The sequence below is a fragment of the Saccharopolyspora kobensis genome (assembly GCF_900108315.1).
Taxonomy (GTDB): Bacteria; Actinomycetota; Actinomycetes; order Mycobacteriales; family Pseudonocardiaceae; genus Saccharopolyspora; species Saccharopolyspora kobensis.
Genome location: NZ_FNVB01000005.1, coordinates 57,672 through 173,014 on the forward strand (window position 1 = coordinate 57,672; position 115,343 = coordinate 173,014).

Sequence of the window (115,343 nt, forward strand, 5' to 3'; positions counted from 1 at the left end):
TACTGCGCCTCGTCGAACTGGATGTTGGGGTCCGGGCCGACGTCGCCGTTCGGCGGCACCTGGTAGTTGCCGAATCCCGATGGCATGCCGGGGAAGTTGTAGCCGCCGCCGGTGTAGTTCGAATTGCCCGGCGTCGTGTTCTGACCCGGTGTGTTCTGCGTTGGCGGGTTCTGCGTTGGCGGGTTCTGCACGGGGGTGTTCTGCCCCGGCGGAGCGTTGTAGCCGAGCGGGGGCTGCTGCGGCTGCTGCATCGGCGCCAGCTGCTGCTTCGGCTGCTGGACCGGAGCCTCGACGGTGCCCTCCGGCGCCGGCGGCGCACCGGCCGGCACTGCCGGTTGCACCGGCTGCGCGGGCACACCGATGACCGCGGACTGCTTCGGCTGGGCGGGCAGCAACCGGCGGCCCGGGACCTCCGGTTCCGGATCCCTGACCTCGGGTTCCGGATTCCTGACCTCGTGTCCCTGCTCAGCCGGTGTGAGGAGCCGTCGCAATATCCGCGCCGGCTCGGCTTCGCTCGGCGGCTGCTCCCCGGGGATCGGTGCGCTGCCCGGTCCGACCGGCAGCGAGGGATTGCCCGGAGCCGCCGGTTTCAGCGCGCGGCGGAACTCCGGAGCGGTCTCCCCGGGTTCCTTCGGCACCACCACCACTGCTAGTTGCCTCTTCGCCTTGAGCATCGGCTGAAGCGGCTCGGTGGGCGGCAACCCGGGTTCACCCGGAATCGCCGGTTCCGTCTTCGCGGGCTCCTGCACCAGGGCGTGGCGCTTCGTGACGGTTTGCGGTTCCAGCGGCGGCAGCGCCGGTTCCACCGGCTTCACGGGTTCGCCCGGAAGCGCGGGCTGCAGAACCCCGTGCTGGAGCTCCTCACCCCGCTCAACGCTGTACGGCTCCGCGACCTCACCCGGGATCGCGGGCTCCAGAGCGCTGTACTCGAACCCCTGGACCGGCTCCCCGTACGTCGCGGGTACAGCGGCTTCGAATCGGCTTTGCACGAAGCCGGCCGGGACCTCGCCGGGAGAGTCGCGGTGCGTCTCTCCCGGCGGCAGGTGTTGCGGTTCCGGGACCTCGGTTCGCTTCACCGACAGCGACACCGACACGCCCGTCACCTCGACCACGGTCTCGGACTCAGGCAGGTCCTTCTCCTCCACCGAGAACTCCTTCCGATCGTTCGGCCCGGCTCAGCGGGCCGCCAACAGGGGTGCCGATGTCGCTGCGGTGGTCACTGGTTGAAGATCCGGGCGCCCTGCTGGTCGCCGTTGCGGAAGATCTCGTGGATGTTGATCGAGGAGATCGAGGTGAGGTTGATCCGCTCGGTCATCTGCTGGTACGAGCGGTTCCACTGGTTCTGGCTCTCCAGCCAGATGGGCTGCGCCTGACCCCAGGAGGCCTCGGGGATGTTCTTCAGCCCGGCGTTGAGGTTCTCCAGGATGGTGCCGAGCATCCGCACCGACTGCAGCAACTGCTCGTTGACCTCGAGATATCCGTTGTGGTTGACGTCGAACGCGGTCATCCGATCTTCCTTTCCGATGAGTGCCGAACCGGTTGGTCCTGGCGGCTCTTGGTCTTCGGTCCTTGAAGCGGCGAAGCCGCTCGGCCCACCCCGCCGCGGGTTCTCAGCGTTCCCCCGGCGAGGACGGCCCGGCCGCCGTGCACCGGCATGCACGAGGCCGGGCACCCGCGGTCCAGGCGGGCGCTGCAACTCCCGCAGAGGGGCCGTCACTTGCACCGCCACGCGAACCAGCCACTGGAATGACAGGGATTACTGGGCCGCGCCGCCGGTTTCGGTCTCGACGTTGCGGTTGGTCTGCAGCAGGCCGGTGGCCTTGCCCTTGAGGTTCTCCAGCTCGGCGACGATCTTGTTGTAGTCCGTGCTCCAGTCGTTGAGCAGGCGGGACAGCTTCATGCCCGACGTGGAGTTGTTGACCGCGGGCAGCTGCCCGGACACTCCCGACACCGAGTTGTTGAGCTGACGCATCTGGCCGAGCGCGTTGTCGGTGGCGCTGATGACCTGCGTCAGCATTCCGTCGTCGTAACCGAACTTGCTCATCGGATTTCCTCCTCCGTTGCGGACTGCGATCTGCCGATCAGGTCGAGCACCGGTCCGGTCGGCAGCAGGGCGAGCAGATCCGCGGGAACCGGTTCCGCGGCATCCACCGAGTAGCCGAGGGCTTCGGCTGCTTTCTCGTTGGCGACCGGGAACTTCGCCCCGGCCTCGGTGATCAGGTAGACGCCCGCGCCGGGCACGCCGGGCGCCGGGCGGGTGCGGGCGATGAATCCGGCGCCGGGCCGGACGTCGACCAGGTCGGCGACCCGGCCGTCGCGGGTGACCCCGGCGATCTCGCCGTTCGCGACGGTTCCGCTCATGTCCGGAGCGGACACCAGCGTCACCTCGTCCGCCGCCCACCGCACGCAGGGCACGCGGCGCTCGAGGTCCATCCCGGTCGGCGGCTGCGGCGGCAGTTCGGCCTGCCACACCGGTGCGGGCAGCACCTGCTGCGTGGCCAGCTGAGCGGGGGTGATGGTGATGGTCGGCGGCAGCGCCACGTCCGGATCGGCGCCGAGCAGCGCCGCGACGGTGCGCGACACCGGCACCAGCCCGGCCGCGTCCACCACGAACGTCTTGTCACCGACCGCTTCGGGCGCGGTCACCAGCTGGCCGACCACGGTCTGCTGACCGGCCACGACCGGCCCCGCGCCGCCGTGCGCCACCGGCGGTGCGCCGAGGTCGGGCCCGGCGGGCACCGTGTTGAGCCACGCCGAGTCGACCGGCACGGCCCGAGCCGGGTCCAGCCCGAGCGCCCGGGGCACCCACGGTGCGGTGATCCGCAGCCGAGTGCCCTGCCAGACGAGGAACTGCTGGTCTCCCACGCGGGCCAGCACCGCCTCGTTCGGGCCCAGCTCGCTCATCCCGGGCATCGGCCCGACGGTCGCCGCGAGGCCCGGATCGTCGGGCTGCACTCCCGCGCACACGGTCCACGGCTGACCGCCCGCCAGCGGCGAGGGCAGCGCGTCCGGTGCACCGGGAATGCCGATCGGAGCGCCCTTCGGGAAGTCCGCCAGCTCCTCGCCGCTGACCTTCGCGACCTGCGGCTCGCCCTCCGCCAGCAGCCGGGCGGAGGCGTAGTTGAGCACCGGGCGCAGCCGCCCGTCGACGAGCATGTACCGGTTGCCGGAATCCTTGTCCACGACCAGGAATCCCGGTTTCTCCCGCCAGGCGTTGCCGCCCATCCCGGTGAGCAGGCTGACGATCAGCACGATGCCCATCACCAGCAGCGCGATCCCGATGCCGCCCGCCATCCCGACGGTGGTGCGGCGCAGCGGCCGGTTCGGGTCGTCGGGATCGGTGCGCAGCACCGCCGCGAGGATCCGCCCGACCAGGAACGAGTGAGCTTCGACCTGTTCACGCCTGCCGTACATGCGCGACCTCCCTTCCACTTGTGAACACGGCTGCCACCCCCGGGAGGGTTCAGAACCAGGAGGCGACGAAGCCGTAGAAACCGGTCACGGTCAGCACGAGCGCCAGCACCGCGAGCGCGCAGATCCAGTGCAGGATGTCGCCGAGGCGCCCCCACCGCGGAACCAGCCGGCGACCGGGCAGCACCTGCGCGCCGGCCAGCGCGTTCCCGGCCAGGCCGAGCAATCCGACCAGCACGCAGATCTGCCCGAGCAGCGGCAGCTCGACGACCCAGCCCAGCAGCACGGAGGTCAGCGCGGCGCCAGCGGGCACCAGCGCGGCGGCCCGGTGCCAGATCCCGCGCAACTCCCGCGCCTGCAACAGCAGCAGCGTCGCGACGACCAGCCCGAGCGCAACGGTGTCCCACTCCAGGTGCGAGGTGAGCACCAGCAGCGCGCCCGAGCACACCGCGCCCAGCACCACCAGGAACGCGGTCAGGTGCGCGTCGGCGACGGCCGCCCGGTCGAGAACGTCCTTGCTGGGCAACGGTTCCAGCCCCTGCTGGAACTCCTCGGTGGTCGTCGGCACCGGCTCGGCGACGAGCCCGGCGAGCCAGGTGGCCAACTGCGGCGCGGCCCGGGTCACGGCCAGCACCATCGCGACGAGAACGGCCGCGGTCGCGTGCGCCTCCAACCCGAGCAGCAGCCCGACAAGGCATCCGAGCGCCGTCAGAACAGCACCGCATGCGACCGCGAGGAAGCCCGCCCGAGCCTGGTCGAGCGCGGCCCGAGCGCCAACGGCACCCGCCGCCACGACCACCGCACCCGCCAGCGCGCCCGCACCGGTGAACCAGTCAGCGGGAGGCGCCGAACCTGCAGGCATCGCGAACCCCGCGACACCGAGCGAAACGACCCCGACCGCGCCCAGCGTCAACGCCCCGGGCCTCTCGTCGAGCACCCGCGCCAGCAGCGCACCGCCGCCGATCATGACGAGCCCGACGACCCCGGCGCTGATCGCGGTCACCGTCCCGCTCGCGGCGAACGTGGTGACCAGCACCGCGAGCAGCCCGCACAGCGCGGCGAGCCCGAGGCACACCCGTCGGGTGAGCGCGGGCCGCCAGCTGTCGGTGCGCGCGGAGAGCCCGGTGTGGATGCCGTCGACCAGGTCGTCGAAGTCGGCCAGCGGCAGCTGGTCGTCGCGAGGCCGCAGGTGCAGCACATCGCCGTCGTACAAACCTGCCGCAGCGGTCCCGTGCTCCTCGTTCAGCGGCGCCTCACCGAGCCGCTGCAACACCCAGCCACCGTGCGCGAGCCCGGAGGTCGCCAGCGCCGGATCGAGATGCCCGAGCACGGTGGGCATCAGGTCGGAGATCGGCACGTGCGCTGGCACGGCCAGCTCAACTCGCGAGGTAGGCCCGCAAATGGTCAACCGGCACATCTCGCCGGAACCACCACCGCCCTGTCCCGCCGCACCCGGCGCACCCGGCGCACCCGGCGCACCCGGCGCAGCAGCCTGACTGGTAGCCGCCCCGTTCCCATTCGTAGCCGCCATACCCACACCACGGCCCGCCGACCCCCGAAGGTTCAACACCCCGGGAAGCCCCACCAGCAACCCCTCCCCACCTCCCGGCCACGGCCTACGCAATTTCAATGGAAATCAGACGTCCAATTTCAATTGAAATTGCCCCAAACTCGACACCCCGTCGGCGTGTCGAACGCCCAACACGCCGCCAGGGCGGCAATTTCAATTGAAATCGAAGAGTAAATTTCCATTGAAATTGCGTACTACACCCCGCTGGCGACGGACTCGCGCCGCCCGAAGTGCCAGCGCAGCGGGGTCTTCGGAGCGTGGAGAGGACCGGGTTGGTGCGCCGAGGAAGGCGCACCAACCCGGCCGAGCGGGCTCGGTGGTGGTCGGGGCACGACACGGAGCCGCTCTTGGCGATCAGGGCACGACATCGAGCCGCTCTTGGTGGTCGGGGCACGACGCCGAGCCGCTCTTGGCGATCAGGGCACGACATCGAGCCGCTCTTGGTGGTCGGGGCACGACGCCGAGTCGATCTCGGTGGTCGGGTAGGGCAACGAGTCGATCTCTTCGGAGTGGCCGGACGCGGGGGTGGAGGACACGTTCGGCCTCGGGTGGGCCGGTGCGGAGGTCGGCGAATTCGTCGCACCGGTCCGCTCGGGCGGCTGCGCGGGTTTCCGGAGTCGTTGTTGGCCACCCGCCGGAATCCTCCAGCTCAGGCAGCCGTTCCGAGCGGTCTGCTGCAGCTCGTCGGTGCTGGGTCGTCGTGAGTGCGCAACGGTGTTCCAGCACCGTTCCGCGCTCACGACCGCTGGTCCGGTGAACGGCTCGGCGGGTGTTGGCCGTGTAGGGGGTGGAGCGGACCAGTAGCGAGGAGCCGAGCGCCATGACCACCACCCTGTTCCGCAGGCCGAACCGGGAGCAGCCGCCGGAGATGCCGAGCGGGGAGCTGTCCCTGCAGGAGCCTCCGGCGTTGCCGGAGACGGTGGGCCGGGACTGGTTGTCCTCGATGATGATGCTGCCGATGATGCTCGGCAGCGGTGTGTTCATGCTGATCTACATCGGGCCGCGGAACCCGTTGCTGGGCATGGGCATGTTCGGGCTGATGCTCGCGATGGCGCTGCTGATGTTCCTGGTCCAGCTCGCGCGCGGTGGCACCGAGCGGCGGCAGAAGATGCGCGGCGAGCGGCGCGACTACCTGCGCTACCTCGGGCAGGTGCGCGCTCAGGTGCGCGCGGCGGCGACGAAGCAGCGGGAGTCGTTGTCCTGGCGGCATCCCGATCCGAACAGCCTCTGGTCGGTGGCGATGACCGGCCGGTTGTGGGAGCGCCGGGCCGCGCACGGCGATTTCGCCGAGGTGCGCATCGGCACCGGTTCGCAGCGCCTGGCGATCCGGATGAATCCGTTGAGCACCAAGCCGATCTCGGACCTGGAGCCGCTCTCCGCGCGGGCGCTGCGCAAGTTCATCAACGCCCACAGCACCGTGCCCAACCTGCCCACCTCGCTGTTCCTGCGCGGGTTCGCCAAGGTTCGCTTCGCCGGTGATGAGGAGGCGATCCGCGGCGTCACCCGCTCCGTGCTCGCCCAGCTGGTCACCTTCCACTCCCCCGAGGACCTGCGCGTGGTGGTGTGCGCGGCGCCCGGCCGGGTGCACCTGTGGGACTGGGTGAAGTGGTTGCCGCACGCGCAGCACCCGGTCGAGCAGGACGGCGCGGGCCAGGTCCGGCTGCTGGCCGACGGGGTGGACGCGCTGACCGAGCTGCTGGACGCCGAGCTCGGTGAGCGGGGCAGGTTCGAGGCCGCGTCCTCGCCGAACCCGGAGGAGCCCTACGTGGTGATCGTGCTCGACGGCGTCGACGTGCCGTCGGAGTCGCGCCTGGCGGGCACCGGCTACCACAACTCCGTGGTGCTCGACGTCTCCGACGCGCTCACCGGCGGCGCCGGGCGCACCACGCTGCGGCTGGACGTCTCCGCCGAGCAGGTGGACATGGTCCGCACCGACCGCACCGGCCAGGAGGTGCGCACCAAGCTCTGCGCGCCGGACCTGCTGCCCACCGCGAAGGCCGCGACGCTGGCGCGGACCATCTCGCCGTACCGGCTCGGCGGCACCACCGACGTGGCCGAACCGATGGTGGCGAACTTCGAACTCCCGCAGCTGCTCGGCATCTCCGACCTGGACACCTGGGATCCCGCCGCGGCGGCGCGCACCGGCCTGACCCGCGACCGGCTGCGGATCCCCATCGGCATCACCGAGAACGGCGCACCGATCGAGCTGGACATCAAGGAGTCGGCGCAGGGCGGGATGGGCCCGCACGGGCTGCTGATCGGCGCCACCGGTTCCGGCAAGAGCGAGCTGCTGCGCACGATGGTGCTGGGCATGGCGATGACGCACTCGTCGGAGACGCTGAACTTCGTGCTGGTCGACTTCAAGGGCGGCGCGACGTTCCTCGGCCTGGACCGGCTCCCGCACGTCTCCGCGGTGATCACGAACCTGGCCGACGAGGCGACCCTGGTGACCAGGATGCAGGACGCGCTGCACGGGGAGATGGTGCGGCGCCAGGAGTTCCTGCGCGCGGCAGGCAACTACAGCTCGCTGCTGGACTACGAGAAGGCCCGCCTGTCCGGCACCCCGCTCGACCCGCTGCCGACGCTGTTCGTGATCGTCGACGAGTTCTCCGAGCTGCTGGCGTCCAACCCGGACTTCGGCGAGCTGTTCGTCATGATCGGCAGGCTCGGCCGATCGCTGGGCGTGCACCTGCTGCTGGCCAGTCAGCGCATCGAGGACGGCCGCATGCACAAGCTGGAGAGCCACCTGTCCTACCGGATCGGGCTGCGCACGTTCTCGGCGATGGAGAGCCGGTCGGTGATCGGCGTGCCCGACGCTTACCAGCTGCCGAGCGCGCCCGGCAACGGCTACCTGCGCAGCGACGTGGCGACGCTGATCCGGTTCAAGGCCGCCTACGTGTCCGGCCAGCACCGCAGGCGCACTCGCGAGCAGCGGCAGGAGGAGGTGCGGCGGCAGGTCGTGCCGTTCAACGTGGGCAAGCTGCCGGTGCCCGCCGCGCCCGCCCCGGAACCCGCGCCCGCCGCGGAGGACGCCGACCCCGGCGAGTCGGTGCTGTCCGTCGCGGTGGACAAGCTGATCGGCCACGGACCGCCCGCGCACCAGGTGTGGCTGCCGCCGCTGGCCGATCCGCCGTCGCTGGACCAGCTGCTGCCGCCGCTGCTGCCCGATCCCGACCGCGGGCTGACCGCGGCGAGCTGGCCGGGCTGCGGACGGCTGGTGGTGCCGGTCGGCGTGGTGGACAAGCCGTTCGAGCAGAGCCGCGACCTGCAGGTGGTCGACCTGTCCGGTGCCGGCGGGCACGTCGGCATCGCGGGCGGCCCGCAGTCCGGCAAGAGCAATCTGCTGCGCACCCTGATCGCCTCGATCGCGCTCACCCACACCCCGGCCGAGGCGCAGTTCTACTGCCTCGACTTCGGCGGCGGCACGCTGTCCGCGCTGGACGGCCTGCCGCACGTCGGTGGCGTGGCCGGGCGGCTGCAGGCCGAGCGGGTGGCCCGCACCATCGCCGAGGTGCAGACCCTGCTGGCGGAGCGGGAGAAGACCTTCGCCGAGCACGAGGTGGAGAGCATGGCCGCCTACCGCGAGCGGCGCGCGAAGGGCGAGTTCGCCGACGATCCGCACGGCGACGTGTTCCTGGTCGTCGACGGCTGGGGCGCGCTGCGCTCGGAGTTCGAGCAGCACGACATGGCGCTGCGCGCGCTGGCCGCCCGCGGCCTCGCCTACGGCGTGCACCTGCTGCTCACCACGAACCGCTGGTCGGACGTCCACAGTGCACTGCGCGACCAGCTCGGCACCCGGCTGGAGCTGCGGCTCGGCGACTCGATCGACTCGATGATCAACATGCGCAAGGCGGCGGAGGTGCCGCAGATCCCCGGGCGCGGCATGACCGCCGACCAGATGCACTTCCTGGCCGGGGTGCCGCGCATCGACGGCGTCGCGGGCACCGAAGATCTCGCCGAGTCGACCCGCGAGCTGTGCGCGGCGGTCGCGGAGAGCTGGCCGCACCGGGGCGCGCCGGTGGTGCGGATGCTGCCCGCCGTGCTGCCCGCGGCGGAACTGCCCGCGCCGCAGCCGGGCCCGAAGGTGGCGCTGGGCGCGGGCGAGCTGGACCTGCAGCCGGTGTGGCACGACTTCGGCAGCCGCCCGCACCTGACCGTCGTCGGCGACAGCGGCAGCGGCAAGACCGCGGCGCTGCGCCTGATCGCCAACGCCATCACCACCGTGTACTCGCCCGAGCAGGCCCAGGTCCTGGTCGTCGACCCGCGCCGCGGGCTGCTGGAATCGGTGCCGGAGCCCTACCGGCGCGGCGCCGCGGTTTCCACGCCGGCGGCCGAGACGCTGGTCCGGCAGCTGGCCGAGGAGCTCAAGGAGCGGGTGCCCGGCACCGACATCACGCCGGCGCAGCTGCGGCGGCGGGACTGGTGGAGCGGGCCGGAGATCTTCGTGCTGGTCGACGACTACGACCTGATGCTGGGCCCGATGGGCGGCCCGTTCGACCCGCTCGTGGAGCTGGTCCCGCAGGCCGGTGACATCGGCCTGCACCTGGTGATGGCCCGCGCGGCGGCGGGATCGAGCCGGACCTCGATGGAGCCGGTGACCCGCAGGCTGCAGGAGTCGAACACGCCCGAGCTGGCGCTGTCGATGCCCGCCAACGAGATGCCGCTGCTCAACGGCGCGCGCGGGCGCCAGCTCCCGCCGGGACGCGGCGTGCTGGTGACCCGCCGCGACGGCATCGGCCTGCAGATCGGCTGGACGGAGGAACCGGCATGAGCAGTCCTGCGCCAACCCCAGCACTGCTCGACCGCACCCCAGGGGAACGCGACGCGACCCGGCCACAAGAAACCGCGGAACGCCAGGCCGATCCCGGGCGCAACCACCACTGTGGATCGCGGAGAGGCGGAACCGGCAGTCCTGTGCCAACCCCAGCACTGCTCAGCCGCGCCCGGCTCATCGTGCTGGCCGCGGTCCTGGGCATCGCGGCCACCACCACTCCGACGACCGCGCTCGCCCAGCCGATCGGCCAGTGCACCCCACCGTCGGAAACGCCGGTGACCACGGCATCTTGGGCCCAGCAGCGGATGGCGGCCGACCGCGCCTGGCCGCTGACCCGCGGAGACGTGATCGTCGGCGTGGTCGACACCGGTGTCAGCGCCTCCGCGCCCGCGCTGTCCGGCGCGGTGCTGCCGGGCACGGATCTGCAAGGCGGCCCCGGCAACGGGGACTGCTTCGGCCGCGGCACGTTCCTCGCGTCGCTGATCGCGGCCCGCCCGAGCAGCGACCCGCACGTGCCGTTCGCCGGAGTGGCGCCGGACGCCAAGATCTTCCCGGTCCGGGTCAGCGACGACCCGCCGAAGATCCAGGACCACGCGGGCCTGGCGAACTCGATCGCCAAGGGCATCAGGGCCGCCGTCGACGGCGGCGCCCGCGTGGTGGCCGTCGGCCTGGTGGCCACGTTGGACATGCCCGACCTGCGCGCCGCCATCGCCTACGCGTCCGCACGGGACGTGCTGGTCGTCGCACCGGCCGCAGTGCCGAAGAAGGGCCAACTCGCCTTCCCCGCGCGGATTCCCGGTGTCCTGGCGGTCGCACCCGTCGGCCCGGAAGGTCCCGTCCAGTCGCCGACCTACGGCGCGGACCCGGCGATCGCGGCTCCGGCCCAGCAACTGGTGGGAGTCGCACCGCAAGGAGCGGGCCACCGCCTGTCCTCCGGCAACGAGCTCGCCGTGGCCTACGTGGCGGGAGCAGCAGCCCTGGTCCGCGCCTACCACCCGGCCCTGCCCGCTCCCGAAGTCGCCGCCCGCCTCCTCAACGCAGCCGACCACCCCTCGACACCGCTGCCGAACAAGATCATCGGCTATGGCGTGGTCGACCCGTTCGCAGCGGTCACCACGATCCCCAACACCGACCCGCCCGCGACCCCGGTCCCGGAAGACCTCGCGGTCCCCAAACCAGCGGTGGCCGACCCGGCCCCGACCACGCGGGCCCTGTGGCTGGCCGGCGGCATCACCGCGGCGGCTCTGCTCCTGGCCGGGCCGGTGATCGCGGCCGCCGCACGCCGCCGCCGGGAGAACTAGCGGCCGGGTTTTCCGGGGTGGACTTCGGGGAGTCCGGGTCCGTAGCGTCGGGCCATGCGTGAGACCGGACGGGAACAGCACTTGATCCGCTACTCGGGGCGCGGCGCTTTCAGCCCCGAGATCATCGACCGCGCCTCGGGGACCACAGTGGTCACCGAGGACGGCCGCGAGCTGCTCGACTTCACCTCGGGGCAGATGAGCGCGATCCTCGGGCACTCGCACCCGGAGATCGTCGCGACGATCCGCGCGCAGGCGGAGCGGCTCGACCACCTCTACAGCGGGATGCTGAGCCGTCCGGTCCTCGACCTCGCCGAGCGGCTCGCCGGAACGCTGCCCGCACCCCTGGACAAGGCGGTGTTCCTGACCACCGGCGCGGAGGCGAACGAGGCCGCGCTGCGGATGGCCAAGCTGGTCACCGGGAAGTACGAGATCGTCTCGTTCGCTCGGTCCTGGCACGGCATGACGCAGGCCGCCGCGAACGCCACCTACAGCGCCGGGCGCGCCGGCTACGGGCCGCCGGCTCCCGGCAACTTCGCGCTGCCGGTCCCGGACCGATTCCGCCCCGACATCGTCGACGCCGACGGGAACCTGGACTGGCGCCGCCAGCTCGACCTGGCCTTCGACCTGATCGACGCCCAGTCCGCGGGCAGCCTCGCGGCCTGCCTGGTCGAGCCGATCCTGAGCAGCGGCGGCGTCGTCGACCTCCCGCCGGGATACCTGGCCGCGCTGCGGGACAAGTGCCGCGAGCGGGGCATGCTGCTGATCCTGGACGAGGCCCAGACCGGCCTGTGCCGCACCGGCGACTGGTACGCGTTCGAGCGCGACGGAGTGGTGCCGGACATCCTCACCCTGTCCAAGACCCTCGGCGCCGGTCTCCCGCTCGCAGCCGTGCTGACCAGCGCGGAGATCGAGCAGGCGGCGCACGAACGCGGCTACCTGTTCTTCACCACCCACGTCAACGACCCGCTCCCGGCGGCGGTCGGCAACACCGTCCTGGACGTGCTGAGCCGCGACCGCCTCGACCTGCGGGCGCGCGAACTCGGCGACCGCCTGCGCGGCGGCCTGGACGAGCTCGCGGGCAAGCACCAGGTGATCGGCGACGTCCGGGGCCGCGGCCTGCTGGTGGGCCTGGAACTGGTCGGCGGCCCGGACGGCGCCGATCAGCTCGGCGCCGCGGTCACCCGCCGCTGCGCGGAACTCGGCCTGCACATGAACATCGTGCAGCTGCCGGGCATGGGCGGGACCTTCCGCATCGCCCCGCCCCTGACGGCCGCCGACGCGGAGATCGACCGAGGCCTGGAGATCCTCGACAAGGCCCTCACCGACGAGACCAGCTGACCCCGCGGCGGCGCGCCGGAACCCCCAGATCCCGGCGCGCCGGTCCGGTCAGGCTCCGACGTAGTCGGCGAGGTGCTCGCCGGTGAGGGTGGAGCGTGCTTCGACCAGGGCTGCCGGGGTGCCTTCGAAGACGATGCGGCCGCCGTCGTGACCCGCTCCGGGGCCGAGGTCGATGATCCAGTCCGCGTGCGCCATCACCGCCTGGTGGTGCTCGATCACGATCACCGACTTGCCCGACTCGACCAGCCGGTCGAGCAGGCCGAGCAGCTGCTCGACGTCGGCGAGGTGCAGGCCGGTCGTCGGCTCGTCGAGCACGTAGACGCCGCCCTTCTCGGACATGTGCGTGGCCAGCTTGAGCCGCTGCCGCTCGCCGCCGGACAGCGTGGTCAGCGGCTGGCCGAGGCGGAGGTAGCCGAGCCCGACGTCGACGAGCCGCTGCAGGATCTTGTGCGCCGCCGGGACGCGGCCCTCGCCCTCGCCGAGGAACTCCTCGGCCTGCGCGACCGACATCGAGAGCACCTCGCTGATGTTCTTGCCGCCGAGCCGGTACTCCAGCACCGCCGCCTGGAACCGCCTGCCCTCGCACTCCTCGCAGGTGGTGGCGACACCGGCCATCATCGCCAGGTCGGTGTAGATCACGCCGGCGCCGTTGCAGGCCGGGCAGGCGCCCTCCGAATTAGCGCTGAACAGCGCCGGTTTCACGCCGTTGGCCTTGGCGAAGGCCTTGCGGATCGGATCGAGCATGCCGGTGTAGGTCGCCGGGTTGCTGCGCCGCGACCCGCGGATCGCGGTCTGGTCCACCTCGATCACCCCGGCGTCGGCGGGCACCGAACCGCGCACCAGCGAGCTCTTGCCGGAGCCCGCCACACCGGTGATCACGCACAGCACGCCCAGCGGGATGTCGACGTCGACGTCCTGCAGGTTGTGGGTGTTGGCGCCGCGGATCTCCAGCTGCCCGGTGGGAGTGCGCACCTCGCCCTTGAGCTTGGTCCGGTCCTCGAGGTGGCGGCCGGTGACGGAGTCGCTGGCGCGCAGCCCCTCGACATCGCCCTCGAAGCAGATCGTGCCGCCCGCCGTGCCCGCGCCCGGGCCCAGGTCGACGATGTGGTCGGCGATCGCGATGGTCTGCGGCTTGTGCTCCACGACGAGCACCGTGTTCCCCTTGTCCCGCAAGCGGAGCAGCAGGTCGTTCATCCGCTGGATGTCGTGCGGGTGCAGGCCGATGGTGGGCTCGTCGAAGACGTAGGTGACGTCGGTGAGCGAGGAGCCGAGGTGGCGGATCATCTTGGTCCGCTGGGCCTCGCCGCCCGACAGCGTGCCCGACGGGCGGTCCAGCGAGAGGTAGCCGAGGCCGATCTCCACGAACGAATCCAGCGTCTGCTGCAGCGTTTCCAGCAGCGGGCCCACCGAGGAGTCGTCGAGGCCGCGGGTCCACTCGGCCAGGTCGTTGATCTGCATCGCGCAGGCGTCGGCGATGCTGATCCCGTCGATCTTCGACGACCGCGCGGTCTCGTTGAGCCGGGTGCCGCCGCACTCGGGGCAGTCGGTGAAGGTGATCGCCCGGTCCACGAAGGCCCGGATGTGCGGCTGCATCGACTCCCGGTCCTTGGCCAGCATCGACTTCTGCAGCTTCGGGATCAGGCCCTCGTAGGTCAGGTTGATGCCGTCGACCTTGATCTTGGTCGGTTCCTTGTAGAGCAGGTCGTGCAGCTCCTGCTCGGTGAAGTCCCGGATCGGCTTGTCCGGGTCGAAGAAGCCGGAACCGCCGAAGATCCGGCCGTACCAGCCGTCCGAGCTGTAGCCGGGAACCTTGAACGGGCCCTCGTTGATCGACTTGCCGTCGTCGTAGAGCTCGGACAGGTCGAAGTCGTTCACCGAGCCGCGCCCCTCGCAGTTCGGGCACATGCCGCCGAGGACGCTGAAGTCGCGCCGCTCCTTCACCGTCTTGCCGCCCCGCTCGAACTTCACCGCGCCGGATCCGCTGATCGAGGCGACGTTGAACGAGAACGCCTGGGGCGAACCGATGTGCGGCTTTCCGAGGCGGCTGAACAGGATGCGCAGCATCGCGTTGGCGTCGGTGGCGGTGCCGACGGTGGAGCGCGGATCGCTGCCCATCCGCTCCTGGTCGACGATGATCGCGGTGGTCAGGCCGTCGAGCACGTCCACGTCGGGCCGGGCCAGCGTCGGCATGAAGCCCTGCACGAAGGCGCTGTAGGTCTCGTTGATCATCCGCTGGGACTCCGCGGCGATCGTGCCGAACACCAGCGAGCTCTTGCCCGAGCCGGAGACTCCGGTGAACACCGTCAGGCGGCGCTTCGGGATCTCGACGCTGACGTCCTTGAGGTTGTTCACCCGCGCGCCGTGCACGCGGATCAGGTCGTGGCTGTCCGCGACGTGCAGCGCGTTCGTCGTGGCCGTGCTCATCGGTGTCTCCATCTATCGCACAGGTTTCCGCGGGCACGCGCCCGTGAGTGTTTTGGGGCGCTAGAGCACCCCAAAACACTCACGGCTTGTGACCAGCGGAAACGTTGACTCAGGACTGTTCGTTGATCCGGATCATGTTGCCCGCGGGATCGCGGACGGCGCAGTCGCGCCGCCCGTAGGGCTGCTCGGTCGGTTCCTGCACGATCTCGACGTCGCGGGCCTGCAGCTTCTCGAAGGTGCCGTCGAGGTCCGGCGTGGCCAGGTTGATCATCGCGTAGCTGCCCTTGGCCATCATCTCGGCGATGGTGCGGCGCTCGTCGTCGGTGAGGCCCGGGGTCGCGGCGGGCGGGTAGAGCACGATGGACGTGCCGGGCTGACCGACCGGGCCGACCGTGATCCAGTGCATGCCGCCGTAACCGACGTCGTTGCGGACCTCGAAGCCGAGGGCGTCGCGGTAGAAGGCCAGCGTGGCCTCCGGGTCTTCGTGCGGGAGGAAGGTCTCCGCGATGGTGATGTCCATGGCAGTCACGCTATGTCCGCTCCGATGACCGCGCTTCTCGATTCCTGATCGGTCTGGTGACCTGCTTCGCCACGCACGACGGCATGCCCTCGGTCGCGGCCGCAGCCTCCCGCCGGTAGCGGCTGGGCGACATGCCGACCAGTTCCGCGAAGCGGGTGCTGAAGGTGCCCAGCGAGGAGCAGCCGACCTCGAAGCAGACATCGGTGACGCTCAGGTCGCCGCGGCGCAGCAGCGCCATCGCGCGCTCGATGCGCCGCGTCATGAGGTAGCTGTACGGCGACTCCCCGTAGGCGCTGCGGAACTGGCGGCTGAGGTGCCCGGCGGACATCCCGGCGCCGCGGGCGAGCGCTTCGACGTCCAGCGGTTGCGCGTACTCCCGGTCGATCCGGTCGCGAACCCGGCGCAGCAGCGCGAGATCGCGCAGGCGCTGAGCTTCGGCTGAGGTGCTGGCCACGTGCCGAATCGTGCCACGCCGCCCCGACACCGCCCACCCGATCATCTCAGGTGGTCCAGGTGGTATTCGAGCAGCTGCCTGATCCGGTCGGGCGGCATCAGGCCGGGGGCCGTCACCGAGTGCAGGGCGATGCCGTCGAACAGCGCGTGCAGCAGGCGGGTTTCGAGCTCCAGGTCCCGGTGCTCGGCGACCAGCCCGGCCGCGGACAACTCGTCCAGCACCTCGCGGCACAGGTCCGCCACCGCGCGGGTGTCGCCCGCGTTGAGCTCCCCGGCCTCGTCGTCGACCAGGACCAGCGACAGGAAAGCCACCCAGATCTCGGTCGCCACGCGCGCGTCCGGGTCGGTCGGCAGCAGCCGCTCCAGCTGGGCCAGCGCCCGGCCGCGGGGATCGCCGGGCAGGTCCGCCGCCAGCAATCGGCGCTCCGCCGCCTCGGAGATCGCGCGCAGCGCGAACAGCAGCAGCTGCGACTGGCTGGAGAAGTAGTACTGGACCGAGCTCGGCGACCAGCCCGCCTGGCGGGCGACGGCGCGCACCGACGCACCTGCCACTCCCCGCTCGCGGATGACCGCCCACACCGCTCGCACCAGCTCCCAGCGGCGTTCTTCGTGGTCCACGATCTTCGGCACGCGCACCTCCCCCGACTTTTCTACCCGAGACCGCTCGGCGAACTTTATTCTGTACAGTTGACCGAAATCCTTTCCTGTACACCTGACCTAAAAAGGAGCGGAGATGCCGTCCACGGAGGCAACGGTCGACGCGCCGCGCACACGAGCACTCGCCCGCGGCGTGCTGGGCACCTGCGCCATGGCCGTGGGGCTCGGCTCGGCAGGAGCGATCGCGCACGCGGTGCAGAGCCGCACCGGCATGAGCGACACCTCGCGGCAGGTCCTGATCGCAGCGCTGTGCCTGCTGATCACCGCGTCGCTGATCGTGCTGCTGCGCCGCGCCGTGGACCGCGAACCGATGTCCGGCCTCGGTCTGACCGGCTGGGCGACGGGGCTGCGCACCTTCGCGCTCGGCGTGGCGGTCACCGGCGGCTCGGCGGTCGTGGTGTTCGGGCTGGGCACGTGGGCCGGCTGGTTCGAGTGGGGACCGCTCGACGCCGCGAAGCTCACCAGGTTCCTGCTGGTCAACGCGCTGATCGCGATGGCGTTGGAGGCCTTCCCGGAGGAGCTGGTCTTCCGCGGCTACGTCTACGCCTCGCTCAGCCGGGCGCTGCACCGGTGGACGGCCTTCCTCACCACCGTCCTGCTGTTCTGCCTCGTCGGCGCCGGATCGACCGTCGTGAACTTCGCGGTGGGCACGCTGCTGGGCGACAACCCGCCCGCGCCGGGCTTCGCCCCGCCCGGCCAGGACCCGGTCGCCTACGCGGTCCTGTTCCCGGTCTTCGGCACCGTGCTGCTGATCGCGCGCATCACCACCGGTTCGCTGTGGACGTCCATCGCCGTGCACCTGACGTACCTGACCGTCGCCCGCATCACCCTGGAGGGCGCCGACCGCGGCACGGGCTGGTCCGCGCAGCCGACCACGCCGGACGCGCTGCTGCTGATCCCCGCCTTCCTGCTGCTGACCGCCGTGGTGTTCCTGCTGGTCAAGCGGCGTCCGGTGATCAGCGGGAGCTGACTCGGACCGCGCCGCGGAAAAAACTTCCGGAAAATCCGTCGCGAGGTGTCGATCCCGGCCCGGCTCGTTCGATGCGTGGGTGAAGCAGGAACCGACCTCCCAGGAGGAGACCGCGATGAAGTACATGGTGATCGTCAAGTCCGGCGACGAGTCCGAGTCCGGCGCGCTGCCGACCGAGCAGGAGCTCGCCGAGATGACGAGGTACAACGAGGAGCTGGTGGCCGCCGGTGTGATGGTCGACGGCAACGGACTGCTGGACAGCCGCAGCGGGGCGCGCGTGAAGTTCTCCGGCAAGGGCCGGACCACCGTGGTCGACGGGCCGTTCACCGAGACCAAGGAGCTGGTCGCCGGGTACTGGATCCTCGACGTCGCCTCCCGCGACGAGGCGATCGGCTGGGCGCGCCGCATCCCGTTCGAGAGCGGCGAGGTCGAGATCCGCAAGGTCGCCGAGGAAGCCGACTTCGGCGAGGAGTTCACCCCGGAGCTGCGCGAGGCCGAGCAGCGGATGCGCGAGCGCATCGCCGAGCAGCACGGCGAATGAGCGAGCCGGGTCGTGAGTGCGCAGCCGGATCCCGCGCACTCACGGCCGCTGCTCAGCGGAGCTTCCGGAAGAACGTCCGGACGTCCTCGACCAGCGCGTCCGGTTCCTCCATCGCCAGGAAGTGGCCGCCGCGGCCCAGTTCCGTCCAGTGCACGACGTCGTGGTCGCGCTCGGCCCAGCGGCGGACGGTCACGTCGTGGGCGGACACCAGCACTCCGGTCGGCACCGCCGCGCGTGGCGCGCTCTCGCCCCAGTCGCTCGCGGAGATCTCCTCGTAGTAGATCTGCGCCGCCGAAGCCGCCGTGCCGGTCAGCCAGTACAGGGTGACGTCGGTGAGGATGCGGTCCCGGTCGATGCTGTCCTCGGGCAGTCCCTCCGCAGGCTCGGTGAGCTCCTTGAACTTCTCCACGATCCAGGCGAGCTGCCCGACCGGTGAGTCGTGCAGGCCGTAGGCCACCGTCTGCGGCCGCTTGGAGTTGCACTGCAGGTACCCGTCGTTGAAGTTCTGCATCGCCTCCCAGCGCCGCTGCTCGACCTCGGTGAGCCCGTCGAACTCGCCCTCGATCCCGGCCGGGAAGGTGATCAGCGCGTTGAGGTGGACGCCGAGCACGCGCTCCGGTGCCTGCTGCCCGAGCTGCGGACCGACCCAGGCGCCGGTGTCGTAGCCCTGCACGCCGAACCGGTCGTAGCCGAGTTCGGTCATGAGCCGGAGCAGGATCCCGGCCATCCGGGCCGCGTTCATCCCCGGGCCCGCCAGCGGCGTGGAGAAGCCGAAGCCCGGCAGCGACGGGACGACCAGGTGGAAGGCGTCGGAGGGATCGCCGTCGTGCGAGCGCGGATCGGTCAGCGGCCCGATGACGTCGAGGAAGTCCGTCACCCCGCCCGGCCAGCCGTGCAGCAGGAGCAGCGGCGCGGCGTCGGGTTCCGGCGAGCGCACGTGGAGGAAGTGCACGTTCTGGCCGTCGATGGCGGCGGTGAACTGCGGGTGCTCGTTGATGGCGGCCTCGTGCACCCGCCAGTCGTAACCGGTGCGCCAGTGCTCGGCGAGCTCCTTCAGGTAGGCCACCGGGACACCGCGGCTCCACCCGACTCCCGGCAGCTCGTCGGGCCACCTCGTGCCGGCCAGCCGGTCCCGGAGGTCGTCCAGCTGAGCCTGCGGGACGTCGATGTGGAAGGGGCGGATGTGCACTGCGTTGGTCATGGCCGCAACGCTATGAACCGGTTAGGACAGTTGATGTCCTCGATCCACCGGATCTTCCCCGGAAACCGGGCTCGGCCGACTTGGATCACGGACGGAGGAGAATCACGTGGGGAAGCGGAGCACAGCCAGCGCCCGCCCGGCACCGCGACGCCGACCGGAACCGCTCGACGTGCCGACCGCGGCGATCGCCGCGGGCCGCACCTCGGCGGCATGAAGCCCGAATCCGCGCTCCCCGACCCCCGCACCGAGCTCTCGCGGTTCGGGTCCACGACGCGGCACTTTCCCTTCCCGCCGCACTTTCGCTGGTGGCGGCCCGTGAGTGTTTTGGGGGGTTATAGCGCCCCAAAACACTCACGGGTGCTGAACAGGGGAAACGGAGAGATCGCGCACCAGCCCCGCTCAGGAGGCGACGGTGAAGTGCTTGGCGCCGCTCGGGTTCTCCAGTTCGTCGAGGACCGCCACCGCGAAGTCCTCCGCCGAGATGCGGGAGACACCGTCGGTTCCGACGAGCAGCGTCGTGCCGCCGCGCCGGTAGTGGCCGGTGCGCTCGCCGGGTTCGAGCACCGCAGGCGGGCTCAGGTAGGTCCAGTCCGCCTGGTGCGTGCGGCAGACCTCGAGCTGGTCGACGCTCGCCGCGGCGATCGTGCGCCACTCGGCGGCCACGTAGGCGGGATCGTCGACGACCAACCGCTCCGGGTCCGCTGGAGTCCTGAGTGGACCTGCGCCGCCCACGACGAGAACCCGCCGGTCGGCAGCCAAGGCCGCGTCGAGCAGCGCCGTCGTGGTCTCGCCGACCACGTGCTCCTGCCCCGGCGCCGGGCGCGTTGCGCCGACGATCACGTCGGTTCCGGCGAACAGCTCGCGCATCCGCTCCCCGTCGGTCGCGTCGGCGCGGACCGCCGTCGCGCCGGGCAGCGGTGCGCCGCTCCGGGACGCGGCGGTGACGTGGTGGCCGCGCCGGAGGGCTTCGGCGGTGATGCGCGAGCCCGCCGTTCCGGTGGCTCCGACGACGGTGATCTTCATGCTGCGATCCTTTCCACGACGGGAGTGCGAGCGGGCAGCTGAGCCGCGACGATCGCGGCCAGCGCGAAGGCGAAACCGAGCAGCTGGACCGGGCCCAGCAGCTGTCCGAGCAGAGCCGCGCCGAGCAGCGCGGCGACCAGCGGCGAGAGCAGGCCGAGCAGAGCCGCCGAGGTGACCGGCAGGACGCCGATCCCGCGGAACCACAGCACGTAGGCGAGCAGTCCGCCGACCCCGCCCAGCCACAAGTAGCCGAGCAGCGCGGGCACGTCGACCGCGGGCGGCAGGCCTTCGAAGGTGAGCGTGACCGGTACCAGGAACAGGCCGCCCGCGGTCAGCTGCCAGCCCGCGAAGGCCACCGGTCCGACACCGGGCGGTCGGCCCCACCGCTTGGTCAGGACCACCCCGAGCGCCATCCCGACCGCACCGGCCAGGCCCGCGATGACCCCGACGACGTCGAACCCGGCGTCCGGGCCCAGCACCACGAGCCCCACGCCCATGACACCGACCGCGCCCCAGCCGAACCGCCGCGCGGACGGCCGCTCCTTCAGCACGACCACCGCCAGCACCGCGACGATCATCGGCTGCACCGCGGCCAACGTCGCGGCGACACCACCGGGCAGCCGCTCAGCGGCGATGAACAGCAGCGGGAAGAACAAGCCGATGTTCAGCACGCCGAGCGCCGCGGCCTTGCCCCACCACGCACCGCGCGGCAGCGCCCTCGTCAGCGCCAGCGCGATCAGCCCGGCGGGCAGCGCGCGGACCAACCCGGCGAACAGCGGGTGCCCGGGCGGCAGGAGCTCCGTCGTCACCACGTAGGTCGTGCCCCACACGGCCGGGGCCAGCGCGGTGAGCACGACGTTCTTCTGGATCATGCGTCAAGTCTCGGCCGACCAGCATCGATGAGTCCAACACATGTTTGTCATCTGATCCATCTCGGTACAAGATGGATCGGTGGAACTCCAGCAGATGCGCTACGTCGTCGCCGTGGCGGAGACGAACAGCTTCACCCGCGCCGCGCAGCGCTGCCTGGTCGTGCAGTCCGCGCTGAGCCACCAGGTCGCGAGGCTGGAGCGGGAGCTCGGCGCGCGGCTCTTCGACCGCACCAGCCGCCGGGTCCGGCTGACCCCGGCGGGCGAGGCTTTCCTGCCCGCCGCGCGCCAGTGCCTGGACGCCGCCGAGCGCGCCGCGGCCGAGGTCGCCGCGGCGATCGGCGAGGTGCGCGGGCGACTGGCGATCGGCGTGATCCCCACCGTCGCCGCGGTCGACCTCCCGGTCGTGCTCCGCGACTTCCACCAGCGCCACCCGAACGTCCGGATCGGCCTGCGGGTGGGCAGCAGCGAGGCCATGGTCGAGCAGATCCGCGAAGGCGGCCTCGACGTGGCGCTCCTCGGCCTCCCGGCGACCGTCCGGCCGCAGGGCGTCCAGAGCTTCGAGTTCGCGCGGGACCCCCTGGTCGCCGTGGTCGCGCCCGAGCACCCGCTGGCCGCCAGCGAGAACGTGGACCTCACCCGGCTCGCCGCCGAGCGCTTCGTGGACTTCCCCTCCGGCAGCGCGGGACGGGCCCAGTCCGATCAGGCCTTCGCGGCGGCGGGCCTAGACCGCGAGGTGGCGTTCGAGATCCCGACGGCGGATCTGATGGTCCAGCTCGTCCAGCAGCAACTCGGCATCGCGATGCTCGCCTCCACCTACGTGCCGAGGTTCACCGGGGTGACCACGATCCCGGTGACCGACGCACCGGCCCGCATCGAGTACGTGGCCTGGAGCCGCACCACCCGCACTCCCGCCGCGACGGCCTTCCTGACCGCGCTCGGCATCCCGGCCGAGCGCCTCGCTGGGTGAACCCTCAGTCGGCGACCGCGATCGCGCGCCGGATCGAGGAATCGTCGCCCAGGCTGCGGAGAATGCTGTCCGCCAGGTCCGCGCGGGAGATCTTCATCCCGCCGCGGACGGCGCGTTCCACCGCGCTGCGGTAGCGGCCGGTGCGCGGGCCCTCGGTGAGCCTCGGCGGCCGGATGATCGTCCAGTCCGCGCTGCTGGTGCGCACGACCTCCTCCATGCGCTGCATGTCGGTCCACGGGTGCTTCAAGAAGCGCCACATGATCGGCTTCACCAGGCGCCGGGTCAGCACGTCGTCGCCATCGGTGATGATGCCGCCGTTGCTGACGACCAGGAAGCGGCGGACGCCCGCCGCGCCCATCGCCTCGAGGATGCTGGCCGTGCTGTCGGTCTGCACCGCGGTCGGGTTCCGCAGGCTCGTCGAGCCGATCGCCGAGATGACGGCGTCCCGGCCGGCGACGTGCGGCCGGATGTCCGCGGGGTCCATGACGTCGGCCCGGACGACCGCCAGCTCGGGGTGCTCGCGGGTGACCTTCGCCGGATCCCGCACCACCGCGGTCACCTGGTGCCCGGCCGACAAGGCCTGTTCGATCAGGTGCTTCCCGGTTCCGCCGGTCGCCCCGAAGATCGTGATCCGCATCGTTCCACCCCTTGGTTGGTGAGTGCCCACTAACTACTATCGTCAGTGAACGCTCACCAACCTGTCAACCGAGGGAGGCCGCCGTGGGAACCCGGGACCGGATGCTCGACGCCGCCGCGCACGTGATGCGCACGCGCGGCATGGCGCGCGCCACCACCAAGGAGATCGCCAAGGAGTCCGGTTTCTCGGAAGCCGCGCTGTACAAGCACTTCCGCGACAAGACGGACCTGTTCCTCGCGGTGCTCCAGGAACGCGCGCCGGGCAACCTGCGCGCGCTGCTCACCGGCCTGACCGACCGGGCGGGCAAGGGCGAGCTGCGAGCGGTCCTCGAAGAGGTCGCGACCGAGGCGCTCGACTTCTACACCGAGACCTTCCCGATGGCGGCCTCGGTCTTCTCCGAGCAGACGCTGTTCACCGCCCACCGCAAGGCATTGCAGGAACGGGGCATGGGCCCGAACGCGGTCCGCGAAGCCCTCGCTGCCTACCTGAAGGCGGAACAGCGGGCGGGAGCCCTCGACCCGGGAGCGGACCCGGACGCGACGGCGGCCCTCCTCCTCGGCGCCTGCTTCCAGAGCGCCTTCCTCACCCACTTCACCGACGCCCCGAACCCGGCCCCGACCGACCTCGTCCGAACCCTCCTCCAGCCCCTGGTCCCCTGAACTCGTCGGAGCTCGGTGCGATGCTCCCGGGGACGAGGAGGTCCTGATGGCTGATTCCACGCCGAGCACGTCGCAGCGGTGGACGGAGGGCGAGGCGCGGCGGGAACCGCCCCCGACCGGGTCGGAGATCGAGCTGTTGAGCGGATTCCTCGACTGGCACCGGGAAACGCTGGCGCTCAAGTGCGCCGGGGTGCCGACCGACCGGTTGTCCGCCCGGCTGATCGAACCCTCCGCGCTGACGCTGCACGGACTCGTCCGGCACCTGGCCGCGGTGGAGCGGTGGTGGTTCCGCATCCAGTTCGCGCAGCAGGACGTGCCGCTGCTCCACTACTCCGACGACGACCCCGACCAGGACTTCGAAGACCTGAGCGGGAACTTCGCCGAAGCGCTGGAGATCTGGCGCGCGGAGTGCGCGAAGTCGCGCGAGATCGTGGCCGCAACGCCCTCGCCGGAAGCGACCGGCATCCGCCGCTCTACCGGCGAACCGATCTCCTTGCGCTTCGTCATGCTGAACCTGATAGCCGAATACGCCCGCCACAACGGCCACGCCGACCTCCTGCGCGAACGCATCGACGGCAACACAGGCATGTGATCCCGGCACAGGCCATGGGGAACAACATCGCTGATGCCACTAGCTGGGCGATCTACGACGACTACGGCCGCCCGGTTCGGGCGGCCGTAGGACTTGCTGCACCGTGTACAGCCGTTGTCGTTGGCCCCTGGAACGAAGCCCGGAGCGGAGGCCCGGCGAAACTCGATCGCACTCGTCGTCGTGCAATCCGTGACGCTGCGACTCCTCGCGACACCGAGGTCAGCGCGGGTCGAGCCAGGCGAGCGCTGCGGTGGCCATCGCGGTCACTCCGGTGGTCAGGGTCGGCTCGACCACCGGGGCGAAGAACGGCGAGTGGTTGGACGGGACGTCCCGGCTCAGCGTGCCCGCTTCGCGGGCCGCCAGGTACTTGCCGCGCTCGACTCCGCCGAAGAACCAGTAGCAGGTCGGCACTCCGGCCGCCGTGCCGAACAGGCCGACGTCCTCGCTGCCGGTGACCGGATCCAGCGCCAGAACCCGTTCCGCGCCGAGCTGCTCGCACAGCGCCTTCGTCGTGCGGTCGGTCGCCTGCGGGTCGTTGACCAGCACCGGGAAGTCCGTCAGCCGCTCGAACTCGGGTTCGCGCTCGGCACCGGAGGCGATCGCTTCGGCCCGCACGATGCGCTCGACGGCCGCGATCAGCCGCTCGCGGACGGCTTCGTCGAAGGAGCGGATGTTGACCCGGAGCTCGGCCTGGTCCGGGATGATGTTGTCCTTGGTGCCCGCCCGAATCGAGCCGACGGTGACCACGGCGGTGTCGCGGGCGGAGACCTCGCGGGACACCACGGTCTGCAGCCGCAGCACCGTCGCCGAGGCCATCACCACCGGGTCGATGGCGTTCTCCGGCTGCGAGCCGTGCGCGCCGCGGCCGAACATGGTGATCTTCAAGGCATCGGCCGCCGACATGCTGGGGCCGCTGATCATGCCCACGGTGCCCGCCGGGAACGGGAAGACGTGCTGGCCCAGGCACACGTCGGGCCGCGGGAAGCGCTCCAGGAGACCGTCGTCGAGCATCGCCTGCGCGCCTGCCCCGATCTCCTCCGCGGGCTGGAACACCGCCACCACCGTGCCGGACCACTGCTCGCGGGCGCTGACCAGCAGGTCGAGCGCGCCGAGCTGGCAGGTGACGTGCATGTCGTGACCGCAGGCGTGCATCACCGGCACGTCGTGGCCGTCCGGATCGGTGCCGCGCTGCGTGCTGGCGTAGTCGAGGCCGGTCTGCTCCTGCACCGGCAGCGCGTCGAAGTCCGCGCGCAGCAGCACCGTCGGGCCGTCGCCGTTGCGGAGCACTCCCACGACACCGGTTCGGCCGACGCCGGTGGTGACCTCCAGGCCCAGCACCTCCAGGCGCCGCGCGACCTCGGCCGCGGTGCGGTGCTCGGCGAAGGACAGCTCCGGATGGGCGTGCAGATCCTCGTAGAGCGCGGTGAGATCGCCCCGGATGTCGTCGATTCGCCGCAGCACAGCACCCAGATCGCCCACAACAACCTCCCGTTCGCAGTTCCCGCGATGTTCCCACGCCGAACACCGTTTCCGCTGGTCACGATCCGTGAGTGTTTTGGGGCGCCAGGACACCCCGAAACACTCACGGGCCATCACCAGCGGAACGACTCCCACCGACCGAGGGTTGGTCCGCTCAGCGGCGGGCCGGGAACTCCACGACCTGCTGGTACGTCGGGCGGTTCTGCCAGCTGATCTTCTCCTGGGCGATGCCGCCGATCTTGCTGTGCACCAGCGCGTCGGCGCACCACTGGTCGCCGGCCGCGCAGTCCGCGTCACCCGGGTAGGTCTGCTCCGCCGGGGTTTCCGCCGCCTGGCGCAAGGTGTCCAGCAGCATCTGGCGGCACGCCGCGACGTCGCCGCCTCCGCACAGCGGTTCGCCGAACCCGCCGGGCACCGGTTCGCCGAGCACCGCGCGGATGTCCTTGGACACCTGGCCGAACCAGCCGTACTGGAACGCCGAGCCCTGGTGGCCCTGGCCGACGTGCAGGTCCGGGTCGCCGTTCTGCCATCCCGAGGGCGATTCGTTGATCTGCATCATCCCGGTCAGCGCCTGGTAGGCCGGAGCGCCCAGCGAGGGCTCGAACTGGCCGCGCACCAGCCGGGGCCACCACGCGTCCAGCAGCTCGATCGCCGCAGCGTGCTCGTACTGCTCGCTGCCCGGTTCGGTCTCGACCCGCTTGCCGCCGTCGGCCAGCCAGGTCCGGAGCCGGTTGACCAGCACCGCGGTCCGCTGATCGGTCACGGGTTCGCGGTCGATGAGGCGCAGCAGGTCGGGCAGCACCCGCTCGGCGCGGAGGTCGGTGACGCCCGCTTCGGCCATCGCCCGGGTCAGCGTCACGCGATCGAACTTCCCGCCCGCCTCGATCCGCTCGCGAACCCGGGCGTCGAGCAGGTCGCCGCGCTGCACCGCGCCCTTCTCCGCGCGGTCGCCCGCGGTTCCCGGCGCCTGCTTGTTGTTCCAGCTGATGTAGTAGTCCTGGTTCACCGAGTTCGGGTGCTGTTCGAACGGGGCGAGCGCCGCGGTGTTGCCGTCCGGGTTCCAGTCCTGCCACTCGTAGGCCGGGTCGGCGGCGATCGGCATGCTCGGGTCGACCACCGGTTTGCGCACCACGTTGGCACCGGAGTTGAAGTAGGCGGTGTCGTCGGCGTCGGCGTAGAACCAGTTGAAGGTGAAGTTGATGTCGTGCGCCGCGCGCTGGAAGTCCTGCGCCGAGGTGATCGCGCCCGGGTCGTTGAACTTCTGGAACCCGATGATCGAGTCCACCTCGTGCAGGAAGGTCGACCGGGCCAGCGCGAACGCGACGGGCTTGCCGCCGACGGTGCCGCGGTGGGTCACGGGGCCGTAGCCGGTCCGGAACGACACCAGCCGGTAGGAGCCCTCGGGCGTGTTGTCGCCGAGGTTGGGCTTCCAGGCGTTCTGCCGCTCGACCTGCTGCATCGGCACGCACTCGCCGCGGAACCGGTAGGCGTTGGAGTCCACGGTCGCCGGGCTCCCGTCCGGTTCGCACAGTTCCACGGCGTAGGTGTCGATCATGTCCTGGGACGCGGTGGTGGCACTCCAGGCGTAGTCCTGACCGCGGCCGAGCAGCGTGTAGAAGCTCAGGCCCGCGAACGAGGCACCCTTCGAGGAGATACCCGGCCCCTGCAGCTCCTGGAGGGTGAGCAGCTGCGGCGAGAAGTAGCCGGTCTGCGGCCCGAACACGGCCACCGGGTTGCCGCTCTCGGTGTGCGCGCCGGAGACGACGAGCGCGTTGGACATGCCGCGGGATTCGCCCATGCCCGCCGGGAACAGGCCGTCGTCGAAGATCCCGCGCAGGCTCTCGACCGGGTCGTCGGTGGTCGGCGCCGGGTTGCGGCTCTCCGGGCGGACCGCCGGTTCCGCGGGCTGGGCGGCCGATCCGGTCGGGTCGAACACGAGCTGCTGCTCGATCACCGAGCCGGGATCGGGCAGCACGACGCCTTCCGGGTTCTCCGGTGCCACGCCGTACGGGAAGGACTGTCCGTCGTGGAGGGTGCTGATGGCCTCTGGATCGTTCTCGGCGCGGAACGCCGCCCAGATCTCCTCGCCGCGCTCCGGGCCGAACCGCTCGTGCAAGGACATGCGCGCGATCGCGTTCTGCACCTCGTTGCCGCCGCCCCCGCCGAACTGCGCGCCGACCAGCGAGGCCAGCACGGCCAGGTCGGTCAGCTCGAACGGTTCGATGCGGCCGGCGTTGGTGATCGGGTCGACGTGCCCGGTGGCCACGTACTCGCCCGGGAAGTACCGGCCGCGGTGCGACTTCTCGATGTAGGCGTTGATGCCGTCCACGTAGGACTGCGCGTCGGCCAGCGCCTGGCGGCCGCGCTCACCGCGGCTCGCGACTGAATCGATCTGCTGCCGCAGCTCCTGCTCGGTGTAGGGCGATGCGGCGAAGAACCGCTGCTCCAGCTCGCGGTTCGCCGGCGCGCCACCGGCGAACGGGGTCACCGAACCGCGTCCGGCCCGGCGCAGCGCGTCCATCAGGAACAGCTTGTCCTCGGCCGTCGCGTAACCCGCGCCGAACGTGGTGCCCGAACGCGTGGTCCCGTAGATGTGCGGGATGCCCGCGGTCTTGTCGCGGACGATGGTGACGTCCTCGCGCGGCCGGTAGGTCCGCTCCACGTCGTCGGGCCGCACGCCGAAGGAGTTGTCGTTGAAGAACTCGCCGATCGTGCCGGTCGTCAGCCGCGGGTAGCCGTCGACGAGCGCGTCGTAGCGCGCCAGCTGGTCGTCGGAGTGCTTCGGCCGGGTGCCCAGCAGCATGTGCGCGACGAGTTCGGCGAAGGTGGCGTTGCCGTTCTGGCCGGGCGGCAGGATGTCGTGGCACTGCTCGCGGCAGTAGTCCGGAGCGGGCTCCGGGAGCGGTTCAGCCGCGGCCGGCGGCGCGATCAGCAGGGAAGCGATCGCGGCCGTGGCGGCGAGAGCGGCGGTGGGACGCGGAAGTCGCGGCATGCCAGATCCTCCCGGTCGATCTTCGCGACCCGGACGCTAGCCATCCCGCACTGGAATTGAAAGAGATTCACATTCGGTTGTGCCCGAAAGGCGCAATCAGGACGCCACCGCGGGGCGGTGCTCACCGCGCTTCCACTTGGCGTTCTCCAGCTCCAGCGCCGCCCACAGCAGGTTCAGCGGATGATCGTCGCCGTAGCTCTGCCGCTCCCCGCGCCGGGTGAAAGCACCCACCAGCACGTGCATCTTCGGCCCGACGTCGTTGACCAGGTCGATGGTGCGCAGCCCGCGGCCCTCCGGCAGCCGGCCGTCGTCGGCGGCCTCGCCCACGCCGCGCGTGACGATCATGCAGCCGTGCAGCAGTTCCGAGCGCAGCAGGTCGAACCCGTAGCGCACGTCGTCGATCTCCGCGGCGATGTCGAGCCGCTCCCGGTAGTCGGCGCCGAACCAGCCGCGCAGGAATCCGGAGATCAGTCCGCTGGCCGGGATGACCAGCGGCAGCGAGTGCAGCTGACTGGCCAGCATCGGCCGGTTCGGCACCTTCCCCACCGGCAGGTTCGTGACCAGGCTCAGCCCGCTGCGCCGCCACTCCAGCACGTCCACGTCGGCCAGCACGTCATCGCCCGGCTCGCCGACCAGCACGCTGCCGCAGACCAGATCCACCTGCTTGGCCTGCAAAGCGCTGATCAATTCGCGAGTTCGCAGGTGCGTCACGCGCAAGTCCACACCGCGCTCGGCGAATTCCGCGGCGACGTGCTCACCGGCATTGGCGAGGAAACCGAGAGTGAAACGAGTTGTGCCGACAGTGATCGTTTCGCCGCGCAGCCGCCGCGATTCGTGCACCCCGTCGAGCCAGTCGCGCAGCGTGTTCCGCGCGATCTCCACGAACGCCTCTCCGGAATCGGTGAAGAGGACGGACTTCCCGCGCCCCTGCTTGATCACCAGTGGTTCACCGCACAGTTGCTGGAAGTTCCGGTTGAGCGTGTCGAGCTGCTTCTGCACGCTCGACTGCTCGCGGCCCAGCGAACGCGCTGCGGCCAGGGCGGTTCCGACCTCGCGCACCAGCACCAGGGTGCGCAGCTGATCCATCGTGGTGTCCAGCAGGGCACCTGGCGATTCGAGCAATCTGCTGCGCAGGTCGCTCGCGGACAGACTGGCGGTTCCGACTAACGGCACGGCATGCTTCCTTCGGGTCTCCTGTTTGCGCCGAAGTGTAGTGCGCGGAACTGATCTCCACGCCAGAACAAATAATCTGCGGAATTCTTTCCCGAATCGCTGGAAACCCCGTGCGCGGCGGTGCAATGATCTGCCTCGCCCCAACGGTGGTCCTTCGGTGATCGCCCCCGGTGCGGCTCGCGACCGGCCGGTGAATTCGGGGCAGTTCGCACGAACGCAGGTGCGCGGATGCGTGAGCCGCCGCCTGCCCCGGAGAGGATTCGCGAGCACCATGCGCAGCACCACCGTCGCGCCGCCCCGTGGCGCGACGTCGAACGACGCCTTCCCGCGCAGTGCGTGGGCCCGCGCTGCACGTCCTGGAGGCGAGGACCGCCGACGGCGCGCGGTGGCCGCACCGGCCACCGGCTCGACGGTCCGCACGAGCGCCCGGACCGACCGGCCCGGCCGGTGACGCGAATCCCCTCGACCACACCCCCCTTTTTCATGCCCTGGCAAGGAGAACCCGAGTCGTGACGTATCCCCAGACCGCAACCCCGAACCAGACCGCGGCCCCGGTCGGCTTGAAGCGCCCCGGCACCCTGCTGGCGCTGGTCGTCGTCGGCGTGCTGTCCGCTGTTTCCGCCCTGATCGGGGCGATCTACCTCATCACCAACGCCGGCCCGATCGGCGAAGCGATGCTCAACGAGATCCTCGCGTCCGACCCCAGCTCGCTGGGGCTGGACTCGGAGATGGAGGCGCTGGCCTCGCTGTCCGGCGGTGAGATCACCGACCTCAAGACCGCGCTCGTGGACTTCGGCATGTGGGACACCGTGCTCGCGACCGCGACGGCCACGGTCTCCCTCAAGGGAATCCTGGTGGTGGTGTTCTCGCTGCCGCTGCTGCTCTGGAGCCTGCTGGCCATCAACGGCGCCCTGTACGCGCGCATCCTGTACACGATCTCCGCAGTCTTCGGGCTGTTCGCGAACCTCGCCGTGGTCAACGACGCGTTGCCGGCCATGACCCGCGTGACCAGCGGCATCGCGATGGCGGCCATCGTGCTCACCGTCGTGCTGTGCTGGCTGCCCGCCAACGGCCGCTTCGCCAAGGCGCGCAAGCTCGCCCGCTGACGAGTGATCTGCAGCGCCGCACTGGGGGTCGGCGCTGGGAACCAGCGGCGGTTCGGCACCGGAGGTCGGTGCCGAACCGCCGCTCTCGTCACTTCAGAGCCTGTCTCTGGTCCTGGTTCTTTGCTTTGAAACGCCGGAGGCGTTTAGCCCACCCTCGCAGCTTGCACCGCCGCGGGTTCTCAGCGTTCGCCTGGCGAGGACAGCCCGTTCGCCGTGTATTGGACATACATCAGAACGGGATCCCGCAGCCAGGCGGACGCTGAGGTTCCGCTACCGGCACCGCTACGCAGAACGAGTTCGGAGACAGGCTTTCAGCTGCTGGCGCTGCCTGCCCAGGCCGTCGATCTCCAGCTCCACCACGTCACCGGGCGACAGGTAGGGGAACCGCCCGGACATCGCCACGCCCTCCGGGGTCCCGGTGTTGATCAGATCGCCCGGCTCCAGCGTCACGTACTGCGAGAGGTGCCGGACGATCTCGGCGACGCCGAAGATCATGTCCGAGGTGCTGGAGTCCTGCCGCACCTCTCCGTTGACCCAGGTCCGCAACCGCAGCGCCTGCGGATCGGCGACCTCGTCGGCGGGCACCAGCCACGGGCCGACCGGGTTGAACGTCTCGGCGCACTTGCCCTTCGACCACTGGCCGCCGGAGTGCTCCTTCTGGAAGGCCCGCTCGGAGACGTCGTTGGCCACCACGTAGCCGGCGACGCACGCCAGCGCCGCCTCGGCGCTGTCCAGGTAGCGGGCCCGGCGACCGATCACCACGCCGAGCTCGACCTCCCAGTCGACCTGCTCGGCACCGCGCGGGATCAGCACCTCGTCGTGCGGCCCGACGACGGTGTTCGGGTGCTTGAAGAACAGGATCGGCACCTCCGGCGGCGCCGACCCGGATTCGGCGGCGTGCGCGGCGTAGTTCTGGCCGATGCACAGCACGGCCATCGGCCGCGCGATCGGGGCACCCACCCGCAGGCCGCTGCCGTCACCGGGATCGTCGACGGCGGTGAGCTCACCGGCGGCCAGCGCCTCGCGCACCCGCGCGATGCCACCGGCGGCCAGGAACCGCCCGTCGATGTCGGTGGTGATCGGGTGCAGATCGAACAGCCGGCCCTGGTCGTCTGCCACGTGCGGTCGTTCCGCCCCGGCGGGGCCCAACCTCAGAAACCTCATCTCACTCCTTCGCCTCGGCAAGTGCTGCCGAGGACGCACCGGCGAGGCCGGGTGCGGCCGGCGCGGCTCAGCAGCCCTACGACCTTCCACTGGCGGACGCGCGGAAGCAAGACCCGTCCGGGGGTCGGACGCGGCTCAGCCGGACGTGCGCAGGTGGCGTGTGACCTCGCCGAGCCCGGCAGCCACGGAGCGCAGCTGATCGCGGTCGAGCACGTCGATCAGGTTCGCGCGCACCACCTCGACGTGCCCGGGCGCCGCCGCGCGCAGCTTCTCCCGACCGGCGTCGGTCAGCAGCGCGTAGACGCCGCGGTCGTCGGACTCGCAGGTGCGGCGCCGAACCAGACCGGCCTTCTCCAGCTGGGTGACCTGGTAGGTCAGGCCGCTCTTCGAGGTCACCACCAGCTGGGCGAGCTCGGTCATCCGCAGCTCGCCGCCGGGCGCGGCGGACAACCGGACCAGGATCTCGTACTGCGGGTGGGACAGCCCGACCTGCTCGCGCAGCTGCTGCTCGACCTTGCGGGCGACCAGGTTGCTCGCCTCCACGAAGGCGTTCCAGGCCGCCATCTCCTCGTCGTCCAGCCAGCGCGGTTCAGCCATGCCCCGAGCCTAGCTTGTTCAAATTCGAACTACCAGCTATGGTCGAGGTAGTTCGAATTCGAACGAGGAGCGCGATGGTCAGCGCAGTCAGACCGCGGAAGATGTCGCATGCGCCGCAGGCGCACAGCCCACCTCCGCCACTTGCGCCGCCGCGGGCTCTCAGACGTCGCCTGGCGAGGACAGCCCGTTCGCCGTGTATCGGAATACATCAGAACGGGATCCCGCAGCCAGGCGGCCTCTGAGGTTCCGCCACCCGCACCGCCACGCAAAACGAAACTGGACATTCGAACGAGGAGTGCGCGATGACCCGGATGCCTGCCCTGTACCTCAGCCACGGCGCCCCGCCGCTGGCCGACGACCCGCTGTGGCCGGGCCAGCTCGCCGACTGGTCGGCCCGGCTTCCGGAGCCGAAGGCGATCCTGATCATCTCGGCGCACTGGGAGGAAGCCCCGCTGGCCATCGGCGCCACCAGCACCGTCCCGCTGGTCTACGACTTCTGGGGCTTCCCCGAGCGCTACTACGACGTCCAGTACGCCGCGCCCGGCGCACCGGCGCTGGCCGCACGCGTGCGCGCCCTGCTCCGCGGCCCGGACACGCCCGTGCACGACTTCCCGGACCGGGGCCTCGACCACGGCGCCTACGTGCCGCTGGTGGAGATGTACCCGGACGCCGACGTGCCGGTCCTGCAGATCTCGATGCCCACGCTGGAGCCGGAACGGCTGATGCACCTGGGCCGGACGCTGGCGCCGCTGCGCGACGAGGGCGTGCTGATCATCGGCAGCGGGTTCTTCACCCACAACCTCTCGGCGCTCGGCGAACCGGGCACGCCGAGCTGGTCCTCGGAGTTCGACGACTGGGGGCGGCAGGCGCTCGAGGCCAACGACGTCGACGCCCTGCTCGACTTCCGGCACAAGGCCCCGGCCGGGCGGCTCGCGCACCCGCGCACGGAGCACTTCGCGCCGCTGTTCGTGACGCTCGGCGCGGCGGCCGACGACCTCACCGCGCAGCGGGTGGCCGTCGACGGCTTCTGGATGGGCCTGTCCAAGCGCTCCGTCCAGTTCGGCTGAGCGCGATCAGCGGCGCAGCTGCTGCTCGATCGCGTCGACCACCTCGGCCAGCGGCACCCGCGTCTCCTCGGTCCAGTTCGGGCCGCAGCGCGGCGTCGGCGCCGAGACCGACAGGGCCGCCACGACGTCACCGGAGTGGTCGCGGATCGGCATCGCCACGCAGCGGCAGCCGATGATGTACTCCTCGTCGTCGGCCGCGTAGCCGCGCGCCCGCGCCTCCTGCACCTCGGCCAGCAGTTCGGGCAGCTCGCGCACCGTGTTCGCGGTGAAGCTCTCCAGCTCCACGCCCTCGTAGCGGCGCGCCAGCTCGTCCTGCGGGAGCCCGGTCAGCAGCGCCTTGCCCAGCCCGACCGCGTGCGCGGGCAGCCGCATGCCCACCGCCGACACCAGCTTCATCGGCTGGGGCGACTCGGCGATGGCGATGTAGACGTTCTCGGTGCCGTCCAGCCTGGACAGCTGCACCGTCTCCCCGGTCCGCTGCGCGAGCCGGTCCATCAGCGGCAGCGCCAGGCCCACGATGTCGCGGTGCCCGGTGTAGCCCTGCCCGACCGTCCACGCCTTGAGCCCGAGCCCGTAGGTGCGGGTGGTCGGGTCGAACTCGGCGAAGCCGCGGTGCACCAGCGTGCCGAGCAGGCCGTGCACGCTGGACAGCGGGAGCCGCAGCGTCTCGGCGATGTCGCTGAGCCGGTGTCGTCCCCGGGAGAGCAGTTCCAGGATGACCAGCGCACGATCGGCGGACTTGACCACGTTGGGCCCGCTGCCCGCTGGTTCGGCCGTGGCGGGTTCCGACTTCACCCGACTTCCTCCTGCTCCGTTCCGGCCGCATCGGCTGCTGCGGCCTACTGAACAGTACAGCGGGCGCGCGAACCCCGCGCAGCTCCTCCGAATCGTCCACAGTGGATAGCCGGTCGCTCGTGATGTCGGCGCGCCCGAGCGGTGTGAGCATATGGGCATGGCGCAGCCCGGTTCACCGTTCCGCCCGCTCGAACCGTCGATCGACCTGCCCGCGATGGAACGCCGGCTCATCGAGCGGTGGCGCGCGGACGAGGTGTTCGAACGCAGCCTGGCGCAGACCGCGAACGGTCCGCGCTGGGTGTGCTACGAGGGCCCGCCCACCGCCAACGGACAGCCCGGCGCGCACCACGTCGAGGCGCGGGTGTTCAAGGACGTCTTCCCGCGGTTCAAGACGATGAAGGGCTGCCACGTGCCGCGGCGCGGCGGCTGGGACTGCCACGGGCTGCCCGTGGAGCTGGCCGTCGAGCAGGAGCTGGGCATCAGCGGCAAGCCCGACATCGAGCGGATCGGCATCGCCGAGTTCAACGCGCGCTGCCGCGCCTCCGTGCAGCGCTACGTCGGCGAGTTCGAGGCGGTCACCCGGCGGATGGGCTACTGGATCGATCTGTCCACCGCCTACTGGACGATGTCGCCGGACTACGTCGACAGCGTGTGGTGGGCGCTGAAGCGGATCTTCGAGGCCGGTCTGCTCGTCGAGGACTACCGGGTGGCCCCGTACTGCCCGCGCGACCAGACGACGCTGTCCGATCACGAGGTCGCCCAGGGCTACGAACCCGCGCACGACCCGTCGGCGTTCGTGCGCTTCCCGGTGGACGGGCCGCTGGCCGGGCACCGCGGCGTCGACCTGCTGATCTGGACGACCACGCCGTGGACGCTGGTGTCCAACACCGCGGTCGCGGTGCACCCGGCGGTGGACTACCAGGTGGTGCGCACCGTCGAGGGCACCTTCGTGGTGGCCGAACCGCTGGTCGAGGCGGTGCTCGGCACCGGCGGCGAGGTGCTCGCGACCGTGCCGGGCACCGCGCTGGCGGGCGTGCGCTACCGCCGCCCGTTCGAGCTGGTGGACATCCCGGACGCGCACTTCGTGGTGCTCGCCGAGTACGTCTCCACCGAGGACGGCACCGGGCTGGTGCACCAGGCTCCGGCGTTCGGCGCCGACGACCTCGCGGTCTGCCGGGAGCACGGGCTGCCGGTGGTCAACCCGGTCGGGACCGACGGCCGGTTCGCCGCCGAAGTCGGCCTGGTCGGCGGGATGTTCTTCAAGGACGCCGACGCGGTGCTGGTCGAAGACCTCCAGCACCGCGAACTCCTGTTGCGCTACAACACCTTCGAACACCAGTACCCGCACTGCTGGCGCTGCCACACGCCGCTGATGTACTACGCGCAGCTGTCCTGGTACGTCCGGACGACCGCGATCCGCGACGCGCTGCAGCGCGAGAACGAGCGCACCAACTGGTATCCCGAGCACGTCAAGCACGGCCGCTACGGGGACTGGCTGGCCAACAACGTGGACTGGGCGCTGTCCCGGACGCGCTACTGGGGCACGCCGCTGCCGCTGTGGCGCTGCCCGGACGGCCACATCACGCCGATCGGCTCCCGCGCCGAGCTCGGCGAGCGCACCGGCCAGGACCTCGCCGCGCTCGACCCGCACCGCCCGTACCTCGACGAGATCGAATTCCCCTGCGCCTGCGGGAAATCCGCCGCCCGCGTGCCCGAGGTGATCGACGCCTGGTTCGACTCCGGCTCGATGCCCTTCGCCCAGCTCGGCTACCCGCACCGCACGGGCAGCGTCGCCGAACTGGCCCGCAGCTACCCGGCGCAGTACATCTGCGAGGCCATCGACCAGACCCGCGGCTGGTTCTACACGCTGATGGCCATCGGCACCCTGCTGTTCGACCGCTCCGCGTACGAGAACGTCGTGTGCCTCGGGCACATCATGGCCGAGGACGGCCGCAAGATGAGCAAGCACCTGGGCAACGTGCTGGAACCGCTGCCGCTGATGGAGGAGCACGGCGCGGACGCGCTGCGGTGGTTCATGCTCTGCACCGGTTCGCCGTGGTCGGCACGGCGGATCGGCCACGCCGCACTGCGCGAGATCGTCCGCAAGGTGCTGCTGACCTGCTGGAACACCGCATCGTTCTTCAGCCGCTACGCCGCGCTGGTGGACTGGATCCCGGCCGACGCCGATCCGCCCGAGCAGCGCCCGGTGCTCGATCGCTGGGTGCTGGCCCAGGTCCACCGGCTGGCCGCCGAAGTGGACGCGCGACTGGAGGACTACGACACGGCGGCGGCCGGCCGGGCGCTGGCGGCATTCGTCGACGACCTGTCGAACTGGTACGTGCGCCGCTCGCGGCAGCGCTTCTGGGACGGCGACCGCAACGCGCTGACCACGCTCCACGCCTGCCTGGACGTGCTCACCCGGCTGCTCGCGCCGTTCGTGCCGTTCATCGCCGAGCAGATCTGGCAGGATGTCGTCCGCCCGGGCATCCCGGGCGCGCCGGACTCGGTGCACCTGGCGAGCTGGCCGCGCGCCGACCTCCGGCTGGTCGACGAACGCCTGCTGTCCGAAGTGGACATCGAGCGGCAGCTGGCGGAAGCGGGTCGCGCCGCCCGGAAGAGCAGCGGGATCAAGGTGCGGCAGCCGCTCGGGCGAGCGCTCGTCAGCCCGGACCTGCCGCCGGAACTGCTCGCCGACCTGGCCGACGAGCTCAACGTGCGCCGCGTCGAACCGCTGGCATCGGCGGGCGAGGTGCTGGAGGTGTCGGTCAAGCCGAACTTCCGCGCGCTGGGCAAGCGGTTCGGCAACCGCACCCAGCAAGCGGCGGCAGCGGTCACCGCCGCCGATCCCGCCGAGCTGGCCCGCGCCCTGCGCGCCGGCACCGCGACGATCGAGGTGGACGGCCGGACCGAGCCGCTGACCGGCGAAGACGTCTTCCGCACCGAGGTGCCGCGAACCGGCTGGACGGTCGAGTCGCAGCACGAGGTCACGATCGCGCTGGACACCGAGATCACGCCGGAACTGGCACGGGCGGGCCTGGCACGCGAGGTGATCCGCTTCGTCCAGGACTGCCGCAAGCAGGACGGCCTCGACATCACCGACCGGATCACCCTCCGCTGGCGAGCGACCGGCGAGCTCCGCGAAGCGCTCCGCCACCACGCCGAAGAGATCGCCACCGCGGTCCTAGCGGTGGACATCGCCGAAACACCGACCCCCGCCCCAAACCCAACCGAACACACCGAACACACCGACCCAACCCTGAACCTGACGATCTGGCTCCACCCACAACCCCGAACCTGACAACCCGACCCCACCCACACTCCGAACCACACGACCCAACCCCATCCACAACCCCCGAAGACCCGCGCGCCGGTCCCTGCCCACCCGCGCCCGGTCTACCTACCGCAATTTCAATGGAAATCAGCGGTGCAATTTCAATGGAAGTTGCGCACCCCGTCGGTGTGTCGGGATCCCGACACACCGACACCTGCGGGCAACTCACCCCCGGGTGGGTGAACGAACGCAATTTCAATGGAAATCAGACGTCTGATTTCCATTGAAATTGCACCCTCCCGGCACGCGCGGAGCGGCGGGGTGTCCTCTTCGGACGGTGGGACGCGGAAGGGCCGCGGGCAGGACGCCCGCGGCCCTTCGGCAGCGCTTCGGTCAGCGGGTGGCCGAACCGATCTGCTCCTGGATCTCGGCGTGGTAGGCGCCGACGCGGGCGTAGACGCCGGGCTTGCCCGGACGGGCGCAGCCCTCACCCCACGAGGTGACACCGATCAGCTTGTTGTCCACCACCAGCGGGCCACCGGAGTCGCCCTGGCAGGAGTCGATGCCGCCCTCCGGCACACCGGCGCAGACCATCGAGTCCGGGCTGTACTCGCCGTAGGCGCCGGAGCAGGTCTCGTCCGAGGTCACCGGCACGGTGGCCTTCTGCAGGTTGTCGGCCTGCTGGCCGCCCTCGCTGGTGTTGCCCCAGCCGAGGATGGTCGCCTGCGAGTCCGGCGCGTAGCCCGGGTCGTCGGCGGTGGCGAGCTCGATCGGGGCCTCCTGGACCGGGGCCTCCAGGGTGAGCACCGAGACGTCGTAGCCCTGGGTGGCGTCGGTGTACTGCGGGTGCACCCAGACGTCGGTGACCTTCGAGGTGGTGCCCTCGCTGGAGCTCATCACCGTGCGGCCGCTGACCACGTTGATGTCGGCCGGCTGCGAGCCGTCGGTGCAGTGCGCGGCGGTGAGCACCTTGTTCGGGGCCACCAGCGAGCCACCGCAGAACTGCTGGCCGCTCGGGGTGACCAGCGCGACGGTGAACGGGTGGTCGGCGATGTCGGCGTCCTCGCCACCGACGATGTACGGGTTGACGTCCGCCGGCTGCGCGGGCTGGGCCTGCGCGACGGAAGCCGCGGAAAGGGCTGCGACGGCGATCGCGGTGACCCCGGCGAACCGGGCCAGGCGACGTGGGGCATCGACCATCGTGTTCTCCTCGTGTCCGAAATCGGCCGCTGCCAACCGAACCCGGTGGCCTGCCTTCCACCGACCGGTTACGCACAGCGACTATTCGATCGAACAATATCGACGTCGACGCCGACCGGGAAAGCACCGGAATTTGCCGTTTTAACCAGTACAGCAGGACATTTCCCCAGTTCAGCAGCTGGACAACGCGGCAGAACCGGCTAGTCAAGCCCCGTTTCCGATGCCCTGCGACCAGAATCGGCGACCGCTCCCGCCGCCCTTCGGCCGACGTCGCCGAATCGGACACCGGCCAACGCGATTCGTCCGTCAGGAGTTCAGCGCGGAGCTCCCCGCCGCGGCCGTTCGGAGCATTCGCCGCGCGGAGAAGCGTCCCCGGCGCACCCCGAACTGCGCCGGGGACACCCCAACCGCGGCCGGACCCCTCCGACCGGTGGCGCCATCGATCCCCGAACCGATGGCCGACACGCTCCAAGGCCCCGACCGCCCTGTGCGGAGCGTGCTGCCTCTGGTGTATCTGATCCCCGGTGGAATATTCCAGGGCCAATCGGTGGAGCTTGCCTGGTTGATCGTTCAATCTCTCGGACGAGCCCGCCGCCAGCTGCCGGGGCAACACGGCCGCCTGCAGCTGAAGATCCAGCTCAGCGCGGGACCAGCCCGGCGTCGTAGGCGAGCAGCCCGGCCTGCAGCCGGTTCGAGCAGGACAGCTTCACCAGCAACCGGGACACGTAGCTCTTGACCGTCGCCTCCGACAGGTACAGCCGTTCGGCGATCTGCGCGTTCGACAGCCCCTGCCCCAGGCAGGTCAGCACGTCGACCTCGCGCTCGGTCAGGTCCCGCGCCAGCTCGACGGCCCGCTGCCGCGAGCTCTGCTCGTCCGCCGACGCCGCCACCAGCCGCTTCCGCGCCTCCTCCGAGAGCACGGTGTGCCCGTCGGCGGCCACCCGCACCAGGCCGATGAGGTCGCCCGGCGGCGTCGACTTGACCAGGAACCCGGCCGCTCCGGCGCGCAGCGCGCGCAGCACGTACTTGTCCGCGTCGAAGGTGGTCAGCGCGACCACGGCAGGCGGATCGGGCAGCTTGCAGATGCGCTCGATGCCGGTCAGCCCGTCCACGCCGGGCATCCGCAGGTCCATCAGCACCACGTGCGGCCGGTGCCGCACCACCGCCTCGACGGCCGCCGCGCCGTCCTGCGCGTCGTCGACGACCTCGATGTCGTCGGCCGAACCGAGGATGGTGCGCAGGTGCGCGCAGACCATCGGCTCGTCGTCGACCACCACGACCCGGATCGGCTCACTCATCGCCGCCCGCCTCCCCAGTTGGCACGTACGCCGGGAGTATCACATCGACCTCGAACCCGCCGTCGGCGGCGGGCCCGGCCCGGAACGTGCCGCCGACCAGCTCGACGCGCTGCTGCAGCCCGAGCAGCCCGGCGCCGGAACCGCTGTCCGCCAGGTCCCGCGCTGCCCGGTCCGGCGACCGCGTGTTGCGGACGACCAGCCGCAACCGGTCGTCGCTGTGCAGCAGGCGCACGCTCACCCGGGAGCCGAACGCGTGCTTGTGCACGTTGGTCAGCGCTTCCTGCACCACGCGGTAGGCGGTGCGCCCGACCGCGGCGGAGACCATCCGCGGATCACCGTCCACGGTGTACTCGACCGGTATCCCGACCGCTTCGGACTGCCCGATCAGCTCGGCGAGGTCGGGCAGGTCCGTCGGTGGCGTGGTGTCGGGGCGGGCGTCCTGCTCCGACGAGCCGCGCCGCAGCACGCCGACCAGGTCCCGCAGCTCCTCCAGCGCTTCGCAGCCGCTGGTGCGCAGTTCCTCGGCGGCCTGGCGGATCGCCGGGTCCTCCGCCGCCACGCCCAGCGCTCCGGCCTGCAGCACCATGAGGCTCACCCGATGCGTGACCACGTCGTGCATCTCGGTGGCCAGGCGGGTCCGCTCGTCCGCCCGGGCCTGCTCGGCCAGCAGCTCCTTCTCCCGCTCGGCGCGCTCGGCGCGCTCCCGCAGCGCTCCCACCAGCCTCCGGCGCGCGCTCACGTAGAGCCCGAGGACCGCCGGGAAGACCGTCCAGAGCACGCCCGCGACGATGGCATCGCTGGACAGGTCGTCCCACGGGCGGACGCTGATCAGCGCGGTGATGCTGATCAGGTCCCAGGCGAAGAACTTCCACTTGCGGCCCGTGGTGTAGACGACGGCGGCGTAGACCGCCCACGGCGTGTTCCCGGGCAGCCACGGGTCGGAGGCCTGGTTGATGAACAGCACCGGGCCCGGCCCGAACTCGATCATCAGCGGCTGGACGACCGCCAGCACCGCGACCATCGACATGAGCACCATCGGGTAGCGCCGCCGGGCCAGCAGCGCCAGGTCCATGATCCACATGAGGGCGTCGTTGAGCCAGAGCCCGCCGATCCAGTCGTACGCCCCTGGCGGGGTGTCGGAGGGGTACATCACGAGCAACACGCGGCCGAGCAGAATCAGCCCGAGCACGAGCGCCACGTCGAACGCGGCCTCCCGCTTGGTGTTCCACAGCAGCCGCCACAGCGGGCGGTTCACCCGGAACACGGTAGACAACGACGCGCGGGGGTTCGGCGGAAAACCATACGGTCGGCGATCGGGCCTAGACGAAAGTTGCACCGGGTCGAATCGATCACCGACTTTCGGATCCGGCACGCGCTACCAAGCGCCGTGTTGATCAAGGGCGGACCGGGGCTTGAATTGGTGCAAGCTTCCCGATCGCCTTTGGGGGAATCATGGAATCCGCTGTGCTCGCAGCACGAACCCGGCCGCCTGCCGGGCCTTGGCTGCGGCCGCTGGCCAAGTGGCCGGTGTTCACCATCGCCGGCCTGGTCGCCGTCGTGCACGTCGTGATGAGCGCGCTCGGAGACTTCTGGATCGACGAGGTCTACATGCTCGCGGCCGGCAAGTACCACCCGGACTGGGGCTACGTCGACCAGCCGCCGATCGCGCCGCTGCTCGCCGCCGCGATGGACTGGATCGCACCGGGCTCGATGGTCGTGCTGCGGCTGCCCGCGGTGCTGGCGACGACCGCCGGCGTCGTGATGTTCGCGCTGCTCGCCCGGGAATTCGGCGGTGACCGCCGAGCGCAGGTGCTGGCCGCCGGTGCGGGCGCGACCGGGATGTGGGCCGCGCTGGTCGGGCACTGGGTCACCCCGTACACCTTCGAACCGCTGCAGTGGCTGGTGCTCAGCTGGCTGCTGGTCCGCTGGGTCCGGCTGCGCGAGCAGGGCGCCGCCGACGACCGGCTGCTGCTGGCGTTCGGGCTGGTGCTCGGCATCGCCCTGCAGACCAAGTTCCAGGTGGGAATCCTGTGCGTGGCGCTGCTGATCAGCGTGCTGCTGGTGGGCCCGCGCGACATCCTGCGCCGGCCGATGTTCTGGGGCGGCGTCGGCATCGCGCTGGTCATCGCGGCTCCCACGTTGCTGTGGCAGGCCTTCAACGGCTGGCCGCAGCTGCAGATGGGCGCGATCGTGGCGGAAGAGTCCCCGATGCTGTCCGGCGGTCGCAGCGGCACCGCGGTCAGCCTCGTGCTGTTCGCGGGAGTCGCCGGTGGAGCGCTGTTCCTGATCGGGCTGTGGAAGCTGTTCCGCTCCGCCGAGCTGCGGCCGTACCGGTTCTTCGCGGTCACCTCGCTGCTGCTCTACGGCTTCTTCGTCGCCACCGCCGCCCGGCCGTACTACCTGCTCGGGATGTACGGCGTGGTGATCGCGGCCGGGCTGCTGGGGCTGCAGCGCCGCCGGGAGGCCAAGCCGTCCCGCTGGGGGTGGACGGCATGGCTCCCCTACCTCGCCTCCGTCGCGCTGGTGAGCCAGACGCTGTGGCTTTCCACCTCGATGACGAGCATGTTCGGCATGCCGAGCGCCGATGTGCTCGCCCGCGACACCTCGATCGCGTTCACCGCGCTGCCACCGCAGCAGCAGGAGCGCACGGCGGTGATCGGTGACAGCTACATCTCCGCGGCGATGGTGGAGGTCGGCCGGGAGAAGTACGACCTCCCGGAGGTCTACAGCCCGCACCGGGGCTACGGCTACTTCGGACCACCCGGTGATCAGGTCGACTCGGTGCTGCTCGTCGGGGACGTGGAGGACGCGCGGGAGCACTTCACCGAGGTGCGGCAGGTTCACGCGGGCACCGTCCCGATCTGGCTGTGCACCGGCAGGATCGGTGCCTGGGACCAGATCTGGCCGCGACTGCAATCGCTGTAGGAGGACGCCGTGGCTTCCCACATGACCACGAACAGCCCGTCCGGCCTGCGAGAATGGCGTCCGGATCCAGCCGACCGCAGGAAGGGACCGACAGTGGCCGACGAGAGCACCGTCCGGATACGGCTCCGCCCACCGCGGCACCGCGTGGAGCGCCGCGCGATCGGCTGGTGGACGACGCAGGCGCTGGCGCTGGTCGTCCCGGTGCTGATCGCGCTGGCCGCGACCGCGGTGTTCATCCCGCCCGCGCGCTTCTGGCTGGTGCTGGCGCTCGTGGTGGTCGCCGTGCTCAGCGTGCCCTACGTGCTGGTCATGCCGCAGTGGCGGTACCGGGTGCACCGATGGGAGATCACCGATGACGCGGTCTACACGGCGGCGGGCTGGCTGCGCCAGGAGTGGCGGATCGCGCCGATGTCGCGCATCCAGACCGTCGACACCGTGCGGGGCCCCCTGCAGCAGCTGTTCAACCTCTCCAGCGTCACCGTGACCACGGCTTCGGCCGCGGGTCCGCTGTCGATCGACGGGTTGGACCGGGCGACCGCGCAGGCGGTGGTCGAGCAGCTGACCGCCACCACCCAGGCCACGCCGGGAGACGCGACATGAGCACCGTGATCGACGGGCAGTGGCGCCGCCAGGATCCCAAGGCGATCGCCTCCTACACCATCCTGGTGCTGGCGCCGATGGTGCCGACCATCGGGCTCATGGTCATCTCCGGCACCAGCCTCTGGGTGATGCTGACCACCGCCGGGCTGTGGGCCGCCGGTGCGGCGGTGCTCGCCGGGCTGATGGGCGTCGGCTGGTGGTTCACCTGGTACCGGATCACCGCGGAGCGCTTCGAGATGCGCACGGGTGCCATCACCCGGAGCCACCGCTCGATCCCGCGCGACCGGATCCGCAGCGTCGACCTCACCGCCAACGTGGCGCACCGCGTATTCGGCGTCACCGCGGTCAAGGTGAGCACCGGAGGACAGGGCGGCGACAGCAGCGAGCTGAAGCTCGACGCGCTCACCAAGGAGCACGCCGACTCGCTGCGCCAGGAGCTGCTCTTCGGCGATTCGTCCACTGTGGCCGGTTTCGAGGCGCCGGAGCAGGAGGACTCCAGCACGCTCGCCCGGCTCAACCCGGGATGGCTGGGCTACTCCGCGCTGTCGGTGTCGCTGATCCTGATCGTCTGGGGCGCGATCGCCTCGGCGTTCGGGTCCTTCCGCGAGCTGCTGCTGTCGGCCGGTGTCTTCACCGCCGTCGGCGAGACGGTGCGGACGACGGCGCTGTGGCTGGTGATCGCGATCGGTGCCGGCTCGGCCCTGGTGGTCGGCGTGCTCGGCGCCTTCGCGCTATCGCTGGAGATGTGGTGGGGATTCCGGCTGAGCCGCGACCGCGGGGACACCCTGCAGGTCAAGCGCGGCCTGCTCACCACGCGATCGATCTCGCTGGAGGAACGGCGGCTGCGCGGCGTCGAGGTGGTCGAGCCCCTGCTGCTGCGGTGGTTCGGCGGCGCCCGGCTCAACGCCGTGGCCACCGGCCTCAAGCAGAAGAAGGAGGAGAACCAGCCGGACAACAAGACGCTGATGCCGCCGGCGCCCCGCGCCGCGGTGCAGCGGGCCTCGGCAGCGGTGCTGCGCGAGTCGCGGCCACCGGCGGAGGTCCCGCTGCGCAGGCACCCGCGCGCGGCGCTGCGGCGGCGGATCAACTGGGCGCTGATGTGCACCGCACCGATCGTCGTCGCGGCGGTCGTGACGTTGGTGTTCGACTGGGTTCCGCTGCCGCTGGCGCTCGTCGTGATCGCGGTCGCCCTCCTGGCGTTCCTGGGCTTCGCGGTGGACGCCTACCGCAACCTCGGCCACGCGCTGACCGACCAGTACCTGGTCGCCCGCAACGGCAGCGGGATCCGGCGCACCGTCGTCCTGCAGCGCGACGGGGTGATCGGCTGGAAGCTGAGCCGCACGTTCTTCCAGCGTCGAGCGGGCCTGATGACGGTCGGCGCGACGACCGCGGCGGGCAGCAGCCTCTACGAGGTGCACGACGTGGAGGAGTCGGAGGGCTTGGTGCTGGCCCACGAAGCGCTTCCCGGACTGCTCGCGCCATTCGTGGAACGGCGCTGAAGCGCCTCGCGCGGCGGTGCCACTCGCACCGCCGCGCAAAACGAGGCTGAAAAGCACAGAGAGCGCGCAACCCGCCGGTCGCGCACTCACGGAACGTGCGTCAAAGAACGTCGAAGCTGCCCTGCTTGAGTCCGCTGACGAACTCGTGCCAGCGCTGTACGGCGACGGTGATCTGCCCTGCGGCCCGGTTCTTGGTGTCGCGCACTCCGACGCAGTCACCTCCGAAACCGACCTCCACGCACTGGCCCTGGCCTTGGGTCCGCGTGCTGGTGCGCCAGTCGGTGATATTCGCCATCTTCTACAACTCTCCTATGCGTTGTTGCATTAGTTCGACGGAACCGTCCGGATCTACCGCGTGCGCGCGTAAATGGTCCATCATCGTGACGTAGTTCGACAGCTCTATCTCACGTTCGAGGTAGAGCCCGCCTACGTGGGTTTCCAGGTAGACCACGTCCGGATCGATGTGGTTGGAGTAGCGCAGGATGACGAACGGCCCGGCCTGCGCCGGGTGGGCACCCGCATCCAGCGGCATCACCTGCAGCGTCACGTGCGGCAGCTGCACCAGCTTCAGCAGGTGTTCCAGCTGCCTGCGCAGCACACCGGGCCCACCGACCCGCCTGCGCAGGGCGGCTTCTCCCACCACCGCCCACAACTCCAGCGGGTTCTCCCCCACCACCCGCTGCTGGCGCTGGATGCGCAGATCGACCCGCCGGCTGATCTCCGACTCATCCGCGCGAATGAGTGTCGCCTTCGTGATCGCGTGCGCGTATTCACGTGTCTGGAGCAATCCCGGGATTGCTTCGGCCTCGTAGGTGTGAATGGAGGACGCTTCTGCCTCCAAACCCACGTAGGTCTCGTACCACTCGGGCAGGACATCGCTGTAGGAATGCCACCAACCCCGTTTGCGGGCATCGCGGGCCAGGTTGATCAACTGGTCCCGCTCGCACCCCTCGACCCCGTAGAAGTCCAGCAACGCCGAGACGTCGCCGACCGAGGGCGAGCGCTTGGCGGTCTCGAACCGCCCGATCTTCGCTTGCGTGCAGCCGAGGTGCCCGGCCGCCTGCTGCTGGGTGACCTCCGCTTGTGCCCGCAGTCGCCGCAGCTCGGCAGCAAGGCGGCGGCGACGCACCGTGGGACTGACTGTCATGATTCCCATCCTGCCCGGATGTCCACACTGCGTCACCACCCCATCACCCTTACGACATCCGGTTCTCCGGCCCGCCCCGGCTGTTCCGGTGGGGCCCCGATGCACATCGGATACTGCTCGAAGATGGTTACGGTTCTCCCCCTGAACGAGTCAGCATCGCCAGGATGGAGTACACCTGCACGGGTAAGGAAATTCGTCCGGAGGAACCATCCGATGGTGATCAGAACGACGCGCTTGCTGGCCTCCGACTCCCCCGGAAACCGTACATCCGGTATCACATCTTGGGAATCGGCAGCCGTGGACGTGGTGGTCCGGCACGGCTCCCGGGCCGATGCCGAGGCGCTGCTGCCCGTCTTCCTTGCAGCTCCGGAAGAACGCGCCGAGCTGGTGCGGGTGCTGGCCCGGCACGGGGACGCCGCGCTGGCCGGACGTCTGCTGGCCGAATGCGTCGACGCGGGCCGCCTGCGCCCCGGAGTACCGGCGGAAGTGCTGAGCGCACTGGGGATTCTCGAATTGGAGAATGCCGAGGAGCTGTTGTGGACGCACGCCGCGAAACCGGATGATCACGACATCGGTCTGCACGCGGCGCTGGGCCTGCTGCACCTGCCCTGCACCGGAGTGCGCGAGGAAATCGCCCGCGCCCTGGAGAAGCACGAAGGGCAGGCCTTCTTCCCCGAGTTCCTCCCAGCACTGGCGACGAAGACGCAGGATCCGTCGTGGCTGCACCGGCTGGTGGCCTGGGGCGAGCAGGGCGCCTCGACCGACTGCAACGGCGGGCTCGTCCTCGGCATCGCGATGCACGGGCAGGTCGCCGACACCGAGTTCCGGCGTCTGCTGTGGAATCCGCGCTGGGAGGCCGAAGGCGGCGGAACCGGCACCGACTTCTGGGCCTACGCCGGATGCCGGGTGCTCGGGCTGGATCTGGCGCAGCTGCACGCGGAAGTCCGGCAAGCCACCGAGCCCGCCGACGCCCGCCACCGCCTCGCGGTCTTCCACGGGCTGGCCAAGCGCTGGGCCGAGCGCCGGTGGCCGGCGCTGAGCGCAGCGTCCGAACCGCGGGAGTCCCACCGGGAGATGCTCGCCCTGCTGTTCGGCTGGTCCACCCCGCACCGCGACGACTCGCTGACCGGCTGGGCCGCCGACCTGCTCGGACACGACGACCCGCTGCTGGCCAAGCTCTACGCCCTGGAGGCCGAGCTGGACCTGCGCATGCACCACGAGCTGGAATCGGAAGAACCCGCGTCCCGCCCTGACGGCCGGTGGTGAGGGCCGGAGCCCCACCACCGGCCCGCGATCACGGGCGCGGCACGTTGCGCAGGTTGCTGCGGGCCAGCTGGATCATCTTCCCGACCCCGCCGGACAGCACCGTCCGGCTCACCGCCAGCGCGAAGCCCTTCACCTGGTCGCCGGTGATCCGCGGCGGGATGGACAGCGCGTTCGGGTCGGTGACCACGTCCACCAGCGCGGGCCCGGGCCTGCGCAGCGCATCGGCCAGCGCATCGCGCACCTCGCCCGGCTTCTCCACCCGCACCGAGTAGATGCCCGCCGCCGCGGCGATCGCGGCGAAGTCGACGTGGTCGTGGTCGGTGCCGAAGTCCGGCAGCCCGTCCACCAGCATCTCCAGCTTCACCATGCCCAGCGAGGAGTTGTTGAACACCACGACCTTCACCGGCAGCCGGTGGGTGCGCAGGCTCAGCAGGTCGCCGAGCAGCATGGCCAGCCCGCCGTCGCCGGACATCGAGATGACCTGGCGCTCCGGCGCGGCGATCTGCGCGCCGATGGCCTGCGGCAGCGCGTTGGCCATCGAGCCGTGCACGAAGGACCCCAGCACCCGCCGCCGCCCGTTGGGCGTGATGTAGCGGGCCGCCCACACGTTGCACATCCCGGTGTCCACTGTGAACACCGCGTCCTCGGCGGCCAGGTCGTCGAGGACGTCGGCGACGTACTCCGGGTGGATCGGCACCTGGGTCTCGACGTTGCGCGTGTAGGCGTCGACGACCCGCTCCAGCTGACCGGCGTGCTCGCGCAGCATCCGGTCCAGGTAGGTGCGGTCGTGCTTCTGCTGGACGTGCGGGAGCACCGCGCGGATCGTCTCGGCGACGTCGCCGTGCACGGCCAGGTCCAGCACCGTGCGGCGGCCCAGGTGCGCGGGCTCGATGTCGACCTGCACGGTGTTGGCCTGCGGCAGGAAGTTGTCGTACGGGAAGTCGGTGCCCAGCAGCACGACCAGGTCGGCGCGGTGCATCGCGTCGTAGCAGGCGCCGTAGCCCAGCAGCCCGCTCATGCCCACGTCGAAGGGGTTGTCGTACTGGATCCACTCCTTGCCGCGCAGCGCGTGCCCGACGGGCGCGTTGACCCGCGCGGCCAGCTCCATGACCTCCTCGTGCGCGCCGCGCGTACCCGCACCGCAGAAGAACATCGGCCGCTCCGCCCGGTTCAGCTTCTCCGCCAGCGCGAGCACCTGGTCCTCCGTCGGCACGACGATGGGCGGCTCGCACTCGATGACGCCCAGGCCGTTGGACGAGGGGACCTGCTTCTCCGCCACGTCGCCGGGCAACACCAGCACCGCCGCGCCGCGCCGGCCGGAGGCGGTCTGGATGGCGGTGCGCAGCAGGCGCGGCATCTGCTCCGGCTGCGAGAGCATCTCGCAGAAGTGGCTGCACTCGTTGAACAGCTCTTCGGGGTGGGTCTCCTGGAAGAACCCGGTGCCGATCTGCGCGGACGGGATGTGCGAGGCCAGCGCCAGCACAGGCGCTCCGCTGCGGTGCGCGTCGAACAGGCCGTTGATCAGGTGCAGGTTGCCCGGCCCGCAGCTGCCCGCGCACACCGCGAGTCGCCCGGTCATCTGGGCTTCGGCGCCGGCGGCGAAGGCGGCGACCTCCTCGTGGCGCACGTGCACCCACTCGATGCCCTCGGTCCGCCGCACCGCGTCCACCACGGGGTTGAGGCTGTCCCCGACGATGCCGTAGATGCGCCGGACGCCGGCCTGCACGAGCACTTCGATGAGCTGATCGGCGACAGTGGGCATGACGGGTCCTCCGGAGGGGTTGTCGGCACGGCCACCCACCCGTCTACGCGTGGCCGCCCGACCCCGCAACTCGAAGCCCGCTCACCGGGTCGGCCGAGGTCGGTAACGATCCAGCCGCCCAACCCGATCATCCCGTTGTTCCCACCGAGCGCTTCTCGTCCTGTTTCGGAGCCGCAGTCGCGACCCGCAACAGGACGGACCTGGGAGGTGTCGCATGCGCCGCAGGTGCACAAGCCGCCCTCGCAGGTCGACCACCCGCGGGTTCTCGGCGTTCGCCTGGCGAGGACAGCCCGTTCGCCGTGCATTGGGCATGCACAAGAACGGGATCCTGCGGCCGGGCGGGCGCTGAGGTTCCGCTGGGGGACCGCCTGTGCAAGACGAGTACGGAAAACCTCATCACTTCTCCGGGAAGGAAACCGCGGTGTCGATCCGCCTCTTCACCACCTGCGCGCTGGCACTGACCGCATCGGCGGTCGCCGGGCTACTGGTCGGCGGGTTCATCGTGGCGAGTGATCGAACACCCGCGCCGACACCCCAGGTCGCGCAGGTCGCCCCGGCCGCGGGCGCCAGCGGGCAGTGACATCGCTCCACCTGGCGGGACCGCGTCGGCAGCATCGGCTAGCGTCGGGCGCATGAGCGAACAGAACCGACTCTCGGTCGGCGACAAGGCACCCGAGTTCTCGCTGCCGGACGCCGACGGCAACACCGTCTCGCTGAGCGACTTCCGCGGCCGGTCGGTCGTGGTCTACTTCTACCCCGCGGCCAGCACGCCGGGCTGCACCAAGGAGGCCTGCGACTTCCGCGACAGCCTCGCGGTGCTCAACGACGCGGGCTTCGACGTCCTCGGCGTCTCCCCGGACAAGCCGGCCAAGCTGGCGGCCTTCCGGGACGCCGAGGGCCTGACCTTCCCGCTGCTGTCCGACGAGGACAAGTCGGTCATGACGGCGTGGGGCGCCTTCGGGGAGAAGCAGAACTACGGCAAGACCGTGCAGGGCGTCATCCGGTCGACGTTCGTCGTCGACGCGGAGGGCAAGATCGCCAAGGCGCTGTACAACGTCAAGGCCACCGGCCACGTCGACCGGCTCCGCAAGGACCTGGGCGTCTGACGACGTGGGCACCGACCCGGCCGGTGCCCCCTCTCAGTCCAGCACCATGTAGACCGCGACGCCCGCGGCGATCACCACGACCAGGTAGCGCAGCAGCGTCGCAGGCAGCTTCTGGGCGAGCTTGCCGCCCACGAACCCGCCCAGCACCGTGGTGGGCACCAGCATCAGCACCGCGATCCAGTCGACCGGCGCGATCAGCGCGTAGACGACCAGCGTGACCGCGCTGCCGATCATGCCCAGCCAGCTCTTGAGGGCGTTCAGCCTGCGCATCGAGTCGGTCGCGGCCAGCACCAGGATCGCGATCAGGATGACGCTGCGCGCGCCGCCGAAGTAGCCGCCGTAGATCGAGGCGAAGAAGATCCCGAGGACGAGGAACATCGTCCGGTCCGGGGCGCTCTCGTCCGGCGTGCCGAGCCACTTGCGGATGGTGTTCTGGAAGGCCATCAGCACGGCGGACAGCCCGATCAGCGCGGGCACCACCGCGTCGAAGACCTTGCCCGGCAGGACCATCAGCAGCACGCAGCCCAGCGCGGAGCCGACCACCGCGGCCGCCGAGGTCAGCCACAGCCGCCGGGAGTTGCCCTTGAGGTCCTGGCGCTGGCCGATCGCGGCGCCGACGAAGCCGGGCCCCTGGGCCACCGAGTTGGTCACGTTGGCGACCAGCGGCGGCATCCCGGTGGCCAGCAGCGCCGGGAAGACCAGCAGCGAGCCGCCGCCGGCCACCGCGTTGATCGCGCCGGAGAGGAAGCCGACCACGACGAGCAGGACCGGCTCGAACCATTCGGTGAACACGACCACCGAAGTTAGCTTCTGGAACGACTCAAGTTCCCACCGGGGCGAGCGGTATCACACCGGGTCGAGCCGTTGCACCCAGTTTGGTAACGCTGTTATGTTCCTATAACAGTGTTACCGAACGCCGGAGGGAGTTCCCGTGAACAACCCGTTCGCACAGGGCAACTACGCGCCGATCAAGCAGGAGCACACCTGCGCGGACCTCCCGGTGGTCGGCCGGATCCCGGACCACCTCGACGGCCGCTACCTGCGCAACGGCCCGAACCCCAGCGCCGAGATCGACCCCGACACCTACAACTGGTTCATGGGCGACGGCATGGTGCACGGCATCCGGCTCCGCGACGGCCGGGCCGAGTGGTACCGCAACCGCTGGATCCGCTCGCCGCACGTCAGCCGGGCGCTCGGCGAGCCGCCGCGCCCCCGCGACCCGCGCGCCGGTCTGGACCTGCTCGGCGCCAACACCAACGTCATCGGCCACGCCGGGCGCACGCTGGCCTTGGTCGAAGGCGGCGCGACGAACTACGAGCTGACCGACGAGCTCGACACCATCGGCCCGTGCAGCTTCGACGGAACGCTGCCCGGCGGCTACACCGCGCATCCCAAGCGCGACCCGGAAACCGGTGAGCTGCACGCGGTTTCGTACTTCTTCGGCCGCGGCAACACCGTCCAGTACTCGGTGATCGGCACGGACGGCCGGGCCCGGCGCACGGTGGACGTCGAGGTCGGCGGCAGCCCGATGATGCACGACTTCTCGCTGACCGAGAACCACGTGGTGTTCTACGACCTCCCGGTCACCTTCGACACGCGGCAGGCCACCGCGACCGTCGCGCCGAGCTGGCTGCGCCGCCCCGCTCAGCTCGTCCTGTCCGCGCTGATCGGCCGGGTCCGCATCCCGGATCCGATCACCGCCCGGATGGGCCGCTTCACCCCGGCCAACGGCGGCTTCCCGTACCGCTGGAACCCCCGGTACCCGGCGCGGATCGGCGTCATGCCGCGCGCCGGCGGCACCGTCCGCTGGTTCGACGTGGGTCCCTGCTACGTCTTCCACCCGCTCAACGCCTACGACACCGAGCACGGCATCGTGCTGGACGTGGTCCGCCACGCGAAGGTATTCGACGCGGACGTGACCGGCCCGTCGGAAGGAGCCCCGACGCTGGACCGCTGGACGGTGGACTTCAAGACCGGCCGGGTCCGCGAGGAGCGCTTGGACGACCGCGAGCAGGAGTTCCCGCGCGTCGACGAGCGCCTGGTCGGCAAGAAGCACCGCTACGGCTACTCGGTCGGCGCCGACACCCTGTTCAAGCACGACCTGGCCTCCGGACGCACCGAAACCCGCAGCTTCGGGGAGGGCAACCAGGTCGGCGAGTTCGTCTTCGAACCCAACTCACCGGACGCTGCGGAGGACGACGGCGTCCTGATGGGCCTGCGCTACTCGGCGGCCGAGCACCGCAGTGACCTACTCCTGCTCGACGCCGAAACCCTGGAAACGGTGGCGGAGGTCCAGCTCCCGGACCGCGTCCCGAACGGCTTCCACGGCAACTGGGTTCCGACGACCTGAGTCGATTTCGCGCGAACTCGCCGCTCTGCCCCGATTCCCGAAGCGACCCGGCCCTCTCCGAGCGCGGGTGCGATCCGGGGGAATGGCGCAGCTCGTTTCTCGGTGCGACAGATGTCGGGAAATGCGGTCCAGGTCGTGCTCAGGTGGCGGGCGAGTCTTGGGCGGACAGCTCTTCGGCCAGTTCCATGCAGCGCAGGCGGGCTGGGGAGAAGTCGTAGGGCATCTTGCCGAAGGCTTCGAACGCGCTCATGGAGTCGGCCTCCCGCCTGCCAGAGCTCAGGTCGGCCTCGTCATCCGCGGCAGCGGAGTGCACAGTGTCCCAGGCGTCGAAGAGGGCATCGTCGTCCTCGCCCAGGCCGGACTCCTCGATGACGGCCTGCAGGGAGCTTTCGAAGGCGTGCCGCTCGGCGGCCACTTGAGCCACCCGCGGATCATCGACGGCGACGCTGTCGTCGAGTGCCTCCTCGGCGTCATCGAGGCGGTCGGATTCCTCCCGCAGGGCGGGATGCGTGGCAAGGACGACGAAGCGGGTGGCCTGGACTGCCGCGCCGAGCGGGCCGAATATCCGCTCGGTGACCAGCAGGCTGTCCAGGTCCGCCTGACGCAGGGAGCCCTCGGGCAGGCCCTTGAGGCGTTCGGTGACGACGTCGGAGAGCAGGCCCATCCGGCTTCCTTCGGTGCGCATCCGCTGCACGGCGGCCCGCTGCCGCCGCAGTTCCGCCTCCTGCTCGGCGAGGGTTTCCTCCAACCTCTCCAGGACGCCCGCGATACCTCCCCCGCTGTCCGCGCCGCCTGAATCCGTGCCGGTGGTGAAGGCGTCACGGATGTCGTTCAGGGCGACCCCGGCGTCGGCCATCTTGCGAATCCACAGCAAGCGGATCATGTCCTCGTACCCGTAGCGGCGGCGGTCGTCGCCGCCGCGCTCGGGCTCGGGGAGCAGGCCGATCTCGTGGTAGTGGCGAATCGCCCGCGGCGTGCTGCCGGCGAAGGCAGCCGCATCACCGATCTTGACCTGGCGGGGCGGCATGAAAGACGAAGGCACGAGCAGGGACCTTTCCTCAAGGGATCGGGACGTGAGTCCACCGGACCACATGCCGCTGCGGAAGGTGCAACCGAATTCAGAAAGATCCCCTCGCCCCACATCATCGTGCAGGGCGAGGGCAGCAAGCCTGGAACCCCGGCCTAGGACTCGCGACTCGCCGCGGAGGCGAAGCCGAGCCAGGTGTGGCGGTTCCGCCACCAGCACCAGCCGACCTTGGGCGCGTTGCGCCGCTCCGCGCCGTCGCGCCCCGTGCCGTTGCTGATCCACAGCGCGGGCGTGCGGGAGTCGTAAGCACCGTTGTCCTTGCGGAGGCGGGAGCCGATGGTCATGAAGCAGTGGTTGCGCTCAAGGACCGAGGGCTGCTGGAGCAGCCAGTGGATTCCCTCGGTGACCAGCAGCGGAGTGCGCCCCTCAGCGCTGAGCGCGGGCAGGGCCTCCTCCGGGCTCCAGTTGGCCAGGTGATCGCCGCGGTCCAGGCCGGTCACGAGGTAGAGCGGCCCGTCGGGCACGTCGACGCCGCAAGGCGTGAAGCGGTCGACGTCGGGCATGTCGGTGACGACGAACCCGGGCTTGCCGCCGTAGCGGAGCAGCGGCGCGAGAGCGGACGCCGGAGCCCGGTCCGGGTGCACGGCGAGCAGCGCACCATCGCGCTCACCGGCGTTCTCGGCGAAACCACGCAGCTCGCCGGCGGGAATCCCGGCGAGCTCGTGCACACCCAGCTCGATCAGGTTCTCCGCCTGGGCAGCGGGAGAGGGCAAGGCGGCGACGGACGGGCGTGAGGTCAAGTGACTCCTCGGTTCGCGGTTCGGGGTGACGAAGCTGAGCTCGGTGGTGACCGGCAAGGCAGCCCTCCTCATCAACACTCCCGGACAAAACTTACGTCGGTGGTAACATTATAATGAGACCCATCTATGGGTTCAACGTAAATTTACGACGGAGGTAAGTTTTTCGATGGGAGTCGAGCCGGACACCGCCCAGCTGGGCCTTCGCGAAGCCAAGAAGCAGGAGACGCGAGAGCTGATCTCCGACCGCGCGACGCAGCTGTTCATCGAGCAGGGCTTCGAGAGGACGACGATCGCGGAGATCGCCACGGCGGCCCGAGTCGCCAAGAAGACGGTGACGAACTACTTCGCCCGCAAGGAAGACCTGGTCTTCGACCACCAGGAGGAGTTCATCGCCTCGCTGGCCCACGCGGTGGTCACCCGCCGGCCCGGCGAGTCCGCGCTGACCGCGCTCCGCAAGGCCTTCGAAACGGCAGTCGAGACCCGGAACCCGGTGGCGGGCTTCGCAGGCCCGGACTTCAGCCGCATGATCGCCGAAAGCCCCACCCTCTCGGCGTGCCTCCGAGGCCTCCACGACCAACGAGAACAAGCCCTCGCCGAAGCTCTCGCCGACGCCGTGGGCGAGCCGCGAACCGACACCACCGTCCGCACGGCCGCCGCCCTGCTCGGTGCCGTGCACCGCACGCTGTTCCAGCGAATCCAGGAGCTCACCTTCGCCGGACGCACGAACGACGAGATCGCCGCAACGCTCGCGGCCGAAGCAACCCCGGCCTTCGACCTCCTCGAACCAGCCCTCGGCGACTACGCGGTGGCCTGACCGGACCAGCGAGTTTGCCCACCGGTGACGAGTTCCGCCAAGATCCCGCTCGGAGTCTGTCTGAGGGGGTCTCATGTCCGGACTCGAAACCGCCTTCCTCCGCACCGGCGGAGCCGTGGTCAAGCACGTAGCAACAACCTGGCTGACCAGGAAGAAGGCCGAAACCCGCCGAGGCGCGGACCTGTCGGACCTGATCGCCCTGCGCTTCGCCGGTCTCCGCGAAAGAGACCGCCGAGCCCTGCGCCGAAAGCTCGAAGAAGTCGGCGAGATCGCAGGCGAACGCCTCGAAGAACTCTGCGCCCGCGAGTTCTCAGCTCTGGAGGACAACGAACGCCTCGCCGCCTTGAACGCCGTGGTCGACGCGCTCGACGAAGCGGATCTCTCCGACACAGCACTGCTCGGCGCGGATCTCGACCCGATCGCGCTCGCGAAGGAGGTGCGGCGGCAGATCCCGAGCGCCCCGACCCGAGCAGGCCTGAGCGAACCCGCCCGCGCCCTCTTCGACCGCGCCCTGGACCTGAGCTGCGTCCAACTGGTCCACCTGGCCCGAGAACTCCCGGAATTCGACTCCCGCCTCTCCGAAGAATCCCTCCGCAGAGCAACGGCAACCCTCTCCGGAATCGACCAGATCCTGGACAGGATGCCCCTGACCAGCCTGGATGCTCCTACCGGCACCAGCCACGACGGCCAGTTCCGCCGCCGCTACCTGGACCTGATCGCCCGACACCACGACGACCTGGAACTGATCGGCGTAAGCATCCGAAGCTTCCGCCCGAAGACCAAGCTCTCGGTCGCCTACCTGAGCCTGACGGTGAACGGCGACGTCCACGGTCGGGCCGACGATGCCTCGTGGTTCCTGCACGGCGAGCACCACGGCGGGACGATGCGCGTGGAAGGAGCGCTGAGCGCGTCGGACCGAATGCTCGTGCGTGGCGAAGCGGGTTCGGGGAAGAGCACGCTGCTCCGGTGGATCACCGTCCAAGCCGCCCGTGAGCGCTTCACCGCCGCGCTCGGGAAGTGGAACGGCTGCGTCCCGGTGCTGATCAAGCTGCGCAGTCATACCGGCGATCGGTTGCCGCAGCCCGAGCAGTTCCTCGACCAAAGCGGGCTGATGCTCGGCCCGGTCCCGGACGGCTGGATGCACCGGCAGCTGCTGGACGGGCGAGTTCTGCTGCTGGTCGACGGCGTGGACGAACTCGCCGAGGGCGAGCGCCCGAAGGTGCGGCGATGGCTGGATTCGCTGCTCAAGAGCTATCCCGGCACGAACATCGTCGTGACCACCCGTCCGGCAGCAGCTGGAACGAAGTGGCTGCACGCGGAGGGATTCTCCGCCGTCGACCTGGAGCCGATGACACCGGCGGACATCCAGGACTTCGTGGGCCGGTGGCACGATGCACTGCTCCAAGCCGACACCGGCGCGCTGCCGTTCAGCCGTGCCGATGTCGAAACGCACCACCGGGGCCTGCTCGCGAACCTCGACGCCCGCGGCCACCTGCGCAACCTGGCTCGCAGCCCGCTGATGTGCGCGATGCTGTGCGCCCTGAACCTCGACCGCAGCGGCAACCTGCCCCGCGACCGCAAGAGCCTCTACGAAGCGGCATTGGAGATGCTGCTGGACCGGCGCGACACGGTTCGCGGAATCCCGTCCAACAACGGAATCACCCTGGAATACCGGGAAAAGCTGGTGCTGCTCCAGGACCTGGCCTTCTGGCTCAACCTCAACGGCCGTGCCGAGCTCGACCGCGCCACGGCCGTGGACCGGATCAGCCGCAAGCTCCGCACGATGCCAACCGTCGACGTCGACGCCGACGCGTGCCTCAAGCACTTGATCGAGCGCAGCGGAGTCATCCGAGAACCAGCCGAAGGCCGCATCGACTTCGTGCACCGCACCTTCCAAGAATTCCTGGCGGCCTGCGAAGTTTCCGAGGAAGGCCACGTCGGCCTGCTGGTGGACAAGGCGGGCTCGGACCAGTGGCGGGAAACCATCATCATGGCGGCGGGCCTGCTCAACCGACCGGAACGCGCCAGGCTCCTGACCGACATCCTCGACCTCGCCGACCGCGCCAGCCCCAAGCAACGCCGTCGGCTCCGCCTCTTGGCCGCGACCTGCACGGAGTCCGTGCACGAACTGCCCAGCGAAGCGCTCGACCGAGTCAACACGTGCGTGGGCTCTCTCGTCCCACCGCGCAACACGACGGAAAGCCGGTCCCTCGCCACCATCGGCGAATCGGTCCTCGACCGCCTGCCAAGAGACCTCTCCGAGCTGACCGAGTCCCAGGCAGCCGCCTGCGCGTACACAGCAGCCCTGGTCAACGGGCCGAAAGCCTTACGGCTGATGGAGAACTACGCCGCCGACCCACGGCTGAGCGTCCAGGCCGAGCTGATCGACGCTTGGCCGCTCTTCAATCCCGAGCGATACGCCAAGCAGGTCTTGGCCAACGCGCCGCTGCACGACGGAGCCGTCCTCGTCAACGAGGTTCGCCTGCTCCCCCACCTGCACCACCTGAGCCGCCTGGACCGCGCTCACCTCGACATCCTGAACTGGCGGGACGCGTACTGGGAATACATCGCCGCCACTCCGAAGCTGGTCAGCCTCGACATCACCGCGCAGGAGGACTTCGCTTTCCGCCCGTTGCCCTCGGTCTTGGGCGCCACCTACGTCCGGCTGCACTCCAGTGGCGAGATCCACAACACCGCAGCTCTGGCAGCACTGCGCAACGTGCGTGAACTCAGGATTCGCCAGAACGCGAAACCGATCGAGAACATCGACTGCCTCGCCGAGCCGTCCCCGGTGGAAACCCTCTACCTCAACCGCGTGGACGACCGGGCGGCATTGCGACCGCTGTCCCGGCTCGTCTCCGCCGTCAACATCAACCTGCACGGCCCCACCGCGGAACGCTGGATGGACGATCTCCCGAACCCGGAGAAGGTCCTGGATCTGGTCGCCCACGACACTTCACCGAGCTCCACTTCCTACATCGGTGAGCGCTGCCCCCAGCTCCGCTGGCTAGCCCTGCGCAACGCTCCGGCCCTGCACGAGCTGCGGTTCGACACGTTGCCGAACCTCGAATCGCTGTCACTGCCCGACCTCAGCGCGTGCTCGGAGTGGACGTCGCTGAACGGCTTGAGCCATCTGCGGAAGGTGTACCTCAGCACTGCGGGCGCCATCGACGTGTCAGACCTCGGGAAGGCCGACTTGACCGTCTTCGTCGGCAAGAAGACCGAAGTTGCCGGAGCCGATGCATCCGCTGTCCGCATCGGTCGAATCCGCTCTGCGAAGCCCGATCAGCTCCGCAGGGCCAAGCATTTCATCTATCGCCGTTTCGCCAGCGACGGCCATACCGGAAACCGAGAACCGGCTTTCTCGGCTAAGCCGCTACCCGGACCACGATGGCTCGGGTAGCTGCGCGGTAGTACGTCGGGGCGGCGGGCCGGGCGCGGGGAGGGGCGACGCCCGGCCCACCTGGGAGGTCCGGTGCCCGCGAGGTCGGGGGCGAACGGGCACCGGACCGGTTCAGGGGTCCGACCGGAGGTGGTGGCGGCCGGTGGGCTCGGCTTGTCGTCGTCGTTCGGCTTCGACTTCGTCGATCAGCTGCCAGACGTTCAGCGCGCTATCGCCGGCGCCGCTGTGGGCCGCTCGCGGCGGGCGGATGAACAGCATGCTCGCGATCAGCACGTTGACCAGCACGAGCGTGGACACCTGAAGCCAGAACATCCTCATCACCTATTCGCCGAAAGTCATGTTTGTGCAGGTCAAAGATCGTGAGTGTTTTGTGTTGCTATAGCGCCACAAAGTGCTCACGGGTCATGACCAGCGGGAACTGATCTGTCGCCAGCAATCCATGCAGGTGCGCTCCCGAACCCACTCGCTCTCCGGCGGAAGTCGCTGCACCTGCCACGCCTCGACCTCGACTCCGCAGTACGACGAAACCGAGTCATGCGGCTCAACTCGCTTCGCGGCCACGCCGAACGCGTGCCGCCCGACCCCGACCGGGCGCCAGAACCAGTCCACCGCGGAGAAGCTTCCGGCCATCGCCATCTCCCATCTTCGTGCAATCCCACTTTACTGTGATTGACTCGACTGTTGAGGCGCAAGGGAAACGATCATCTGCCACGCGAAAGGGTGTAACCCTGCTGGCCAACGCAGGTGCGATGCTCTACGGCATGCCAACACCGACCGTCCGGCGACTTCTCGTGGGCCACCTCCTGCGGCACGCGCGGGAGCAGACCGGTCTCGACCTCGACGCTGCCGGGAAGCTCATCGGGAAGACCAACAGCACGATGAGCAGGATCGAGCGCGGGCACACCGCGCTGCCGCAGCACATGCTGAAGAAGCTCGCGGATGCCTACGAGCAGCACGTGCCGAACGTCGTCGACCTGGACGAACTCCTCGATCTGGCGCGGGGCAGTCAAGATCGCGGTCGGTGGTCCGGCTACCGGTCCGTGTACTCGAAGTACTTCCGGATGGCCGTCGACCTCGAAGCGGACGCGTCCGCAATCTTCCAGTACCAGACCGAGATCGTGCCCGGCCTGCTGCAGACGGAGGACTACATCCGGGCGCTGTTCACCACGGCCCAGCTGCAGCTCAGCGATCAATCCACAGAGGATGCGATCGAGGCGCGTCTGGAACGGCAGGCTGTTCTGACCAAGCCGAACGCGTCGCAGGTCAGCTTCGTGCTGTCCGAGTCATCGCTGCGCCGCCACGTCGGCGACCGGGAGCTGATGGAAGCGCAGCTCCGCCACGTGGCCGAGATCGCGCGGCTCCGGAACGTGCAAATCCAGGTTCTTCCCTTTGCCGCAGCGACTGCGCCACGTGCGACGCACGACTTCAAGCTGTTCCGCGTGCCGTCACCTGGCAACGCCGGGCCGCTCGAATTCGTCTACGTCGAAGACTTCACCGACGGCCGCTACCTGGACGGACACGAAGACGTCCACGCATACACTCTGCTGTGGCAACAGCTCGTTGCGGCTGCGCTAGACCCGGTCGAATCCGAGAAGTTCATCCTGCGCGTCGCTGACGAGTTCGCTCGATGAAGTCTCGGGAGGCCAGCGATGATGCACTGGCGGAAGTCCAGCTACAGCCCGCACAACGACAACTGTGTCGAAGTCGGCTGGCGTAAGAGCAGCCGGAGCGGAGGCAACGGCGGGAACTGCGTCGAGGTCGGGTTCGGGTTCGACGCCGTCGGAGTTCGAGACACCAAGGATCGCGATGGTGGGTACTTAGCCGTCGCTCCTGCTCAGTGGCAGTCGTTCTTGCTCGCCGTCAAGGACGGCAGGCTCGACGGCTGAACCAGCCAGTCCCGCGACGAGCGAAGGGCCCCTGCGACCAGCAAAACTGGTCGCAGGGGCCCTTCGTCAGGAACTTGTGCGCTCAGCCTGCGAGCTTGCGGAGCTCGGGGAGCAACAGGCGGAGGGCTCGGCCTCGGTGGGAGTCCGCGTCCTTCTCCTCCGGGGTCAGCTCTGCGCTGGTTCGGGTTTCGCCTTCGGGGACGAAGATCGGGTCGTAGCCGAAGCCGTTGGTGCCGCGTTCTTCGCGGATCACCGTGCCCCGCCACTCGCCTCGGACCACCTTCTCCGTTCCGTCCGGGTGGACCAGGGCCGCCGCTGAGACGAAGGCCGCGCCGCGGCGCTCGTCGGGGACGTCCTTGATCTGGCCCAGGAGCAGGTCCAGGTTCGCCTGGTCGTCTCCGTGCTTGCCGGACCAGCGGGCCGAGAGGACTCCCGGCATGCCGTTGAGGGCGTCCACCGCGATGCCCGAGTCGTCCGCGATCGCCGGGAGGCCGGTGGCCTTGGCCGCGTCCGCGGCCTTCGCGACCGCGTTCTCCTCGAACGTCGCTCCCGTTTCCGGGGCTTCCGGGAACTCCGGGACGTCGGCCAGGCCGATGACCTCCACGCCGCTCACGCCCTCGGCTTCGAGGATGCGGCGCAGTTCCACCAGCTTCTTCTGGTTGCGGGTGGCCAGCAGGACGCGGCTCATGCCTTGGCCCCCGGCAGTTCGCCCGGGTACGGGGCGGCCAGCGCTTCGGCCTGCATTTGGGCCAGCTTGGCGCAGCCGTCCAGCGCGAAGTCGATCATCTTGTCCATCGTGGACCGCGTGTAGGTGGCGCCCTCGCCGGTGCCCTGCACCTCCACCAGGGTGCCGTGGTCGGTGGCCACCACGTTCATGTCGACCTCGGCGCGCGAGTCCTCCTCGTAGGGCAGGTCGAGGCGCACCCGGCCGTCCACCACGCCCACGCTGATCGCCGCGATCGAGCAGGACAGCGGCTTCGGGTCGGACAGCCGCCCGGCCGCGCCCAGCCACGTCACCGCGTCCGCCAGCGCCACGTAAGCACCGGTGATCGCGGCCGTCCGGGTGCCGCCGTCCGCCTGGATCACGTCGCAGTCCAGCGCGATCGTGTTCTCGCCCAGCGCCGCCATGTCGATGCAGGCGCGCAGCGAGCGGCCGATCAACCGGCTGATCTCGTGGGTGCGGCCGCCGATGCGGCCCTTCACCGACTCCCGGGGGCTGCGCGTGTTCGTCGCCGACGGCAACATCGCGTACTCCGCGGTCACCCAGCCCAGCCCGGAACCGGTCCGCCAGCGCGGAACGCCCTCCTGGACGCTGGCCGCGCACAACACCCGCGTCCGGCCGAACTCCACCAGCACCGAACCGGCCGGCCAGTCCTGGTACCCGCGCGTGATCCGCACCTCTCGGAGCTGGTCGTCGCTCCGCCCATCCGCTCGTGCCACACCACAACCCTAAGCCCGCCCCGCTCCACCCCTCGTCAAGGGGCACCCCAGGCCCGAGGGTGTGTCGGGCGTCAATTCCGCGAGAAATCGACCATCACCCGGGTGAACGTCGATTCCTCGCGAATGACGCAGCCCTACGGCAGCCAGACGTAGCGGACGTCGGGTTCGCGCTCTTCGTTGCGGTGGCCGTCGGTGTGCTCGACGGCGGTGAAGCCGTGCCGCTCGTAGAAGCGCCGCGCGGGCTCGTTGACCTGGAACGTCCAGAGCTCCAGGCCGTCCGGGCGGCGGCGTTTGGCCAGGTCCACGAGCTGATCGCCCAGGCCTCGGCCGCGGTGCGGCGGATCGAGGTAGAGCTGGTCGAGCTCGGGTCCGTCGAGCACCAGCAGGCCCAGCAGCGCGCCCGATTCCTCGGCCACCCAGCACTCGGAGTTCGGCACGACGACGTGGGCGAACCAGCTGCGCACCTCGTCGTCGGTGTGCGCTCGGCGCACCGTCGGCAGCGCGGCGGCGAAGGAGCGCAGCCAGACCTCGGCCATCCCGGTCGCGTCGGAGCCGGCGGCGGGCCGGAGCACCAGGTCAGATCTCATAGGTGCGATCCGCGGCGACCAGTTCCGCAGGGCCGTCGAAGACCGCTTCGGCCTCGGCGAGGATGGCGTTGCCGTCCGCCCACGGCACGACGTGGGTCAGCAGCAGGCGGCGGGCTTCGGCCGTCTTCGCGACCTCCGCGGCCTGGCGGCCCGACAGGTGCACGCCGTCGGGCGCGTCCGGGAAGTCCGCCCAGGACGCCTCGGACAGCAGCACGTCGGCGTTCGCGGCGAGCTCGGCCAGCTGCGGGCACGGGCCGGTGTCGCCGGTGTAGGCCAGCACCTTGCCCTCCGCGGCCACCCGGAAGCCCCACGCCTCGCACAGGTGCGCCACCGGCATCGCCTGCACCTCGAACGGCCCGATGCGCACCGGTTCGGCGGGCGTCGGGATGAACTCGAACACGTCCGACAGATCCGTCTCGGCCTGTTCCTCGGCGTTCGGCGCGTAGAGCGCGGCGAAGCGCTCCGGGGCGTTCGCCGGGGCGATCACCGGCAGCCGCGCGTGCTCGGGCGGGTTCGGGTGGTAGCGGCGCAGGACCGCCAGCGCGCCGAAGTCCGCGCAGTGGTCCGGGTGCAGGTGGCTGAAGAACAGCGCGTCCAGGGCGAACGGGTCGATGAACCGCTGCAGCGCGCCGAGCGTGCCGTTGCCCAGGTCGAGCACGATTCGCGTGCCACCGGACTCCAGCAGGTACCCGGATGAAGGCGAATCCGGGCCGGGGATGCTCCCGGAGCAGCCGAGGATCGTCAGCTTCATGCGGTCGAGCTTGACACGAGCAGCGGCCGGACGGCATCGGCCGCGACCGCTGGACCGAGGAACCGCGAGGCCATCCGGGCGAACCGGTCAGGTGCTCCGGTCGCGCGGAACTCGTGCTCGGGCACCGTCTCCGGCGCCGCTAGCAGGTCGTTCTCGGTCAGCACCCGCACCACGTCCTTGGCCGTCTCCTCCGCGCTGGAGACGAGCGTCACCTGGTCGCCCATCGCGAGCTGGAGCACTCCGGTGAGCATCGGGTAGTGCGTGCAGCCGAGCACCAGCGTGTCGACGTCGGCCTGCTGCAGCGGGTCGAGGTAGCTCTGCGCCAGCCCGAGGATCTGCCTGCCGGTGGTGGTGCCGCGCTCGACGAAGTCCACGAAGCGCGGGCAGGCCACCGTGGTCAGCTCGATGTCCGGTGCGGCGGTGAACGCGTCGTCGTAGGCGCGGGAGCGGATCGTCGCGCTGGTGCCGATCACCCCGATGCGGCGGTTGCGGGTGGTGGCCACCGCGCGCCGCGTCGCGGGCATGATGACCTCGACCACCGGGATCGAGTAGCGCTCGCGGGCGTCGCGCAGGCAGGCGGCGGAGGCCGTGTTGCAGGCCAGCACCAGCGCTTTCACGCCCTCCTCGACCAGCGAGTCGGTGATCGCCAGGGTGCGGGCGCGGATCTCGGCCAGCGGCATCGGGCCGTAGGGCGCGTTGGCGGTGTCGCCGACGTAGTGCACGGATTCGCCGGGCAGCTGATCCATGACCGCGCGGGTCACGGTCAGCCCGCCGACGCCGGAGTCGAAGATCCCGATCGGGGCGTCAGTCACCCGGCCAGTGTGCCAGGCCCGCCGCTGGTGACCTGCCGTCGAGTGCCGCGCGCCACCAGCCACGCGGCCAGCAGGCCGCCGAGCGCGCCGAACAGGTGGCCCTCCCAGGAGATGCCCTCCTTGCCGGGCAGCACTCCCCAGAGCATGCCGCCCCAGTAGAAGAACAGCGCCACCGCGACCAGGATCTGCGCGACGCTGCGCTGGAAGAAGCCGCGCACCAGCAGGAACACCATCCAGCCGAAGATCACCCCGGACATGCCGATGTGGTACGCGGGCGCGCCCACCACCCAGGTGCCGACGCCGCCGATGACCCAGACGGTCGCCGTCACCGCGATGAACTGCCCGATGCCACCGGCCAGGACCAGCCAGCCGAGCACCAGGAACGGCAGTGTGTTCGCCCACAGGTGCGCCCAGTCCACGTGCAGCAGCGGCGCCCACAGGATCCCGTCGAGACCGCTGACGTCCCGCGGCAGGATGCCGTTGTCGTCCAGGCGGGCGGCCGGGTTGACCTGGTCGTAGAACTCGATGCCGTAGAGCGCTGCGGTGGCGATGAGCATTCCCACGGCGGCGCGCAGCGGGTTCGCGGGCAGCACTCTCGGGCGAGGACGATCAGGCAGCCGGTTCACACCTTCGAGGTTACGTGGTGGGCGCCGCCGCGGTCTCGGGGTTTACCCGGAGATTCGGACATCTTTCCCGACTCGAAGATCAACAGCTCGATCGCGGGGTAGGGTCGGCGGATCGTTGCGTTCCGGGTGAGAGGTAGCAGGTGCAGGTCGACACAGCAGTACCCGCGGCGGCGCGATCCGGGCGTGCGCCCACCTGGGACATCGGCACCGAGACGCTGCTGTGGACCGATCCGCCCGCGCGCAGCGCGCACCGCTTCGTCCCCGGCCGCACCGATCACGCGATGGAGCTCCCGCAGCAGGTCAGCGCGGCGAAGACGCGCAGCCTCGGCGGTCTGGCGCTGCACCTGACCGAGGGCATCGCGCTGTTCGACTCCACCGGGTCGCACCGCACCTGGCTGGTCTACTGGGCACGCGAGGGCGTCCAGGCGGGTGCGACCGCGATCGACGCCAAGGGCCGGTTGTGGGCGACGACGCTGGGTGCCGACGGCTGGCTGGCACGGGTCACCGGCGACGGCTCGGCGAGCATCGCGCTGCGCGGCCTGCCCGCGGCCAACGGCATCGCGTGGAGCCCGGACAGCACCCGGATGTACCTGACCGACGGCACCGGGCGCATCGACGTGCTGGACTTCGACCTCGACTCCGGCCGGTGCGGGGAGCGCCGCCCGCTGTGCGAAATCGACGGCGAGCCCGGCGGGCTGGCCGTGGACGCCGACGGACGGCTCTGGGTCGCGATCGCCGACCGCGGCGAAATCCGCTGCTACACCGCCGAAGGCGAGCTGGAGCGGACGATCCCGCTGCCGGTCCAGCGCCCGACGGACTGCTGCTTCGGCGGCCCGGACCTGACGCACCTCTACATCACCTCGGCGACCGACGACGTCACCGAACCCACCGAGGCGGACGGCGCGATCCTGATCATCCGCGACCTGGCGACGGGCCTCCGCCCCTCATCCTTCGCCGGCTGACCCCGGGCAGGTCCCCGCTTCTCGGCGCAATTTCAATGGAAATCAGACGTCTGATTTCCATTGAAATTGCGCCGGGACGGCGTGTCGCACCCCAACACGCCGACGTCGTGTCGGGATTCACGCAATTTCAATTGAAATCGTGCATCTGATTTCAATTGAAATTGCGTACCGCACCGGACCGGGGCGACGGTTCACTCATGCCCAGAGCTGGCCTTCGAGGCGTTGGGCCGCTTCGTCGATGGTTCCGCTGTAGGCGCCGGTGGAGAGGTATTTCCAGCCCGCGTCGGCCACCACGAAGGCGATGTCCGCCGGCTCGCCGTCGGCCGCCGCCTTCTCCGCGATCGTCAGGGCCGCGTGCAGCACTCCGCCCGTGGAGATGCCCGCGAAGATGCCCTCGGATTCCAGCAGCTGCCGGGTGCGGCGCAGCGCGTCGTAGGAGCCCACCGAGAAGCGGCGGGTCAGCACGTCCGGGTCGTACAGCTCCGGCACGAAGCCCTCGTCGAGGTTGCGCAGGCCGTACACCAGCTCGCCGTAGCGCGGTTCGGCCGCGACGATCTGCACGCCCGGCTTCTGCTGCCGCAGGTAGCGGCCGACGCCGACCAGCGTTCCGGTGGTGCCCAGGCCCGCCACGAAGTGCGTGACGGTCGGCAGATCGCGCAGGATCTCCGGCCCGGTGGTGGTGAAGTGCGCCTCGGCGTTGGCCGGGTTGCCGTACTGGTAGAGCATCACCCAGTCCGGGTTCTGCTCCGCCAGTTCCTTGGCCATCGCGACGGCCTGGTTGGAGCCACCGGCGGCCGGCGAGGAGATGATCCGCGCGCCGTAGGCCTGCAGCAGCTGGCGGCGCTCCTCGGAGGTGTTCTCCGGCATCACGCAAACCAGGCCGTAGCCCTTGAGCTTGGCCGCCATGGCCAGCGAGATCCCGGTGTTGCCCGAGGTGGGCTCCAGGATCGTGCAGCCGGCGGTGAGGCGGCCCTCCTTCTCGGCGGCCTCGATCATGGCCAGCGCCGCCCGGTCCTTGATCGACCCGGTCGGGTTCCGGTCCTCCAGCTTCGCCCACAACCGGACGTCGGGAGCCGGCGACAGGTGCGGCAACCCCACCAGCGGGGTGTCACCGAGCGCGTCCAGCAACGAGTCGTACCGAGCCACGGCGCATCTCCTACTCACCGCATCGACAAGGACAATCATCCGCCGCCACAACAGGACATGCCACGACACAGCACGTGTCCGTCCGGCGGCAAAGCAACAGGACCCGGCTGACGACAGTGCCGAGGTCCGGCCGCCCCGAAGGCGGCGAGCCGAGCCCGGCAACCAGCCATCGAAGCCGTTCTCGGTGGTAGACGGCAACCGCGAAGCCCGACACCACAGCGACGGAAGCGGCCGCATGCGCATAGCCCACCTGCGGCCCTTGCACCGTCGCGGGTTCTCAGAGGCCTTCTCGCGAGGACAGCCCGGACGCCGCGCATCCGTTCGCGCTCAAGTCCGGGATCCCGGAGTCGAGAAAGCCTCTGAGCTTCCGCTACCCGCACCGCCACGCAAGGCGAGTGCAGCGTCTTAAAGCTCAGCCACCCGCAACAGCCGGGAGGATGGTCAGGTTGTCGCCGTCGGAGACCTTCGCCTCCAGGCCACCCGCGAAGCGGACGTCCTCGTCGTTGACGTAGAGGTTGATGAACCGGTGCAGGTTGCCTTCCTTGACCAGCCGGTCCTTCAGGCCGCCGTAGTTGGTGTCGAGGTCGTTGATGACCTCGGCGACCGTGTTGCCCTCGGCCTGCACGGACTTCTCGCCACCGGTGTGGGTGCGCAGGATGGTGGGGATCGAAACCTTCACTGCCATGGGAAAACCTCCTGTCCACAGAGGACTATCGTGGGAAACGGGGACGCGGAACACCGGCACGGGGGCCGCGGCTCAGTCGCGGTCGGGGACCTCGTCGCCACCGGTGTGGGCGAACATGTACGACTCGACGACCTCCACCGGCTCCTCGGTGACCTCGCCATCGAGGATCCGGTAGGAGCGCAGCTCATGGGTCTTCGGGTCCCTGGTGGACACGAGCACGTAGTGCGCGTTGGGCTCCGAGGCGTAGGAGATGTCGGTGCGCGACGGGTAGGCCTCGGTCGAGGTGTGCGAGTGGTAGATGACCACCGGCTCCTCGTCGTTGGCGTCCATCTCCCGCCACACCTTCAGCTGCTCACCGGAGTCGAACCGGTAGAAGGTGGGCGAGCGCTCCGCGTTGATCATCTCGACCAGGCGTTCCGGCCGGTCCGACCCTTCCGGACCGGCGATCACACCGCACGCCTCGTCCGGGTGGTCCCGTCGGGCATGCGCGACCATCGCATCCACGAGGTCGCGTCGGATCACCAGCACAGCAGCCATCCTAATAGGTGGAGCACCGGCCTCCCACGATGTGAAATCGCGGTTACCGGCGCGAGTCTTCTCAGTCGTGGGCAAACGCAGCACCACGATGGTTCATTCCCGCGCCGAGGGGTAGAGCCAGGTGTACGAAGTCACCTCGTCGACGGGTTCCGCGGCGAGCATCCCGCGCACGATCGCCCGCGCCACCACGTCGGCGGCAGCCGCGCTGACCTGGTCCAACCGCGCGGACCAGCCCTCCTCCCCCGGCGCGGGCAGCACAGCCCCGGTGCCGGTGGCCAGCGCGAACATGGTGTCGCCGTCGACCAGCAGGTGGGCGGGCCGCACGGCGCGGGCCAGCGCGTCCTGGGCGGCCACCGCGAGCCGCCGGCACTCGGCCTTGGACAGCCGCAGGTCGGTGGCGACCACGCCGATCGTGGTGTTGAGCGGGCGGTCGATCGGGCCGTGCCGACCTGGGCGGGAGCCGAACAGCGGCCGGGCCGCGTCGATCTCGGCCTGCTCGGGCCGCCGCAGACCGGGCGTGGGGATCCACGGCAGGCCGGTGTCCGGATCGATGGCCGAGCCCGCGGCGTTGACCGCCACCAGCGCACCGATCGTGGTGCCGTCCGGCAGCACGGTGCTCGCGGTGCCGATGCCGCCCTTGACGCAGCCCACGACCGCACCGGTACCGGCCCCGACATTGCCCTCCCGCGTCTCGGTGCGCGTGGCGCGCTGGCACGCGCGGTAGCCGAACTCGGCGTCCGGGCGGTTTCCCCAGTCGTTCATCGGCAGGTCGAAGATCACCGCACTGGGCACCACCGGGACCACGTGCGCCGGGTCGGGGCCGACGCGCACGCCGTGGCCGCGCTCGCCGAGCCAGCGCATCGCACCGTCGGCGGCGGCCAGCCCGTAGGCGCTGCCACCGGTGAGCACGATGCCGTGGACCTGCTGCACCAGGTGGCTGGGTTCGAGGACGTCCGTCTCGCGCGTCCCCGGGCCGCCGCCGCGGACGTCGACCGCCGCGCTCGCGCCCTCGGGCACCAGCACCGCGGTCGTCCCGGTCGCCCAGTGCGGATCGAGCCGCTGCTCGTGCCCGACCAGCACGCCGTCGACGTCGACGAGCGCGTCCCGCTCACCTGCTCCCATGCCGCCTCCCGAGGATCGCCGGTGACCAACGTTAACGGTGGTGCCGGTGTGGTCCAGGCGGGTTCGATGTGCAATTTCAATTGAAATCAGAGGTCTGATTTCAATTGAAATTGCGTCCGGATCAGGACATGAGGGCGGTGACCAGGCTGTCCTGGACCCAGGTGAGCCACTGGTAGACGCCCAGGTGCTCGCGGCGCAGATCGTCCTCGGGCAGCTCGTCGGGCATGTCCTCGTCCACGTCCAGCGCCGTGCCCAGCGCCAGGCGGACGTCGTTGAGCGCCGTCAGCCAGCCGTCGGCCTGCTCACCGGTCAGCCTCACCCGGCCGCCGCCGGCCGGGCAGGTGTCCAGCACCAGCTGCGCCGCGCCGGTCTTGGCCTCCAGCAGGGTCGGCTCGTGCAGCGAGCGCATCGCGCCCGCCGCGTCGGCCTTCTCCTCGTCGGTCTCCCCGGTGATCGGGTCGCGGCGGTAGAAGTCCGGCAGCAGCCGCGCCAGCACCGGGTCCTCGGGCGCCGTCGTCGGGCCGGTGCGGATGCCGGTCAGCTCGGCGAGCTCGTCGACCGGCGCCTCGTCGGACCGCGCGGTGAGCATGTCCTTGATCTGCCCGACCAGGCCCCGGATGACGGCCGCTTCCTGCTGCGCCAGCTCGGCCTGCACGTGCCCGTTCTCGCGAGTCCAGCCGTCCACTCAGGAATCCTTCTGCATCGTGGCCCACAGGCCGGCGGCGTGCAGCTTCGCCACGTCGCCCTCGACCTTCTCCTTGGAACCCGAGGACACCACCGCCCTGCCCTTGTGGTGCACGTCCAGCATGAGCTTCGTCGCGTGGTCCCGGGTGTAACCGAAGATCTTCTGCAGCACGTACGTGACGTAGGACATGAGGTTGACCGGGTCGTTCCACACCACGGTCACCCACGGCTTGTCCTCGGTGCCGAGCACATCCGGTTCGAGTTGCGCGCGCTCGATTTCAGCGGGCGAGGTCATGCCCCCATCGTTGCACGCGACCGTCACAGCGGTGTCGACCACGTGCTCGCCCGCGCGAATGGCGCAACGGCGGAGGCCACCCGGCCGCACGGCGCTTGCGCCGCTCCGGTCGGCGGCAACTGATCGGAGACCACGTAATCTCTGCTCCATGAGCACCAGCACTGCGCTGCTTACGGATCACTACGAGCTGACGATGCTCTCCAGCGCGCTGCGCGACGGCACCGCGCACCGGCCGTGCACCTTCGAGGTGTTCACCCGGCGGCTGCCGGACGGCCGGCGCTACGGGGTCACCGGCGGCACCGGGCGGGTGCTCGACGCGATCGAGAACTTCACCTTCGGCGAGGCCGAGCTTGCGCAGCTCGCCGAGCACCGGGTGGTCGACGAGGAGACCCTGGCGTGGCTGCGCGACTACCGGTTCCAGGGCCAGATCGACGGCTACCCGGAGGGCGAGCTGTTCTTCCCGGGCTCGCCGCTGCTGACCGTGCGCGGCACCTTCGCCGAGGCCGTGGTGCTGGAGACGCTGGTGCTGTCGATCCTCAACCACGACAGCGCGATCGCCGCGGCCGGTGCGCGGATGGTCTCGGCCGCCAACGGCAGGCGGATCATCGAGATGGGCTCGCGGCGCACCCACGAGGAGTCCGCGGTGGCCTCGGCCCGCGCCGCCTACCTCGCCGGGTTCACCGCCACCTCGAACCTGGAGGCCGGCCGCCGCTACGGGATCCCCACCACGGGCACCGCAGCGCACGCCTTCACGCTGCTGCACGACTCCGAGCGCTCGGCGTTCGAATCGCAGATCGCGGCGCTGGGCACCGGCACGACGCTGCTGGTGGACACCTACGACATCACCCGCGGCATCGAGCTCGCGGTGGAGGTCGCGGGCCCGGAGCTGGGCGCGGTGCGCATCGACTCCGGTGACGTCGGGGTGCTGGCCCGGCAGGCCCGCGAGCAGCTCGACGCGCTGGGCGCCAAGAACACCCGGATCGTCGTCTCCGGCGACCTCGACGAGTACGCCATCGCCGCCCTGCGCGCCGAGCCCGTCGACGGCTACGGCGTCGGAACCTCGCTGGTCACCGGCTCCGGGGCGCCGACGGCGGAGATGGTCTACAAGCTGGTGGAGGTCGAGGGCCGCCCGGTCGCCAAGCGCAGCTCGCACAAGGAGTCCCGCGGCGGCCGCAAGGCGGCGGTGCGCCGGTACAAGGACACCGGGACGGCGGTGGAGGAGGTCATCTTCCAGACCGCCCCGGGCGCGTCCGAGCCGGTGCTCGGCCCGCACGACCGGTTCCTGCAGATCCCGCTGATGCGCGACGGCAAGCGCGTCGCGGACCTGCCCACGCTGGAGGACGACCGCCAGCGGCTCCGGCACGCGCTGGTCACGCTGCCCTGGGAAGGCCTCAAGCTCTCGCACGGCGAACCGGCCATCCCGACCACCTTCCACACCGCCTGACCAACGGTCAGAATGGCGAATGCGGATATCGCCTCGCGGGGCGGGTAGCGGCTCTCCTGCGGGAGTCGCGACTCCCGCCCGGGCTTCGGCTGCGTGACCGGGCCGTCCTCGCCAGGCGAACGCTGAGAACCCGCGGCGGTGCGAGCTGCGGAGGTAGGTCGTGCACCTGGCGGCGCACGCCTCCCGACCGGTGCCGGACGCAGCCACTGCTCACCGCAGGAGGCGGCTGGACCGCGCATCCCGAAGAACTGCTCGACCCGTTGCGAACCGAGGAGCCGTGATGACCAAGGCGCTGATCATCGTCGACGTGCAGAACGACTTCTGCGAGGGCGGCGCGCTCGCGGTGGCGGGCGGCGCCGACGTGGCCTCGTCGATCTCGCAGTACCTCGCCGGGTTCGACCACGACCACGTGGTGGCCACCCGCGACTACCACATCGACCCGGGCGCGCACTTCAGCGACGAGCCGGACTTCGTGCGCACCTGGCCGCGGCACTGCGTCGCGGGCACGCCCGGCGCGGCGTTCCACCCGGCGCTGGACGTGGGCCCGGTGGAGGCGGTGTTCTCCAAGGGCCAGTACAGCGATGGCTACTCCGGCTTCGAGGGCATCGACTCCCGCGACCGGCCGCTGCACGACTGGCTCGTCGAGCGCGGCGTGCGCCGGGTCGACGTGGTGGGCATCGCCACCGACCACTGCGTCCGCGCGACGGCCCTGGACGCGGTGCGCCAGGGCATGGAGACCTCGGTCCTGCTGGAGCTGACGGCCGGGGTGTCCCGCGAGACGGTCGACGCGGCGCTCACCGAGCTCGACGCAGCGGGCGTGAACCTCATCGGCGAACCCGTCGTCCGGTAGTAATTCAGTCGCCTTCCCGCAGTGGGATCGGGAAAGCTCACGCACATGGTTTCAGCACTGCAGAACATCGCGATCGACTGCGCCGACGCCTACGGGCTCGCCCGGTTCTGGAGCGAGGTGACCGGCCGTCCGGTGCATCCGGAATCCCAGCCGGGCGACGAGGAGACCGAGGTGCTGCTGGCGGAGGGGCCGGTGCTGCACTTCAACCAGGTGGCCGAGCCGAAGACGATCAAGAACCGGCTCCACCTGTGCCTGCGCCCGGAGACCTCGCGGGAGCAGGAGGTGGAGCGACTGCTGGGCATCGGCGCCACTCTGGTCGACGACCGGCGCAACCCCGACGGCTCGGGCTGGGCGGTGCTCGCCGATCCCGAGGGCAACGAGTTCTGCGTCCTGCGCAGCGCCGCCGAACGGGCCGCGATGGAGTCCTGAGCGGCGCCGCTCGGCCTGCACGCGGAACCATGTCGAGGCCGCTGCCGTCCCAGGCACTGGATTCCTCTGGAACGGAGCACAACGGCGCATGAGCGACCTCTACGAGATATCCATCGACGACAGGACCGGTGCCACCGTGGGCTGCCGCGTCTACGCGATCAACCCCGACGCGGGGTACTTCCCGAGCTCTGCGGACTTCGCGATGCGGATGCTCGTCGAGTCGCACGGAGCCTTCTACGCCCCCAGCCGGTTCTGGTCGGACGACGAGACCAAGGAAGAGCTCGAGGAGGTCGGGCGGCTCGACCGGTCCGGGGACGATCCGGTCGCCTTCTCCGAGCGGCTCGACCGGATCATCAAGTCCTACGAGGTGGGCGAGCCGCACAACCTGCCGCCCTGCTGGGAAACCCCCGACTCCGGGACTTCCACCAAGGACCACCCCTACGTGGAGTTCGCGCTCTCCGCGCACGACCCCCGCTACGTCGCGCACCTGTCACGCGGCCTGCAGTGGCGGACGACGATCTACAGCGACTTCCACGACGGCCCGCTCCTCCGAGCGTGAGTCGGCACGTCGCCTCCCGGCATCCGGGGGCATCGGGGCTCGTGGACGGGGGCGCGCGGTAGTTTCTCAAGGTGCCCACCTCTGTCCCGCGATGGTCCGACCCGGTTGCGTTCGAGCCCGACGAAGACGACGTGCTCCCACCGGAGATCGCCGACGACCTGGCGCGGGCCGGCAAGGCCGCACCGGACGAGCCCGCGCTTCCGATCACCGCCAAGGCCAAGCAGGACATCCCGGATCTGCCGACGCTGCTGAAGGTCGCGATCGAGGCCGTCGGCGGGGTGCCGCGAGAGGGCCAGGCGCGGATGGCCGAGGCCGTTCAGCACTCCATCGGCACCGGTGAGCACCTGGCCGTGCAGGCCGGGACCGGAACCGGGAAGTCGCTGGCCTACCTGGTCCCGGCGATCCGGCACGCCGTCGCCGAGCACACCACGGTCGTCGTGTCCACCGCGACCATCGCACTGCAGCGCCAGCTGGTCGACCGCGACCTGCCGCGCCTGGCCGACGCGCTCGCCGACGCGCTGGGGCGGCGGCCGACGTTCGCGATCCTCAAGGGCCGCCGCAACTACCTGTGCCTGAACCGGGTGCACGGCAACGCCCCGGAGGAGCCCGACGAGGGCGCGCTTTTCGACGCCTTCGCCGCTTCGGCGCTGGAGCGGCAGATCAAGCGCCTGCAGGAGTGGTCGACCGAGACCGAGACCGGCGACCGCGACGAGCTGGTGCCCGGCGTCACCGACCAGGCCTGGCGGCAGCTGTCGGTCACCGCAAAGGAATGCCTCGGCGTGCACCGCTGCCCGGTCGGCGTGGACTGCTTCGCCGAACGCGCCCGAGCCGAGGCCGGACGCGCGGACATCGTGGTGACCAACCACGCGCTGCTGGCCATCGACGCGCTCGACGACCGCCCGGTGCTTCCGGAGCACGACGTGGTGCTGGTCGACGAGGCCCACGACCTGGTGGACCGGGTGACCTCGGCAGCCACCGGCGAGCTCACCGCGACCGCGGTGCGGCTCGCCGCTCGCCGCTGCGGGCGGGCCATCGACGAGGAGACCGCCGATCGGTTGGTCGAAGCCTCCGAAGGCCTGGACCTCGTGCTGCAGGCCGCGACCCCGGGTCGGCTGGAAGAACTCCCGCAGGACCTCGGCGGTGCCCTGACCGCGGTGCGGGACTCGGCCTGGGCCTGCATCAACGCGCTCGGCCCGGAGCGCAAGGAGGACACCGAGGGCAACACGGCGCGCAAGCTCGCGCACGCCATCACCGAGGAGGTCCACGACACCGCGGTGCGGCTGCTCGAAGCGTTCGACGACGAGAAGCAGCTCGAAGTCGTGTGGATCGCGGCGGACCCGAACCGGCCGCCGACCATCCGCATCGCGCCGATCGGCGTCGGCGGGCTGCTCCGCGAGCGGCTGTTCGGCCAGCGCACCACCGTGCTGACCTCGGCGACGCTGGCGCTCGGCGGCTCGTTCGACACGCTGGCCCGGCAGTGGGGTCTGCCCGCGCAGCAGCGGTCCCAGCCGGTGGCCGGGATGGCCACCGCCAAGGAAGCCCCGTCCGACACCGGCGGGCTGAAGTGGACCGGCCTGGACGTGGGCTCGCCGTTCGAGCACCAGCGCAGCGGCATCCTCTACATCGCCCGGCACCTGCCGCCGCCGGGCCGCGACGGCCTGCCGCCGGAGTACCTGGACGAGCTGACCGAGCTGGTGCAGGCGGCGGGCGGCCGCACGCTGGGCCTGTTCTCCTCGATGCGAGCGGCCAAGCAGGCCAGCGAGGAGCTGCGCAAACGCCTCTCGACGCCGGTGCTGTGCCAGGGCGAGGACACCACGGCGCTGCTGGTCCGCCAGTTCGCCGAAGACCCGGCGACCTCGCTGTTCGGCACCCTGTCGCTGTGGCAGGGCGTGGACGTGCCGGGCGATTCGCTGCAACTGGTGGTGATGGACCGCATCCCGTTCCCGCGCCCGGACGACCCGCTCGCCTCGGCCCGCCAGAAAGCGGTGTCCGAGCACGGCGGCAACGGATTCCTCACGGTCGCCGGAACCCACGCAGCGCTCCTGCTCGCCCAAGGCGCGGGCCGCCTCCTACGCGCACCGAACGACCGAGGCGTGATCGCCGTCCTGGACCCGCGCCTGGCAACGGCCCGCTACGGCGGCTTCCTCCGCTCGTCCCTCCCCCCGTTCTGGACCACCCACGACCCCAAGGTCGTCCGAGGCGCCCTCAAACGCCTCACCGGCACGGCCACGACCTGACACCGCACCCTCCTCCGTCGGTGCTCCTCCCGCAGGCGACGACGCAATTTCAATTGAAATTGAACCTTAGATTTCAATTGAAATTGCGGACCGTCGGCGTGTCGGGCACCGACACGCCGACACCTACGGACGACCTCCGCAATTTCAATGGAAATTCGATGTGTGATTTCCATTGAAATTGCGGAAGTTCACGCCGACGACAGCATCCCCGGGTGTGTCGATCCCCAGGTCTCGCCACCCCCGGTTTCGCGTTCCTCAAGTCTCGCCGTCCCCAGGTCTTGCGTTCCTCAAGTCTCGCCGTCCCAGGTCTCGCCGCCCCCGGTCTCGCGATCCTCAAGTCTCGCCGCCCCAGGTCTTGCGTTCCGCAGGTCTTGCGTTCCGCTGAGGTGTCTCGATCCCCAGGTCTCTCGATCCCGGGTGTTGCGCATGCGGGCCGCCGCGAGGCCACCTGTGAGGTCGGGTCGCGGGTACCGCAGCCCTTCTCCGCGTGCAGCGGAGTGACGGACGACTCTTCGCGGAGTTGTGGGTCTTGTGGGTGGTCGACAACTCGGCGTTGGGCTTTCTGTTCCGGGCGGGGTGCCGGGTAGGTTGGTGCAGTCGCGCCGATCGGGCCGCAGTGGCGCTGCCCGTCCCTGGTCACGGGGCTGCAAGCGGACGACGGGGTTCGGGTCGGCCGCGGCCTTGCGCCCGGTGTCGGCGCTCGTCGGCGAATGTTGTCGATCAACTGCTAGGAGACGTCGTGTCCGCACCACGCCAAGCCGCGCCCGCCGCGAACCTGGCCCGGACTGTGGTCTTCGCCGCGTTCATCGCCGTCCTCGGCATCTTCCCGGGCTTCTACCTCGGCGGTGCGGCCGTGCCGATCGTGCTGCAGAACATGGGGCCGCTCCTGGCGGGCAGCATCCTCGGCGCGCGCCGCGGCGGCGCATCGGTGCTGCTGTTCCTGGCGCTGGTCGCGATCGGGCTGCCGCTGCTGTCGGGCGGCCGCGGCGGCATCGCCCCGTTCGTCGGCCCGAGCGGCGGTTTCGTGCTCGGCTGGGTGCTGTCGGCGGTGGTGGTCGGCCTGATCGTGCAGCTGGCCCCGAAGCCGACGCTGCTGGTGCTGCTGGCGGCCAACCTCGCCGGTGTCGCCGTGGACTACCTGATCGGCATCCCGTACTGGGGCCTGATGATCGGCGATCTCGGCGCGGCCGCGGCGCAGTCGCTGGTGTTCGTGCCCGGTGACCTGGTGAAGCTGGTCGCCGTCTCGCTGGTCGCCGTCGCCGTGCACCGCGCCGTCCCGTCGGCGCTGACCGGCGCAGCGCGCCGCGCTCCCACCGAGAGCTGACCGTGCTCCCGATCCTCGGCCGCTCCCCCGCTTCGCGGGTCGCGCACTCCGACGCGACGCTCGACGCCGCGGAGCTGCTCGCCCGCGCTCGCAGCGCTGCGCGGCTGCTGCGCCCCGGCTCGCGCGTCGCGCTCGACGGCGGGAACGCGCTGACGCGCTTGACCCACTTCCTCGGTGCGGACCTCGCGGGCTGCGCCACGCTCCTGCTGGAGCCGACGTGGACCGAGCGCGAGCGCTCCGCCGTCCTCGTCGACGCGGCCCCGCACCTCGTGCTCGACCTGGCCGATGGGGCGGTTTCGCGCGAAATCGCCCCAGCCCATGCGCTCCCGACGCCGATTTCGCGCGAAACCTCCCAACACCCACCCCGCAATGCCCCGTTCTACCTGCCCACCACCTCCGGCAGCAGCGGCCGCCCGAAGGTGCTGATCCGCTCGCGCGACTCCTGGCTGCGAAGCTTCGAGGCGCTGGATCTCGGGCTGACGCAGCAGGACCGAGTGCTGATCCCGGGCCCGCTGAGCTCGTCGCTGTTCCTCTTCGGCGCCCTGCACGCACTGCACGCGGGCGCCGATGTGCACCTGCTCGACCGCTGGTCCGCCCACGACGCGGCAACCGCCGCCCGGCACGCCACCGCGGTCCACCTGGTGCCCGCGATGCTGGCCGCACTGCTGTCCACTTTGGAGCGCGATCCGGTTCTGCGGGCCGAGTGCTCGCTGCGGGTGGTGGTCTGCGCAGGCGCCCGGGTGGATCTGGAGCTCGAAGAGCGGCTGGGCAAGGTGCTTCCGGGCTGCGAGCTGGTCGAGTACTACGGATCGGCCGAGCACTCGCTGATCGCGGTGCGGCGCGGCGGTCGGCTGCGGCCCGTCGTCGACGTCGAGGTGCGCGACACCGAGCTGCTGGTCCGCTCCGCGCTCATCTTCGACGGCTACCTGGAGAGCGGTGCCCTCGTACCGCCGAGCACCGATCAGGGCTGGTCAGCGGTGGGCGATCGCGCGATCCTGCACGAGGACGGTTCGCTGGAGATCCTGGGCCGCGCCAGCGCGGTGATCAACACCGGGGCGCGGCTGGTCGGCGCGGAGGAGGTCGAGTCGGTGCTGCGCGGCGCGGACGGCGTGCTCGACGTCCTGGTCTCGGCCACCCCGCACCCCCGCTTCGGCGAGCTGGTCACGGCGGTGGTGGAGGTCGATCCGGCCGCTCGCCCGTCGCGGCGCGATCTGCGGGCGAGGGCGAGGCAGTCGCTGGAACCGGCCAAGCGCCCGCGACGCTGGCTGGCGGTGCGCGAACTGCCGAGGACCGCGTCCGGCAAACCGGCGCGCGCACTGGTCGCGGAGCAGTTGCGCGCCGGATCGTTCGAAGCGGAGGCACTGTGAGCCCGGTGGTGATCGCGGCGCGGCGGACGCCGATCGGTGAAGCGGGCGGCGTTCTGCGCCACCTGCCGGTCGACCGGCTCGCCGCTCCGGTGCTGCGCGCCGCGCTGGACGACGTCGGCGTGACCACAGTGGACGATGTGGTGCTCGGGAACGTCCTCGGCCCGGGCGGGAACCCGGCCCGGGTGGCCGCGCTGCGAGCCGGGCTCGGCGAGCGCACTCCCGGCATGACGGTCGACCGGCAGTGCGCGAGCGGTCTCACCGCGATCACCACGGCAGCAGTGCTGATCAGCGCCGGTGCCGGCGACTGGTTCCTCGCCGGCGGCGTGGAGAGCCCGTCGACCGCGCCGTGGCGCGCGTGGCGTCCGCGCACCGCCACGGAACCGCCCCGCTTCTACCAGCGAGCCCCGTTCGCCCCGGCCGACATCGGCGATCCGGACATGGGCCCGGCGGCCGACCTGGTCGCGGCCGAGGCCGGGATCTCCCGCGAACGCCAGGACGCCTTCGCCGCCCGCAGCCACGCCCGCGCCGTCGCCGCGCGCGAGGCAGGCCGGTTCGACGCCGAGCTGGTGCAGGTCAGCGGCACGATCGAGGACGAGCGGCCGCGCGCGGGGTTCACCGCCGAGCGGCTCGCCCGGTTCCGGCCCGCGTTCACCCCGGACGGCACGGCCACCGCGGCGAACTCCTGCGGGATCAACGACGGCGCGGCAGCCGTGCTGATCACCACCGAGGAGCAGCGCCGCAGGCTCGGCGTGCCCGGTCTGCGCCTGGTGGACTGGCGGACCTCGGGAGTCGACCCGAACCGCCTGGGCCTGGGCGCGGTGCCCGCGATGCGGGAGCTGCTGGAGCGCCACGACCCGGAGGTGGTCGAGTTCAACGAGGCCTTCGCCGGGCAGGCGCTGGCCTGCCTGGACGCCGCGGGCATCGACGAGCAGCTGGTCAGCCCGGACGGCGGTGCCATCGCGCTCGGCCACCCGTGGGGTGCGTCGGGAGCGGTGCTGGTGGTGCGGCTGTTCAGCCGGATGGTCCGCGCCGACGGGCCGCGCACCGGCCTGGCCGCGCTGTCGTCCGGTGGCGGGCTCGGGGTGGCGACGATGTGGGAGCGAGTGGGTTGATCGAGTTCGAGGACGTCGGGCACAGCTACGACGAGCGCACCGTGCTGGACGGCGTGAACCTGCGGCTGGACGAGCAGCGCGTGGCGTTCGTGGGCGCGAACGGTTCCGGCAAGTCCACGCTGGCCCGCATGATCAACGGCCTGGTGCACCCGACCAGCGGCCGGGTGCTGGTCGACGGCGTCGACCCGGCCCGCAACGGCCGCGCGGTGCGACGCCGCGTCGGCTTCGTCTTCACCCACCCGGACAGCCAGATCGTGATGCCCACGGCGGGCGAGGACGTCGCGTTCTCGCTGCGCAAGCAGGGCCTGTCCAAGGCGGAGCGGCAGCGCCGCGCGGCCGAAGTGCTGGCCCAGCACGGCTTGGCGGGCTACGCCGAGCACCCGGCGCACCAGCTCTCCGGCGGGCAGAAGCAACTGCTGGCGCTGTGCTCGATGCTGGTCCTGGACCCGGACGTGCTGGTCTGCGACGAGCCGACGACGCTGCTCGACCTGCGCAACAAGCGGCACTTCACCGAGGTCCTCGCCGGACTCCGCCAGCAGGTCGTGCTGGTCACCCACGACCTGGACCTGCTGGAGGACTTCGACCGCGTGGTGGTCCTGGAAGCGGGCAAGGTGGTCGCCGACGACGAGCCCGCCCCGGCGGTCCGGTACTACCGGGAGCTGATCGGATGAACCCGCTGGGCCTGTACGAACCGGGCACCAGCACCGTGCACCGGGCACCGGCGGGCTGGAAGTTCCTGGCACTGCTGGTGTTCGCGGTGGTGATCTTCGTGCTGAACTCGCCGCTGGCCCTGACGGCCTGCGCGCTGGCCGTCGCCCTGGCCTACGTGCTGGCCCGCATCCCCGCGCGCCGCTGCTGGCAGATCTCCCGCCTGCTGATCCCGCTGCTGGCGGTGGTGTTCCTGCTGCAGTGGTGGATGCTCGGCTTCGACAGCGCGGCGGTGGTCTGCCTGCGCCTGCTGACCGCACTGGGCGCGGCGAACCTGTTCACCCTGACGACCCGCGTCGACGATCTGGTCAGCGCGGTGGAACGAGGCCTGCGCCCCACCCGCCGCCTGGGAGTCCGCCCGGAGCGGATCGGCCTGCTGGTAGGCCTGACCCTGCAAGCGGTAGCGGCCCTGTCGACGATCGCGACCCAGGTACGCGAAGCCCAACGAGCCCGCAACGCGGAACGCTCGATCTCGGCCTTCGCGGTCCCGTTCCTGGTCAGAACCCTCCGCCACAGCGACGACCTGGGCGAAGCTCTGGCCGCCCGAGGAGTCGGAGACGACGAAACCAGGACTTAAGACCCTGGTGCGAAGTGGCAGCCCCTGGGCATGCTGATGGGTACCGGGGAAACCCGGCGACCGGCCCGAGGATGCAGTGGCCTTGACGACCATCAGGCCGCCAAAGACCTAGCAATCGCTAGATTGCAAAACATTCTCGGGCCCGGCCTATGTCTAGGGCCAGAACCCCTCACGCGCTCACCACGACCCGCTCGTCGGCCTTCCTGCGCGTACACCAGCGACAACGGCGACCAACGAACTGGCACCACCATCAAGCCAGACGTTGAACACATGATCCCGCCCGGCGAACGCAACCAGGTGCAAGATCTCATCCGGGCACCTCCCGACGTCGTCGAGCAACCGCTCTGATCCGACGAGCCACTCGGGACGAAAACCCGGCCGTCGAAGTCGCCGACCGCTTGTCTCCAGCACGCTCACCCTGGAAACGCGCGAAACGACGTACGAATCGTCATCTCCAGAGCGCAGAACCTCTTCCCGAAGCAGCTCAGCCGCTCTGTCAGACCTCTTCGAAGCATCAATCGCAGCCATCAGATCAACCTTCGAAGTTTCCCGCACCGGAAACCACCCTCAGCAATCCGCGCCGTCCGGTCCGCTCAAAATTTGCCAACCAATCGGGTCCACCACTCCACCGGTGGACTCGAGCCGCACACCCGCCAACCGGTCAGCCCAAATCTACTCGATTGCAGAATTTGAGCCCTCCGGCCAGCCATCGAGGAGAAACTCCAATTTCTCCGCAGCCACGACGGCTACGCGCGTCGAGAGCACGTGCACATGCTCACCTCCAACCGGATTCCCCCGCCAGATCACATACTCCACCTCCCGACTCATCACAACAAATGCCGGAGCCGCAAGGCCGAGCGCTCCCGGAACGGGACTAAGATAAAGTCCATTCATACTAAAGAAAGGAAAAAGCCTGCGAAGCGAGGTAGACCGCGCAGCCTCTACCAACTCGCCACAAACAGGCGAAACTACACCAGACGAATCCCGCCCCCTGCGATCGCGCGCTTCTGCAACCAACGCGCACGCATCCCACTCAAACCCTAATCGATCGCTCACAACCGAACCTACCCAGAATCAGAGCCACCCCGGGGCGACGCCCCAAAACGCTTTCGTGCGCAACAGATAGCATCCTCCACTTCAGTCAAAGGTAACTCACGAAATACAACTATGCGCAGGTCTGGCGATCCGTAATCACCCACCTGAGTTGTGGCAATTTCAAGAGCGCAGGACGGATCACTCGCATCCCAAAATTCAAGCACCTCCGCATTATCGGCCACATCGGAGGCAGACGTGACGTCGTAAATCCTTCCAGAGAGCCACACTTGATTCATACCACGAAACCTACATATTCTTCCGATTTGATAAATCGAATCGGAATTCCTTCCACAATTCCCGGCTGGATCAGCATCAAGTCATCCGACAGGCCATGCAATCCGAAGCCTCCTACTCGGCCGGGTTTGGTGGTTCAGAGCGATCAGCGACGGCAACCAGGCGCTTCGCAGTCTGCCGGGTCCATTGGTTTGGCCATCGCTCTGCAGCCAGTTCGCGCACGCGCTCAAGGTGGCGGCCTGTGGAACTTCGATTAACCAACCAGCGCATCGCCCGTTCCGCCCAGTGCGGACTGCGACTCCGGAATGCCATGTCCAGAATTTCATCGGCCGGCACGTTTTCTTGAAGCACCACCGCAGGTAGACCATAGCGAGCAGCCGCACCTTCAAGCCGCTCCCGAAAACTCACTTCATCATCATCAAGAACTGTCAGCCACGCTTGCGGAAGTGGCCACCCCCGCGAGACCACTCCCTCCAGCCGACCCAGAACCCATTCGCCGCTTCTATCAACCCCGAGCCACACGCCAGTTTTACTGATCGAAATTATCGGAAGCCATGCCACGAGCTCATCACCGCTCCAAGTTTGACGAAATTCATCATCGTCAACTTGCGCGACCGACCTCACAAGAGGATCACTCCTCATCACAGCCTCCCAGGCCACCGAAAGCGAAGAAAACACCCAAATAGTTCATCGCGATCAGGCGTGCAGATGACTCCAGCAGTGTACTCTCATCATCCTCTCCACGGCGTATGCGCAACTTCAAGACCATACTCGCCCATAAACTCAACGAACTTCTGCCTGATCTCCGGCGTCCATTGATGCCCGTAGTGACCAGACCATTCATTCGTCAAGAATTCGCCGTTCGGTCCGCGAGACAGTCGACCTCCGACCACATCGGACGGATTCCCACCGATTGATTCCCGAAGCCCGTCATGCCCGAGAATCCCTTGCTCAGATCCAGTCACAAACCTGTTCTGAACTGGATCAAATACAAAGTCACGCTCCCCCTTCGGGAAAAAGTTCTCGACAGCACCGACCGATTTGACCCGTTCACTTACTTCCAAAACTCCCGGAATCGGACCGCTACCGGGCAGCTTTGAATCGTCCGGGCACGGAACCAGGCCGAACGGATCGATCTGACGAGACGGATTCGAGACATAGCTCTGCGGGCGAGGGCTTGCGGCAAGACCGAGCGGATCGTTGCTCGCGTAGCGCCCCGTGTTCGGGTCGTAGTGGCGGTGGTAGTTGTAGTTGAAGCCGGTTTCGGGGTCGTGGTACTGGCCTGGGAAGCGGAGTGGGGTGTAGGCGCCCGCTCGGGACTGGTCGGGGGTTACTCCCCAGAGGGTTGTTCGTCGGTGCCAGGACACCGCGCCTTGGTCGTCGATCAGTTCCGTCGGGGTTCCGACGAGGTCGGTGATGATCGAGTGGAACTGCTCGTCGATCCAGCGCTGGGGCGCGTTTCGGACCGCTGAGCGTTGCGCTTGGGTCAGCGGGCGGAAGGTGCCCGGCTCGTGGTTCCAGACCGTCACCCGCGCGTCCAGCAGGTGCGGGCCGTTGGGCAGGCCGTCGGTGTGGGCTTGTTCCGCCAGGACCGCCGCGTCCCAGATGAACTCGATCTGCTCCAGGACGCGAGAGCCGTCGGGGGTGAGTCGCTGCTTGGCGACTCGACGGCCGAGCGGGTCGTAGCGGTAGTGCCAGCGGGCTCCGTCCGGGGTGAGGACTTCGGTCAGGCGGTCGTCGGCGTCCCAGAAGTAGCGCCAGGTGTCGGGCTTGCGGGACAGACGCTTCCGCTGGCGGAGCACCACCCGGCCTTGGGCGTCGTGCTCGTAGCGGACCTTGCCCGCTCGGCGGATCAGCGTGCCGCTGTACTCGCGGTCCCCGAGCTCCTCGGGGTCGCTGGTCGGCCAGGACGCGTGCGCGAGGTTTCCCGCCGCGTCGTAGGCATAGCGCTCGGACCAGCCTGGCCCGTTCACCGCGGTGATCCGGCCGAGGCGGTCGAGGTCGAACGTGCGCGGGCCGGTGAGCTTGTCGTCGAGCCCGGTCAGGTACCCGTCCGCGCGGTAGGTGTACGAGCGCCGCTGGACCTGCTGACCGGCCCGGTCGAGGGTTTGCGAGAGCAGCTGGTGGTTGGCGTTCCAGGCCTGGGCCAGGACGACGTCCGGGCCCAGATCGCGCTGAACCTCGTGACCTGCGCGGTCGTAGCCGAAACGCAGGGTGCGGCCTGCCGTGTGCAGCGCGCTCGGCCTACCGTTCGGGCCGTACTCCCACACGCTCTCCGCGCCCGATGGCGTGCGGCGCCGGATCCTGCGGCCCAGCGGGTCGTACACCGACGCCACGGTGCGGCCGTTGATGGTCTCGGCGAGCACGCGTCCGGCCGGGTCGCGCTCGAAGGTGACCTGGGTGTCGCCGTCCATCGCTTCGAGCAGGCGGCCCAGCGGGTCGTAGGTGAAGGTCGACGTCACCGAGCCGTTGCGGCGCTCGATCACGTTTCCCAGGACGTCGCGGGAGAACGAGGTGGTCTCGCCGGCACCGTTGGTGCGCTCGATCAGCTGTCCCGCCGCGTCGTGCCGGTAGGTGACCGCGCGGCCGTTGAAGTCGATCTCCCGCGCGAGGTTGCCCACCACGTCGTAGTCGTAGCGCCACACCAGGCCCTGCTCGTTGGTGACGGCGACCAGGCGGAGCTCGGTGTCGTAGTCGAACTCCAGGCGCGTCCCGTCGGGCCGGATCTCCGCCGACGGCAGGTCGAAGTGCGTGACCTCGGTGTGCGTCTCCTGGCCCAGGGCGTCGACGAAGGTGCGGAGGTTGCCCTCTCCGTCGTACAGCCAGCGCTCGGTCGCGCCGTCCGGCGAGGTGCGCCACGCCGGTTTGCCGTCCACCGTCCAGCCGAACCGGGTGGTGCCGCCCAGCGGATCCACCACCTCCGCGACCCGGCCGAACCCGTCCCGCGCGTAGCGGGTCGCGTTGCCCATCGGGTCGGTCACGACGACCGGAAGACCTGCCGCGTCCGTCTCGACGCGCCGCACGTTGCCCAGCGCGTCCGTGAAGCTGGCCAGATGACCGCGCTCGTCGTAGGCGTAGGTGGTGACCGCACCGAGCGCGTCGACCGACCTGACGACGTTCCCGCGCTCGTCGTGCTCCCGGCGCGTCACCGCGCCATCGGGCGCGATGATCGTGACCGGGAGGCGGAGGTCGTCGTACTCGATCCGGGTCTGGCTGCCGTCCGGACGCGTGACCGCGACCAGGTTGCCGACCTCGTCGTACTCGTGGCGGACCGTGCGGCCGAGCTGATCTGTCCGGGAGAGCAACCGGTCCCGGTCGTCCCACTCGGACCGGATCTCGCCGCCCTGCGCATCGACCTCGCGGACCGTCTGACCGGCTTCGTTGAGGTGGTACTCGGTTCGCGCGCCCTGCGAATCGGTCCAGCAGGTGATCCGGTTCTCGTGGTCGTACTCCAGCGTGCCGCTGAAGAACCCGCCCGAGCCCTCCACTTCCACGACCCGGCCACCATCGTCGTAGACGTAGCGGTACCACTTGTCGTTGCGGTCGGTCCAGCTCGTGATGCGCCCGGACTCGTCGTAGGTGAACCGAAGCGGCAGACCGGAGGCGTTGATCACCTCCGTGAGCCGCTGGTCCTCGTAGCCGTAGCGCATCAGCAGCACGTCATCGCCGTCGTCCGCATCGCGGAGGTGCAACGCCGTCACCAGACCGGCGTCGGAATCCACCCGGATGCGGTAGCCGCCGGAGTGCCGCACCTCGACGGGCACGCCGTCGGCATCGCGCTCGACGTCGATGCGCTGGCCGCTGCGATCGACGATCGCGGTCAACGGCCGGATCTCGCCCGCAGGGCCGAAGTGCAGCGTCCTGCCCTGCGCCACGTCGGTGATCGTGTAGGCGTCGCCCTCGAAACGCGCCAAGCGCCGCTGCGGCCCGGTCACCGCGTCGGCGGACGCTCCCTGCGCCGGCTGCGGGAAGAGGGAGAGCGTGCCGTCGTCGGCGACGAAGCACACGTCGGTCCCGTCCAGCTCCAACCGCTGGTCCAGCGTCGAAGCCCACGTCGGGCCGAAGTGCTGACCGGCCCGGAAGGACGACAGGTGCAACCGCTTGAGGACCAGGGGAAGCAGGCCCGGGAGTTCGACATCGGTCTGCGCGAGCACCATGCTCCCGGTGGCGACGTCGATCGGGTCCCCGGTCGTCTGCCGCTCGGGAACCGGAACCCGGTGTTCGGGAGCGTCCGGAAGCTTCTTGAGCGTCTTGAGGATCTTGCCGATCCCACCGGTGAGGACGCCGCCGATGACCTCGCCGGTGATCCGGCCCAGCCCCACTTCACCGCGCCCGTTGGCGAAATCGTTCCAGGAGACCATCTCCTTGAACGTCTCCACGGGGTGGGTGGCGGCGTAGGCCATCGCCTTCACCGTCCCCAGCGGATCGGAGAAGGCGTCGTAGAACGCGGTGAACGTGCCGCTGAAACCTTCCCAGAGCGCGCCGTAGAAGTTCGCGTCGATCTGCGCCTGGGAGTCCTGGGGCGCCACCGCGGCTTCTTCCCGCAGCGCGAAGGCAGCGCGGTCGCCCTCTCCGGCCAGTTCCTGCCGAGCCGCTCGCAGCATGTCCTGGGCCGCCTGCCGCCGTTCCGCACCGGGGTCGACGAAGGGAGCGACCGCACCGCCTTGTGCGTCGGCGACGGCCTTCTCGTAGTCCAGCTTCGCCTGCTCGGTGGCGGCTTCGCCCTCCGCCCACAACCGGGCGGCCTCGGCCGCCTCGGCCTGGGCCCACCGCAGCACCCGCGCGTACTCCTCAAGCGCGGCAGCCCCGGCCGCCAGCGAATCACCGCCGTCGAACCAGCGCGGGACATCGGTCTGGTGCTGCTCGTGCCAGAGGTCCGCGGCCTCGCCGCTCCACCCACCGGCATCGATCCGTTTCAGCGCTTCGCCGGTCTCGGACGCCCTGACCGCTCGCTCCCGGATGAACCGGGCGTTCGCCATGATCGCGTCCGGGTCTCCGGGCACCAGCAGCGTCGGCTCGGTGACCTGCCCGAGCTCGTGGGTCATCGGCCCATCCCCGGAATCGTCGTCGGCGGCTGCACGGCATCGAGCCCCGGATCGACGGAAAGCGCGTCCGCACCGGCCTGATCCGCTTCCCGGTACGCCTTGGCGGTTTCGGCGAGCGAATAGCTCATCCGGGTCGCCCGGTCGCACAGCGCGTCCAGGCCGACCGACCACCGGTCGCAGAACTCCGTCAAGGCCGAGAGCAGATCGGCGTGCCCGTAGGACTCGCTCGCGCCCGGAAGCTCGCTCAGCTCCGAGTTGTCCTGCCCGGCGACGAGTTCGTCCATGTTCCTCGCCGCGGCTTCCAGCAGCTCGATCTCGACGTGAAAACCGTTGCCGTCCAAATTCACCGCACCGCCTTGCGAGCAGCGGCCTGGCGCGCCGGCGCCGTGCGCTTCCACTCCCGTTCGAGCGCGAAGAAGTCGTCGACCCGCGCGACCAGCGGCAGCCGGTGGTCGTCATCGGGATCGACCATCACGCCCACACCGGGCGGCACCAGCTCCAGGAAGATCGCGCCCGGCATCGAGATGTAGTCGCACGCCCCCGCGTGGGCGGCTAGGCGATCCAGGGTCGTGAACGCCACCGTCCACCGGCCCTGGCTCTCTGTGTCCGTCACGAACACGCCGGGCTTCTCCGGCCTCCGGGCGTAGACGACGGCCTTCGCGAACGCCGCGTAGAACGCCTTGACCGGTCGCTCGCCCGCGGACACGGCTCGGGCCAGGGCTGTTAGGTCTGAGTCCCCCACTGACACGCGGGGGACCCTACCCAGGAACGTGACTAACTGTCAGGAATTCTGGCGCCATTGGGCGAGGACGGTGACCGTGCCCGGGTCCACTTCGGTGAAGCCCGCGTCTCGGACCATGCCCACTCGGGCTTCCCGCCAGGCCTTCTCCGGGTTGTCTCGCGGGTGCAGGCCCGCCCAGGTGTCCGCGTCGGCCTTGCGGACCGAGCAGCGGAAGCCGTCGGCGGACCAGCGCTCCAGCTCCGCGGTCATGCCTTCGCCGTGCAGCAGGGAAGCCAGGATCATCGTCGCGTGGCCGACCTGGGCCGCCGACTTGCCCGCGCTCATCGGGACGTCCGGGTTCAGCCACAGCACCGGCGCGTCCGGGGCCGGGGCCCCCGGGTCGTCGGAATCCAGTTCGCTGCCGGAGATCTGCAGGCGGCTGAGCTCCTTCGGCATGTCCGCCACGCGCATCGGCAGGAAGGCCCGCACCTCGGCGTTGCCGACCTCGAAGGTGCGGCCGGGCAGCGACTGCACCGCTTCCCAGTGCGCTCCGCGCGCCCGCCGCGCCACCTTGCGGATGCGGCCGCTGATCCAGGTGCTCATGGCCTCGTGCCACTCGCCGCCCGGCTTGCAGCGCTCGTCCAGGCACACCGCCAGCGCCGCCGACGCCGCCGCTTCCAGCAGCGCCGTGCGGTCCGGTGGCTCTCGCCGCTCGATGCGCAGGACCATCGGCATCAGCACCACGTTCTCCGGGTCCTCGTCCGAGGTGGCCGCGGTGGCCGCACCCGGCAGGGCCAGCCAGGAGGCGTAGCGGGTGATCAGCGGGTCCAGCACGTCGAAGGCGGTGTCCTGCACACCTCCGTCAGCCGCTTCCGGGCCGTCGTTATTCCCAGGGCGCATCACACGTCCAGCGGGACCCGCCGCAGCACTCCGTCCTCGGCGTCGGCCGACTCGATCTCGGCGCGGGTGACGCCCAGGACGAACAGCACCGCGTCCAGGAACGGGTGGGACAGGGCGGTGTCGGCGACCTCGCGCAGCGCGGGCTTGGCGTTGAACGCCACGCCCAGTCCCGCCGCCGAGAGCATGTCGATGTCGTTGGCCCCGTCGCCGACCGCGACGCACTGCGCGGCCGGGACGCCGAAGGACTCGGCGAAGCGGCGCAGCGCCTTCGCCTTGCCGGCGCGGTCCACGATCTCGCCGATCACCCGGCCGGTCAGCTTGCCGTCCACGACCTCCAGCTCGTTCGCCGCGCTGAAGTCCAGGCCGAGCTCGTCCACCAGCTGGTCGATGATCTGGGTGAACCCGCCGGAGACCACACCGGTGTGGAAGCCCAGCCGCCGCAGCGTGCGGATCGTGGTGCGGGCGCCCGCGGTGAGCTCCAGCTCCGCGGCGACGTCGTCCAGCACCGACGCGGGCAGGCCCTCCAGCACCGCCACCCGCTGCCGCAGCGATTCGGCGAAGTCAAGCTCGCCGCGCATGGCGCGCTCGGTGACCTCGCGGACCTGGTCCTCGCAGCCGGCCCGCGCGGCCAGCATCTCGATGACCTCGCCCTGGATCAGCGTGGAGTCCACGTCGAAGACCACCAGTCGCTTCGCCCGCCGGGCCAGCCCGGTGCGCTCCACCGCCAGGTCCACCCCGACGCGGGCGGCGATGTCGGCCATCGCCTGGGTCAGCGCCGTGTCGTCGTCCGACTCCGGTGCGCTGACCTGCAGCTCCAGCCCGGTCACCGGGTAGTCGGCGACCCGCCGGATCGAGTCGATGTTGATCCCGATCTCGGCCAGCCCGCGGGAGACCTCGCTGAAGTGGCGCGCGGTCAGCGGCTGCCCGAGCACCACCACCACGTGGCTGGAGGAGAGCTTGCTGCCGTCGCCGTCCGCGGCGCCGATCGCCACGTCGACGGTCATGCCGACGGTGGCCATCGCCTGCTCCACCGCCTCCTGCAGCTGCTCCGGGTCGCGTTCGGTGGACACCAGGACGCCGAGCACCAGACGACCCCGGATCACCACCTGCTCGACGTCGACGATGTCCACGCCGTGCCGGGTCAGCGCGGCGAACAGCACGGAGGTGACGCCCGGCTTGTCCTTCCCGGTCACGGTGATCAGGACGGTGGTCGCGTTCGACGTGCTCACGACAGCGGTTCTTCCTCTCTCAAAAGCCCCTGACAAACGTCGAGCCCCGGCGAGCATGGCCCGCCGGGGCTCGTCGTCGAGCTAGCTCCACCCTGGCACAGGTGCGTACCGCGGGGCTAGCGCGCAGATCACTTCTCGGTGGTGTCGTCCCTGTTGGACTCGTCCTTGGTGACCGGCTTCTGCTTCACCGCCGTGGCCGTGCCGCCGCCCTCGTGCTTGTGGGCGAGGGTCTTGCCGGTGAGGCTCAGGTGCGCTTCGAGTCGCATCCGCTCGGCGATGTGCGGGTAGTGCAGCTCGAAGGCCGGGCGCTCGGAGCGGATCCGGGGCAGCTCGGTGAAGTTGTGCCGCGGCGGCGGGCAGGAGGTGGCCCACTCCAGGGAGTTGCCGTAGCCCCACGGGTCGTCGACCTCGACGACCTCGCCGTAGCGGTAGCTCTTGAACACGTTGTAGAGGAACGGCAGCATCGAGGCGCCCAGGATGAACGCGCCGATCGTGGAGATCGTGTTCAGCATGGTGAAGCCGTCGGACTCCAGGTAGTCGGCGTACCGACGCGGCATGCCCTCGTTGCCCAGCCAGTGCTGGACGAGGAAGGTGCCGTGGAAGCCGATGAACGTCAGCCAGAAGTGCAGCTTGGCCAGCCGCTCGTCCATCATCCGGCCCGTCATCTTCGGGAACCAGAAGTAGATGCCGGCGAAGGTCGCGAACACGATCGTGCCGTAGAGCACGTAGTGGAAGTGCGCCACCACGAAGTAGGTGTCGGAGACGTGGAAGTCGACCGGCGGCATCGCCAGCAGCACACCGGTCAGACCGCCGAAGAGGAAGGTGACCAGGAAGCCGACGCTGAAGAGCATCGGTGATTCGAAGGTCAGCTGGCCCTTCCACATGGTGCCGATCCAGTTGAAGAACTTCACACCGGTCGGGACCGCGATCAGGAACGTGGTGAAGGCGAAGAACGGCAGCAGCACCGCGCCGGTGGCGTACATGTGGTGCGCCCACACCACGACCGACAGGGCCGCGATGCCCAGCGTGGCGTACACCAGGCCGGAGTAGCCGAAGATCGGCTTGCGGCTGAACACCGGGAAGATCTCCGAGACGATGCCGAAGAACGGCAGCGCCACGATGTAGACCTCGGGGTGGCCGAAGAACCAGAACAGGTGCTGCCAGAGGATCACGCCGCCGTTGGCCGGGTCGAACACGTGCGCACCCAGGTGCCGGTCGGCCATCAGGCCCAGCAGCGCGGCGGTCAGGATCGGGAACGCCATCAGGATCAGCACGCTGGTCACCAGGATGTTCCAGGTGAAGATCGGCATCCGGAACATCGTCATGCCCGGCGCCCGCAGGCAGACCACCGTGGTGATCATGTTCACCGCACCCAGGATGGTGCCCAGACCACCGACGGCCAGACCCGCGATCCACATGTCCGCGCCGTGACCCGGCGAGTGCAGGGCGTCCGACAGCGGCGTGTAGGCGAACCAGCCGAAGTCCGCGGCACCGCCCGGCAGCAGGAAGCCGCTGACGACCATCAGACCGCCGAACGAGTACAGCCAGTACCCGAGGGCGTTCAGCCGCGGGAACGCGACGTCGGGGGAACCGATCTGCAGCGGCAGGATGTAGTTCGCGAAGCCGAACAGGATCGGCGTCGCGTACAGCAGCAGCATCACCGTGCCGTGCATGGTGAACAGCTGGTTGTACTGCTCCTGCGACAGGAACTGCATCCCCGGAACGGCGAGCTCACCGCGGATCAGCATCGCCATCAGGCCGCCGACCAGGAAGAACGCCATCGACGTGACCAGGTAGAGGATGCCGATTTGCTTGTGGTCCGTGGTGCGGAACATCCGCGCCATGAACGAACCCTTGACCGTTTTGCGCACCGGATAGGGGCGCGTGGCGATCGGCTGTGGCGCGACGGCCGTCACGGTGCCTCCTGCACTCCCTTGAAGCCTTCATCGGATCCGGTCGGATCCGCCCCGACCCGGGTGGGCCGGATGACAGCATGCGACACCCCGCAGGGCGACTGCAGGACGAGCCAGTCGCGATCGCTGCCGACTGCGGATACTAGTCCCGGCTCCCGGCCGCAGTTCGGCCGGGCCGTAGCCACCCTATTCATTGCCCCGCGCCCGGTCACCCCGAGTGAGATCGACCCGACAGGCCGCGATCACCGCGGGCCCGGCGGCGATGTCGCCCGCAAGCCTGCCGGCGAGGCCATCCGCGCCGGTGAAGCGCTCGCACCCAGCTGCGCGGGGCGGCCACCGGCGGGTTCCGGGCGGTTCCCCGGCGAGGACGGCCCCTCCGCCGTGCATCGGGCCATGCACCAGGAGCGACACCCGCAGGCCGGGGAAGCACTCAGGTTCCGCTGAGCGACCACCCAGGCAACCCATCCACTAGCAGGTTCTGGACGGGCGGCTAGCCTACTGGTCAACAGGTCCGGCAGCCCGACCTGCGAGCAGTTCGACGGGCCGCCCTGGGACGACGTCCACCAGATCCTGGAGGGGAAGCACGTGCGGAGGAGCACGATCATCGGCGCTGTGCTGATCGGCGGTCTCGCCCTCGCGGGCTGCACGCCTGCCGAGGCACCGAGCGACCAGCCCCCGGCCCCCGGCACGCCGCCGCCGGCGACCGCGCAGCACAACGCCGGGCAGCACGGCGCGGGTGAGCACAGCGAGACGGACCGCGAGTTCGCCCAGCAGCTGCTCGCCAACCGCCAGCAGGTGCTGGAACTGACGCAGCTGGCCCAGACGAACGCGCAGAGCGCGGACGCCAAGGCGCTCGCCGGCGAGCTCCAGCAGTCCGCGCAGCTGCAGATCGGCCAGCTCAACGCGTTCCTGACCTCGGCCGCGGGCCAGGAGTCGGGCAGCGCCCCGGAGGACGCCGCCGACCAGGCCGACGGCACCGGCCAGCAGTCCCCGCAGCAGGTGGACCAGCTGAAGCAGGTCACCGGCGCGCAGTTCGACCAGCAGTGGAAGCAGGCCGTGCAGGCGCTGGAGCAGAGCGCCGCGCAGCTGGCCCGCTCCGAGCAGGAGGAGGGCCAGTCGCAGGCCATGCGCAAGCTGGCCGAGGACTTCCTCGCCGGGCAGCAGGACGTGCTGACCAAGCTCAACGCCCTCTGATCCGAGGCACCGGACGGGGCCGCAGACACCTGCGGCCCCGTTTGCTTTTCAGCGGCGCCTGATCCGCCTGACCAGCGCTTCCAGCCCCGCCGCCAGCAAGGCCACCGCGAGGTGCGCGGGCCAGAGCAGCAGGTGCGTGGCCGCCGGAGCGCCGACGTCGACGAGCTGCTCGTCGAATCCGGCCAGCAGCGCGCCGGCGGCCAGCAGCAGCGCCGGGAGCACCAGCCCGGACCGCAGCAGCAGGAAGCCCACCACCGCGAACGCGAGGGCGTTGCCCACCAGCGCCCAGACCAGCAACCCGCCGGAGAGCGTCGTTCCGAACGCGGTGCACGCGGTCGCGATCACGGCCAGCGCCGCGGCCCGCCCGAGCGCCTTCCGCCTGCGCGGCCGCTCCTGACCGCGCCGGAGCCCGGCCGCGCCGACGAGCACGAGCAACCTCGGCCAGCCCGCGACCAACGCCCCGATCCACTGCGGACCAGTGCCGACGAGCACTCCGCCGATCTCGATGCGCTCGCCGGAGCCCACGATCTCGCCGAGCACCACCAGTGCCGTGACCGCGCCGAGGCACCACATCGGTGCCCAGGTCTTCCGGCGGATGAACAACGCCAGGGCCGCCGGCACCGCCAACCCGATCAGCACCGGATCGAGCGGATACCCGAAGAGGACGCCGAGCAGCGCGATCAGCGCCGCGTAGGCCGCACCGAAAGCAATGCCGATCACAATTCCTCCTGGAACAGCTCGACGACGCGGCGGACGGTGTCCGCGGTGGCTGCCGCGTTGGCCTGCGGCGTTCCGCCGCCCGCGGCCCAGAAGACGCCCGGGATCAACGCGGCCGCGGTCGTGTAGGAGGTCGGGAGGTTCGGCACGTCGAGGATGAAGTGCCCGGCTCCCGGCTGGACCACGTGCTCGGCCCGGTCGCCGAGCCGCCGGGCGGCGACGTCCAGCAGCCGCTGCGACGGCCACATCTCGTCCCGCTCCGCAGACACCAGCAGGAACGCGGCATCGCTGCGCTCCACCGGGATCGCCGCGCGATCCAGTTCCTCCCGCGTGGCCGTCGTGCCCTGGGTGTCGACGAACCTCCCCGGCCGTCCGCGCGCGGCATCGGCCAGGAAGCCGACCGGCGAGCCGGGTGCCGCGATCACCAGCGGCGGGAGGTCGGCACCGGCGTGCGTCCAGGACGACGCCTGCGGCGCCATGCTCGGGAACACCGCTCCGGACCCGACGACCGACGCCACCGCGCCCACGCCGGGCGAGAAAGCGCCGAGCACCAGCGCGAACTCGCCGCCCCTGGACAAGCCGACCACGCCGACGCGCCCGTCGGACACTTCCGGCCGCGCCCGCAGCCAGCCCACCGCGCGGTCGCCGTACTCGACCGGGATCCGGTCCAGCGCGGGCGGCAGCCCGGGCAGCCCGAAGTAGGCCAGGCCCAGCACGGCGAAGCCCTTCCCGGCCAGGAACCGCCCCAGCTCGGGATTCGGCCGCCCGCCCTCCGATCCGCCCAGCAGGATCACGCCCGGGTGCGGCCCGGGACCGGGCGGCAGGTGGAGATCCCCGACCAGCCCGTCCTCGGCGACCGGCACCGACCGCACGCCCGGCGCGTGCAACGGCACCACCACCGGTTCCTGCGCCACGGTGCGCCCGCCGATGTCGACGCCGACGGTGAGCTGGATCTCCGGTCCGCTCAACGCCGCTCGCGATTCGGACACCGGTTCTCCGGACGGCAGCCGCATCGACCACAGCAGACCGGTGGGGTCGGCTCCGGCGTAGGAGCCGCCGACCGGGGCGTGCTCGGCGATGTCCACGCGCCCACCGCGATCCGCCGCGAACGTCGCCCACGAAGTCCACAGCCGACCGCGGTCGTCGGTCATCCGCGCCCAGACCGAAGCCCGCTCTCCCGGCGTCAATCCGCTCACGACCACCGCGAGCGGCTCGTCGATCGCACCGCTGCCGACGTCCAGCGCGGGGGCGGCGCGGGCGGTGCCCGCGCACCCGGTGAGCAGCAGCGCCGCGGCCAGCAGGCCGATCACACGTCGCATCGAAACCTCCACTTCAAGATCGAGTGGGGTCAACGGTGCGGCCTCCAGCGACTGGAGGGTCAAGCCCGCGGAATCCGCCTCTTCCGCAGCGCTCCGGCGGAACCTACTATGAGTAGCCTACTGTCGAGTAGATAACGTCGACCGAGGGAGTGCTCATGCCGAACGTGTCCGGCAAGGTCGTCCTGATCACCGGTGCCGCGCGGGGGATCGGCGCGCAGACCGCCCGGGAGCTGGCCCGCCGCGGCGCACGGCTCGCCCTGATCGGCCTGGAGCCCGACGAGCTCGCCGCCGTCGCGGCGGAGCTCGGCGACGGCCACTTCTGGGCCGAGGCCGACGTCACCGACGGCGACTCGATCAAGGCCGCCGTGGATGCCGCCGCCGAGCAGCTCGGGCGCATCGACGCGGTCATCGCCAACGCCGGGATCGCTCCCATCGGAACCGTCCGCAAGAGCGACCCGAGCGCGTTCACCAAGACCATCGACGTCAACATCAACGGCGTCTTCCACACCGCCCGCGCGGCCCTGCCGCACCTGATCGAGCGCCGCGGCTACCTGCTGGTGGTCTCGTCGCTGTCGGCCTTCACGCCGATCGGCGGCATGGCCGCCTACACCGCGAGCAAGTCCGGCGCGGAAGCACTCGCCTGCGCGCTGCGCACCGAGGTCATGCACCTGGGCGTGGGCGTGGGCAGCGCGCACCCGTCGTGGATCGACACCGACATGGTGCGCGACGTGGCGCACGACCTGAGCGCCTTCGAGATGATGCGCAAGCGCCTGCCCTGGCCGATGCGCGCCACCACGAGCGTGGAGGACTGCGCCAAGGCCTTCGCCGACGGCGTCGAGCGACGAGCCCGCCGGGTGTACGTGCCGCGCGCGATCGCGCTGATGCACTGGCTGCGCAACGTCCCGTCGTCCCGGCTCGTCGAGTTCCTGATGCGGCCGACCGTGCGCCGCCTGATCCCGAAGATGGAGCAGGAAGTGGCCGCGCTCGGCCGTTCCCTCAGCGAGCGCAACGAGAAGATCCAGCGCTGACAGTCCACTTCGGATGGTGGAACCGGTGGCCGGGGGTGTCTGACGCGGAAAGCTCCCCCGGCCACCGGGGCTCATCGTGATCGCTGCTGGCTGAGCACTCCGCGCTCCTGCTCGACCTTGGCGATCAGCACCCACACCGTCTGGCCTGCGCGGCCGGAGGCGCTGTGCTGCGGGCGGCTTCCGACCCAGTGCGGCAGCCGCGCCAGGATCCCGCCGACGGCCGCGCCGATCGTGTTGCACACGACGTCGTCGGTCGCCGCGACCCGCCCGGGCACGGCCAGGAACTGGATCAGCTCGATCGACACCGACAGCAGCAGCCCGGCGAAGGCGATCTTGACGACGCTGTCGAACCACGGCAGCCGCTGCGGCGCCAGCACCGCCAGCGGCACCAGCAGGAGCACGTTCCCGGCCAGCTGGACCCAGGGCAGCACATCGCCCGGGCCGGCCGTCAGCGCCATCGACACGTCCTTGCCGAGGCTGGGTCGCACGGGTTCGGCCGCAGGCGGCTGCGGGAGGAAGACCAGGTATCCGACGCAGAGCGCCGAGTACGCGAGCGCCCCGTCGAGCAGCGGCTCCCGCGGGTCGGGGCCGCTGCGAGCCACTGCGCGCGCCACCGCGGATCCCATTCCCACCGCCAGCGAGAGCGGGAGCAGAACAGTCACCACGGGCGCGAATCCGTCGAATGCCACGAGAACCTGCTGCACGTCCGCCGCACTTCCTCTGGCCGCCATCGCCAGGAACACCCGGCCACCGAAGAATCCACAATGGATCTACCGGCGAACCGGAAACCGTTGGGAATGAGCATCTCCAGCGGTCGGCGTTGACCGACATCTGCACGAGAATCAGGGTTCAGCAGCGGACGGACGTCGTCCCCGAGAGCCACGATGCCCGCCCACCAATCCGGGAAAGTCGATGAAACAGCAGGTGAGACGCCACGTCGTCACCCCAGCAGGGGTTCGCTGCACGCCCGCACCTCCCGACTCGCCCGCGCCACTTCCAGTGCTTGAGAATTCGACCCGGTCAGCCCCGAAGATAACGACCAGGGCACAAGGCATCAGCACCCTGACCAAAACCCGCCAGTCTTATCGGAACTGTCCACAGCGGACCGGAAAACCGATTCAAGAACTCCCCACCAGTAATTTTTACGCGGCGGACAACACCCCGAGATCCCCTATTCACACAATTAACACCGAGCCCGCAAAGCCCCCGATGCGAATTTCGCCCAACCCCAGGTGAACACCAACCGAACTCCGCACCACCACACCCGCCACCACCTAGGCACCGCTCGCCCGACGTCTCGGGGAGCCCCGTCAAGCCCTGCCCCACACAGCTCGGCGGCTCGGTAGCGCGCCAAGCCGAACCAGCCACCCGCCGAGCCGGGTGAAGCCGACACAGCTGCGCAGAGATCGTGCGCGCAAAACGGTGCCAGAACACCGCTATTCACTCACGCCCCCACAGCCTCTAGCTGGCAGCGCCGGGCCCACCACCATGGACCCGCACGACGAAAGCACCCACCCGGACGCGCCGGCCCACAGGGCCAGCCCAACCCGATCCTTCGAATCCCAAACCCAGTCCTCATCATCCAGCCGATCGCCGGGACCACCGACCACGACCTTGTCGAGGTCTTCGATCCGGCCGTCGTCGAGGATGCGGAACCGAAGCTGCTCGCCAGCGCATCGATCTCGGCCAGCGGCCGCTGAGCCGCTTCGACCGCTCCCACGTTGGCGATGAGAGCTCGCCGCACCACCGCAACCAATGAGTTCGCGCAGGTTCTGCCCGAGGGCACCGTGCCGGGCCTCCGCCGCCCGCGCCGCGTCACCCTGCCCCCTGCGCTTTCCGGATGCGGTGAGCTCGTGTCCATCCAGCTACGGCCAGCGCTCGACACCGCCGTGGTGCTGGACAGCGCCAGCTGATCTTCTCCCCGATCGCGCCGAGCCGCGTTTCCCAGCTTGTCCAACCACCGAGAATCTTACGCCCGACGCCTTCCGCAGTTCTCCGACAAAAACTTGGTAGCTCATTGGTCCTCCCCAGCCGAGAAACCCGCCAAGCTCGGTTCAGGACCATGCAGCTTCCAGCAAGCTCTCCGCGCTGCGGCGCAACGGGTGAAGATGCGACGCAGAAGGCGCGGCCTCAGGTCCACGCACACCCGACCATTACTCCACTCGGGCGAAATTCGGTTGAACTCGATCAAGTGACGTGAACCACGAACGAACGGCTGGCAAACTCACTTTGCGTGACCGGACTGACGGAGCAGGTACGAAAGTGGCTAGTTTCGCTCAACGAAGACGAGTTAGGCACCGTGCTCACGGTATGCGACCGGTTACGCTCCGCCGCGAAGCTGCCCACGGTACCGAAGTGGGCTCCGGCAACGGCCCGAGTCCAAGCGGCATGTCGAATATGGGCTCAGCGGGCTTCCGGGAAGGAGCTCGAGTTCGTCATCGCGAGCGCAGTTCCTGCTGTTGCGGACCTGCTCGTCGAGCAATACGGGTGGCCACCGAAGAACGTCAAGGAACCCGATCTCGAACGACTCACCGAGATGCTGACCACGCTGGGGCGTCCTATCGGCTTGCTCGGGCTCTACGCACTTCTGCTGTCGGACCAGCCGGCCAGCCAATTGGCCAGGGAACACCATGGGGCGCTGGAGAAAGCCCTGCAAGCAGCAATCCCGAAAAAGGTTCCCGCACCGACGGAGAAGCCGGGTTCCCATCACCGCCCGCTCGCGGGACCGAGCGGAGGCACTGAAATCCCCGACCACGCAATGGATGCCAATCCACCCGGCATCGATGCGGCAGCGCTCGACCAGCTGACGGAAGGCCTGACCAAGCTCCAAGAACTCGCGGGTACTCTCGCGACCCGCCTGCGCGCAACCGCTGGTGACGTTGAAGTCGGACGTGCTATCCCCGCAGGGTTGAACGCGCTGCTGACCAGCTATGACGAGCAGCTTGAAAACCTGGCAGCAGAGCTGGCGAAGTACGACCGAACGTGTTCCGCATCCGGTTTCGACGCTGTCGAGCAACAACTCGCGGTGTGGCGTTCCGATCTTGCAGACAAGGAACACGCGCGGCGTCAGCAAGTGGCCAAAAGGATCGACGAGCTCAAGCGGTCGATATCCGGCGTCGACGATCTGATCGCGAACAATCCAGTCCCCGGATTGCCAGATATTCGGGCCAAATACCAGCGGCAGTTGGACGAATTGCTCGCCTCCCTCGCAGAAGAACACACCGTTTGCACTGATGCAGTGCCTGAAGTCAGTCACCCGTCAAGCGACCAGAACGACGACGCGCTAGCAGCTGATGAGGAACAGCCGGTCGTCGACCATGAGGCTGATCCGGAACAACCGGAATCCACTACTTGTTCCCGCACTCCCGTTGTGGATGCTGTCACGGAACCGGAACCGGAACCGGAACCGGAGGCCGAGGCCGAGGCCGAGGCCGAGGCCGAGGCCGAAACGGGCTCCGCGGAGGAGTCACCGCTCGACTCCCCGTGGGAGGAGGGAACGCCGCCGGTGGCAGTTGCGCTGGTGGAGTCCGGCCGGCTCGCCGAGGCATACTGGGTCACTGCGATGTCGGCTGAGCCGGATCGTCGCAGCGCCGTCCTGAGTTTCGCCACCGCTGCCTACAACGCTCACAACAGCGAAGACGCGACTGCTGTACTGGGTTCATTCGCGCTGAACGGTCAAGAACTCGGCCGTGACACCGACGCCGCCGTACTCGCCACCACCAGTCTGCTCCGCGCAGGGTTGGTCGCTGGATGGGGACCGCAAATGCTCGCCCAGCTGGAACCGACGCTCGGCATACTCCCCACTCCGTGGCACGAACTGCTCAAAACTGCAATCCGAGCGACCCGGGTTCAGTACCGGATCGAACCGACGGTCGGCGTACCTCTTACGGCCGACACCGATGAGATCCGAACGGAACTGGGAAGACGCGCCGCCAGCCTGGCGGCAGACCTCCCGCACCGGAAGAACCTCTACCAACGAGGAACCCGGGTGCTGCAGCGGCTGGTTCGAGAAGGCCAACCCCTGGACAACGGTCTCCAAGCGGTGATCGCCTGGTCAAACGGTACAGGGAGCAACGAGCAACTCACGTCGGCACTGGAAAGTTTCACCGGGCACGACGTGGCCGATGAGCTGATCGAAGCCGCCGATGCTGCAGTTCGCACGCCCAAGCAGACGCGAGAACCCATCATCGCTGGGGCGCGACGCGGACTCCAAAGGGCCGTCGACGAGGTCGCCGCTCTGGTACGGGAAGCGCACGCGGTCAGCGCGCGGATCGGGTCCGCGGGTTCAAAGGACCTGGCCGTCGGCGATGCACTTAGGCGCGCGGTCACCGCCTTGCAGGAGCAACCGACCCCACCAGGCATGGCAGGCAGCGCGGTGAAGCTGCTGCGGGATTGGCTGGCCGATCCCAGCAACACATCTGCGCCTGCTTCGCTGGGCCGCCAGCTGACTCTGACCGATGACGGTAGCTCGACCGAGCCGACCACGGATGTCCTTCTTCCGCTCACCGACCTGCCATGGGCAGCCGATGGACGTCCCGATCCCACCCACCCGGCCACCTCGGCGGTACTCGCTCGACTGACCCGACCGTTCGACATCACAGAGGCCGTCGCGGCGTACTGCAAGCGCGGAGACCTGCGCAGAGCGACTCGCATCCTCGAACTCCACGAGCACAACTACTGGGGAATGGAGGCGGACGGCGCACGCCTTCAGCAGAACATCAACGCCGCAAGGCAGGATTGGATTGCGCGGCATCGCAAAGCGGTGGTCGAGGCCCGCGACCTGTTCGACCGGGTGCGCGCTCAGAACCTGCTGACCCAGAGCGACGACAGCACTGTCAGCGGGCGGATCGAAGCACTCACCACGGTAAGCGACGACGACTACCACGCGGCGTCACGGCACCTGGCCAACCTGGTCGGCGAGCTGACGAACCTGCAGCAGGCCCGCATCGACGAGCTCGACGCCCAGCTGGACACCCTCCAGATGTCCGATGCAGATCGTCTGCGCATCCGCGGCCTGCTCGAAGAAGGTGACACCGTCACCGCGACCGAATTCCTCTCCTTCGCTCTGGAAGGGAAGTCGCTCCCGGACAACTTCGACCCGGGCACCGAAGACCTCAGCGTGTTCACCCAGTTCCTCGAGGAAGGATTCAGGAACAAGCTCGACACACCGCACACGAGCGTGCATCGTTGGGCTGAGCTGGCCGAACCGGACACGCCGCTGACAAACCAGGCGAAGATCGGGATCGAAGCATGGGACTTCCTGACCGACCCGACCGCCCGGGCCAGGAGCAACCTCGCGGACAACGTGCGGAACATCCTCCACACGCTCGGGGTGAACTGCGCCGCTCGTCCCAACGCGGTCCAGCCGCGCGCGCGACGTGGCTTCCGCGTGTACCGCGTCAGCGCCACTCCGAACGACGGTTCCTACATTTCGGATCTCGGTTCTTCGGCCGTCGAATACACGGTCACCGTCGTGCTCGACGAGCGCCGTGGCCGGTCACTTCTCAACGTCCTCGACCCGGAAGACACCTCGCGTGCCAACATCGTGCTGTACCCGCACGCCATGGATTCAACGACCAGGCAGGAAATCGCCGCCAACGCCGCGGACAGTAAGGCGAAGGCCCTCGTAGTAGACCCGGCGGCGTTCGGCTGGATTGCGGCGAAGAGGCCGAGCTCATGGCGGGCAACACAACGCATCACCCTGCCGTGGACGATCTTCGAACCGTACAAACCCTTCGTTGCCGGCTTGGTCCCGCCGGAGGTCTTCGTCGGTCGCGAAACGGAGATGTACCAGGTCACCGATCCCGACGGCGGGCTCTTCGTCTACGGCGGCAGGCAGCTCGGCAAATCGGCACTGCTGCGACGTGTTCACTCCACATTCCACAACGGCGACACCAGGCGCTCGATCTACCTGGACTTGAAGGCCAAAGGAATCGGTGAAGCCGAGCCGGCTTCCCGGATCTGGCGAGCGCTGACGATCGAACTCAAGAACTGCGGAGTCCTCGGCCCCAAGGTGTCCGATGAGGCTCCGCCGGACACCATCATCAACAACGTCAAAGCGTGGCTGGCCGAGAGCCCCAGGCGGCGGCTTCTCATGCTGGCGGACGAAGCAGACGCGTTCCTGACCGCGGACTCCCGCGGTGAATCGACTCCGGGCGGGATCTCACACTTCAGGAACGTGCTGGGACTCAAGGAACTCATGGAGTCCACCGAACGCCGGTTCAAGGTCGTCTTCGCCGGATTGCACCAGGTTCAGCGCTTCGGCCACATCTCCAACGTTCCGCTCGTGCACGGTGGTCCCGAAATCCTCATCGGTCCGCTCAAGCCACTGGACGCCCGCAAACTGGTGGTCGACCCGATGGCCGCGCTGGGCTACCGGTTCGAACGCCCGGAATTGGTCTGGCGTCTGCTGTCGGCCACCAACTACCAGGCGAGCTTGATCCAGATCTTCTGCGAGGAGCTGGTCCGCACGCTCCACCGCAGGCGGGGACGCAGCCAATCGGTGCCGGTCCTGGTGACCGAGGACGATGTCGAGGCCGTGGCCGCGAGCGACTGGGTACGCAGCAGGATCGCAGAACGCCTCCGCATTACGATCAATCTCGACGACCGCTACCGTGTGCTCACCCTGGTGATCGCGCTGTTCAGCCTGAACGACTCCTTCGGCACCGACTACGGTCCCGAGGAACTCCTCGAAGAGGCTCGACGTCGCTGGCACGCCGGGTTCGTCGAGCTCACCGCCTCGCAGGTGAGCATCTACCTGGATGAGATGGTCGGGCTCGGACTGCTGAGCCGGCTTCCACAAAAAAAGCGGTACACCGTGCGGAGTCCCAACGTCATCAACATGCTGGGCACCAAAGCGGACTTGGAGCGGGAGCTCGCGGAAACCGACTTCGACCGGCCCTACGAGTACAACCCCCGGGAAGCCCGTCGGCTGCTGGCCTGCGACGAGCACGGCCGCGAATTCCACAGCCCGCTGACCGATGGCCAGCTCCACGACCTCACCTTCAACTCCGGAATCTCCGTGATCACCGGAAGCACGGCGCTGGGGATCAATCGGGTGCCGGACGCGATCCAGAACTACGCGGAGATGCGCGGTACTCGGGTCGAGAAGGTCAGCTCCGACAAAGAGCTGAAGAAGGCCGTGACCGATGCCGTGCGTCGGCGAAGCTCCCCGACGATCATCATCGTCGATGCGCTGAAGATGCCGCTGGCGGAGGTCGATTCGGTTTCCGGATGGCTCGTCGACAGGCTCGTAAAGAAGACGTCGCCGCAGAACGTCTCGGCGGTGCTTCTCGCCACACCCACCGTCGCACCGACCGCGGCCGGCAAGGCCGACACCGAGCCGGTACGTCTGGAGCGGTGGACCGCCAGGAGCGTGCGGAGCTGGCCCGAATGCCCGTTCGACGTCCCCGAAACGCGGGAACTCCTGATCAAGGCCACCGGTGGCTGGCCGGAACTGGTCGAGCGAACGATTTCGTGGGTCATAAACGGGGGTTTGACCTTGAAAAGCGCGGTGCAGCGGGCGGAGAAGAATCTCAGCGACTCCGCGGCCTACCACGCCCACCTCGCATCGTGCGGTCTCGATGAGAACCTCATCCGCCGGCTGGAGAACTGGGTGGAGTACTTCCAGCCCGGTGAGATTGTTCCGCCGGAAGACGTAGACGCGGCTCTGGAGACTGATCGGGGCTCCAGCCAGGCGCTGCTGGATCACCTGTCGATGCTCGGTGTGCTCGACGAGTACGAGGACGGTGTGGCCGTGGACATGGTGGTGCACCGCTGTCTGCAGTCGCTCCGCGGTACGTCATGAGCAAGCCGTGGAGCCTGCTGACGCTCCCTGGCCCTCGCAAGCACTTGGAGTCGATCAGCGCTGTTCTGGACAACGGTATGAGCTGCGTGTGGCTCATACCGGACGAGTTCGTGAAGAACGGCTTCGCCGACGATCTGCTCGACGAACTCGCCATCGCCCACGACAGCGTGCATATTCCTGCTCCAGAGGAGACACAGTGCGATGGCGGTGGGAGGGCACACGCTGTCGTCCCCACTCTCACCGCTCGCCCGACGAACGATCTTCCGGCGTGGGCACAGGACACGTTCAGCGGCCTGGCCGGATTCGACGCTCCGACCTCATCATCAACAGTTGCGGTGGCACCACGGACGACGTCGGTGGCGGAGCGGATCGTTCAGCTGCTCGGCCTGCAGACGAAGGCGTATTCCGATGAGATCCACGCCATCGTCGCCGAACCACTGCTGCACGGCAAAGTGCTCGTGGTGCGTGGTTGGCGGGAACAGGATCGAGACTCCCTGGCCAGCGTGCTGACCCGGCTGACTTCGTTGGTGAAGGAAGAGGGACTGCAGCCCGAGCATCGCCCGCGCATCTTGCTGGCGACCCGAGAAAACGACCTTCCCCGCACGGCATTGGACCGCCTCGACCAGATGACCACCCGAGTCCGGTGGTGGTGGGGAGCGGTCGGCAGACTCGATACCGCAGTCGTCGTTGCCTCCGCACGCCCTAAGTTCAGCGGCAAGATCTCTCATGCAAGTTCGTTGCGCGAGATCGTGGCTCTCGATGTGATCACCGAAGTCGCCGGCCCTGACCTGTGGCTGGCCGAACATCTGGCGGTCTCCTGGGACGGTCTGATCTCTTCTCTCGGCGACGAGATAGAGGCTGCCACACGCGATCTCACCGGAGAATGTCACCACGTGGGCGTTCAGCGAGGTCACAGTGGCAACCGGCCACCGCACGAGCTGCGTCCGCTGTGGCGTCTCGCAATGGCCGATTTGTGGGAACACCAGCTCCGGGTCAGCCCCGCTGCGAATCGCCCGAAGCGGGACGGTATCGGGTTGAACACCTTGATCTGGCGAGGTCAGAACAGAGCCCTGATGCCCATCGTGGACGAGTACCGCGGACAAATCGAGATGAGCTTCCGCAAGAGAGCTTCGCAAGCCGTGCTGACCGACGTGACCCAGCAAGAAGGACCGCGCAAGTCCGCACCGGCTCAGCCCCGCAGGACAGTGCTGGAACTCGGAGCCATGGCCTGGGCGATCTCGAGCAGGAGAGTCCGTCTCACCCAGGCGGACAACGAACTGCTGTTCAGCTTATTGGACGTGCGCAACTCGCTGGCTCACCTCCAGCCCATAACCGACGAGATGATCGAACGCCTGGCACATGCTCTGCCCGGAGAGCGCCACTGACGGTTGCCTGGTAGATCAGTCCTGCTTTCGCCTGAACAGGCGGAGGATCGGGTCGTAGCGGCGGTCCGCCAGGCGCTCCTTCAGGGGGATCAGGGCGTTGTCGGTGATCTGGATGTTCTCCGGGCAGACGTCCGTGCAGCACTTCGTGATGTTGCAGAAGCCCAGGCCGTGGTCACCGCGGGCTTCTTCCGGGCGGTGCTCCGCTTCGTCGAGGGGGTGCATCTCCAGTTCCGCCACCCGCATCAGGAAGCGGGGGCCGGAGAAGGACTGCTTGTTGTCGTCGTGGTCGCGGATCACGTGGCAGGTGTTCTGGCAGAGGAAGCACTCGATGCACTTGCGGAACTCCTGCGAGCGCTGGACGTCCACCTGCTGCATCCGGTACTCGCCCGGCGCCAGGTCCGCGGGCGGCTTGAACGACGGGACCTCGCGGGCCTTGGTGTAGTTGTACGAAACGTCCGTCACCAGGTCTTTGACCAGCGGGAACGTGCGCATCGGCGTGACCGTGATCGTCTCGGCGCGGTCGAAGGTGGACATGCGGGTCATGCACATCAGGCGGGGGCGGCCGTTGATCTCCGCCGAGCAGGAGCCGCACTTGCCCGCCTTGCAGTTCCACCGGACCGCCATGTCCGGGCACTGGGTGGCCTGCAGGCGGTGGATGATGTCGAGCACCACCTCGCCCTCGTTGACCTCCACCGTGTAGTCGCGCAGCCTGCCGTCGTCCGCACCGCGCCACACCCGGAAGTGCGCCTGATATCCCATCAGATCTCTCCAACCTGGACTTCCGCGAGCTCTTCCTCGGTGTAGTACTTGCGCAGCTCCTCCAGCTTGAAGAGCTCCAGGAGGTCGCCGCGCATCGGCGGTTGCGGCTGCTCGGTCACCTCGACGCGGTCGGCCACCAGCTCGCACACCAGCAGCTTGCGGCGCCACTTCGCGTCCATCGCCGGGTGGTCGTCGCGGGTGTGGCCGCCGCGGCTCTCGGTGCGCAGCAGCGCCGCGCGCGCCACGCATTCGCTGACCAGCAGCATGTTCCGCAGGTCGAGGGCCAGGTGCCAGCCCGGGTTGAACTGGCGGTTGCCCTCCACCGCGAGGCGTTGCGCGCGGGCCTTCAGATCGTGCAACCGCTCCAGCGCCTGGCGCATCTCCTCGCCGCGGCGGATGATCCCGACCAGGTCGTTCATCACCTGCTGGAGTTCGGCGTGCAGCGCGTAGGGGTTCTCGCCCACCGGCTCGGCCGATGCGGTGAACGGGTCTTGCGCGCGCTGCGCGGCTTCGTCCACATCGGATGGTGAGATGCTCGGGCGGATGCCCAGCGCGGAGACGTACGCGGCGGCGCCGCTGCCCGCCCGGCGGCCGAAGACCAGCAGGTCGGACAGCGAGTTGCCGCCCAGGCGGTTGGACCCGTGCATCCCGCCTGCCACCTCGCCCGCCGCGAACAGGCCCGGCACCCGCGATGCCGCGGTGTCCGGGTCCACCTCCACGCCGCCCATCACGTAGTGGCAGGTCGGGCCGACCTCCATCGGTTCCGCGGTGATGTCCACATCGGCCAGTTCCTTGAACTGGTGGTACATCGACGGCAACCGCTGGGTGATCTTCTCCGCGGGCAGCCGGGTCGAGACGTCCAGGAACACGCCGCCGTGCTCGGAGCCGCGGCCCTCCTTGACCTCGTTGTTGATCGCGCGCGCCACCTCGTCGCGGGGCAGCAGCTCGGGCGGGCGGCGGTTGTCGTCCGGGTTGTCGTACCAGCGGTCGGCTTCCGCCTCGTTGTCGGCGTAGTTGTCCTTGAACACCTCGGGGATGTAGTCGAACATGAACCGCCGGCCCTCGGAGTTGCGCAGCACTCCGCCGTCGCCGCGCACCGACTCGGTGACCAGGATGCCCTTCACGCTCGGCGGCCAGACCATGCCCGTCGGGTGGAACTGGACGAACTCCATGTTGATCAGCGACGCACCGGCGCGCATCGCCAGCGCGTGGCCGTCGCCGGTGTACTCCCAGGAGTTCGAGGTGACCTTGAACGACTTGCCGATGCCACCGGTCGCCACGATCACCGCGGGCGCCTCGAACAGCACGAACCGCCCGGATTCCCGCCAGTAGCCGAACGCGCCCGCGATCCGGCCGTCGTCCTTGAGCAGCTCGGTGACCGTGCACTCCTGGAACACCTTGATCCGGGACTCGTAGTCGCCGGACTCCGCGTGGTCCTCCTGCTGCAGCGAGACGACCTTCTGCTGCAGCGTGCGGATCAGCTCCAGGCCGGTGCGGTCGCCGACGTGCGCGAGCCGCGGGTACTCGTGGCCGCCGAAGTTGCGCTGGCTGATCCGGCCGTCCGGGGTGCGGTCGAACAGCGCGCCGTAGGTCTCCAGCTCCCACACCCGCTGCGGGGCTTCCGTGGCGTGCAGCTCCGCCATCCGCCAGTTGTTCAGGAACTTCCCGCCGCGCATCGTGTCGCGGAAGTGCACCTGCCAGCCGTCGCGGGAGTTGACGTTGCCCATCGACGCCGCGATGCCGCCCTCGGCCATCACCGTGTGCGCCTTGCCGAACAACGACTTGCACACCACGGCGGTGCGCAAGCCCTGCTCCCGGGTCTCGATCGCCGCGCGCAGGCCTGCGCCACCGGCGCCGATCACGACGACGTCGTACTCGTGCCGTTCGATCTCCACCATCGTCCTACCGTTCGTTGTAAGCGGCGGCTGCCGCTTGCAGTGAGGGACTCAGCTTGCACCGCCGCGGGTTCTCCGCGGTCTTCTCGCGAGGACAGCCCCAGCGCCGTGCACCGGGCATGCACGAGTCGGGGATCCCGGAGTGAGAAGACCGCTGAGGTTCCGCTGCTCGCACCGCTACGCAAACCACCTTCGAAATAGCCGCTAGTTGAACAACCTGGGGTCGGGGAACGCGCCGCTGGCGATCAGCATCACGTAGAGGTCCACGAGGGCCACGGAGACCAGCGAGGCCCAGGCCAGGAGCATGTGCTTGCCGTTGAGCCAGGTGATCTTGGTCCAGAACCAGTAGCGCACCGGGTGCTTCGAGAAGTGGTTGATCCGGCCGCCGATCAGGTGCCGGCAGGAGTGGCAGGACAGCGTGTAGGCCCACAGCAGCACCACGTTGACCACCATCAGCAGGCTGCCGAGACCGATGCCGAAGCCGCCGTCGGCACCGCGGAAGGCGATCGCCATGTCGTAGGTGAGCACCGCCGCCACGAGCAGCGCCGCGTAGAAGAAGTAGCGGTGCACGTTCTGCATGATCAGCGGGAAGCGGGTCTCGCCGGTGTAGCGGCGGTGCGGCTCACCCACCGCGCAGGCGGGCGGCGACGCCCAGAACGACCGGTAGTAGGCCTTCCGGTAGTAGTAGCAGGTCAGCCGGAAGCCGAGGACGAACGGCAGCACGAAGATCGGCGGCGGCACGAACGGTCCCAGGTCCGGGGCCGGCTGCCCCCAGTGGCTGGCGCCCGGCACGCAGGCGGCCGACAGGCACGGCGAGTAGAACGGCGCCAGGTAGTGGTACTCCGGAACCCAGTACCACTGGTTCATGAAGGTGCGGATCACGCCGTAGACCACGAAGGCCAGCAGCGCGAGGAAGGTGATCAGCGGGGGCAGCCACCACCGGTCGGTGCGCAGGGTTCGCACGGAGATCCGTGCCCGGCCGGTGGCAGTGGGGGGAGCGGACATTCGCAGACCTCGTTGTCGTGGTTTGTCCGGCGGTGCTCACCTAAGAATCTGTCGGCGCATCCCGTCCGCGCCTTTAGCAGCGGCGTCAGCCGCTCGGAGTACGCACGCAGGTCGACCACTCGCGGGTTCTGAGTGGTTTCCTGGCGAGGACGGCCCCTCCGCCGTGCTTCAGGAGGGGCACCCGGGGTCCAGGGAAGCACTCAGGTTCCGCCACGCGACGACCCGAGCAACGCACCACCAACAGACTCTGAGGACGCTCATTCTGGATCAGCCGGGTGCGCGTCAGGTAGGCCCCAAACCGGTGCAACCAGTTGGGTCACTGGTTCGCCTGGCCACCCAGGCCCTCGTCGTCGGCGTCGCGCCACAGCGAGGGGTCGTACGGCGTGTCGGGCACCATCACGACCTCCTCGGACGCGCTCCCCCGCCGCTGCGCGGGCAGGGCCCCGGCGAGATCGGCGAGGTCGATGTCGAGGCGTTCCACGTCGTTGTGCAGGCGACGCACGGCCGGGGCGTCGCCGTAGCGGGTGCGCAGGGTTCCGACGCTGCTGCGCAGCTGCGCCAGCAGGCGTTGGAGCTCGGCAAGTTCGGTGGTCGTGGCCATCGGCGAACACCTCTTCCGCCTAGGAGGGGCTCCTTACGGCCACGACTCTGCCCCGAACGGCAAAGTGTGACAAGTGCCACACAGCCGATCTCGGCGAGGTTCCCCCGGCCGGGGCCTTCAGTCCGCCGCCATCGCGGCCAGCCCCGCCAGCAGCGGCTGCAGGCCCAGCTCGAACTGGTCGTCGAAGCTCAGCCCGCGGGTGAGCCGCGCGCCGGCCACGATGTTCGGGAACTCCGCCTCCGGCAGGGACGCCATCGGCGAGACCGCGTCGCCGCCGTCCTCCCGCGCGATCAGGTCGATCTGCGCGAAGCCGATCGCATAGCTGAAGACCAGCCTCGACCCGCCCACGAGCGCGACACCGCTCAGCCCCGCGTCGCGCAGCGCGAGCATCACCGCTTCCGGCAGCCGCAGCGACGCCGGGTCGCTGTACTCCCGGAGCGCGACCAGCGGCGTCGCGTTGGGGTGGCGGATCACCAGCGACCGGACGCTGCGCGCCAGCGCGCTGATCCGCTCGCGCCAGGGCAGGGCGACGTCCGGGACGTCCAGCTCCGCCAGCAGGCGCTCGATGACCAGCCGTTCCAGCTCCGCGCGGTCGGCCACGTGGTGGTAGAGGCTCATCTTCCCGACGCCGAGCCGCTCGGCCACCGCCCGCATGGTGAGCCCGTCGTGGCCCGACTCGTCGAGCACCTCCAGCGCTGCCGCGAGCACCGCTTCGCGGGTCAGCTTCGGCGGCCTGCCGCGGCGGCGCGGGGCGTTTGGCTTGGTCACGCCCTCAACGTAGACCAGTCCCTCGACGCCCCGAGCACTCCCCTGCTAATTTTCGTATTGCAGACGAAAATTAGGAGACGATCATGCGCACGCAGCACGGACTCGTCCTGTTCACCGACTCGTTCGGCACCGCGAGCGACCGCGAGGCCTTCGAATGGGCGCTCGACCACGCGCGGGAGGCCGAACGGCACGGCTGGGACGAGCTGTGGACGACCGAGCACCACTTCAACCCCCGGGCGCTGAACTCCGCCGCGCTGGCGATGGCGGGTTTCCTGCTCGGCCGGACGGAACTGCACGTCGGCACCGCGGTGTGCGTGCTGCCCAACCACCACCCGGTCGCGCTCGCCGAGCAGGCCGCGGTGCTCCAGCACCTCTCCGGCGACCGCTTCACGCTCGGCGTCGGACGCGGCCAGCCGCTGGTCGACCAGGAGATCTTGGGCACCGGGATGGCCGGGTTCCGCGACATCAGCGAGCCCGTGGCACTGCTCGAGCAGGCGCTGCGGCAGGGCCGGGCGAAGGGCGGCGGCGAGCGCTACCGGTTCGACGAGGTCGCGATCACCCCGGAGCCGCCGGCGCGCCGGACCCCGTTCGTGCTGGCCTCCGGATCGCCCGAATCCGCGCGGCTGGCGGGCAGGCACGGAGTTCCCGTGCTGCTCAGCCCGTTCATCGACCTGGCGACCAAGCGGGCCGTGCTCGACGCGCACGCCGCCGCGGTCGCCGAGCACGGCCACCGGGTCGAGCCGCAGGACAACATCGACTCCTCGTACTTCGCCATCGCCGACGACACCGCCACCGCCGAGCAGCTGCTGACCACCGGCATCGCGGAAACCGAGCTGCGGATCGCGGAAGCCGGCAAGCCGCTGGTCGAGCGGCCGCGGCCGACCGAGGAGCAGGCCCTCGCCGGAGCCGCGCGGCTGGTCGGCTGCCACATCGCGGGCGACGTCGCCGAATGCCGCCGGCGGCTGGCCGAACGGGTGTCGGTGCTGGGCGTCGGCCGCGTGCTGCTGATGCCCGAGGGCGCAGGATCGCGCGAAGCCGCGCTGCGCACCGTCCGCGATGCGGCGCAGGTCTTCGACCGGGACCAGACCGCCGATCGAGCGCTGTCGAGTCTTGTGGATCAGCATTCGCACCAGCAGACTCACTGGCCGGTTCCCGAAACTGATCGTTCGTCTGCGAGGCAGCATTGAGCATTCTCGGCACCAGGGTCGAACGCCGCGAAGACCCGCGCCTTCTCACCGCCGGCGGGACCTACGTCGACGACCTGCGCGAGCCCGAGCTGACCGGCGCGCTGCACGTGGCCTTCGTGCGCAGCCCGCTGGCGCACGCCAGGATCACCGAGATCGACACCTCCGAGGCCAGCGCCCTGCCGGGCGTGCTCGGCGTGTTCACCGGTGCGGACGTCGACCTCCCGGCGTTCCCGCCGGACGGCGGCATCAGCGGTCCACCACCGGCGGCGATGGAGCGCCCGCACCTCGCCCGCGAGGTGGTGCGCTACGTCGGGGAGCCGGTGGTCGCGGTCGTCACCGAGACCCGCGCCCAGGGCGAGGACGCCGTCGAGGCGGTCTCGGTCGACTACGACCCGCTGGACGCCGTCGTGGACGTCGACGACGCCCTGCGCGACGAGGTCCTGCTGTTCCCCGAGGCCGGCACCAACACCACCGGCACCAGCGGCGAGCTGGCCGATTCGCTGTTCGACGACTGCGAGGTCGTGGTCCGCAAGCAGATCGAGAACCAGCGGGTGGCCGCCGCGCCGCTGGAGGTGCGCACCGCGGCCTGCGCGTGGAACGGCGACAAGGTCACCCTGTGGCTGTCCAACCAGAACGCGCAGAGCTGCCGCGACGCGCTGATGGACAACCTCGGGCTGCCGCGCGAGCAGGTCCGGGTGATCACGCCCGACGTCGGCGGCGGGTTCGGCGCGAAGATCGGCGTCGAGCAGGAGGCCGCGCTGCTGGCGTTCCTGGCCAAGCGCGTCGGCAGGCCGGTCAAGTGGGTGGAGAGCCGCAGCGAGAACCTGGTCGCGATGACCCACGGCCGCGCGCAGCGGCAGGTGGTGACCATCGGCGGGCGCCGCGACGGGACGGTGCTGGCCTACCAGCTCGACATCGTGCAGGACGTCGGCGCCTACCCGCGGATGGGCGCTTTCCTGCCGCTGTTCACCCGGTTCATGGTCAGCGGCGTCTACGACATCCCGAAGGTGCAGTCGAGGGCGCGGGCGGTGGTCACCAACACCACGCCGATCGGCGCCTACCGCGGCGCGGGGCGGCCGGAGGCGACCGCGGCCGTCGAGCGCGCGATGGACCTGTTCGCCGCCGAGATCGGCGTCGACCCGGCCGAGGTGCGGCGGCGGAACCTGGTGCGGCCGGAGCAGTTCCCGTACAAGACGCCGGGCGGGATGACCTACGACACCGGCGAGTACGTCAAGGGTTTGGACGCGGTGCTGGAGGCCGCCGACTACCCGGCGCTGCGCGAGGAGCAGGCCAAGCGCCGGGCCGAGGGCGCCACCCGGCAGCTGGGCATCGGGCTGGCCAGCTACGTGGAGATCACCGCGCCGAACAACACCGAGGGCGAGACCGGGCACGTGGAGGTCCGCCCGGACGGCAGCGTCCTGGTGCTCACCGGCAGCTCTCCGCACGGGCAGGGCCACTGGACCTCCTACGCGATGCTGGTGTCCGACCAGCTGGGCATCGACCTGGACAAGATCGAGGTCGTGCACGGCGACACCGACCTGATCCCCGAAGGCGTGGGCACGATGGGCTCGCGATCGCTGCAGCTGGGCGGATCGGCGGTGCACCGCGCCGCGGTCGACGTCAAGGAGAAGGCCCGCAAGCTGGCCGCGGAGCTGATCGAGATCGACGAGGCCGACCTGGAGCTGGCGGAGGGCAAGTGGCAGGTGCGCGGCACGCCGAACGTCGCGCTGTCGTGGGCGGAACTGGCGGCGAAGGCCGAGGACGGGCTGGCCGCCGACGTCCGGTTCACCGAGGACCGGCCGACCTTCCCGTTCGGCTCGCACCTCGCGGTGGTCGAAGTGGACACCGAGACCGGCAAGGTGGACTACCTCCGGCACGTGACGGTCGACGACGCCGGGACGATCCTCAACCCGGTCCTCACCGAGGGCCAGCGCCACGGCGGCATCGCCCAGGGCGCCGCGCAGGCGCTGCTGGAGGAGATCACCTACGACGCCGACGGCAACCCGCTGAACGCCAGCCTCGCCGAGTACGCCTTCATCACCGCGGCCGAGCTGCCCAGCTTCGAGCTGCTCACGATGGAAACTCCCACGACGCTCAACCCGTTGGGCGTGAAGGGGATCGGCGAAGCGGGCACCATCGGTGCCACGCCCGCGGTGCAGAACGCGGTGGTGGACGCGGTGGCCCACCTCGGCGTCCGGCACATCGACATGCCGACCACACCTGAACGGGTGTGGCGGGCGATCAACGAGGCATAAAACCGCCTCCGAACTCGTTTTGCGAAGCGGTGCGGGTAGCGGAACCTCAGCGCCCGCCTGGACTCCGGATGCCCGGCCTGATGCATGACCGATGCACGGCGGCCGGGCCGTCCTCGCCAGGCGGACGCCGAGAACCCGCAGCGGCGGCGCCACAGGTGGGCCAGCCGCTTCAATGACCGAAGACCAGGATCCGTGACAGGTTCTTAGGAGTTCGTTTCGTGCAAGTTTCGATCAACGTCAACGGCGAGCAGCGCAGCCACGAGGTCGAGGACCGCACCCTGCTCGTCCAGTACCTGCGGGACGACTGCGGGCTGACCGGCACCAACATCGGGTGCGACACCACGTCCTGCGGGGCGTGCACGGTGCTGCTCGACGGCGAATCGGTGAAGTCGTGCACGGTGCTGGCCGCGCAGGCCGACGGCCACCAGGTGACCACCATCGAGGGCCTCGCCGACGGCGACGAGCTGCACCCGATGCAGCGGGCCTTCCAGCGAAAGCACGGCCTGCAGTGCGGGTTCTGCACCCCGGGCATGGTGATGGCCTCGGTGTCGCTGGTCGAGGAGAACCCGAACCCGACCGAGGCCGAGGTGCGCGCCGGGCTGGAGGGCAACCTCTGCCGCTGCACCGGATACCACAACATCGTCGAGGCCGTGCTGTCGGCGGCCGAGGAGAAGCAGGGGGCCGCGGAATGATCCCCGCCGCGTTCACCTACAAGAAGGCCGGTTCCGTCGAGGAGGCGCTGAGCCTGCTCGCCGAGCACGGCGACGACGCGAAGTTGCTGGCAGGCGGGCATTCGCTGCTGCCGCTGATGAAGCTGCGGCTGGCGGTGCCGGAGGTGCTGATCGACCTCGGCGGTCTGCGCGAGCTGTCCTACGTGCGCGAGGACGGTGACGAGATCCGCATCGGCGCGCTGACCCGGCACCACGACCTGGAGCACTCGGAGCTGCTGGCGCGGGAGGTTCCGCTGCTGGCGCACGCGGCGGGCACCATCGGCGACCCGCAGGTCCGCCACCGCGGCACCATCGGCGGTTCGCTGGTGCACGGCGACCCGGCATCGGACCTGCCCGCGGTGGCGCTCGCGCTGGACGCGGTGCTCGTCGCGCAGGGCCCGTCGGGCAGGCGGGAGATCCCGGCGACGGAGTTCTTCACCGACTTCTTCGAAACGGCGCTCGGCGAGGACGAGCTGCTGGTGGAGATCAGGGTGGCGAAGAACTTCGCGCAGGGCTGGGACTTCCAGAAGTTCACCAAGCGCGCGATCGACTGGGCGGTGGTCGGCGTGGCCGTCGCGGGCGACCGCGTGGCGCTGGTGAACATGGGCCCGGCGCCGATGCGGGCGCGCGGCGTCGAAGAGGCGCTGGCGAGCGGGGCGAGCCCGGCCGAGGCCGCGGAGCGAGC

General features: G+C 69.8%; 98 protein-coding genes (2 of these 98 cut by a window edge). 42 read left to right on the plus strand and 56 right to left on the minus strand.

All coding sequences use genetic code 11. The annotated features are described in order from the left end of the window. The 5 genes from C4T78_RS17155 to eccD all read right to left on the minus strand — a co-directional run. On the minus strand, window positions 1-1,145 hold the 5' portion of the coding sequence (locus C4T78_RS17155; protein ID WP_093348756.1) for a hypothetical protein. The gene continues 328 nt to the left of window position 1, outside the view; the window shows 1,145 of its 1,473 coding nt (coding positions 1-1,145); it begins with the start codon at window positions 1,143-1,145; the stop codon falls past the left edge of the window. A 71-nt stretch (window positions 1,146-1,216) separates the two neighbouring features. Then, entirely contained in the window at window positions 1,217-1,507 is a 291-nt protein-coding gene (locus C4T78_RS17160; protein WP_093157708.1) for a hypothetical protein, read from the minus strand. Between the two features lie 249 nt (window positions 1,508-1,756). Next, the gene (locus C4T78_RS17165; protein WP_093348758.1) at window positions 1,757-2,044 is read right to left on the minus strand and encodes a hypothetical protein; all 288 of its coding nucleotides are present in this window, start codon (window positions 2,042-2,044) and stop codon (window positions 1,757-1,759) included. Further along, a complete protein-coding gene (eccB, locus tag C4T78_RS17170) occupies window positions 2,041-3,414 on the minus strand; it encodes a type VII secretion protein EccB (protein WP_093348761.1) in 1,374 nt (457 codons plus the stop codon). Before eccB ends, C4T78_RS17165 begins: the two co-directional genes overlap by 4 nt. 49 nt (window positions 3,415-3,463) lie before the next feature. Further along, window positions 3,464-4,780, minus strand: a complete 1,317-nt coding sequence (gene eccD, locus C4T78_RS17175; RefSeq protein ID WP_177247465.1) for a type VII secretion integral membrane protein EccD — start codon at window positions 4,778-4,780, stop codon at window positions 3,464-3,466. Between the two features lie 1,021 nt (window positions 4,781-5,801). Here eccD and eccCa point away from each other — a divergent pair. The 3 genes from eccCa to C4T78_RS17190 all read left to right on the plus strand — a co-directional run bounded on the left by eccCa (window position 5,802) and on the right by C4T78_RS17190 (window position 12,394). Then, window positions 5,802-9,752, plus strand: coding sequence for a type VII secretion protein EccCa (eccCa, locus tag C4T78_RS17180; protein ID WP_093348766.1), 3,951 nt, complete (start codon window positions 5,802-5,804; stop codon window positions 9,750-9,752). A gap of 143 nt (window positions 9,753-9,895) precedes the next feature. Then, entirely contained in the window at window positions 9,896-11,056 is a 1,161-nt protein-coding gene (locus tag C4T78_RS17185) for a S8 family serine peptidase (protein WP_177247466.1), read from the plus strand. Between the two features lie 54 nt (window positions 11,057-11,110). After that, the gene (locus tag C4T78_RS17190; RefSeq protein ID WP_093348771.1) at window positions 11,111-12,394 is read left to right on the plus strand and encodes an aspartate aminotransferase family protein; all 1,284 of its coding nucleotides are present in this window, start codon (window positions 11,111-11,113) and stop codon (window positions 12,392-12,394) included. A 48-nt stretch (window positions 12,395-12,442) separates the two neighbouring features. Here the strand turns inward: C4T78_RS17190 and C4T78_RS17195 are convergent, their stop codons facing one another. From C4T78_RS17195 to C4T78_RS17210, 4 genes are all read right to left on the minus strand, one after another. Continuing rightward, entirely contained in the window at window positions 12,443-14,818 is a 2,376-nt protein-coding gene (locus C4T78_RS17195; RefSeq protein ID WP_093348773.1) for an ATP-binding cassette domain-containing protein, read from the minus strand. Window positions 14,819-14,927: 109 nt separating this feature from the next. After that, a complete protein-coding gene (locus C4T78_RS17200) occupies window positions 14,928-15,338 on the minus strand; it encodes a VOC family protein (protein WP_093350000.1) in 411 nt (136 codons plus the stop codon). 10 nt (window positions 15,339-15,348) lie between these two features. Continuing rightward, window positions 15,349-15,792: a helix-turn-helix transcriptional regulator gene (locus C4T78_RS17205; protein WP_093348776.1), complete on the minus strand. Its 444-nt coding sequence runs from the start codon at window positions 15,790-15,792 to the stop codon at window positions 15,349-15,351. A 41-nt stretch (window positions 15,793-15,833) separates the two neighbouring features. Then, window positions 15,834-16,421 (minus strand): TetR/AcrR family transcriptional regulator, encoded by a 588-nt coding sequence (locus C4T78_RS17210; RefSeq protein ID WP_143185754.1) that lies wholly within the window; start codon window positions 16,419-16,421, stop codon window positions 15,834-15,836. Window positions 16,422-16,524: 103 nt separating this feature from the next. On the opposite strand from C4T78_RS17210, the gene C4T78_RS17215 reads away from it, so the two are divergent. Next, on the plus strand, window positions 16,525-17,418 hold the full coding sequence (locus C4T78_RS17215) for a CPBP family intramembrane glutamic endopeptidase (RefSeq protein WP_093348781.1): 894 nt from the start codon (window positions 16,525-16,527) through the stop codon (window positions 17,416-17,418). A 115-nt stretch (window positions 17,419-17,533) separates the two neighbouring features. Next, window positions 17,534-17,959, plus strand: coding sequence for a YciI family protein (locus tag C4T78_RS17220; protein ID WP_093350003.1), 426 nt, complete (start codon window positions 17,534-17,536; stop codon window positions 17,957-17,959). 52 nt (window positions 17,960-18,011) lie between these two features. Here the strand turns inward: C4T78_RS17220 and C4T78_RS17225 are convergent, their stop codons facing one another. From C4T78_RS17225 to C4T78_RS17235, 3 genes are all read right to left on the minus strand, one after another. Next, the gene (locus C4T78_RS17225; protein ID WP_093348784.1) at window positions 18,012-19,160 is read right to left on the minus strand and encodes an epoxide hydrolase family protein; all 1,149 of its coding nucleotides are present in this window, start codon (window positions 19,158-19,160) and stop codon (window positions 18,012-18,014) included. 399 nt (window positions 19,161-19,559) lie between these two features. Beyond that, window positions 19,560-20,183 carry an NAD(P)-dependent oxidoreductase gene (locus tag C4T78_RS17230; protein ID WP_093348787.1) on the minus strand — a complete coding sequence of 208 codons (624 nt, stop codon included), beginning with the start codon at window positions 20,181-20,183 and terminating at the stop codon, window positions 19,560-19,562. Further along, window positions 20,180-21,055, minus strand: coding sequence for an EamA family transporter (locus tag C4T78_RS17235; RefSeq protein WP_093348789.1), 876 nt, complete (start codon window positions 21,053-21,055; stop codon window positions 20,180-20,182). Before C4T78_RS17235 ends, C4T78_RS17230 begins: the two co-directional genes overlap by 4 nt. Window positions 21,056-21,134: 79 nt before the next feature. Between C4T78_RS17235 and C4T78_RS17240 the strand changes: the two genes are divergently transcribed. Further along, window positions 21,135-22,022 (plus strand): LysR family transcriptional regulator, encoded by an 888-nt coding sequence (locus C4T78_RS17240; RefSeq protein ID WP_093348792.1) that lies wholly within the window; start codon window positions 21,135-21,137, stop codon window positions 22,020-22,022. Between the two features lie 4 nt (window positions 22,023-22,026). On the opposite strand, the gene C4T78_RS17245 is transcribed toward C4T78_RS17240, so the two are convergent. Next, window positions 22,027-22,659: an NAD(P)-dependent oxidoreductase gene (locus C4T78_RS17245; protein WP_093348795.1), complete on the minus strand. Its 633-nt coding sequence runs from the start codon at window positions 22,657-22,659 to the stop codon at window positions 22,027-22,029. 83 nt (window positions 22,660-22,742) lie between these two features. Here C4T78_RS17245 and C4T78_RS17250 point away from each other — a divergent pair, with 83 nt between their 5' ends. After that, window positions 22,743-23,318, plus strand: coding sequence for a TetR/AcrR family transcriptional regulator (locus C4T78_RS17250; RefSeq protein ID WP_093348798.1), 576 nt, complete (start codon window positions 22,743-22,745; stop codon window positions 23,316-23,318). 46 nt (window positions 23,319-23,364) lie between these two features. Continuing rightward, window positions 23,365-23,910 carry a DinB family protein gene (locus tag C4T78_RS17255; RefSeq protein WP_093348801.1) on the plus strand — a complete coding sequence of 182 codons (546 nt, stop codon included), beginning with the start codon at window positions 23,365-23,367 and terminating at the stop codon, window positions 23,908-23,910. 219 nt (window positions 23,911-24,129) lie between these two features. Here C4T78_RS17255 and C4T78_RS17260 read toward each other — a convergent pair whose 3' ends face one another. From C4T78_RS17260 to C4T78_RS17270, 3 genes are all read right to left on the minus strand, one after another. Then, window positions 24,130-25,389 (minus strand): amidohydrolase, encoded by a 1,260-nt coding sequence (locus C4T78_RS17260; protein WP_235863203.1) that lies wholly within the window; start codon window positions 25,387-25,389, stop codon window positions 24,130-24,132. 154 nt (window positions 25,390-25,543) lie between these two features. Continuing rightward, window positions 25,544-28,381, minus strand: a complete 2,838-nt coding sequence (locus C4T78_RS17265; RefSeq protein WP_093348803.1) for a penicillin acylase family protein — start codon at window positions 28,379-28,381, stop codon at window positions 25,544-25,546. 96 nt (window positions 28,382-28,477) lie between these two features. Beyond that, on the minus strand, window positions 28,478-29,554 hold the full coding sequence (locus tag C4T78_RS17270; protein WP_235863205.1) for a LysR family transcriptional regulator: 1,077 nt from the start codon (window positions 29,552-29,554) through the stop codon (window positions 28,478-28,480). A 271-nt stretch (window positions 29,555-29,825) separates the two neighbouring features. Between C4T78_RS17270 and C4T78_RS36060 the strand changes: the two genes are divergently transcribed. Beyond that, window positions 29,826-30,005 carry a hypothetical protein gene (locus C4T78_RS36060; protein ID WP_143185755.1) on the plus strand — a complete coding sequence of 60 codons (180 nt, stop codon included), beginning with the start codon at window positions 29,826-29,828 and terminating at the stop codon, window positions 30,003-30,005. Window positions 30,006-30,063: 58 nt separating this feature from the next. Continuing rightward, window positions 30,064-30,660, plus strand: a complete 597-nt coding sequence (locus C4T78_RS17275; protein WP_093348806.1) for a hypothetical protein — start codon at window positions 30,064-30,066, stop codon at window positions 30,658-30,660. A gap of 282 nt (window positions 30,661-30,942) precedes the next feature. On the opposite strand, the gene C4T78_RS17280 is transcribed toward C4T78_RS17275, so the two are convergent. Both C4T78_RS17280 and C4T78_RS17285 read right to left on the minus strand, forming a co-directional pair. Beyond that, window positions 30,943-31,824 carry a fumarylacetoacetate hydrolase family protein gene (locus tag C4T78_RS17280; RefSeq protein ID WP_093348808.1) on the minus strand — a complete coding sequence of 294 codons (882 nt, stop codon included), beginning with the start codon at window positions 31,822-31,824 and terminating at the stop codon, window positions 30,943-30,945. Window positions 31,825-31,959: 135 nt separating this feature from the next. Continuing rightward, window positions 31,960-32,421 (minus strand): MarR family winged helix-turn-helix transcriptional regulator, encoded by a 462-nt coding sequence (locus C4T78_RS17285; RefSeq protein ID WP_093348811.1) that lies wholly within the window; start codon window positions 32,419-32,421, stop codon window positions 31,960-31,962. Between the two features lie 302 nt (window positions 32,422-32,723). Here C4T78_RS17285 and C4T78_RS17290 point away from each other — a divergent pair, with 302 nt between their 5' ends. Beyond that, window positions 32,724-33,488, plus strand: coding sequence for a dioxygenase family protein (locus C4T78_RS17290; RefSeq protein ID WP_177247467.1), 765 nt, complete (start codon window positions 32,724-32,726; stop codon window positions 33,486-33,488). 6 nt (window positions 33,489-33,494) lie between these two features. On the opposite strand, the gene C4T78_RS17295 is transcribed toward C4T78_RS17290, so the two are convergent. Then, entirely contained in the window at window positions 33,495-34,283 is a 789-nt protein-coding gene (locus C4T78_RS17295) for an IclR family transcriptional regulator (protein ID WP_093348813.1), read from the minus strand. 157 nt (window positions 34,284-34,440) lie between these two features. Between C4T78_RS17295 and ileS the strand changes: the two genes are divergently transcribed. Continuing rightward, complete coding sequence (ileS, locus tag C4T78_RS17300; protein WP_093350011.1) at window positions 34,441-37,581, plus strand: isoleucine--tRNA ligase; 3,141 nt, start codon at window positions 34,441-34,443, stop codon at window positions 37,579-37,581. 366 nt (window positions 37,582-37,947) lie between these two features. Here the strand turns inward: ileS and C4T78_RS17305 are convergent, their stop codons facing one another. From C4T78_RS17305 to C4T78_RS17315, 3 genes are all read right to left on the minus strand, one after another. Then, on the minus strand, window positions 37,948-38,754 hold the full coding sequence (locus tag C4T78_RS17305) for a S1 family peptidase (protein ID WP_093348816.1): 807 nt from the start codon (window positions 38,752-38,754) through the stop codon (window positions 37,948-37,950). Window positions 38,755-39,392: 638 nt separating this feature from the next. Beyond that, window positions 39,393-40,052 (minus strand): response regulator, encoded by a 660-nt coding sequence (locus C4T78_RS17310; protein ID WP_093348818.1) that lies wholly within the window; start codon window positions 40,050-40,052, stop codon window positions 39,393-39,395. Continuing rightward, window positions 40,045-41,307 (minus strand): sensor histidine kinase, encoded by a 1,263-nt coding sequence (locus C4T78_RS17315; protein ID WP_093350013.1) that lies wholly within the window; start codon window positions 41,305-41,307, stop codon window positions 40,045-40,047. Before C4T78_RS17315 ends, C4T78_RS17310 begins: the two co-directional genes overlap by 8 nt. Window positions 41,308-41,516: 209 nt before the next feature. On the opposite strand from C4T78_RS17315, the gene C4T78_RS17320 reads away from it, so the two are divergent. The 3 genes from C4T78_RS17320 (at window position 41,517) to C4T78_RS17330 (ending at window position 45,076) form a co-directional block, all read left to right on the plus strand. Then, window positions 41,517-42,977, plus strand: coding sequence for an ArnT family glycosyltransferase (locus tag C4T78_RS17320; protein WP_235863207.1), 1,461 nt, complete (start codon window positions 41,517-41,519; stop codon window positions 42,975-42,977). Between the two features lie 93 nt (window positions 42,978-43,070). Beyond that, entirely contained in the window at window positions 43,071-43,577 is a 507-nt protein-coding gene (locus tag C4T78_RS17325; protein WP_235863220.1) for a PH domain-containing protein, read from the plus strand. Further along, on the plus strand, window positions 43,574-45,076 hold the full coding sequence (locus C4T78_RS17330; RefSeq protein WP_093348826.1) for a PH domain-containing protein: 1,503 nt from the start codon (window positions 43,574-43,576) through the stop codon (window positions 45,074-45,076). Before C4T78_RS17325 ends, C4T78_RS17330 begins: the two co-directional genes overlap by 4 nt. Before the next feature lie 100 nt (window positions 45,077-45,176). Here C4T78_RS17330 and C4T78_RS17335 read toward each other — a convergent pair whose 3' ends face one another. Continuing rightward, window positions 45,177-45,371 carry a DUF397 domain-containing protein gene (locus C4T78_RS17335; protein WP_093348828.1) on the minus strand — a complete coding sequence of 65 codons (195 nt, stop codon included), beginning with the start codon at window positions 45,369-45,371 and terminating at the stop codon, window positions 45,177-45,179. 3 nt (window positions 45,372-45,374) lie between these two features. Beyond that, window positions 45,375-46,223, minus strand: coding sequence for a helix-turn-helix domain-containing protein (locus tag C4T78_RS17340; RefSeq protein ID WP_309599282.1), 849 nt, complete (start codon window positions 46,221-46,223; stop codon window positions 45,375-45,377). A gap of 297 nt (window positions 46,224-46,520) precedes the next feature. On the opposite strand from C4T78_RS17340, the gene C4T78_RS17345 reads away from it, so the two are divergent. Next, window positions 46,521-47,489, plus strand: coding sequence for a hypothetical protein (locus tag C4T78_RS17345; protein ID WP_093348835.1), 969 nt, complete (start codon window positions 46,521-46,523; stop codon window positions 47,487-47,489). 28 nt (window positions 47,490-47,517) lie between these two features. On the opposite strand, the gene C4T78_RS17350 is transcribed toward C4T78_RS17345, so the two are convergent. Next, the gene (locus tag C4T78_RS17350) at window positions 47,518-49,251 is read right to left on the minus strand and encodes a pyruvate dehydrogenase (RefSeq protein WP_093348838.1); all 1,734 of its coding nucleotides are present in this window, start codon (window positions 49,249-49,251) and stop codon (window positions 47,518-47,520) included. 421 nt (window positions 49,252-49,672) lie between these two features. On the opposite strand from C4T78_RS17350, the gene C4T78_RS36445 reads away from it, so the two are divergent. Both C4T78_RS36445 and bcp read left to right on the plus strand, forming a co-directional pair. After that, the gene (locus tag C4T78_RS36445) at window positions 49,673-49,831 is read left to right on the plus strand and encodes a hypothetical protein (RefSeq protein WP_177247468.1); all 159 of its coding nucleotides are present in this window, start codon (window positions 49,673-49,675) and stop codon (window positions 49,829-49,831) included. Between the two features lie 52 nt (window positions 49,832-49,883). Continuing rightward, window positions 49,884-50,357: a thioredoxin-dependent thiol peroxidase gene (gene bcp / locus C4T78_RS17355; RefSeq protein WP_093348841.1), complete on the plus strand. Its 474-nt coding sequence runs from the start codon at window positions 49,884-49,886 to the stop codon at window positions 50,355-50,357. A gap of 33 nt (window positions 50,358-50,390) precedes the next feature. Here bcp and C4T78_RS17360 read toward each other — a convergent pair whose 3' ends face one another. Further along, window positions 50,391-51,149, minus strand: a complete 759-nt coding sequence (locus C4T78_RS17360; protein WP_093350016.1) for a sulfite exporter TauE/SafE family protein — start codon at window positions 51,147-51,149, stop codon at window positions 50,391-50,393. Between the two features lie 139 nt (window positions 51,150-51,288). Between C4T78_RS17360 and C4T78_RS17365 the strand changes: the two genes are divergently transcribed. Then, the gene (locus C4T78_RS17365) at window positions 51,289-52,707 is read left to right on the plus strand and encodes a carotenoid oxygenase family protein (RefSeq protein WP_093348843.1); all 1,419 of its coding nucleotides are present in this window, start codon (window positions 51,289-51,291) and stop codon (window positions 52,705-52,707) included. Window positions 52,708-52,846: 139 nt separating this feature from the next. Here the strand turns inward: C4T78_RS17365 and C4T78_RS17370 are convergent, their stop codons facing one another. Both C4T78_RS17370 and C4T78_RS17375 read right to left on the minus strand, forming a co-directional pair. Beyond that, on the minus strand, window positions 52,847-53,749 hold the full coding sequence (locus tag C4T78_RS17370; protein ID WP_093348846.1) for a MerR family transcriptional regulator: 903 nt from the start codon (window positions 53,747-53,749) through the stop codon (window positions 52,847-52,849). A 140-nt stretch (window positions 53,750-53,889) separates the two neighbouring features. Beyond that, window positions 53,890-54,534: a DUF5701 family protein gene (locus C4T78_RS17375; protein ID WP_093350018.1), complete on the minus strand. Its 645-nt coding sequence runs from the start codon at window positions 54,532-54,534 to the stop codon at window positions 53,890-53,892. Window positions 54,535-54,700: 166 nt separating this feature from the next. Here C4T78_RS17375 and C4T78_RS17380 point away from each other — a divergent pair, with 166 nt between their 5' ends. Continuing rightward, window positions 54,701-55,348: a TetR/AcrR family transcriptional regulator gene (locus C4T78_RS17380; RefSeq protein ID WP_093348849.1), complete on the plus strand. Its 648-nt coding sequence runs from the start codon at window positions 54,701-54,703 to the stop codon at window positions 55,346-55,348. Between the two features lie 73 nt (window positions 55,349-55,421). Further along, a complete protein-coding gene (locus C4T78_RS17385; protein ID WP_093348851.1) occupies window positions 55,422-58,751 on the plus strand; it encodes an NACHT domain-containing protein in 3,330 nt (1,109 codons plus the stop codon). Between the two features lie 111 nt (window positions 58,752-58,862). Here the strand turns inward: C4T78_RS17385 and C4T78_RS17390 are convergent, their stop codons facing one another. Next, window positions 58,863-59,063 carry a hypothetical protein gene (locus C4T78_RS17390; protein WP_093348854.1) on the minus strand — a complete coding sequence of 67 codons (201 nt, stop codon included), beginning with the start codon at window positions 59,061-59,063 and terminating at the stop codon, window positions 58,863-58,865. A 437-nt stretch (window positions 59,064-59,500) separates the two neighbouring features. Here C4T78_RS17390 and C4T78_RS17400 point away from each other — a divergent pair, with 437 nt between their 5' ends. Together C4T78_RS17400 and C4T78_RS17405 are read left to right on the plus strand one after the other, a co-directional pair. Then, on the plus strand, window positions 59,501-60,382 hold the full coding sequence (locus C4T78_RS17400; RefSeq protein WP_093348859.1) for a helix-turn-helix domain-containing protein: 882 nt from the start codon (window positions 59,501-59,503) through the stop codon (window positions 60,380-60,382). Between the two features lie 18 nt (window positions 60,383-60,400). Beyond that, the gene (locus C4T78_RS17405; protein ID WP_093348861.1) at window positions 60,401-60,637 is read left to right on the plus strand and encodes a DUF397 domain-containing protein; all 237 of its coding nucleotides are present in this window, start codon (window positions 60,401-60,403) and stop codon (window positions 60,635-60,637) included. 82 nt (window positions 60,638-60,719) lie between these two features. On the opposite strand, the gene rdgB is transcribed toward C4T78_RS17405, so the two are convergent. The 6 genes from rdgB to C4T78_RS17435 all read right to left on the minus strand — a co-directional run bounded on the left by rdgB (window position 60,720) and on the right by C4T78_RS17435 (window position 64,853). Next, window positions 60,720-61,325 carry an RdgB/HAM1 family non-canonical purine NTP pyrophosphatase gene (gene rdgB / locus C4T78_RS17410; protein ID WP_093348863.1) on the minus strand — a complete coding sequence of 202 codons (606 nt, stop codon included), beginning with the start codon at window positions 61,323-61,325 and terminating at the stop codon, window positions 60,720-60,722. After that, window positions 61,322-62,077, minus strand: coding sequence for a ribonuclease PH (gene rph / locus C4T78_RS17415; RefSeq protein WP_093348865.1), 756 nt, complete (start codon window positions 62,075-62,077; stop codon window positions 61,322-61,324). Before rph ends, rdgB begins: the two co-directional genes overlap by 4 nt. A 134-nt stretch (window positions 62,078-62,211) precedes the next feature. After that, entirely contained in the window at window positions 62,212-62,664 is a 453-nt protein-coding gene (locus tag C4T78_RS17420) for a GNAT family N-acetyltransferase (protein WP_093348868.1), read from the minus strand. Further along, window positions 62,654-63,415 (minus strand): MBL fold metallo-hydrolase, encoded by a 762-nt coding sequence (locus tag C4T78_RS17425; protein ID WP_093348870.1) that lies wholly within the window; start codon window positions 63,413-63,415, stop codon window positions 62,654-62,656. Before C4T78_RS17425 ends, C4T78_RS17420 begins: the two co-directional genes overlap by 11 nt. Next, complete coding sequence (gene murI / locus C4T78_RS17430) at window positions 63,412-64,227, minus strand: glutamate racemase (protein ID WP_093348872.1); 816 nt, start codon at window positions 64,225-64,227, stop codon at window positions 63,412-63,414. The genes C4T78_RS17425 and murI overlap by 4 nt, the downstream gene beginning before the upstream one ends. Then, a complete protein-coding gene (locus tag C4T78_RS17435) occupies window positions 64,224-64,853 on the minus strand; it encodes a rhomboid family intramembrane serine protease (RefSeq protein ID WP_374703881.1) in 630 nt (209 codons plus the stop codon). The genes murI and C4T78_RS17435 overlap by 4 nt, the downstream gene beginning before the upstream one ends. A gap of 140 nt (window positions 64,854-64,993) precedes the next feature. On the opposite strand from C4T78_RS17435, the gene C4T78_RS17440 reads away from it, so the two are divergent. Continuing rightward, window positions 64,994-65,815 carry an SMP-30/gluconolactonase/LRE family protein gene (locus C4T78_RS17440; RefSeq protein ID WP_093348875.1) on the plus strand — a complete coding sequence of 274 codons (822 nt, stop codon included), beginning with the start codon at window positions 64,994-64,996 and terminating at the stop codon, window positions 65,813-65,815. A 195-nt stretch (window positions 65,816-66,010) separates the two neighbouring features. Here the strand turns inward: C4T78_RS17440 and C4T78_RS17445 are convergent, their stop codons facing one another. From C4T78_RS17445 to clpS, 6 genes are all read right to left on the minus strand, one after another. Continuing rightward, window positions 66,011-66,961, minus strand: a complete 951-nt coding sequence (locus C4T78_RS17445) for a PLP-dependent cysteine synthase family protein (RefSeq protein ID WP_093348877.1) — start codon at window positions 66,959-66,961, stop codon at window positions 66,011-66,013. A 412-nt stretch (window positions 66,962-67,373) separates the two neighbouring features. Next, window positions 67,374-67,646, minus strand: coding sequence for a MoaD family protein (locus tag C4T78_RS17450; protein ID WP_093348880.1), 273 nt, complete (start codon window positions 67,644-67,646; stop codon window positions 67,374-67,376). Between the two features lie 72 nt (window positions 67,647-67,718). Then, entirely contained in the window at window positions 67,719-68,174 is a 456-nt protein-coding gene (locus C4T78_RS17455; protein WP_093348882.1) for a M67 family metallopeptidase, read from the minus strand. Between the two features lie 102 nt (window positions 68,175-68,276). Further along, a complete protein-coding gene (locus C4T78_RS17460; protein ID WP_093348885.1) occupies window positions 68,277-69,305 on the minus strand; it encodes a P1 family peptidase in 1,029 nt (342 codons plus the stop codon). Between the two features lie 121 nt (window positions 69,306-69,426). Beyond that, entirely contained in the window at window positions 69,427-69,990 is a 564-nt protein-coding gene (locus tag C4T78_RS17465; protein ID WP_093348887.1) for a DUF2017 domain-containing protein, read from the minus strand. Then, window positions 69,991-70,284: an ATP-dependent Clp protease adapter ClpS gene (gene clpS, locus C4T78_RS17470; protein WP_093348890.1), complete on the minus strand. Its 294-nt coding sequence runs from the start codon at window positions 70,282-70,284 to the stop codon at window positions 69,991-69,993. It lies immediately after the preceding gene. 148 nt (window positions 70,285-70,432) lie between these two features. On the opposite strand from clpS, the gene C4T78_RS17475 reads away from it, so the two are divergent. The 10 genes from C4T78_RS17475 (at window position 70,433) to C4T78_RS17520 (ending at window position 80,891) form a co-directional block, all read left to right on the plus strand. Further along, on the plus strand, window positions 70,433-71,728 hold the full coding sequence (locus tag C4T78_RS17475) for a nicotinate phosphoribosyltransferase (RefSeq protein ID WP_093348892.1): 1,296 nt from the start codon (window positions 70,433-70,435) through the stop codon (window positions 71,726-71,728). Between the two features lie 280 nt (window positions 71,729-72,008). Further along, the gene (locus C4T78_RS17480) at window positions 72,009-72,578 is read left to right on the plus strand and encodes an isochorismatase family protein (protein ID WP_093348895.1); all 570 of its coding nucleotides are present in this window, start codon (window positions 72,009-72,011) and stop codon (window positions 72,576-72,578) included. Between the two features lie 45 nt (window positions 72,579-72,623). Further along, window positions 72,624-73,007 (plus strand): VOC family protein, encoded by a 384-nt coding sequence (locus tag C4T78_RS17485; RefSeq protein WP_093348897.1) that lies wholly within the window; start codon window positions 72,624-72,626, stop codon window positions 73,005-73,007. An 88-nt stretch (window positions 73,008-73,095) separates the two neighbouring features. Further along, window positions 73,096-73,566 carry a hypothetical protein gene (locus tag C4T78_RS17490; RefSeq protein ID WP_093348900.1) on the plus strand — a complete coding sequence of 157 codons (471 nt, stop codon included), beginning with the start codon at window positions 73,096-73,098 and terminating at the stop codon, window positions 73,564-73,566. 158 nt (window positions 73,567-73,724) lie between these two features. Then, window positions 73,725-75,803: an ATP-dependent DNA helicase gene (locus C4T78_RS17495; RefSeq protein WP_374703888.1), complete on the plus strand. Its 2,079-nt coding sequence runs from the start codon at window positions 73,725-73,727 to the stop codon at window positions 75,801-75,803. 739 nt (window positions 75,804-76,542) lie between these two features. Continuing rightward, on the plus strand, window positions 76,543-77,127 hold the full coding sequence (locus C4T78_RS17500) for a biotin transporter BioY (RefSeq protein ID WP_235863222.1): 585 nt from the start codon (window positions 76,543-76,545) through the stop codon (window positions 77,125-77,127). 2 nt (window positions 77,128-77,129) lie between these two features. Further along, the gene (locus C4T78_RS17505) at window positions 77,130-78,494 is read left to right on the plus strand and encodes an AMP-binding protein (protein ID WP_235863224.1); all 1,365 of its coding nucleotides are present in this window, start codon (window positions 77,130-77,132) and stop codon (window positions 78,492-78,494) included. After that, a complete protein-coding gene (locus C4T78_RS17510) occupies window positions 78,491-79,606 on the plus strand; it encodes a thiolase family protein (protein ID WP_093348908.1) in 1,116 nt (371 codons plus the stop codon). Before C4T78_RS17505 ends, C4T78_RS17510 begins: the two co-directional genes overlap by 4 nt. Then, entirely contained in the window at window positions 79,603-80,277 is a 675-nt protein-coding gene (locus C4T78_RS17515) for an energy-coupling factor ABC transporter ATP-binding protein (protein ID WP_093348910.1), read from the plus strand. Before C4T78_RS17510 ends, C4T78_RS17515 begins: the two co-directional genes overlap by 4 nt. Continuing rightward, on the plus strand, window positions 80,274-80,891 hold the full coding sequence (locus tag C4T78_RS17520) for an energy-coupling factor transporter transmembrane component T family protein (RefSeq protein WP_093348912.1): 618 nt from the start codon (window positions 80,274-80,276) through the stop codon (window positions 80,889-80,891). Before C4T78_RS17515 ends, C4T78_RS17520 begins: the two co-directional genes overlap by 4 nt. 1,443 nt (window positions 80,892-82,334) lie before the next feature. Here C4T78_RS17520 and C4T78_RS36065 read toward each other — a convergent pair. From C4T78_RS36065 to ctaD, 7 genes are all read right to left on the minus strand, one after another. Then, window positions 82,335-82,844, minus strand: a complete 510-nt coding sequence (locus C4T78_RS36065; protein ID WP_143185756.1) for a hypothetical protein — start codon at window positions 82,842-82,844, stop codon at window positions 82,335-82,337. Between the two features lie 107 nt (window positions 82,845-82,951). Further along, window positions 82,952-87,265 (minus strand): putative T7SS-secreted protein, encoded by a 4,314-nt coding sequence (locus C4T78_RS17525; protein WP_143185757.1) that lies wholly within the window; start codon window positions 87,263-87,265, stop codon window positions 82,952-82,954. Then, window positions 87,262-87,612, minus strand: coding sequence for a hypothetical protein (locus C4T78_RS17530; protein WP_235863225.1), 351 nt, complete (start codon window positions 87,610-87,612; stop codon window positions 87,262-87,264). Before C4T78_RS17530 ends, C4T78_RS17525 begins: the two co-directional genes overlap by 4 nt. Further along, window positions 87,609-88,013: an SseB family protein gene (locus C4T78_RS17535; protein ID WP_177247470.1), complete on the minus strand. Its 405-nt coding sequence runs from the start codon at window positions 88,011-88,013 to the stop codon at window positions 87,609-87,611. The genes C4T78_RS17530 and C4T78_RS17535 overlap by 4 nt, the downstream gene beginning before the upstream one ends. A gap of 33 nt (window positions 88,014-88,046) precedes the next feature. Next, a complete protein-coding gene (locus tag C4T78_RS17540) occupies window positions 88,047-88,886 on the minus strand; it encodes an aminoacyl-tRNA hydrolase (RefSeq protein WP_093348919.1) in 840 nt (279 codons plus the stop codon). Then, entirely contained in the window at window positions 88,886-90,115 is a 1,230-nt protein-coding gene (serB, locus tag C4T78_RS17545) for a phosphoserine phosphatase SerB (RefSeq protein ID WP_093348922.1), read from the minus strand. Before serB ends, C4T78_RS17540 begins: the two co-directional genes overlap by 1 nt. Window positions 90,116-90,243: 128 nt before the next feature. After that, a complete protein-coding gene (gene ctaD / locus C4T78_RS17550; RefSeq protein ID WP_235863230.1) occupies window positions 90,244-92,031 on the minus strand; it encodes an aa3-type cytochrome oxidase subunit I in 1,788 nt (595 codons plus the stop codon). Window positions 92,032-92,613: 582 nt separating this feature from the next. Here ctaD and C4T78_RS17555 point away from each other — a divergent pair. Beyond that, window positions 92,614-93,222, plus strand: a complete 609-nt coding sequence (locus C4T78_RS17555; RefSeq protein ID WP_093348924.1) for a DUF305 domain-containing protein — start codon at window positions 92,614-92,616, stop codon at window positions 93,220-93,222. Between the two features lie 48 nt (window positions 93,223-93,270). Here the strand turns inward: C4T78_RS17555 and C4T78_RS17560 are convergent, their stop codons facing one another. Both C4T78_RS17560 and C4T78_RS17565 read right to left on the minus strand, forming a co-directional pair. Then, window positions 93,271-93,942 carry a hypothetical protein gene (locus C4T78_RS17560; protein ID WP_093348927.1) on the minus strand — a complete coding sequence of 224 codons (672 nt, stop codon included), beginning with the start codon at window positions 93,940-93,942 and terminating at the stop codon, window positions 93,271-93,273. Further along, on the minus strand, window positions 93,939-95,258 hold the full coding sequence (locus tag C4T78_RS17565) for an acyl-CoA thioesterase/bile acid-CoA:amino acid N-acyltransferase family protein (protein ID WP_093348929.1): 1,320 nt from the start codon (window positions 95,256-95,258) through the stop codon (window positions 93,939-93,941). The genes C4T78_RS17560 and C4T78_RS17565 overlap by 4 nt, the downstream gene beginning before the upstream one ends. A gap of 155 nt (window positions 95,259-95,413) precedes the next feature. On the opposite strand from C4T78_RS17565, the gene C4T78_RS17570 reads away from it, so the two are divergent. Then, on the plus strand, window positions 95,414-96,286 hold the full coding sequence (locus C4T78_RS17570; RefSeq protein WP_093160984.1) for an SDR family oxidoreductase: 873 nt from the start codon (window positions 95,414-95,416) through the stop codon (window positions 96,284-96,286). A 71-nt stretch (window positions 96,287-96,357) separates the two neighbouring features. Here C4T78_RS17570 and C4T78_RS17575 read toward each other — a convergent pair whose 3' ends face one another. Then, window positions 96,358-96,948 carry a VanZ family protein gene (locus tag C4T78_RS17575; RefSeq protein WP_235863232.1) on the minus strand — a complete coding sequence of 197 codons (591 nt, stop codon included), beginning with the start codon at window positions 96,946-96,948 and terminating at the stop codon, window positions 96,358-96,360. A gap of 1,571 nt (window positions 96,949-98,519) precedes the next feature. Here C4T78_RS17575 and C4T78_RS36070 point away from each other — a divergent pair. Beyond that, on the plus strand, window positions 98,520-104,093 hold the full coding sequence (locus C4T78_RS36070; protein WP_143185758.1) for a hypothetical protein: 5,574 nt from the start codon (window positions 98,520-98,522) through the stop codon (window positions 104,091-104,093). After that, window positions 104,090-105,478: a hypothetical protein gene (locus C4T78_RS17595; protein WP_093348939.1), complete on the plus strand. Its 1,389-nt coding sequence runs from the start codon at window positions 104,090-104,092 to the stop codon at window positions 105,476-105,478. The genes C4T78_RS36070 and C4T78_RS17595 overlap by 4 nt, the downstream gene beginning before the upstream one ends. Before the next feature lie 15 nt (window positions 105,479-105,493). Here the strand turns inward: C4T78_RS17595 and C4T78_RS17600 are convergent, their stop codons facing one another. From C4T78_RS17600 to C4T78_RS17620, 5 genes are all read right to left on the minus strand, one after another. Continuing rightward, on the minus strand, window positions 105,494-106,237 hold the full coding sequence (locus C4T78_RS17600; RefSeq protein WP_093348942.1) for a succinate dehydrogenase/fumarate reductase iron-sulfur subunit: 744 nt from the start codon (window positions 106,235-106,237) through the stop codon (window positions 105,494-105,496). After that, entirely contained in the window at window positions 106,237-108,135 is a 1,899-nt protein-coding gene (locus C4T78_RS17605; protein ID WP_093348944.1) for a fumarate reductase/succinate dehydrogenase flavoprotein subunit, read from the minus strand. Before C4T78_RS17605 ends, C4T78_RS17600 begins: the two co-directional genes overlap by 1 nt. Window positions 108,136-108,336: 201 nt before the next feature. Further along, window positions 108,337-109,137: a succinate dehydrogenase subunit SdhC gene (gene sdhC / locus C4T78_RS17610; RefSeq protein WP_093348947.1), complete on the minus strand. Its 801-nt coding sequence runs from the start codon at window positions 109,135-109,137 to the stop codon at window positions 108,337-108,339. A 316-nt stretch (window positions 109,138-109,453) separates the two neighbouring features. Beyond that, window positions 109,454-109,738: an Rv0250c family protein gene (locus C4T78_RS17615; RefSeq protein ID WP_093348950.1), complete on the minus strand. Its 285-nt coding sequence runs from the start codon at window positions 109,736-109,738 to the stop codon at window positions 109,454-109,456. Between the two features lie 117 nt (window positions 109,739-109,855). Continuing rightward, the gene (locus tag C4T78_RS17620; protein ID WP_093348951.1) at window positions 109,856-110,506 is read right to left on the minus strand and encodes a TetR/AcrR family transcriptional regulator; all 651 of its coding nucleotides are present in this window, start codon (window positions 110,504-110,506) and stop codon (window positions 109,856-109,858) included. A gap of 83 nt (window positions 110,507-110,589) precedes the next feature. On the opposite strand from C4T78_RS17620, the gene C4T78_RS17625 reads away from it, so the two are divergent. The 4 genes from C4T78_RS17625 to C4T78_RS17640 form a co-directional block, all read left to right on the plus strand. Next, window positions 110,590-111,693 (plus strand): LLM class flavin-dependent oxidoreductase, encoded by a 1,104-nt coding sequence (locus C4T78_RS17625; protein WP_093348954.1) that lies wholly within the window; start codon window positions 110,590-110,592, stop codon window positions 111,691-111,693. After that, window positions 111,690-113,948 carry a xanthine dehydrogenase family protein molybdopterin-binding subunit gene (locus tag C4T78_RS17630; protein ID WP_093348956.1) on the plus strand — a complete coding sequence of 753 codons (2,259 nt, stop codon included), beginning with the start codon at window positions 111,690-111,692 and terminating at the stop codon, window positions 113,946-113,948. Before C4T78_RS17625 ends, C4T78_RS17630 begins: the two co-directional genes overlap by 4 nt. Before the next feature lie 218 nt (window positions 113,949-114,166). Further along, on the plus strand, window positions 114,167-114,640 hold the full coding sequence (locus tag C4T78_RS17635) for a (2Fe-2S)-binding protein (RefSeq protein WP_093348959.1): 474 nt from the start codon (window positions 114,167-114,169) through the stop codon (window positions 114,638-114,640). Further along, window positions 114,637-115,343 carry the 5' portion of an FAD binding domain-containing protein gene (locus tag C4T78_RS17640; RefSeq protein WP_093348962.1) on the plus strand. Its footprint extends 115 nt past the window's final position, so the window shows 707 of its 822 coding nt (coding positions 1-707); its start codon is at window positions 114,637-114,639; its stop codon lies beyond the right edge, outside the window. The genes C4T78_RS17635 and C4T78_RS17640 overlap by 4 nt, the downstream gene beginning before the upstream one ends.

Coding starts and splice junctions, on each gene's coding strand:
- rdgB (WP_093348863.1), bottom strand. CDS start 61,325: ATGAGCCGCGTCCTGCTGGCCACCCGCAACCAGAAGAAGCTGGTGGAA.
- C4T78_RS17425 (WP_093348870.1), bottom strand. CDS start 63,415: ATGAAGCTGACGATCCTCGGCTGCTCCGGGAGCATCCCCGGCCCGGAT.
- sdhC (WP_093348947.1), bottom strand. CDS start 109,137: ATGTCCGCTCCCCCCACTGCCACCGGCCGGGCACGGATCTCCGTGCGA.
- C4T78_RS17405 (WP_093348861.1), top strand. CDS start 60,401: ATGATGCACTGGCGGAAGTCCAGCTACAGCCCGCACAACGACAACTGT.
- C4T78_RS17215 (WP_093348781.1), top strand. CDS start 16,525: ATGCCGTCCACGGAGGCAACGGTCGACGCGCCGCGCACACGAGCACTC.
- C4T78_RS17490 (WP_093348900.1), top strand. CDS start 73,096: ATGAGCGACCTCTACGAGATATCCATCGACGACAGGACCGGTGCCACC.
- C4T78_RS17285 (WP_093348811.1), bottom strand. CDS start 32,421: ATGGCTGAACCGCGCTGGCTGGACGACGAGGAGATGGCGGCCTGGAAC.
- C4T78_RS17540 (WP_093348919.1), bottom strand. CDS start 88,886: ATGCGCCCTGGGAATAACGACGGCCCGGAAGCGGCTGACGGAGGTGTG.
- C4T78_RS17350 (WP_093348838.1), bottom strand. CDS start 49,251: ATGCCCACTGTCGCCGATCAGCTCATCGAAGTGCTCGTGCAGGCCGGC.
- C4T78_RS17340 (WP_309599282.1), bottom strand. CDS start 46,223: ATGACAGTCAGTCCCACGGTGCGTCGCCGCCGCCTTGCTGCCGAGCTG.
- C4T78_RS17485 (WP_093348897.1), top strand. CDS start 72,624: ATGGTTTCAGCACTGCAGAACATCGCGATCGACTGCGCCGACGCCTAC.
- C4T78_RS17305 (WP_093348816.1), bottom strand. CDS start 38,754: ATGGTCGATGCCCCACGTCGCCTGGCCCGGTTCGCCGGGGTCACCGCG.
- C4T78_RS17600 (WP_093348942.1), bottom strand. CDS start 106,237: ATGGGATATCAGGCGCACTTCCGGGTGTGGCGCGGTGCGGACGACGGC.
- C4T78_RS17595 (WP_093348939.1), top strand. CDS start 104,090: ATGAGCAAGCCGTGGAGCCTGCTGACGCTCCCTGGCCCTCGCAAGCAC.
- clpS (WP_093348890.1), bottom strand. CDS start 70,284: ATGACCTCGCCCGCTGAAATCGAGCGCGCGCAACTCGAACCGGATGTG.
- C4T78_RS17385 (WP_093348851.1), top strand. CDS start 55,422: ATGTCCGGACTCGAAACCGCCTTCCTCCGCACCGGCGGAGCCGTGGTC.
- bcp (WP_093348841.1), top strand. CDS start 49,884: ATGAGCGAACAGAACCGACTCTCGGTCGGCGACAAGGCACCCGAGTTC.
- C4T78_RS17280 (WP_093348808.1), bottom strand. CDS start 31,824: ATGAGGTTTCTGAGGTTGGGCCCCGCCGGGGCGGAACGACCGCACGTG.
- C4T78_RS17460 (WP_093348885.1), bottom strand. CDS start 69,305: ATGGGAGCAGGTGAGCGGGACGCGCTCGTCGACGTCGACGGCGTGCTG.
- C4T78_RS17480 (WP_093348895.1), top strand. CDS start 72,009: ATGACCAAGGCGCTGATCATCGTCGACGTGCAGAACGACTTCTGCGAG.
- C4T78_RS17335 (WP_093348828.1), bottom strand. CDS start 45,371: ATGGCGAATATCACCGACTGGCGCACCAGCACGCGGACCCAAGGCCAG.
- C4T78_RS17230 (WP_093348787.1), bottom strand. CDS start 20,183: ATGAAGATCACCGTCGTCGGAGCCACCGGAACGGCGGGCTCGCGCATC.
- C4T78_RS17380 (WP_093348849.1), top strand. CDS start 54,701: ATGGGAGTCGAGCCGGACACCGCCCAGCTGGGCCTTCGCGAAGCCAAG.
- C4T78_RS36060 (WP_143185755.1), top strand. CDS start 29,826: ATGCGCAGCACCACCGTCGCGCCGCCCCGTGGCGCGACGTCGAACGAC.
- C4T78_RS17310 (WP_093348818.1), bottom strand. CDS start 40,052: ATGAGTGAGCCGATCCGGGTCGTGGTGGTCGACGACGAGCCGATGGTC.
- C4T78_RS17265 (WP_093348803.1), bottom strand. CDS start 28,381: ATGCCGCGACTTCCGCGTCCCACCGCCGCTCTCGCCGCCACGGCCGCG.
- C4T78_RS17165 (WP_093348758.1), bottom strand. CDS start 2,044: ATGAGCAAGTTCGGTTACGACGACGGAATGCTGACGCAGGTCATCAGC.
- C4T78_RS17400 (WP_093348859.1), top strand. CDS start 59,501: ATGCTCTACGGCATGCCAACACCGACCGTCCGGCGACTTCTCGTGGGC.
- C4T78_RS17420 (WP_093348868.1), bottom strand. CDS start 62,664: ATGAGATCTGACCTGGTGCTCCGGCCCGCCGCCGGCTCCGACGCGACC.
- C4T78_RS17450 (WP_093348880.1), bottom strand. CDS start 67,646: ATGGCAGTGAAGGTTTCGATCCCCACCATCCTGCGCACCCACACCGGT.
- C4T78_RS17255 (WP_093348801.1), top strand. CDS start 23,365: ATGGCTGATTCCACGCCGAGCACGTCGCAGCGGTGGACGGAGGGCGAG.
- C4T78_RS17525 (WP_143185757.1), bottom strand. CDS start 87,265: ATGACCCACGAGCTCGGGCAGGTCACCGAGCCGACGCTGCTGGTGCCC.
- C4T78_RS17235 (WP_093348789.1), bottom strand. CDS start 21,055: ATGATCCAGAAGAACGTCGTGCTCACCGCGCTGGCCCCGGCCGTGTGG.
- C4T78_RS17330 (WP_093348826.1), top strand. CDS start 43,574: ATGAGCACCGTGATCGACGGGCAGTGGCGCCGCCAGGATCCCAAGGCG.
- C4T78_RS17245 (WP_093348795.1), bottom strand. CDS start 22,659: ATGCGGATCACGATCTTCGGGGCGACCGGCGGAACCGGGAAGCACCTG.
- C4T78_RS17615 (WP_093348950.1), bottom strand. CDS start 109,738: ATGGCCACGACCACCGAACTTGCCGAGCTCCAACGCCTGCTGGCGCAG.
- eccB (WP_093348761.1), bottom strand. CDS start 3,414: ATGTACGGCAGGCGTGAACAGGTCGAAGCTCACTCGTTCCTGGTCGGG.
- C4T78_RS17565 (WP_093348929.1), bottom strand. CDS start 95,258: ATGCGACGTGTGATCGGCCTGCTGGCCGCGGCGCTGCTGCTCACCGGG.
- C4T78_RS17520 (WP_093348912.1), top strand. CDS start 80,274: ATGAACCCGCTGGGCCTGTACGAACCGGGCACCAGCACCGTGCACCGG.
- C4T78_RS17200 (WP_093350000.1), bottom strand. CDS start 15,338: ATGGACATCACCATCGCGGAGACCTTCCTCCCGCACGAAGACCCGGAG.
- ileS (WP_093350011.1), top strand. CDS start 34,441: ATGGCGCAGCCCGGTTCACCGTTCCGCCCGCTCGAACCGTCGATCGAC.
- eccCa (WP_093348766.1), top strand. CDS start 5,802: ATGACCACCACCCTGTTCCGCAGGCCGAACCGGGAGCAGCCGCCGGAG.
- C4T78_RS17390 (WP_093348854.1), bottom strand. CDS start 59,063: ATGTTCTGGCTTCAGGTGTCCACGCTCGTGCTGGTCAACGTGCTGATC.
- C4T78_RS17570 (WP_093160984.1), top strand. CDS start 95,414: ATGCCGAACGTGTCCGGCAAGGTCGTCCTGATCACCGGTGCCGCGCGG.
- C4T78_RS17195 (WP_093348773.1), bottom strand. CDS start 14,818: ATGAGCACGGCCACGACGAACGCGCTGCACGTCGCGGACAGCCACGAC.
- C4T78_RS17625 (WP_093348954.1), top strand. CDS start 110,590: ATGCGCACGCAGCACGGACTCGTCCTGTTCACCGACTCGTTCGGCACC.
- C4T78_RS17225 (WP_093348784.1), bottom strand. CDS start 19,160: ATGACCAACGCAGTGCACATCCGCCCCTTCCACATCGACGTCCCGCAG.
- C4T78_RS17160 (WP_093157708.1), bottom strand. CDS start 1,507: ATGACCGCGTTCGACGTCAACCACAACGGATATCTCGAGGTCAACGAG.
- C4T78_RS17475 (WP_093348892.1), top strand. CDS start 70,433: ATGAGCACCAGCACTGCGCTGCTTACGGATCACTACGAGCTGACGATG.
- C4T78_RS17290 (WP_177247467.1), top strand. CDS start 32,724: ATGACCCGGATGCCTGCCCTGTACCTCAGCCACGGCGCCCCGCCGCTG.
- C4T78_RS17220 (WP_093350003.1), top strand. CDS start 17,534: ATGAAGTACATGGTGATCGTCAAGTCCGGCGACGAGTCCGAGTCCGGC.
- C4T78_RS17605 (WP_093348944.1), bottom strand. CDS start 108,135: ATGGTGGAGATCGAACGGCACGAGTACGACGTCGTCGTGATCGGCGCC.
- C4T78_RS17190 (WP_093348771.1), top strand. CDS start 11,111: ATGCGTGAGACCGGACGGGAACAGCACTTGATCCGCTACTCGGGGCGC.